The sequence below is a fragment of the Bradyrhizobium sp. 164 genome, from assembly GCF_023073715.1.
Classification (GTDB): domain Bacteria; phylum Pseudomonadota; class Alphaproteobacteria; order Rhizobiales; family Xanthobacteraceae; genus Bradyrhizobium.
The window spans coordinates 1-114,944 of sequence record NZ_JADPKA010000097.1; the positions used below are offsets into that span (position 1 = coordinate 1).

The 114,944-nt window shown below is 64.1% G+C and carries 96 protein-coding genes and 4 pseudogenes (1 of these 100 running past the window's edge); 36 read left to right on the plus strand and 64 right to left on the minus strand.

From position 1 onward, the window contains the following. From IVB01_RS29870 to IVB01_RS29885, 4 genes and pseudogenes are all read right to left on the minus strand, one after another. A pseudogene (locus IVB01_RS29870) lies at window positions 1-171 on the minus strand (efflux transporter periplasmic adaptor subunit); the annotation flags it as partial. Window position 172: 1 nt separating this feature from the next. Next, window positions 173-874: a TetR/AcrR family transcriptional regulator gene (locus IVB01_RS29875; protein WP_247279327.1), complete on the minus strand. Its 702-nt coding sequence runs from the start codon at window positions 872-874 to the stop codon at window positions 173-175. 126 nt (window positions 875-1,000) lie between these two features. Next, entirely contained in the window at window positions 1,001-1,591 is a 591-nt protein-coding gene (locus tag IVB01_RS29880) for a thiamine pyrophosphate-dependent enzyme (RefSeq protein ID WP_247279326.1), read from the minus strand. Beyond that, a complete protein-coding gene (locus IVB01_RS29885) occupies window positions 1,588-2,142 on the minus strand; it encodes a phosphonopyruvate decarboxylase (RefSeq protein ID WP_247279325.1) in 555 nt (184 codons plus the stop codon). Before IVB01_RS29885 ends, IVB01_RS29880 begins: the two co-directional genes overlap by 4 nt. Before the next feature lie 106 nt (window positions 2,143-2,248). Here IVB01_RS29885 and IVB01_RS29890 point away from each other — a divergent pair, with 106 nt between their 5' ends. The 3 genes from IVB01_RS29890 (at window position 2,249) to IVB01_RS29900 (ending at window position 6,862) form a co-directional block, all read left to right on the plus strand. Next, complete coding sequence (locus IVB01_RS29890) at window positions 2,249-3,481, plus strand: cytochrome P450 (protein WP_247449710.1); 1,233 nt, start codon at window positions 2,249-2,251, stop codon at window positions 3,479-3,481. Window positions 3,482-3,675: 194 nt separating this feature from the next. Continuing rightward, entirely contained in the window at window positions 3,676-4,890 is a 1,215-nt protein-coding gene (rocD, locus tag IVB01_RS29895; RefSeq protein WP_247279323.1) for an ornithine--oxo-acid transaminase, read from the plus strand. A 523-nt stretch (window positions 4,891-5,413) separates the two neighbouring features. Next, window positions 5,414-6,862, plus strand: coding sequence for a Spy/CpxP family protein refolding chaperone (locus IVB01_RS29900; protein WP_247279322.1), 1,449 nt, complete (start codon window positions 5,414-5,416; stop codon window positions 6,860-6,862). 18 nt (window positions 6,863-6,880) lie between these two features. On the opposite strand, the gene IVB01_RS29905 is transcribed toward IVB01_RS29900, so the two are convergent. The 9 genes from IVB01_RS29905 to IVB01_RS29945 form a co-directional block, all read right to left on the minus strand. Beyond that, window positions 6,881-7,744 carry a sugar phosphate isomerase/epimerase family protein gene (locus IVB01_RS29905; protein ID WP_247279321.1) on the minus strand — a complete coding sequence of 288 codons (864 nt, stop codon included), beginning with the start codon at window positions 7,742-7,744 and terminating at the stop codon, window positions 6,881-6,883. Next, window positions 7,744-8,949 carry a dihydrodipicolinate synthase family protein gene (locus IVB01_RS29910; protein ID WP_247279320.1) on the minus strand — a complete coding sequence of 402 codons (1,206 nt, stop codon included), beginning with the start codon at window positions 8,947-8,949 and terminating at the stop codon, window positions 7,744-7,746. The genes IVB01_RS29905 and IVB01_RS29910 overlap by 1 nt, the downstream gene beginning before the upstream one ends. 125 nt (window positions 8,950-9,074) lie before the next feature. Beyond that, window positions 9,075-10,226 (minus strand): Gfo/Idh/MocA family oxidoreductase, encoded by a 1,152-nt coding sequence (locus IVB01_RS29915; RefSeq protein WP_247279319.1) that lies wholly within the window; start codon window positions 10,224-10,226, stop codon window positions 9,075-9,077. Continuing rightward, on the minus strand, window positions 10,223-11,620 hold the full coding sequence (locus IVB01_RS29920) for a hypothetical protein (RefSeq protein WP_247279318.1): 1,398 nt from the start codon (window positions 11,618-11,620) through the stop codon (window positions 10,223-10,225). Before IVB01_RS29920 ends, IVB01_RS29915 begins: the two co-directional genes overlap by 4 nt. 216 nt (window positions 11,621-11,836) lie before the next feature. Continuing rightward, window positions 11,837-12,682 carry an ABC transporter ATP-binding protein gene (locus tag IVB01_RS29925; protein ID WP_247279317.1) on the minus strand — a complete coding sequence of 282 codons (846 nt, stop codon included), beginning with the start codon at window positions 12,680-12,682 and terminating at the stop codon, window positions 11,837-11,839. Between the two features lie 142 nt (window positions 12,683-12,824). Then, a complete protein-coding gene (locus IVB01_RS29930; protein WP_247279316.1) occupies window positions 12,825-13,817 on the minus strand; it encodes an ABC transporter substrate-binding protein in 993 nt (330 codons plus the stop codon). 74 nt (window positions 13,818-13,891) lie between these two features. Continuing rightward, the gene (locus tag IVB01_RS29935; RefSeq protein WP_247279315.1) at window positions 13,892-14,701 is read right to left on the minus strand and encodes an ABC transporter permease; all 810 of its coding nucleotides are present in this window, start codon (window positions 14,699-14,701) and stop codon (window positions 13,892-13,894) included. A 244-nt stretch (window positions 14,702-14,945) separates the two neighbouring features. Beyond that, complete coding sequence (locus IVB01_RS29940; protein WP_247279314.1) at window positions 14,946-15,653, minus strand: TetR/AcrR family transcriptional regulator; 708 nt, start codon at window positions 15,651-15,653, stop codon at window positions 14,946-14,948. Between the two features lie 186 nt (window positions 15,654-15,839). After that, complete coding sequence (locus IVB01_RS29945) at window positions 15,840-16,688, minus strand: VOC family protein (RefSeq protein WP_247279313.1); 849 nt, start codon at window positions 16,686-16,688, stop codon at window positions 15,840-15,842. 221 nt (window positions 16,689-16,909) lie between these two features. Between IVB01_RS29945 and IVB01_RS29950 the strand changes: the two genes are divergently transcribed. Both IVB01_RS29950 and rbsK read left to right on the plus strand, forming a co-directional pair. Further along, window positions 16,910-17,803, plus strand: a complete 894-nt coding sequence (locus IVB01_RS29950) for a sugar kinase (protein WP_247279312.1) — start codon at window positions 16,910-16,912, stop codon at window positions 17,801-17,803. Between the two features lie 17 nt (window positions 17,804-17,820). Further along, complete coding sequence (gene rbsK / locus IVB01_RS29955) at window positions 17,821-18,738, plus strand: ribokinase (protein WP_247279311.1); 918 nt, start codon at window positions 17,821-17,823, stop codon at window positions 18,736-18,738. On the opposite strand, the gene IVB01_RS29960 is transcribed toward rbsK, so the two are convergent. Further along, window positions 18,739-19,959 carry an FAD-dependent oxidoreductase gene (locus tag IVB01_RS29960; protein ID WP_247279310.1) on the minus strand — a complete coding sequence of 407 codons (1,221 nt, stop codon included), beginning with the start codon at window positions 19,957-19,959 and terminating at the stop codon, window positions 18,739-18,741. Between the two features lie 228 nt (window positions 19,960-20,187). On the opposite strand from IVB01_RS29960, the gene IVB01_RS29965 reads away from it, so the two are divergent. Beyond that, window positions 20,188-20,982: an enoyl-CoA hydratase/isomerase family protein gene (locus IVB01_RS29965; protein ID WP_247279309.1), complete on the plus strand. Its 795-nt coding sequence runs from the start codon at window positions 20,188-20,190 to the stop codon at window positions 20,980-20,982. Between the two features lie 19 nt (window positions 20,983-21,001). Here IVB01_RS29965 and IVB01_RS29970 read toward each other — a convergent pair whose 3' ends face one another. Further along, window positions 21,002-22,720 carry an IlvD/Edd family dehydratase gene (locus tag IVB01_RS29970; RefSeq protein ID WP_247279340.1) on the minus strand — a complete coding sequence of 573 codons (1,719 nt, stop codon included), beginning with the start codon at window positions 22,718-22,720 and terminating at the stop codon, window positions 21,002-21,004. Between the two features lie 176 nt (window positions 22,721-22,896). On the opposite strand from IVB01_RS29970, the gene IVB01_RS29975 reads away from it, so the two are divergent. From IVB01_RS29975 to IVB01_RS29985, 3 genes are all read left to right on the plus strand, one after another. Beyond that, on the plus strand, window positions 22,897-23,583 hold the full coding sequence (locus IVB01_RS29975; protein WP_247279308.1) for a GntR family transcriptional regulator: 687 nt from the start codon (window positions 22,897-22,899) through the stop codon (window positions 23,581-23,583). 358 nt (window positions 23,584-23,941) lie between these two features. Further along, window positions 23,942-24,943, plus strand: a complete 1,002-nt coding sequence (locus IVB01_RS29980; protein WP_247279307.1) for a TAXI family TRAP transporter solute-binding subunit — start codon at window positions 23,942-23,944, stop codon at window positions 24,941-24,943. Between the two features lie 34 nt (window positions 24,944-24,977). Then, the gene (locus IVB01_RS29985) at window positions 24,978-25,553 is read left to right on the plus strand and encodes a hypothetical protein (protein WP_247279306.1); all 576 of its coding nucleotides are present in this window, start codon (window positions 24,978-24,980) and stop codon (window positions 25,551-25,553) included. Window positions 25,554-25,720: 167 nt separating this feature from the next. On the opposite strand, the gene IVB01_RS29990 is transcribed toward IVB01_RS29985, so the two are convergent. Then, window positions 25,721-26,545, minus strand: a complete 825-nt coding sequence (locus IVB01_RS29990) for an NAD(P)-dependent oxidoreductase (RefSeq protein WP_247279305.1) — start codon at window positions 26,543-26,545, stop codon at window positions 25,721-25,723. 91 nt (window positions 26,546-26,636) lie between these two features. On the opposite strand from IVB01_RS29990, the gene IVB01_RS29995 reads away from it, so the two are divergent. After that, on the plus strand, window positions 26,637-27,605 hold the full coding sequence (locus IVB01_RS29995) for an SMP-30/gluconolactonase/LRE family protein (RefSeq protein WP_247279304.1): 969 nt from the start codon (window positions 26,637-26,639) through the stop codon (window positions 27,603-27,605). Window positions 27,606-27,800: 195 nt separating this feature from the next. Here the strand turns inward: IVB01_RS29995 and IVB01_RS30000 are convergent, their stop codons facing one another. Beyond that, the gene (locus IVB01_RS30000; RefSeq protein WP_247279303.1) at window positions 27,801-29,231 is read right to left on the minus strand and encodes an aldehyde dehydrogenase family protein; all 1,431 of its coding nucleotides are present in this window, start codon (window positions 29,229-29,231) and stop codon (window positions 27,801-27,803) included. 272 nt (window positions 29,232-29,503) lie between these two features. Beyond that, window positions 29,504-31,867, minus strand: a complete 2,364-nt coding sequence (locus tag IVB01_RS30005; RefSeq protein WP_247279302.1) for a transketolase — start codon at window positions 31,865-31,867, stop codon at window positions 29,504-29,506. Between the two features lie 133 nt (window positions 31,868-32,000). Here IVB01_RS30005 and IVB01_RS30010 point away from each other — a divergent pair, with 133 nt between their 5' ends. Beyond that, on the plus strand, window positions 32,001-32,462 hold the full coding sequence (locus tag IVB01_RS30010; RefSeq protein ID WP_247279301.1) for an Lrp/AsnC family transcriptional regulator: 462 nt from the start codon (window positions 32,001-32,003) through the stop codon (window positions 32,460-32,462). 4 nt (window positions 32,463-32,466) lie between these two features. Here the strand turns inward: IVB01_RS30010 and IVB01_RS30015 are convergent, their stop codons facing one another. The 9 genes from IVB01_RS30015 to IVB01_RS30055 all read right to left on the minus strand — a co-directional run bounded on the left by IVB01_RS30015 (window position 32,467) and on the right by IVB01_RS30055 (window position 44,524). Further along, complete coding sequence (locus tag IVB01_RS30015) at window positions 32,467-33,546, minus strand: zinc-binding dehydrogenase (RefSeq protein ID WP_247279300.1); 1,080 nt, start codon at window positions 33,544-33,546, stop codon at window positions 32,467-32,469. A 60-nt stretch (window positions 33,547-33,606) separates the two neighbouring features. Further along, window positions 33,607-34,548 carry a DMT family transporter gene (locus tag IVB01_RS30020; protein WP_247279339.1) on the minus strand — a complete coding sequence of 314 codons (942 nt, stop codon included), beginning with the start codon at window positions 34,546-34,548 and terminating at the stop codon, window positions 33,607-33,609. Window positions 34,549-34,735: 187 nt separating this feature from the next. Next, window positions 34,736-35,575 (minus strand): aldo/keto reductase, encoded by an 840-nt coding sequence (locus IVB01_RS30025; protein ID WP_247279338.1) that lies wholly within the window; start codon window positions 35,573-35,575, stop codon window positions 34,736-34,738. Window positions 35,576-35,699: 124 nt separating this feature from the next. After that, window positions 35,700-38,402, minus strand: a complete 2,703-nt coding sequence (locus tag IVB01_RS30030; RefSeq protein WP_247279299.1) for a nitrate reductase — start codon at window positions 38,400-38,402, stop codon at window positions 35,700-35,702. 27 nt (window positions 38,403-38,429) lie between these two features. Continuing rightward, window positions 38,430-39,647 carry an FAD-dependent oxidoreductase gene (locus tag IVB01_RS30035; protein WP_247279298.1) on the minus strand — a complete coding sequence of 406 codons (1,218 nt, stop codon included), beginning with the start codon at window positions 39,645-39,647 and terminating at the stop codon, window positions 38,430-38,432. A 74-nt stretch (window positions 39,648-39,721) separates the two neighbouring features. Beyond that, window positions 39,722-41,101, minus strand: coding sequence for an MFS transporter (locus IVB01_RS30040; protein ID WP_247279297.1), 1,380 nt, complete (start codon window positions 41,099-41,101; stop codon window positions 39,722-39,724). A gap of 339 nt (window positions 41,102-41,440) precedes the next feature. Further along, a complete protein-coding gene (locus IVB01_RS30045) occupies window positions 41,441-42,235 on the minus strand; it encodes an ABC transporter ATP-binding protein (RefSeq protein WP_247279296.1) in 795 nt (264 codons plus the stop codon). Window positions 42,236-42,246: 11 nt separating this feature from the next. After that, the gene (ntrB, locus tag IVB01_RS30050; protein WP_247279295.1) at window positions 42,247-43,143 is read right to left on the minus strand and encodes a nitrate ABC transporter permease; all 897 of its coding nucleotides are present in this window, start codon (window positions 43,141-43,143) and stop codon (window positions 42,247-42,249) included. Window positions 43,144-43,204: 61 nt separating this feature from the next. Next, window positions 43,205-44,524 carry a CmpA/NrtA family ABC transporter substrate-binding protein gene (locus IVB01_RS30055; RefSeq protein ID WP_247279294.1) on the minus strand — a complete coding sequence of 440 codons (1,320 nt, stop codon included), beginning with the start codon at window positions 44,522-44,524 and terminating at the stop codon, window positions 43,205-43,207. A gap of 669 nt (window positions 44,525-45,193) precedes the next feature. Here IVB01_RS30055 and IVB01_RS30060 point away from each other — a divergent pair. Together IVB01_RS30060 and IVB01_RS30065 are read left to right on the plus strand one after the other, a co-directional pair. Further along, window positions 45,194-46,033 carry a formate/nitrite transporter family protein gene (locus IVB01_RS30060; RefSeq protein ID WP_247279293.1) on the plus strand — a complete coding sequence of 280 codons (840 nt, stop codon included), beginning with the start codon at window positions 45,194-45,196 and terminating at the stop codon, window positions 46,031-46,033. Between the two features lie 66 nt (window positions 46,034-46,099). Further along, window positions 46,100-47,830: a bifunctional protein-serine/threonine kinase/phosphatase gene (locus IVB01_RS30065; protein WP_247279292.1), complete on the plus strand. Its 1,731-nt coding sequence runs from the start codon at window positions 46,100-46,102 to the stop codon at window positions 47,828-47,830. Window positions 47,831-47,853: 23 nt separating this feature from the next. Here the strand turns inward: IVB01_RS30065 and IVB01_RS30070 are convergent. Together IVB01_RS30070 and IVB01_RS30075 are read right to left on the minus strand one after the other, a co-directional pair. Next, window positions 47,854-48,519 (minus strand): annotated as a pseudogene (locus IVB01_RS30070) (SDR family oxidoreductase). Between the two features lie 38 nt (window positions 48,520-48,557). Further along, complete coding sequence (locus IVB01_RS30075) at window positions 48,558-49,352, minus strand: NmrA family NAD(P)-binding protein (RefSeq protein WP_247495123.1); 795 nt, start codon at window positions 49,350-49,352, stop codon at window positions 48,558-48,560. Between IVB01_RS30075 and IVB01_RS30080 the strand changes: the two genes are divergently transcribed. Beyond that, window positions 49,308-50,201, plus strand: a complete 894-nt coding sequence (locus IVB01_RS30080) for a LysR family transcriptional regulator (protein WP_247279290.1) — start codon at window positions 49,308-49,310, stop codon at window positions 50,199-50,201. The genes IVB01_RS30075 and IVB01_RS30080 overlap by 45 nt on opposite strands. A gap of 30 nt (window positions 50,202-50,231) precedes the next feature. On the opposite strand, the gene IVB01_RS30085 is transcribed toward IVB01_RS30080, so the two are convergent. Further along, the gene (locus IVB01_RS30085) at window positions 50,232-51,149 is read right to left on the minus strand and encodes an intradiol ring-cleavage dioxygenase (RefSeq protein ID WP_247279289.1); all 918 of its coding nucleotides are present in this window, start codon (window positions 51,147-51,149) and stop codon (window positions 50,232-50,234) included. 172 nt (window positions 51,150-51,321) lie between these two features. Here IVB01_RS30085 and IVB01_RS30090 point away from each other — a divergent pair, with 172 nt between their 5' ends. Further along, complete coding sequence (locus IVB01_RS30090; RefSeq protein WP_247279288.1) at window positions 51,322-52,596, plus strand: serine hydrolase domain-containing protein; 1,275 nt, start codon at window positions 51,322-51,324, stop codon at window positions 52,594-52,596. 51 nt (window positions 52,597-52,647) lie between these two features. Here the strand turns inward: IVB01_RS30090 and IVB01_RS30095 are convergent, their stop codons facing one another. The 4 genes from IVB01_RS30095 to IVB01_RS30110 all read right to left on the minus strand — a co-directional run bounded on the left by IVB01_RS30095 (window position 52,648) and on the right by IVB01_RS30110 (window position 56,170). Continuing rightward, window positions 52,648-53,967 (minus strand): TRAP transporter large permease, encoded by a 1,320-nt coding sequence (locus IVB01_RS30095; RefSeq protein ID WP_247495124.1) that lies wholly within the window; start codon window positions 53,965-53,967, stop codon window positions 52,648-52,650. Next, window positions 53,964-54,479 (minus strand): TRAP transporter small permease, encoded by a 516-nt coding sequence (locus IVB01_RS30100; protein ID WP_247279286.1) that lies wholly within the window; start codon window positions 54,477-54,479, stop codon window positions 53,964-53,966. The genes IVB01_RS30095 and IVB01_RS30100 overlap by 4 nt, the downstream gene beginning before the upstream one ends. A gap of 81 nt (window positions 54,480-54,560) precedes the next feature. Further along, window positions 54,561-55,559: a TRAP transporter substrate-binding protein gene (locus IVB01_RS30105; protein WP_247279285.1), complete on the minus strand. Its 999-nt coding sequence runs from the start codon at window positions 55,557-55,559 to the stop codon at window positions 54,561-54,563. Window positions 55,560-55,936: 377 nt separating this feature from the next. Continuing rightward, window positions 55,937-56,170 (minus strand): hypothetical protein, encoded by a 234-nt coding sequence (locus IVB01_RS30110; RefSeq protein ID WP_247495125.1) that lies wholly within the window; start codon window positions 56,168-56,170, stop codon window positions 55,937-55,939. A 137-nt stretch (window positions 56,171-56,307) separates the two neighbouring features. Between IVB01_RS30110 and IVB01_RS30115 the strand changes: the two genes are divergently transcribed. Continuing rightward, complete coding sequence (locus tag IVB01_RS30115) at window positions 56,308-56,652, plus strand: DUF1236 domain-containing protein (protein WP_247417319.1); 345 nt, start codon at window positions 56,308-56,310, stop codon at window positions 56,650-56,652. A 341-nt stretch (window positions 56,653-56,993) separates the two neighbouring features. Beyond that, window positions 56,994-58,451 (plus strand): sensor histidine kinase, encoded by a 1,458-nt coding sequence (locus tag IVB01_RS30120; protein WP_247279337.1) that lies wholly within the window; start codon window positions 56,994-56,996, stop codon window positions 58,449-58,451. 261 nt (window positions 58,452-58,712) lie between these two features. Here the strand turns inward: IVB01_RS30120 and IVB01_RS30125 are convergent, their stop codons facing one another. Further along, a complete protein-coding gene (locus IVB01_RS30125; protein WP_247279282.1) occupies window positions 58,713-59,444 on the minus strand; it encodes a cytochrome c biogenesis protein CcdA in 732 nt (243 codons plus the stop codon). Window positions 59,445-59,649: 205 nt separating this feature from the next. Next, the gene (locus IVB01_RS30130) at window positions 59,650-59,916 is read right to left on the minus strand and encodes a hypothetical protein (protein WP_346015484.1); all 267 of its coding nucleotides are present in this window, start codon (window positions 59,914-59,916) and stop codon (window positions 59,650-59,652) included. A 481-nt stretch (window positions 59,917-60,397) separates the two neighbouring features. On the opposite strand from IVB01_RS30130, the gene IVB01_RS30135 reads away from it, so the two are divergent. The 4 genes from IVB01_RS30135 (at window position 60,398) to IVB01_RS30150 (ending at window position 63,346) form a co-directional block, all read left to right on the plus strand. Next, a complete protein-coding gene (locus IVB01_RS30135) occupies window positions 60,398-61,447 on the plus strand; it encodes a LysR family transcriptional regulator (protein WP_247279281.1) in 1,050 nt (349 codons plus the stop codon). A gap of 26 nt (window positions 61,448-61,473) precedes the next feature. Then, window positions 61,474-61,845 carry a helix-turn-helix transcriptional regulator gene (locus IVB01_RS30140; RefSeq protein ID WP_014497036.1) on the plus strand — a complete coding sequence of 124 codons (372 nt, stop codon included), beginning with the start codon at window positions 61,474-61,476 and terminating at the stop codon, window positions 61,843-61,845. 296 nt (window positions 61,846-62,141) lie between these two features. Then, window positions 62,142-62,963 (plus strand): enoyl-CoA hydratase, encoded by an 822-nt coding sequence (locus tag IVB01_RS30145; protein WP_247279335.1) that lies wholly within the window; start codon window positions 62,142-62,144, stop codon window positions 62,961-62,963. Between the two features lie 104 nt (window positions 62,964-63,067). Next, entirely contained in the window at window positions 63,068-63,346 is a 279-nt protein-coding gene (locus tag IVB01_RS30150; protein WP_247495126.1) for a hypothetical protein, read from the plus strand. A gap of 35 nt (window positions 63,347-63,381) precedes the next feature. Here the strand turns inward: IVB01_RS30150 and IVB01_RS30155 are convergent, their stop codons facing one another. The 8 genes from IVB01_RS30155 to IVB01_RS30190 all read right to left on the minus strand — a co-directional run bounded on the left by IVB01_RS30155 (window position 63,382) and on the right by IVB01_RS30190 (window position 72,360). Further along, the gene (locus IVB01_RS30155; protein ID WP_247279279.1) at window positions 63,382-64,461 is read right to left on the minus strand and encodes an isocitrate/isopropylmalate dehydrogenase family protein; all 1,080 of its coding nucleotides are present in this window, start codon (window positions 64,459-64,461) and stop codon (window positions 63,382-63,384) included. Between the two features lie 110 nt (window positions 64,462-64,571). After that, a complete protein-coding gene (locus tag IVB01_RS30160) occupies window positions 64,572-65,639 on the minus strand; it encodes an alcohol dehydrogenase (protein ID WP_247279278.1) in 1,068 nt (355 codons plus the stop codon). Between the two features lie 82 nt (window positions 65,640-65,721). Next, entirely contained in the window at window positions 65,722-66,693 is a 972-nt protein-coding gene (locus IVB01_RS30165) for an oligopeptide/dipeptide ABC transporter ATP-binding protein (protein ID WP_247279277.1), read from the minus strand. Continuing rightward, entirely contained in the window at window positions 66,690-67,682 is a 993-nt protein-coding gene (locus IVB01_RS30170; protein ID WP_247279276.1) for an ABC transporter ATP-binding protein, read from the minus strand. Before IVB01_RS30170 ends, IVB01_RS30165 begins: the two co-directional genes overlap by 4 nt. Then, complete coding sequence (locus tag IVB01_RS30175) at window positions 67,679-68,551, minus strand: ABC transporter permease (protein WP_247279275.1); 873 nt, start codon at window positions 68,549-68,551, stop codon at window positions 67,679-67,681. The genes IVB01_RS30170 and IVB01_RS30175 overlap by 4 nt, the downstream gene beginning before the upstream one ends. Continuing rightward, window positions 68,538-69,488 (minus strand): ABC transporter permease, encoded by a 951-nt coding sequence (locus tag IVB01_RS30180; protein ID WP_247279274.1) that lies wholly within the window; start codon window positions 69,486-69,488, stop codon window positions 68,538-68,540. Before IVB01_RS30180 ends, IVB01_RS30175 begins: the two co-directional genes overlap by 14 nt. Before the next feature lie 7 nt (window positions 69,489-69,495). Continuing rightward, window positions 69,496-71,031, minus strand: a complete 1,536-nt coding sequence (locus tag IVB01_RS30185) for an ABC transporter substrate-binding protein (RefSeq protein WP_247279273.1) — start codon at window positions 71,029-71,031, stop codon at window positions 69,496-69,498. A gap of 132 nt (window positions 71,032-71,163) precedes the next feature. Then, on the minus strand, window positions 71,164-72,360 hold the full coding sequence (locus tag IVB01_RS30190) for a CaiB/BaiF CoA-transferase family protein (protein ID WP_247279272.1): 1,197 nt from the start codon (window positions 72,358-72,360) through the stop codon (window positions 71,164-71,166). Window positions 72,361-72,541: 181 nt separating this feature from the next. Here IVB01_RS30190 and glgA point away from each other — a divergent pair, with 181 nt between their 5' ends. Next, window positions 72,542-73,957: a glycogen synthase GlgA gene (gene glgA, locus IVB01_RS30195; RefSeq protein ID WP_247449696.1), complete on the plus strand. Its 1,416-nt coding sequence runs from the start codon at window positions 72,542-72,544 to the stop codon at window positions 73,955-73,957. Window positions 73,958-74,081: 124 nt separating this feature from the next. Here the strand turns inward: glgA and IVB01_RS30200 are convergent, their stop codons facing one another. Continuing rightward, on the minus strand, window positions 74,082-75,029 hold the full coding sequence (locus IVB01_RS30200; protein WP_247279270.1) for an oxygenase MpaB family protein: 948 nt from the start codon (window positions 75,027-75,029) through the stop codon (window positions 74,082-74,084). Between the two features lie 124 nt (window positions 75,030-75,153). Between IVB01_RS30200 and IVB01_RS30205 the strand changes: the two are divergent. Continuing rightward, window positions 75,154-75,324, plus strand: a pseudogene (locus IVB01_RS30205) (MFS transporter); the annotation flags it as partial. Window positions 75,325-75,327: 3 nt separating this feature from the next. On the opposite strand, the gene IVB01_RS30210 reads toward IVB01_RS30205, so the two are convergent. From IVB01_RS30210 to IVB01_RS30225, 4 genes are read right to left on the minus strand one after another with little or no spacing between them, the layout of a single operon-like run. After that, window positions 75,328-76,644, minus strand: a complete 1,317-nt coding sequence (locus IVB01_RS30210) for an MFS transporter (protein WP_247279269.1) — start codon at window positions 76,642-76,644, stop codon at window positions 75,328-75,330. A gap of 23 nt (window positions 76,645-76,667) precedes the next feature. Beyond that, entirely contained in the window at window positions 76,668-77,189 is a 522-nt protein-coding gene (locus IVB01_RS30215) for a PRC-barrel domain-containing protein (RefSeq protein ID WP_247279268.1), read from the minus strand. 23 nt (window positions 77,190-77,212) lie between these two features. Further along, window positions 77,213-79,417, minus strand: coding sequence for an amylo-alpha-1,6-glucosidase (locus IVB01_RS30220; RefSeq protein ID WP_247279267.1), 2,205 nt, complete (start codon window positions 79,415-79,417; stop codon window positions 77,213-77,215). Window positions 79,418-79,475: 58 nt separating this feature from the next. After that, window positions 79,476-81,239, minus strand: coding sequence for an ABC transporter ATP-binding protein (locus IVB01_RS30225; protein ID WP_247279266.1), 1,764 nt, complete (start codon window positions 81,237-81,239; stop codon window positions 79,476-79,478). A 275-nt stretch (window positions 81,240-81,514) separates the two neighbouring features. Here IVB01_RS30225 and IVB01_RS30230 point away from each other — a divergent pair, with 275 nt between their 5' ends. Then, window positions 81,515-82,585, plus strand: a complete 1,071-nt coding sequence (locus IVB01_RS30230) for a glycosyltransferase family 4 protein (protein WP_247279265.1) — start codon at window positions 81,515-81,517, stop codon at window positions 82,583-82,585. Window positions 82,586-82,788: 203 nt separating this feature from the next. Here the strand turns inward: IVB01_RS30230 and IVB01_RS30235 are convergent, their stop codons facing one another. The 5 genes and pseudogenes from IVB01_RS30235 to IVB01_RS30255 all read right to left on the minus strand — a co-directional run bounded on the left by IVB01_RS30235 (window position 82,789) and on the right by IVB01_RS30255 (window position 89,005). Beyond that, on the minus strand, window positions 82,789-84,717 hold the full coding sequence (locus IVB01_RS30235) for an alkyl sulfatase dimerization domain-containing protein (protein ID WP_247279264.1): 1,929 nt from the start codon (window positions 84,715-84,717) through the stop codon (window positions 82,789-82,791). Window positions 84,718-84,903: 186 nt separating this feature from the next. Further along, complete coding sequence (locus tag IVB01_RS35800) at window positions 84,904-86,184, minus strand: TRAP transporter large permease subunit (RefSeq protein WP_247279334.1); 1,281 nt, start codon at window positions 86,182-86,184, stop codon at window positions 84,904-84,906. A 219-nt stretch (window positions 86,185-86,403) separates the two neighbouring features. Beyond that, a pseudogene (locus IVB01_RS35805) lies at window positions 86,404-86,880 on the minus strand (TRAP transporter small permease); the annotation flags it as partial. 155 nt (window positions 86,881-87,035) lie between these two features. Then, window positions 87,036-88,037: a DctP family TRAP transporter solute-binding subunit gene (locus IVB01_RS30250; protein ID WP_247279263.1), complete on the minus strand. Its 1,002-nt coding sequence runs from the start codon at window positions 88,035-88,037 to the stop codon at window positions 87,036-87,038. 197 nt (window positions 88,038-88,234) lie between these two features. Next, on the minus strand, window positions 88,235-89,005 hold the full coding sequence (locus IVB01_RS30255) for a methyltransferase domain-containing protein (RefSeq protein ID WP_247495127.1): 771 nt from the start codon (window positions 89,003-89,005) through the stop codon (window positions 88,235-88,237). 143 nt (window positions 89,006-89,148) lie between these two features. Here IVB01_RS30255 and IVB01_RS30260 point away from each other — a divergent pair, with 143 nt between their 5' ends. Beyond that, window positions 89,149-89,892 carry an SDR family oxidoreductase gene (locus IVB01_RS30260; protein WP_247279333.1) on the plus strand — a complete coding sequence of 248 codons (744 nt, stop codon included), beginning with the start codon at window positions 89,149-89,151 and terminating at the stop codon, window positions 89,890-89,892. A gap of 287 nt (window positions 89,893-90,179) precedes the next feature. Here IVB01_RS30260 and IVB01_RS30265 read toward each other — a convergent pair whose 3' ends face one another. The 4 genes from IVB01_RS30265 to IVB01_RS30280 form a co-directional block, all read right to left on the minus strand. After that, complete coding sequence (locus IVB01_RS30265; RefSeq protein WP_247279261.1) at window positions 90,180-90,797, minus strand: hypothetical protein; 618 nt, start codon at window positions 90,795-90,797, stop codon at window positions 90,180-90,182. Between the two features lie 24 nt (window positions 90,798-90,821). Then, window positions 90,822-91,451, minus strand: coding sequence for a hypothetical protein (locus IVB01_RS30270; RefSeq protein WP_247279260.1), 630 nt, complete (start codon window positions 91,449-91,451; stop codon window positions 90,822-90,824). Continuing rightward, entirely contained in the window at window positions 91,448-92,491 is a 1,044-nt protein-coding gene (locus IVB01_RS30275; RefSeq protein ID WP_247279259.1) for a TAXI family TRAP transporter solute-binding subunit, read from the minus strand. The genes IVB01_RS30270 and IVB01_RS30275 overlap by 4 nt, the downstream gene beginning before the upstream one ends. Window positions 92,492-92,554: 63 nt before the next feature. Beyond that, window positions 92,555-94,147, minus strand: coding sequence for a hypothetical protein (locus IVB01_RS30280; protein ID WP_247279258.1), 1,593 nt, complete (start codon window positions 94,145-94,147; stop codon window positions 92,555-92,557). A 190-nt stretch (window positions 94,148-94,337) separates the two neighbouring features. Between IVB01_RS30280 and IVB01_RS30285 the strand changes: the two genes are divergently transcribed. The 3 genes from IVB01_RS30285 to IVB01_RS30295 all read left to right on the plus strand — a co-directional run bounded on the left by IVB01_RS30285 (window position 94,338) and on the right by IVB01_RS30295 (window position 97,725). Further along, the gene (locus IVB01_RS30285) at window positions 94,338-94,895 is read left to right on the plus strand and encodes an ABC transporter substrate-binding protein (RefSeq protein ID WP_247279257.1); all 558 of its coding nucleotides are present in this window, start codon (window positions 94,338-94,340) and stop codon (window positions 94,893-94,895) included. Window positions 94,896-94,972: 77 nt separating this feature from the next. Beyond that, window positions 94,973-95,950, plus strand: coding sequence for an NADPH:quinone oxidoreductase family protein (locus IVB01_RS30290; RefSeq protein WP_247279256.1), 978 nt, complete (start codon window positions 94,973-94,975; stop codon window positions 95,948-95,950). Between the two features lie 386 nt (window positions 95,951-96,336). Next, window positions 96,337-97,725 carry an MFS transporter gene (locus IVB01_RS30295; RefSeq protein ID WP_247279255.1) on the plus strand — a complete coding sequence of 463 codons (1,389 nt, stop codon included), beginning with the start codon at window positions 96,337-96,339 and terminating at the stop codon, window positions 97,723-97,725. A 17-nt stretch (window positions 97,726-97,742) separates the two neighbouring features. On the opposite strand, the gene IVB01_RS30300 is transcribed toward IVB01_RS30295, so the two are convergent. Next, window positions 97,743-99,347 (minus strand): radical SAM protein, encoded by a 1,605-nt coding sequence (locus IVB01_RS30300; RefSeq protein ID WP_247279254.1) that lies wholly within the window; start codon window positions 99,345-99,347, stop codon window positions 97,743-97,745. A gap of 330 nt (window positions 99,348-99,677) precedes the next feature. Between IVB01_RS30300 and IVB01_RS30305 the strand changes: the two genes are divergently transcribed. From IVB01_RS30305 to soxA, 7 genes are all read left to right on the plus strand, one after another. After that, entirely contained in the window at window positions 99,678-100,127 is a 450-nt protein-coding gene (locus IVB01_RS30305) for a (2Fe-2S)-binding protein (protein ID WP_247279253.1), read from the plus strand. Between the two features lie 11 nt (window positions 100,128-100,138). Continuing rightward, window positions 100,139-102,325 (plus strand): molybdopterin cofactor-binding domain-containing protein, encoded by a 2,187-nt coding sequence (locus tag IVB01_RS30310; protein WP_247279252.1) that lies wholly within the window; start codon window positions 100,139-100,141, stop codon window positions 102,323-102,325. 54 nt (window positions 102,326-102,379) lie between these two features. Continuing rightward, on the plus strand, window positions 102,380-103,651 hold the full coding sequence (locus IVB01_RS30315) for an NAD(P)/FAD-dependent oxidoreductase (RefSeq protein ID WP_247279251.1): 1,272 nt from the start codon (window positions 102,380-102,382) through the stop codon (window positions 103,649-103,651). A gap of 194 nt (window positions 103,652-103,845) precedes the next feature. Next, entirely contained in the window at window positions 103,846-104,283 is a 438-nt protein-coding gene (gene soxX, locus IVB01_RS30320) for a sulfur oxidation c-type cytochrome SoxX (RefSeq protein WP_247279250.1), read from the plus strand. A gap of 8 nt (window positions 104,284-104,291) precedes the next feature. Beyond that, window positions 104,292-104,759, plus strand: a complete 468-nt coding sequence (locus IVB01_RS30325) for a SoxY-related AACIE arm protein (protein WP_247279249.1) — start codon at window positions 104,292-104,294, stop codon at window positions 104,757-104,759. Next, entirely contained in the window at window positions 104,759-105,076 is a 318-nt protein-coding gene (gene soxZ / locus IVB01_RS30330; protein ID WP_247417363.1) for a thiosulfate oxidation carrier complex protein SoxZ, read from the plus strand. Before IVB01_RS30325 ends, soxZ begins: the two co-directional genes overlap by 1 nt. Beyond that, window positions 105,073-105,849, plus strand: a complete 777-nt coding sequence (soxA, locus tag IVB01_RS30335; protein ID WP_247279247.1) for a sulfur oxidation c-type cytochrome SoxA — start codon at window positions 105,073-105,075, stop codon at window positions 105,847-105,849. The genes soxZ and soxA overlap by 4 nt, the downstream gene beginning before the upstream one ends. Before the next feature lie 29 nt (window positions 105,850-105,878). Here soxA and IVB01_RS30340 read toward each other — a convergent pair whose 3' ends face one another. Both IVB01_RS30340 and IVB01_RS30345 read right to left on the minus strand, forming a co-directional pair. Next, window positions 105,879-106,577 carry an isochorismatase family cysteine hydrolase gene (locus IVB01_RS30340; RefSeq protein WP_247279246.1) on the minus strand — a complete coding sequence of 233 codons (699 nt, stop codon included), beginning with the start codon at window positions 106,575-106,577 and terminating at the stop codon, window positions 105,879-105,881. Window positions 106,578-106,695: 118 nt separating this feature from the next. Continuing rightward, a complete protein-coding gene (locus IVB01_RS30345; RefSeq protein WP_247279245.1) occupies window positions 106,696-107,649 on the minus strand; it encodes a hypothetical protein in 954 nt (317 codons plus the stop codon). Between the two features lie 161 nt (window positions 107,650-107,810). On the opposite strand from IVB01_RS30345, the gene IVB01_RS30350 reads away from it, so the two are divergent. Further along, a complete protein-coding gene (locus tag IVB01_RS30350) occupies window positions 107,811-111,284 on the plus strand; it encodes an indolepyruvate ferredoxin oxidoreductase family protein (protein ID WP_247279244.1) in 3,474 nt (1,157 codons plus the stop codon). A gap of 382 nt (window positions 111,285-111,666) precedes the next feature. Here the strand turns inward: IVB01_RS30350 and IVB01_RS30355 are convergent, their stop codons facing one another. The 3 genes from IVB01_RS30355 to IVB01_RS30365 all read right to left on the minus strand — a co-directional run. Next, a complete protein-coding gene (locus IVB01_RS30355; RefSeq protein WP_247279243.1) occupies window positions 111,667-112,686 on the minus strand; it encodes a trypsin-like peptidase domain-containing protein in 1,020 nt (339 codons plus the stop codon). A gap of 82 nt (window positions 112,687-112,768) precedes the next feature. Beyond that, complete coding sequence (locus IVB01_RS30360; RefSeq protein WP_247279242.1) at window positions 112,769-113,218, minus strand: gluconate 2-dehydrogenase subunit 3 family protein; 450 nt, start codon at window positions 113,216-113,218, stop codon at window positions 112,769-112,771. 202 nt (window positions 113,219-113,420) lie between these two features. Then, window positions 113,421-114,944, minus strand: partial view of a GMC family oxidoreductase gene (locus IVB01_RS30365; protein WP_247279241.1) — the 3' portion only. The gene runs 75 nt beyond the window's last position; only the last 1,524 of its 1,599 coding nucleotides appear in the window; its start codon lies beyond the right edge, outside the window — the gene reads right to left on this strand; its stop codon occupies window positions 113,421-113,423.

Below are 114,944 nucleotides of genomic sequence, written 5' to 3' on the forward strand. Positions count from 1 at the left end.
GAACTGCTTGATCATCTGGCCGCGGAAATAATTGAACCAGACGAGGCCACCGACGAGCGCGGCGAGAAGCGCGCCGACGATGATGAACCACAGCACCGGCCGGACCGGACGCTTGGGAGCCTTGTTGTCGATCGGTTGGCCCGAAATCTTGTGTTCGGCTACGATGTTCATGTCATGCACTTTCTGCAATCGCCGTCTTGCCGGCATTCGCGGCCTGATTGTGGCCTAGATGCGCAGCAATTGCGGCGTCGTTAAGTCCGATACCTCTCAGGAGAAATTCACAGAGCTGCCGCTCCAGATCGTTTGCCTTGCCGTAAGCGAGACAGGGCGTGGCCGGCAGCCTGGTCAGCGCCGCCGTCATCACCGAATGATGCGCGAACCAGAACAGGTTGAGTGGATCGCCAGTGCACGGCCGTGCGTCCCCCGCGGCAACCGCGCGCTCGAGTGAGGCGACGAAGACAGCCCCGATCAGCGTCTCGATCTTGGCATATAGCAAACGGGCGAATTCGCCATCATCCAAATGGCTCGTGGCCATCAGTCGCAGGCGCTGCGCCTCCTCCTGGTCGGGCCCGTCGGCGATGTGAAGGAAATGCTCGACCATGCCGCGGATCACCTCGACCAGGGTGGCAGTCGAGGGCTCCCGTTCGAGCAGCTCCATCAGGGCCGGATCCGCCTCGCATTCGTCGCTCAGGATCTCGGCGTAGAGCGCCGCCTTGGACGGGAAATGCTTGAACAGCAGCGCCTCGGAAATAGCAGCGGCGGCCGCCACGCTCTTGGTCGTGGTGCCGTTATAGCCGTGTCGGGCAAAGCAACGTTTCGCGGCACCGAGGATCAATTGACGCCTCAGGTCGCTCGTCATACGCAATGAGCTCATGCTAGTGAGTAAGCACTCACCCACGCAAAAGTCAAGCACTATGCTGCATCGCAACCTCTAGATTGGGTCGAAACTGGCTCGCGCACACGGCGCACGAGCAGGACGACGACATCGGCAAGGCCGGCCCTAAATCGGCCGGAAGCCCAGGTCGCCCCGGAGCCGGTTGACGATGTAGGTCCCGTCCCGGGTCGGCAAGATCCGCTCAACGCTGGCGCTGTCGATCTTCACATTGGCAAAGCGTGGCCCCGCGGAAACGTCGTGGACGGCTTTGGCGAAGGCCTCGACCTCGGCCATGGTCGTGACGGCCCGGCTGTCCTCGATGCCGCAGGCCCGGGCGATGCCGACGAGGTCGGCAGCCGCGAAGGTGTGGCTGGTCTGGCCGCCGGTCTCGCCATAGGCCTCGTTGTCGAGCACGACGATGGAGAGATTGGCCGGCTTCTGCAGCCCGATGGTGGCCAAACTGCCCATGCCCATCAGCATCTCGCCATCACCGGTGATGACCAGCACCGGCAGCTTTGGCTGCGCCAGCGCGAGCCCGAGCCCGATCATCGCAGCTCCGCCCATGCCACCCCAGAGATAGAAGTTGCGCGCGTGGTCGCCGGCCGCGCACATGTCGTTGGTGGAGGCACCCAAGCCGCCAATCGCGATCACATCCTTGCGCTCCGCGAGCAGCGTGGACACCACTTGGCGGCGGTCGAGGAGATTGGCCTTGCTCATTTGGTGAAAACCTTGGCACCGATCAGGCGCTGCGACAGAAGGACGGCGGTGGGAGTGAGTGCGTTATAGGCCTGCGCTGCGGCCGCCTCCAGCACGGCCGGCACCTCGGCCGGGTTCGAGGCGCGCAGCACCTTGACGCCGGAAAGCTCGAACACCCCCTGCGTGGTCGACCCCATCGGCACCTGCCACGGATTGAACTCGCCCCACTCGCCCCGCATGGTCACGAGCGTGAGGAACGGAAAGCGCAGGATCGGGATCAGCGACAGCATGTTGATGCAATTGCCGACACCGCTCGACTGCATCAGCAACACGCCGCGCTGTCCGCCCGCCCAGGCGCCGGCGAGAAGTGCCACGCCCTCCTCCTCCGTTGTCAGCGGAATGCCGCGCATCGTGGAGGAAGCCAGCACGCGCTGGATCAGCTTCGAGTGACCGGCATCGGGCACGTACGGCACCTGCCGGACGTCGAAGCGCTGCAATGTCGCGAAAATATCGTCGGGCCAAAGAACACTTGCTTCCGGGGCCGTGTCGGGAGCGTCAGCGCGCGCGTGCATTTTCCTGTCCGGTCAGCTAGCAAAGACGGCGCGACTGTAGACGCATGCGCGCGTCGGCCAGAACAACAAAAACGGCATATCGGCTTTAACCGGCGAGTATAACGGAATGAACGCAGATGCGAAGGAGCTGGCGGCAAGCTTCGATCTCGAGAAGCTGACGCCTGAGTTCTACGACGACCCCTATCCGACCTACCGTGCACTGCGGGAGAACGAACCGGTCAAACGCCTACCGAACGGCACCGTGTTCCTGACCCGCTATGACGATCTCGTCACCACCTACAAGAACACCAAATCGTTCAGCTCGGACAAGAAGCGCGAGTTCGCGCCGAAATACGGCGACAGCCTGCTCTACGAGCATCACACCACGAGCCTCGTCTTCAACGATCCGCCCTCCCATACCCGCGTGCGCCGCCTGATCATGGGCGCACTGTCGCCTCGCGCCATCGCCGGCATGGAGGGCGACCTCATCAAGCTGGTCGACGGCCTGCTCGACGCCATCGCCGCCAAGGGGGCTTGCGAGCTGATCGAGGACTTTGCCGCCTCCATTCCGATCGAAGTGATCGGCAATCTGCTCGACGTGCCCCACGAGGAACGCGCGCCGCTGCGCGACTGGTCGCTGGCGATCCTGGGTGCGCTCGAACCGGTGGTGTCGCCCGAAGCGGCCGCGCGCGGCAACAGAGCGGTGCAGGACTTCCTCGCCTACCTCGAGACGCTGGTCGCGCGCCGGCGCCGAAAGCCCGGCAATCCCGAGCGCGACGTGCTGACGCGCCTGATCCAAGGAGAAGGGAACGGCGAGGAGAACGGCGAGCGGCTGACCGAGAAGGAGCTGCTGCACAATTGCATCTTCCTGCTCAATGCCGGCCACGAGACCACCACCAACCTGATCGGCAACGGCCTCGTCGCGCTGCACCGCAATCTGGACCAGAAGCAGCGCTTGATCGCCAACCCCGACATGATCAAGACCGCCGTCGAGGAGATGCTGCGCTACGAGAGCTCCAACCAGCTCGGCAATCGGATGACCACGGAGAAGGTCGAGCTCGGCGGCGTCATGCTCGACGCCGGCACCTCGGTGACGCTGTGCATTGGCGCGGCCAACCGCGACCCCGCACAGTTTCCGGAGCCCGAACGCTTCGACATCGCGCGCACGCCGAACCGGCACCTCGCCTTCGCCACGGGCGCGCATCAATGCGCGGGCATGGCCCTGGCGCGGCTGGAAGGCGCGATCGCGATCTCGCGCTTCCTGGCGCGCTTCCCGAACTATGCCGTGACCGGGCAGCCGGTGCGGGGCGGGCGGGTCCGGTTTCGCGGCTTTTTGAGCGTGCCCTGCGCGATCGGATGAAGCCTCCAAACAAAAATGACGAAAACAACCCCATGCACAGTAGGGAACCCTCTGATATTTCTGGCAATCGGGAGGGGCCAACCATCGGACGCATGAAGGCTTCCGAGGCGGCAAGCTGATACCTAGATCAAGTTGAGGGCCGCCGGCGGTGCAGTCGGTTGACGCCCCCGTGCGCGGCAATGGAGTGACGACAGATGAGCTCGTCGGTCCTTGATTTCATCGCAACAGAAGCACGCTTTGGAGCCCACAATTACGAGCCGATCGGGGTCGTCCTGTCCCGCGGCGAAGGTGTCTGGGTGTGGGATACCGAAGGCAACCGTTATCTCGATTGCCTCTCGGCCTATTCGGCGGTCAGCCAGGGCCACTGCCACCCCAAAATCCTGGCAGCACTGGTCGAACAGGCGCACAGGCTGACGCTGACCTCGCGCGCCTTTCACAACGACCAGCTCGCCTTATTCTACGAGGAAATCGCGGCGCTCACCGGCTCCCACAAGGTGCTGCCGATGAACAGCGGCGCCGAGGCGGTCGAAAGCGCGATCAAGTCGGTCCGCAAATGGGGCTACGAGGTGAAGGGCGTGCCGGACGGCCAGGCCGAGATCATCGTTTGCGCCAACAATTTCCATGGACGCACGCTGGGCATCGTCAGCTTTTCCACCGATCCCGAGACACGCACACACTTCGGTCCGTTCGCGCCTGGCTTCAGGATCATCCCGTTCGGGGATGCCGCGGCGCTGGAAGACGCAATCACGCCGAACACCGTCGCCTTTCTGGTCGAGCCGATCCAGGGCGAAGCCGGTGTCGTCATTCCTCCAGCCGGCTATTTCACGAAGGTGCGTCAGCTCTGCACGGCCAACAACGTGATGCTGGTGCTCGACGAGATCCAGACCGGGCTCGGCCGTACCGGCAAGCTGCTCGCCGAACAGCACGAGGGAATCGAGGCGGACGTGACGCTGCTCGGCAAGGCCCTGTCCGGTGGCTTCTACCCCGTGTCGGCCGTGCTCTCGAATAACGACGTGCTCGGGACGCTGAGACCCGGACAGCATGGTTCGACCTTTGGCGGCAATCCGCTTGCCTGCGCGGTGGCGCGCGCGGCGATGCGCGTGCTGGTCGAGGAAGGCATGATCGAGAACGCGGCCAGGCAGGGCGCGCGCTTTCTCGAAGGCTTGAAGGGCATCCGTGCCAACACGATCCGCGAGGTGCGCGGACGCGGCTTGATGCTGGCGGTCGAGCTGCATCCAGAGGCCGGGGGAGCACGCCGTTATTGTGAGGCGCTCCAGGGCAAGGGCATCCTCGCCAAGGATACTCATGAATACACGATCCGCATCGCCCCGCCGCTGGTGATCACCAGCGACCAGGTCGACTGGGCGCTGGAGCGGCTCGCCACCACCCTGACCCAGGATTTCTCTTGAGGCTGCCTGCGTCGGAAGATCGCAATGCCGGCCGCGGTCAAGAACGAACGATCCCGCCATCTGTGCGTTGAAGTTCGTGGGCGATGACGAGCTGGGAGCTAGAACCATGCTTCCGCGTTGCGTTTGCCTTACGGCTTTTTTAGTTGGTGTCTCGGTGCTGGCGACGAGCGCCGGCGCTTTCGCCCAAGGACTCGGACACGGAAGGGGCGGACCACCCGGTCCGGCCGCAGCACCGGCGGCTCGGCCAGCAGCACCACCGGCCATGGCCCATCCGGCGGCGCCGCCAGCCATGGCACGCCCCGCAGCGCCGGCTTTCCATCATCCCCCGGCCATGCAGCGGCCGGCCATGCCGCAGCGACCAGCCATGGCGCCACATCCGGCGCCGCGTATTGCCTCACCGCCACCGCGCCCGTCCCCACATTTCGCTGCACCGCCGCGGGCAGCCCCGCACGTGGTGACACCGCGGCCTGAATTCCATCGGGCGCCGGCAGCACCGCAACGTCCGGCCATGGCGCCTCGGCCAATGCCGCACATCGCGGCCCCATCGCGCCCCAGCGGACCGCCGGCCGCGAGCGAGCGGCTGTCGCGGCGGGATCAGATTGAACAGCGCGCGCAACAGCGCCAGCAGCAAGTCCAGCAGCGTGAGCAGATGGTGCAGCAGCGGCAGCGCGAGATGCTGTCCCGCCAGACGACGGAGCGTCAGACCCGTATCGAACGACTCCAGCAGCGTGTGCAGCAGTTGCAATCGCAAAAGCCGGAAAGCGTGCGGGCGCAACGCCTGCAGCAAAGGACGCTCCAGGCGCAGAACCGCTTGCTTGATCGTGAGCAGCGCGCGCAGCAGAGCGACCTGGCGCGCCAGCAGCGGCTTGGCCTCCAGGCCCCGGCCGCGCGCACCCCGACCACCACGACCACCGCGCAGGCTGCTGAGCGCGGGCGGTTTGCCGCGCGCTTCCGTGAGCAGGCCAATCCGCAGACCCAAGCGGCCCTCCTCACCCGCCAGAGCGGCTGGGCTCCCCGGCAGGCCTGGCGTCACCGCCATCCCGCGGCTTTCGTGGCGTGGCTTGGGCCGGTGTTCTGGCCATACGCCTATTCCGACATTTTCAACTACACGTTCTGGTCCTATGCTTATGAGCCCGGCTATTGGGCGTACGCGTATGACGATTTCGTCGACACCGTGTTCTGGGGCGGTGACGGCCCCTATTCCGCCTATGCCAGCACCAACCCGTATGACTATCCGCAAGCCGGCGGCGGCCGCCGGGCGCGCCCGCGCGCCAGCGTGAGCCCGCAGACGCTACAGCAATTGTGCGGCACACCAGACAAGGGCGTGACGGCTTGGCCGCTTGCCGATATCGCGAAAGCAGTGCAGCCGACGCCGGAGCAACGCGCGCTGCTCGACGAGTTGAAGACCGCGGCGGCCAACGCGGCCGCCGTGTTCAAGGATTCCTGCGCGGAGACTTATGCATTGACGCCGCCTGGCCGCCTGCGCGCGATGATGAATCGCATCAGCGCGACACTGGAAGCGGTCAAGATCGTGCGACCGGCACTGGAGAAATTCTACAACTCGCTCAGCGACGAACAGCAAGCGCGCTTCAACGCGCTTGGGCCCCCTGTCGGCGACCGCTCGTCACAGCAGCAGGAAGCCAGTGCCGAGGGTTGCGGCGATCCGAAGTCCGGCCTGACCCAGTTGCCGATCGAACGCATCGACGCCGTTGTCCGTCCGGCAGGCAAGCAGAAGGATGCGCTCGAGCGCTTGGACGATGCGACGAAGCAGGCAGTCGCAGCACTGCAAGCCGTCTGCCCGGACAGTGTGCCGTTGACACCAGTCGGACGCCTGGAAGCCATGGCGGATCGTCTCCAAGCCATGCTCGCCGCCGCCAAGCTGGTGCAACCCGCACTGGACGAGTTCTACGCGACGCTGAGCAGCGAGCAGAAGGCGCGCTTCAATACGCTGCAACAGGTTGCAGGACAGTAAGGGCAGCGCGCGCGTGACCTACACCACCGTCTTGTGCCGCGCGATGCAGGTGCGCAGCACCTCGTCCATCGGTTTGGCCCACCAGTCATTGGAGAAGATTTCGATCTCCGAATAGCCGGCAAAACCCTGCGCTTCGACCGCTTGACGCACGGATTTGATGTCGATGACGCCGTCGCCCATCATGCCGCGGTCGTTGAGGATGTCCTTGGTCGGCACCATCCAATCGCAGACGTGGAAGGCGAGCAGGCGATCTTGGCCGGCGCGCGCGATCTGGCCCATCAGCTCCGGATCCCACCAGATGTGATAGACGTCGAGCGCAACGCCGAGCATGCCGCTGCGGCCGGGGTCGAGCCGGTCGCAGATGTCGAGCGCCTGTTTTGTGGTGTTCACGCAGGCGCGGTCGGCTGCATAGGCCGGGTGCAACGGCTCGATCGCCAACGGCAGGCCTGCCTGCTTGGCGTAATCGAGCATCTCGGCCAGCGCTTCCTCGACCTGCCCGCGCGCTGCGGCGATGTCCTTCGAGGCCTTGCTGCCCGGCCGCGAATATTGCGGCAGGCCGCCGACCACGAGTACGATGCAGGGCGCGCCGAGCGCCTTCGCCTCATCCACACAGCGCCGGTTGTCGTCGCGCACTTCGCCCCGGCGCGAACAATCCGAGGTGAACATGCCGCCGCGGCAATAACCTGAGAGATCGAGGCCGGCGTCGCGCACGGCGCGTACCGCGCGGTCGAGCCCGACAGAAGCAACCTGGTCGCGCCAGGGATCGATGGCGCGGATGCCCTGCTTCGCACAGGCATCGATGATCTCGATGAGGTCACCCTGCTTGCGGACCGTCGCCGTGTTCAGCGACAGCCAGCGATGGTCGGACGAGAAATCGCGCATCAGGATTCAAGTCCGTGCGAGGCCAGCACAGTCTTCATCCGCTGTGTCGCGAGTTCCGGATTGGCGAGCAGGCCCGCTTGGTCAGCAAGGCGAAACAGCTCGGCCAGATGCAGCATCGAGCGCGCGCTCTCCTGGCCACCCACCATGGTGAAGTGGTCCTGGTGGCCGTTGAGATAAGCCATGAACACCACCCCGGTCTTGTAGAAGCGCGTCGGCGCTTTGAAGATGTGGCGCGACAAGGGAACGGTCGGTCCCAGCACGTCGTGGAAGCCGGCTTCATCGCCGGCCGCCAGCCGCGACAGCGCGTAGGATGCTGCCGGCGCGATGGCGTCGAAGATGCCAAGCAGCGCATGCGAAAAGCCTTCGCTGTCCCCGGCGATCAGCTCCGCATAGTTGAAATCATCGCCAGTGTACATCTTGATGCGCTTGTCGAGGCGTCGGCGCATATCGATTTCACGCTGCTTGTCGAGCAGCGAGACCTTGACGCCGTCGACTTTGGCAGCGTTGGCGTTGATGATGGCGACCGCAATATCCATTGCGTTGTCGAGATCCTTGGTACCCCAATAGCCCGTCAACGCCGGATCGAACATATCGCCCAGCCAGTGGATGATCACGGGCTCTCGGACCTGCGAGAGCACGCGATCATAGACCTTGGCGTAATCATCGGCATTGCGGCCGAGCTTGGAAAGCGCCCGCGACGCCATCAGGATGATGCGGCCGCCGACCTTCTCGACCGCCGAGATCTGCTCCTCATAGGCGCGGATCACGTCGTCGATGGTCTTGGCATCCTCGACCGCGAGATGGTCGGTGCCCGCGCCGGAGAACACCAGTGCGTTGCGACGCTTGGCGGCAGCGACCGACCGTGTGATCAGCTCCAGCGAGGTCGGCCAGTCCAGCCCCATGCCGCGCTGCGCGGTGTCCATCGCCTCGGCAACGCCGAGACCGAGGTCCCAGACGTGCTCGCGGAAGGCGATGGTCCTGTCCCAGTCGACAGCGACCGAAAGCCAGGGATCGTTGTCGGCGAAGGGGTCGGCGACCGTGTGCACGGCCGAGAAGGCGATGCGGCTCAGCGGGCCCTCGAGCTTTGCGGGAAACGTGCGCGAGGCCGCGAGCCGGTAGGTCTCGATCGAACGATCGGCCTTCGGCAGCTTGAGCGACAATGACGACATTGAAGGCGCAGGCTTGGGCTGGACGGGCTTGTTCATGATTTTTGACCTCTCTCCGTCATCGCGAGCGAAGCGAAGCAATCCAGAACGTCTCCGCAAAGAAAGTCTGGATTGCTTCGCTTCGCTCCTCGCAATGACGGCTCAACTGACACTAGGACTCGACTTCAGGCCGTGATCGGGGCGACGTCGATCCAGCGCCGCTCCTTCCAGCTCTTCAACGCGCACTCGGCGAGCTGCACGCCCTTGGCGCCTTCGAGCAGCGTGAACTTGTATGGCGCATCCTCGTAGACGTGGCGGATGAACATCTCCCACTGCTCCTTGAAGCCGTTATCGTAGGAGACGTTGTCGGGCATCTTCTGCCAGTCGCCGTAGAAATCGTGCAGCCGCTTCTCATCGGGATTCCACACCGGACGGGGCGTCGCCTGCCGGGCCTGGATCACGCAATCGGTGAGCCCTGCGACCGCGGAGCCGAGCGTGCCGTCGACCTGGAAAGTGACGAGGTCGTCGCGGTAGACCCGCGTCACCCAGGACATATTGATGTGGGCGATGACGCCGCCCTTGAGCTGGAACGTCGCGTAAGCCGAGTCGTCCGCAGTCGCCTTGTATTTCTTGCCCTGCTCGTCGTAGCGCTCGGGAATGTCGGTGTTGCCGATGCAGCTCACGCTCTCGACCTCGCCAAAGAGATTATCGAGCACGTAGCGCCAGTGGCAGACCATGTCCAAGATGATGCCGCCGCCGTCCTCGTCGCGGTAATTCCAGGACGGCCGCTGCGCCTCCTGCCAACCGCCTTCAAACACCCAATAGCCGAACTCGCCGCGCACCGAGAGGATGCGGCCGAAGAAGCCGGAGTCGCGCAGGAAGGCGATCTTCTTCAGGCCGGGCAGGAACAGCTTGTCCTGCACCGTGCCGTGCTTGACGCCCTTTGCGTTAGCGAGTTTCACGACCTCGACGGCCGCCTCGAAATTCGTCGCAATCGGCTTCTCGCAATAGACATGCTTGCCGGCATTGATGGCCTGGGTCAGAAGGCCCGGCCGGGCCTGCGTGGTCGCGGCGTCGAAGAACATGGTGTCGTTCTTGTCGGCGAGCGCGGCGTCGAGGTCAGTGGTCCAGCGCGTGATGTTGTAGCGCTTGGCTAGGGCCTCGACCTTGTCGGCGCTGCGGCCGACCAGGATCGGGTCGGGCATCACGCGGTCACCGTTCTTCAAGCGGACGCCGCCCTGGTCGCGGATCGCGACGATCGAGCGGATCAGATGCTGGTTGAGCCCCATGCGGCCGGTGACGCCGTTCATGATGAGGCCGAGGCGTTGAGTGGTCATGCCAATTGCTCCTGAAGTGATTTTGGCTGTTCGAGCGGGCGAAGCGCCGACCAGTCCGGATGGACCGAGGTGGCGAAGCCCGCAGCATGAAGCGATCCCGTCAGGAGATCGCCGTCGTGAATGGAGAGACGGATGCCCTGCCCGGCATCGGCATAGAGATCGGGATGCAACGCCGCGAAGGCCGCAGCTTCAGCGGCGGGCGTATCGCCAAAGCCGTCGACATAGTGATGGCCGTTGCGTTCGGCATGAGTGACGCCGATCAGGGCACCGAGCGCAAGGTCCTGCTGCACGGCAAGGCCGGCTTGGCAGGTCAAATCCTCGGCGGTGACGAAGAACGCCTCGCCTTCCGCGCTCCATTTCGCCGCGCGCGTGGCGTTGACGATGGCCTTGTAGAGACCCTTGCACGATTTCGAGGAGATACCGCGATAGCCAAGGGCCCGCGCTGTGGGGAACGCATCGTAGCTATCGTCGGCTTCGTCGATGATGAAACCGCGCGCGCCGAGCGAGCCCAGTGGCGATTGCCTCGTGATGTCGCGCGGCATCGGCTGCTCGACATAGAGCAGGCGCGCGGCGATCGGCCGCAACGCGGGATCATGATCGAGGCGATCCACCAGCGCCTGCAACGCGGCGAGATCGGCGTATTGCTCGTTGGCGTCGAGCGACGCCTTGTAATCATGTCCGAGCGTATCGAGCTCCTTGCCGATCCGCGCCAGCCGCGCCGCGTCGGCGGCGGGATCGCCCGACAGCTTGAGCTTGAAATAGCGAGCACCGGCGTTCTCGCGTGAGTCGGCAACTCCGCCCTCACCTTCAACGGCATCATCAAGGCCGACGGTATGCCTGATGGCAACACGCTCCAGCCGCTTCCGGCTCGAGAGAAACGTTCTGATGTCCCTTTCGCTCAGGTCAGGCGACAGCCGCGCATCGATGCCCGCGATATTAGCGGCCATCCCATCGAAGAAGCTGGTCTCGGCGGCGCGGAGCAGGGCATCGAGGATCGCCTTGTCGATTTCCGCTGGACCATAGACCGCGGCAAGCGCCGGAATGTTCTTCTTCGCGCAGGTCGCGACCTGGGCGCCGATGCACGAGGCATGCAGATCGAACGCCGTCAAATATCCAGTCCGCGCCAGATAAAGTCCGCGCGCAATCTCCAGCGAGCGTCGCAAACCATCGACCGTCTGCGCCGGCGACAGCTCCGGCCGTTTGTCGAACCATTTCGGCACCAGCAGCTCGGCGCTGGCGCCGACCGCGCTTCCCTTGCCCTCGACCTCGATCTCGACCCGCACGAACAGCTGCGGCGTCGCGCTGATGGCAATCGCGCCAAAGCGGAACGGCCGCGCGAAATGCACGGGACGTTCGAAGAATGCGATATCTCGCAGCTTCAGACGGGGTGACATGGTCTAATGACAAAACGAGTTGAACTTGGTGCGAGCGGTATGGCCGCGGGCGACGCGCCTCTCCCGCTTGCGGGAGAGGTCGGCGCGAAGCGCCGGGTGAGGGTTCTATCCTCTTGGGGATTCTTGCCAGCCAAGACACCCTCTCCCCAGCCCTCCCCCGCAGGCGGGGGAGGGAGCGCACCGGCTTGGTGGTCGCGACCGAGATATCCCATGGCTTCAGTCCAATGCACCTTGGGAGAAGAAATGCTTGCGGATGCGTTGCACGAGCTCGGTGAACACGGGATCGGCCATCACGTCGAGCGAGCGCGGACGCGGCAGCGGCACATCATAGATCGCGGCGATCGCACCGGGGCGCTCGGTCATGACCAGTACGCGATCGGCGAGGAAGACGGCTTCCGGAATCGAATGCGTGATCAGCAGCACCGTCTTCCTGGTCTCGCGCTGGATCCGCATCAATTCGACGTTCATGCGTTCGCGCGTCAGCGCATCGAGCGCGCCGAACGGCTCGTCCATCAGCATGATCTTGGGATCGTGCACCAGCGCTCGGCAGATCGAGGCGCGCTGCTGCATGCCGCCGGAGAGCTGCCATGGCAGCTTCTTCTCGAAGCCTTCGAGCCCGACCAGCTTCAACAGATCCTTGGCGCGGGCGAGATATTTGTCCCGCGCCAGCCGCTTCATGTCGATCGGCAGCATGACGTTGTTGAGGATGTTGCGCCAGGGCAGGAGCAACGCGTTCTGGAAGACGATGCCGACATTGCCGTGCGGCGTCGTCACCCTCTCGCCCTCGACCAGGATCTCGCCCGTAGTCGGCGGCAGCAATCCCGAGATCAGCTTGAGCAGCGTGGACTTGCCGCAGCCGCTTGGGCCGACCACGACGAAGAACTCGCCATCATTGATGTTGAAATCGAGCGGCCGCAGCGACGGCACATCGCCGTCGCGCGTCCGGTAGGTCTTGGACACGCCGGACAGTTTGATGCCCGACGCATCGCCGGCACGGCCTAACACCAGACGCAGATGCGCGGCCGGCTGGATGTCACCTACCACCTTCGTTGCTGGGGTCATCTCGTCAAGTCCACTCGACAATGTGAGCCGTCATTCCGGGGCGGCCGAAGGCCGAACCCGGAATCTCGAGATTCCCCGGTGCGCAATTGCGCACCTGAGGTCTGGTCCTTCGGACCATCCCGGAATGACGGTGTTGTTATCTTCACGATCCGCTCTTCGGCAAATAGTCGTTGGTGTAGAACGCCTTCGGGTTCTCCTTGGCCTTGGCATCGAGGCCGCCATATTCGACGAGAAGATTGACGGTCTCGGTCATGTTCTGGTCGGTGACCTGGAACGGCCGCTTGCTCTTGGTGTCCGCGGTCCGGTAGAGCGGGATGGTCAGTTCGAAGCCCTGTGTCAGCGTATCGATCTTGCCGCCCTTGGGATTAGCATCGAGAATCGATTGCGCCGCGGCGTTCGGCTCCTTCTCGGCGGCCTCGACCGCTTTCGTCGTCGCCGACATGAAGCGGCGAACCAGATCGGCATTGGCCTTCACATAGTCGGTGTTGGCGATGATGCCTGACGAAACCATGTTGATGCCGTAGTCGGCGAACTTGATCGGATAGACGTCCTTCCCGGTGGCGTCCTTGATCTTCATCGACTGGTCCATGACGTAGCCGAGCAAGAGATCCGCCTGACCGTTGATGACGGCGTTGAGCTTGGTCTGGCCGTCGCCGGCAACGGTTTTGAAGTCGCTCTCCTTCAGGCCGGTCTTCTTCAGGAACAGCGGCCAGATCTGGGTCATGGAATCGGCCGGCGTGATCGCCACCGTCTTGCCCTTGATGTCTTCGGGCTTCTTGATGTTCTTGTCGACGAAGCCCATGGCGGACATCGGGCTGGTCTGGAGCAGCACGCCGGTCGCAACCACCGGCGCACCCTTGATTGCGGCCCGCATCATGGTGGGAACGTCGACATAGCCGAAATCGGCGGTCTTCGCCGCGACGGCCTGCGTGGTCGCAGCCGAGCCGCGGCCTTCCTGGATCTCGAGGTCGATGCCTTCGGCCGCATAGATGCCCTTGGCCTTGCCGTAATAGAACGGCGCGTGCTCGCCATAGACGTACCAGTTCAGCATCAGCACGACCTTATCGGCCGCCTGTGCCGGCATCGCCGCAAACACCATCAGCGCTGCCGAGACGACCCCTATCCACCGCTTCATCGTTACTCTCCCTTGTCGTTATTGCGTCGGCCGTTGGCGGCCGTTCGTTGCTTCACTTCAGAGCCGAGAATTGCTTAAGAGGCGAAAATCACGTCCTCACGCTGGCTGACATGCCAGGGGATGACCAGCTTCTCGATCCGGTCCACGATCCAGAACAGGACCACGCCGAGTAGTGCCAGGATCACGAGGGCAGCGAACATCGTCGGCAGGTCGAAGGTGCCGATCGAGCGCTGCATGACGTAGCCGATGCCGGAATTGGAGCCGACAAACTCGCCGACGACCGCGCCGACCACGGCGAGCGTCACCGAGACTTTGAGACCGGAGAAGATCGCGGGCAGCGCATGCGGCAGGTTCACCGCGCGGAACACTTGGAAGCGGCTGCCCTGCATGGCGCGGGCGAGATCGACCATATCAGGATCGACCGATTTAAAGCCCTGCACGGCCGAGACCACGACGGGGAAGAAGCCCAGCAGGAACGCCGAGATCACCTTCGGGATGATGCCGAAACCGAACCAGACCACGAACAGCGGCGCGATCGCGATCTTCGGCACGGATTGCGAGAACACCAGCAGCGGATAGACGTAGCTCTCCACCGTCTTGGAGCCGGCAATCAGCATTGCGACGGGAATGCCGAACAGCGCCGACAGCACGAAGCCGCACACGGTCGCATATGTGGTCGGCCAAGACTGGCGCAGCAGTTCCGGCCATTCGGTGCGCAGCACCGCCACGACGTCGGCAGGCGACGGGATCTGGTAGGGGGGAATTTTGAACAGCCGGATCGCCAGATCCCAAGCCACGACGATGAAGACCAGGAACAAAAACGGCCGAACCCAGGCCGCATTCAGCATCTTGGACACCGCACTCTGCGGCTTCAACTCAGCCACGTCTCACTCCCGACAATCTTTGTCGTTGGCGGAGAAATTAACCCGTTGGATAAATACTGTCCAGAGCTTTCCCTGTGACCTTTTGGGCGGGTTCCAGTCGCTGAACGTGAAGGATGTCGTGTGAAGGGCCGCGTAGCGGGACTGCCGCGAAAAATCTCGGTGTCATTCCCCGCGAAAGCGGGGAATGACAGCGGAGATTGAGGAACGGCGAATGCCAAATCCGCCAGGGCGCGGGGACGCGCAGCTACGCTGTCTGAACCACCACGCTGCGCGATTTCGGCGCTTTCGCGATCTCGAACAGCGCCAGGGACTGACCCGTCAGCGCAGCCAGCACGAGGCCCACCATGTGCGCCAGCCGTTCGTCCTTGGCCTTCTTGTCCAGCAGATCGCGGCCGAAGATCACGCTGAGCGTCGCCGAATTCGAGAGATAGAAGAAGCAGAGTCCCGCGATCGAGATGTAGAGCTGCACCGGATCGACCGCGACCTGGAAGTCGCCGCTGTCGACGCCGCGGCGCACCACGGTGCGGATCATCTCGACGAAGGGCGAGTGCATCGACTTGACCTTGGTCGAGCGCTTCAGGTGCTTTGCGCGCGCGAGATTCTCCGTCTGGAGCAGCGACAGGAATTCGGGATTGCGCAGGAAGTAATTCCAGGTGAATTCGATCAGCCGCCGGATCGCCTCGGGCGGGTCGAGATGCTCGAGATCGAGCCCGCGCTCCTCGCTGCGGATCTTGTCATAGGCACCTTCAAGCACGGCGAGATAGAGCTCGTCCTTGTTGCCGACATGGTAGTAGAGCATACGCTTGTTGGCGCCGGCCTTGGCGGCGATGCGGTCGACGCGCGCGCCGGCGAGCCCGTGGGCCGCAAACTCCTGCTTGGCGGCCTCGAGAATACGCAGCCGCATCCCCTCGGGATCGCGCTGCCATTTCAGAGTTCGCTTTGCCTTCGCCAAACCGGTTGCTCGCTGGGTGGTCTCAGATCAGCGTGTACCACGAGGAAGTCGTCATTGCGAGGCGCCCTTGCGACGAAGCAATCCAGACTGCCGCCGCGGAGGGCTTCTGGATTGCTTCGCGGAGCCTGTCATCGGGCCGCGCTTCGCGCGGACCCGTTGGCTCGCAATGACGGAGGAAAGACTCCCTCAATCCACCGGCTTCGGCGAACGCTCCAGCAGCACGGTCTGGATGCCGCAGGTGCCGTTCCGCACCGTCATCACCCGCGTGCCCGGCTTGCGGCCGTTGCGGACCTCGGAGACCTCGAGACCGGCAGCGATCAGGCGGGCGCGGGTGGCGTCGATGTCGGCCACCCGCCAGCTCAGGCCCCAGAGCAGGTCGTGCGCGGCATCGCCGCCTGCCACCGGGCGGCGCACCACCTCGACGATGAGATCGCCGCAGCGGAAGAACATCAGCTGGCCCCAATCCTGGTGGGAGCGGTCGAGCGCCAGATCGAGCCCGAGCCGCGCGCCATAGAGAGCGGCGGCGCGCTCGGAATCTTCCGTGGTGATCACGACGTGATCAAGCGCCTCGATCGGCGCGATGTCGGTCGCAACGGACTTGGGGCGCTCGTCGGCGAGCTCGAGGAAGAAAATGCGCACGCCGCGCGTGAGCTCCGTGGCGGCACGCGTGCGCTTCCAGTGCAGCACGGCATCGGATGCGGCATCGCTGCTTTCGACCTCCGCGACCGGATCCGGTCTCAGGGCCACGCGCTCCAGCCGGCGGTGCGTCTTGCTCATGTCTGCGACGCGAAAGCACAGGCTGGCGAGCACGCCCTCCTGATCGTCGAGCAGCGCGCGCATGCGGTCGGCGGCGACACTGAAGCCGCTCGGCGCCATCAATTCGATCGTCATGTTGTCCAATGTGAACAGGACCCGGTCGGCGCCCTCGCCGGAGTTCTGCCAGGCCGGCGCGCGGGCGAGCAGCGTCTGATAGGCCGCTTTGGCCGCACCGATATCCCTGACCAGGACGACGACGTGATCGAGCCCGATGATCATCTTCCCCCCTTTATCGACTCTTAATTGACCTGGAACCCCTGGGCCGAAAGACGGCGTTTGTCCGGGCTTGGCATTGGCCTGTCATGGTCGTATTCCGGCACCATGCTGACCTCAAGCGCTCCGGGCGGCAGATTTGCGAATAATTTCAGCGTCCCTCCGGAGCGGAACCGGTGCTAGAGTAAACGCGCCGGCCGGGACCACAAGCGCATCACGGACAAGCAATGCAGGCTCTCTTCATCGGACAGACCTATATCGACGTCGTCTTCATCACCGACCACATGCCGACCGGCGACGAGAAGCACGTAGCTTCGGACTACGCGGTTTCGTTCGGCGGCAACGCGGTGACGGCGGCGTTCTGCTGCGCCAAGCTCGGCATCGTGCCCGATCTCATCGCAACCGTCGCCAATGACTGGCTGGGGCGCATGTTCCAGGACATGTGCGCGAAATACGCAATCTCGCTGCACGGGCGGAAGGTGAACCAGTCCTCGCTCTCCTTCATCATGCCCAAGGACGGCAAGCGTGCCATCGTCCGCTGCCGCGACGACGAGCACATCCATCCGTTTCCGATGCTCAATCTCGGCGGCTGCCGCGCGCTGCATGTCGACGGCCATCAGCCGGATGCCGCGATCCACTACGCAAAAGTCTGCCGCGAGGCCGGCATCCTGACCTCGCTCGACGGCGGCGGCCTGCGCACCAACACGCATGAGCTCTTGGAGTTCATCGACGTCGCCATCGTCGCCGAGCGGCTGTGCGAGCAGATGGACCTGACGCCGGAGAAGATGCTCGATTACCTCAAGAGCCGCGGCTGCAAGATCGGCGGCGTCACCATGGGCGAGAAGGGCCTCTTCTGGTACGACGAGACCGGGACGGTGCAGGTGATGCCGGCGATGCCGATCCCGCGCGAGCGCGTGATCGACACCAATGGCGCCGGCGACGTCTTCCACGGCGCCTATGTCTATTCCTACCTCGCCCATCCCGGCAAAAGCTGGCGCGAGCATTTTGATTTCGCCCGCGCCGCCTCCACCTTCAAGATCCAGCGCCTCGGCAACGAGGCCGGCCTGCCGACGCTCGTCGACATCGCCAAGGTCAGGCACGAATTCGAGGTCAGGGTCTAGCGTTCGAAGGGTGTGTCATGGGTCGCGTCTTCGTCGCGGGCAGCATCAACATGGATGTGGTGGCAACAGCCGACCGCCATCCACGCGTCGGCGAGACCGTTGCTGGCAAGCAGGTGCTGTATTTTCCGGGTGGCAAGGGCGCGAACCAGGCGGTCGCCGCGTCGCGGCTTGGCGCCAGGACCACGCTGATCGGGCGGCTGGGAAAGGATTCGTTTGGGACCGAGCTGAAGGCTTTCCTTCGCAGTCAGGGCATCGATCTCGGCTACGTGCAGCAGACGGCTGACGCGCACACCGGTACGGCCATCATCACGGTGGCGGAGGCTGACAATACCATCGTCGTCATCCCCGGCGCCAATGCATTGGTCGACGCTGATGACGTCAGCGTCGTGCCGCTGCTGGAGGGCGACGTTGCGGTCAGCCAGTTCGAAATTCCGCTGCCGGCGATTGCCGCGTTCTTCCAGCGGGCACGCGCCGCCGGAGCCACGACGCTGCTCAACCCGGCACCGGCGCAAACCATGCCCGGCGAGCTGCTCGCGCTGGTCGATATCCTCGTGCTGAACGAGACCGAGCTCGGCTTGCTCGCCGGGACCGAGCTCTCCGACGGCAACGAGGCCGCGCGGATCATCGACGTCGCGCGACAACTTCAGGCGCGGCGGGACCAGACCATCTGCGTCACGCTCGGCAAGCGCGGCGTGCTCGCGCTGGCGGGGCGCGAGGAAATTTCGGTGCAGGGGCGCACGGTGAAGGCGGTCGACACTACCGGCGCCGGCGATTGCTTCGTCGGCGCGCTCGCGGCGCAACTGGCTGACGGCGCGACACTGCGCGACGCGCTCACGTTTGCCAACGCGGCCGCTTCGATCAGCGTGCAGCGGATGGGCGCGGGGCCGTCGATGCCGACGGCAAAGGAAGTGGCTGCCGTGATCGACGCAAGCTGATCACGCCAGTGCGCTCTTCAGGTCAAAACTCTCGTCCGCAGCCTGCTCCGGTGTGATCGAGCGGTCCATGGCCTGCAATCGGCGCCCGAACATGTGGTCGCCGGCGCGGTTGATCGACTCGATGCCCAGCAGCGTCTCGCCCTTGTAGCAGAACGCCGAAAACGCCTTGCTCGCGGGGTTGCCGCGCAGCACGACGCGATCGTAACCGGTGGTGAGGCCGGCGATCTGGAGCTTGTCCTCGCCCTGGTCGCTCCAGAACCAGGGATGGCTGTCATAGGGCTTGCTGTCGCCGGTCAGCCGCGCCGCGAGGCAGCGGGCGTGATCGGTGGCGTTCTGCACCGATTCCAGCCGCAGCGAACCGCCGAAGCGCGGGCTTGCGAACAGCGCGCAGTCGCCGATCGCCGAAATATCGGGATCAGCCGTCGCAAGATATTCGTCGACGACGATGCCGGCGGCAACGGGAAGGCCCGCTTCAGCCGCGAGCTCGATGTTCGGCAGCACGCCGACGCCGACCACGACGAGATCGGCGGGCAGATGCCGTCCGTCGCTCAAGGAGACGCCGGTGACCTTGCCGCCTTCGGCTTCGATGGAAGTGGCCTGTACGCCGAGATGGATGCGGATGCCGGCCCCGCGATGCCGCGCCTGAAAATATTCGGAGACCTCCGCCGTCACCGCGCGCGCCATCACGCGCGGGGCGAGCTCGAGCACGTCGACCTCGAGGCCCTTGATCCGCGCGGTGGACGCGAATTCGAGGCCGATGAAGCCGGCGCCGATGACCACGACGCGTGCCTTCGACGGGATGACCTGGCGCAGTGCCTCGCTGTCGTCGAGGATGCGCAAGTATTTCACGTCGGGCAGATTGGCGTTGGGCAGGTCGAGCAGGCGGTTGCGCGCGCCCGTGGCCAGCACGAGGTGACCGTAAGGCAGCGTCTCGCCCGAGGCCAGATGCAGCTTGCGGTCGGCGCGGTCGATCGAGACGGCGCGGCCGGCGATCAGCTCGATCTTCTGGTCCTGGTAAAACTTCTCCGGCCGGAACATCAGGCTCTCCGGCCCGGCCGAGCCCTTGATGTAGGCTTTTGACAGCGGCGGCCGCTGATAGGGCAGATGCGCCTCGTCATTGATCAGGCAGATGCGCTGCGAAAAGCCCGCCTGGCGCAGGGATGCCGCGACCTGATAGCCGCCATGGCCGGCCCCGACGATGATCACCGGACCATCCGTCATTGGACAGCCCACTTCCGCAAGACACGAGCGTGACCCATGTCGTCTCCTCTCTCGCTGATTTTGGTTTGCTGGCCTGACGAGGAGCCGGCGCTCGTGTCCGTTCCTTGGCGAAGGCGGGCCCATTTGAGCCTATCGTTCCGCCCAGCGCAAGAGCGGCGGGCGGGGATTGTCACCCCTCGCCTTCTGCGATTTAGTTGCAGCAACGAACCTTTTGCCGGGGATTCTCAGATGCCAGCTCCTATCTCCCAGCCCGATGATCCCGCCCTGCTGCGGATCGAAGGCCCGATCGCGACCATCACGCTCAACCGCCCTGCCGCGTTCAACTCCATCAACCTGGCGATCGCGCAGAAGCTCGAGCAGCTCGCGGCCTATATCGAAGGCGCGGACGACATCAAGGTCGTTGTCCTCGAAGGCGAAGGCCGCGCCTTCTCGGCCGGCGGCGATCTTCAGACGATCGGGGCAGCCGCCGAAGCAGGCACGGTGGCGCCCGTGGTCGGCGAGCTCTTGAAGCACTATCACGCCTTCATCGAGATCATCCGCCGCATGCCCAAGATCTCGCTGTCCAGCGTCCACGGCTCTGCCGCCGGCGCCGGCATGGGGCTCGCCTTCGTCACCGATCTCTGTATTGCCGCCGACGACGCCAAGTTCACGCCGGCCTATGCCAAGATCGGCGTGTCGCCGGACGGCGGCTCCACGGTCGGCATCGTCGGCACGGTCGGCTCCCGCCGCGCGCTACAAATCTTCCTGTCCGAGGATAATTTTACCGCGCAGCAGGCTTACGAGTGGGGCCTGGTTGCCAAGATCGTTCCCGCCGCTGATCTGAAAGCAGCCACGCAAAAACTCGCCGAGCGTCTCGCGCAAAACCCGCCGGCGGCGATCACCGGCACCAAATCGCTCGTCTACCAGGCCGCGACCACGCCGGTGAAGCAGCAGTTGGATGCCGAGGAGCACAAGATCATCATGGCGATGAACACGGAGGAGTTCCGCGCCGCCGTGAAGAAGTTCACCAGCAAGGGCAAGTAGCTGCCGTGGGGCTGGTCCCTCACTCCTTCTCAGTCTTTGGTCCAGTCCTCTGCATGAAATCGAAGTCGCAGCCCTCGTCGGCCTGCATGATGGTCTCATTGAACAACCAAGCGTAGCCGCGCCGGGCCTCTTCCGGCGCTGCGGCCGGCTTCAACGCGGCGCGGCGCCGCTCGAGTTCGGCGGCATCGACCAACAGCTCAATGCTGCGCTTGGCCACATCGAGGCGGATCATGTCGCCGTTCTGCACCAGCGCGAGTGGCCCGCCGACAGAAGATTCCGGCGTGATGTGCAGCACGATGGTGCCGAACGCGGTGCCGCTCATGCGTGCGTCCGAAATGCGCACCATGTCCTTGGTGCCGGTCCGCGCGAGCTTCTTCGGGATCGGCAGATAGCCCGCCTCGGGCATGCCCGGCGCGCCCTTCGGGCCGGCATTGCGCAGCACCAGCACGTCGTCAGCCGTGACATCGAGGTCGGGATCGTCGACCCGCAGGGTCATGTCCTCGACGGATTCGAAAACCACCGCGCGCCCGGTGTGCTGCAACAGCTTTGGACTGGCGGCCGATTGCTTGATGACCGCACCGCGCGGCGCGAGATTGCCGTGCAGGACGGCAAGACCGCCCTCCTTCTTGATCGGATTGTCGCGCGAACGAATCGCGTCCTGGCCCGGCACGTGCTCCGCATTCGCCACGACGTCGCGTAGCGTCTGGCCGCTGATCGTCCCGGCATCGAGATCGACGAGATCACCGAGCTGCGCCAGCAGTTTCGGCACGCCACCGGCGTGATGGAAATGCTCCATGTAATGTTCGCCGGACGGCTTGAGATCGACCAGCACCGGCACCTCGCGGCCGATCTGGTCGAACACTTCGAGATCGAGCCGGTACGGCGAGCGATGCGCCATCGCGGTCAGATGGATCAGGCCATTGGTCGAGCCGCCAATCGCCTGAAGCACGACCTGCGCGTTCCGGAACGAGGCCGGCGTCAGCAACTCGCTCGGCTTCGGCCCCTTCGTCTTTGCCATCTCGGCGGCGACTTTGCCGCTGGCCTCCGCAAGACGGAAACGTTCGGCGTGCGGCGCCGGGATCGTCGCGCTCATCGGCAGCGACAGGCCCATGGCTTCGATCATGCAGGCCATGGTCGAGGCCGTGCCCATCACCATGCAGGTGCCGACGGACGGCGCGAGGCGGCCGTTGACTGCTTCGATCTCGGCATCGCCCATGTCGCCGGCGCGGTATTTTGCCCACAACCTGCGGCAATCGGTGCAGGCGCCCAGCACTTCCCCCTTGTGATGGCCGACCACCATGGGCCCCACGGGGATGACCACGGTTGGCAGATCGGCGCTGATCGCCGCCATCACCTGCGCAGGAAGAGTCTTGTCGCAGCCGCCGATCACGATCACCGCATCCATCGGCTGGGCGCGGATCATCTCCTCGGTGTCCATCGCCATGAGATTTCGCAAGTACATCGAGGTCGGATGGGCAAAGCTCTCGGCGATCGAGATGGTCGGGAATACGAACGGCATCGCGCCGGACAGCATCACGCCGCGCTTGGCGGCTTCGATGATCTGCGGGACGTTGCCGTGGCAGGGATTGTAGTCGCTATAAGTGTTGGTGATGCCGACGATCGGGCGCTCCAGCGCATCGTCGGAATAGCCCATGGCCTTGATGAACGCCTTGCGCAGGAACAGCGAGAAGCCGGCATCGCCATAGCTCGTCAAACCCTTGCGCAGGCCACTCGTCATCATGCCACTCCTTCCGAGTTGCCATCGTGGTACATTCTCGCCCACGATTGTCAATAAGATTGGCCAATATTGTCGCACTTTCTGGGCTTTGGCGTCTCTTGCTGTGCAGATTATTGACAATCCAAGCCTCCCCTGCTCCACAGGACGAACCGGCCGACCGCCGGGAGGCTAAGGGCATGTCCGACATTCGCACTCCTGAGGCAATTCCGGTCCGGCGCGACGATCCGGACGACGTCGTCGCGCGCCTGGAAGAGGACATCATCTTCGGCCGCCTTGCACCGGGCGCGCGCCTTACCGAGGACGCGCTGATGTCGCGCTACGGCACCTCGCGGCACTTCGTGCGCCAAGCGCTGCTGGATGCGGAGCGGCGCGGCATCATCCGTCGTGAGAAGAATGTCGGCGCCACCGTACGGTTCTACTCGGCCGAGGAAGTCCATCAGATCTACGAGGTGCGGGAGATGCTGACGCGGCAGGCTGCGCTGATGATCCCCCTGCCCGCGCCGCAAGGCCTGATCGACGAACTCTCCGCGTTGCAACGGCAATACTGCGCAAGGGCCGACGCGCAGGATCTGCGCGGCATTCACGAGGCCAACGACGCCTTCCACCTTGCGCTGTTCTCGGCCTGCGGCAATCCCTATCTGGTGCGCTCGCTCCAGGACTACATGAACCTGACGCTGCCGATGCGCGCGAAGAACCTCGCCGATCGCGAGGGCCTCGCACAATCGCGGCGCCAGCACGAACTGATGATCGAGCTGCTCAAGGGCCGCGACAGTTGGGCGCTCGCGCAACTCTGCGTGGATCACATGCAGTTCAGCAAGAAAGATTACCTCAAGCGCATCGCCGATGATGGGGCCGGACTCTAGGTGAGCAAGTACCTGCCACGAACGAGCCGTATACGTCCAAAAAGGAACGCCGCTAGCCGGGGCGCGTTGGAAGGCTCGAGCGAGATTCATTCGCGCGCGTAGCCGGGTGACGATCGATCGGAACATGTCAGCCCAAGGGAGGGCTGGCTACCGCACAGGTTTGAACATAAGGGTCTGCGGAGCGATGCGGGCCGGTTTGTTCTTCGCACTGATTGCAGCGGCCTGGCTCGGCGGACAGGTCCAGGAGTCCCTCGCACAACGGCAACCTTCCGCGTCTCCGAGTGAATCCGGGAAAGCGTCTCCGCGAAAAGAAAGCGCCCCCCGGAAAGAAACGAGACGACCTGCGGACCCATTTACGGTGGGCTTCGTCACCGGTACGCCGCAATGCACTGAATTCGCAATAGCTCAGGACATTGCGACCACACTGGCCAGTGGCCAGGAGACGGGTCCGCATGGCGAAGTCGCTTTGCGGGTCGTGCCAATCGTGGGAAACGGCGGCACCCGCAGCATCCTCGACGTGCTCACTCTGGCAGGTGCCGACGTGGCGATCGCACCTGTTATCCTGGTCGACCGGCTCCGGGAGGCAAAGACGTTCGGAGACATCTCCGATAAGCTTGCCTACATTGCCTCGCTCCATGTCGAAGAGTTCCATCTCCTCGCACGGCCGGAGATCGCAAGCCTGACGGATCTTGCGGGGAAGAGGGTCAATCTTGGCGAGGACGGCAGTGCGGGCGCCGTGCTTGGCCGCGAGGTGCTGAACCGTCTGGGCGTCAAGATCAGCGAATCCAACCTGGGGCCGGACGCCGCGCTGGAGGGGATGCGGAAGGGAGACATCTCGGCCGCCCTGCTGGTCTCAGGAAAACCAGTCAGCTTCCTCGCATGGGCCGGGCAGGCCAAGGGCATTCACTTCTTGCCCATCCCCTATTCCAACGAGCTGCTGCAGCAAAACTATCTGCCATCGACGCTTCGCCACGAGGATTACCCAGATCTCATCGGGGTCAATGCAGCTGTGGACACGATCGCGATCAAATCCGCTCTGTTCGCCTACAACTGGCCGCCACGCAGCGAACGGTTTCGGCTGCTGGAATTGTTCGTCCAGACACTGTTCACGCGTTTTCCTGAATTTCTCGGCGACGCACATCACCCCAAATGGCGCGAGGTCAACCTGGCCGCGCTCCTCCCTGGATGGCAACGATTCCGACCGGCAGAGCGCTGGCTCCAGCAGCAATCCGGCGGCGAGGCCGCGCTTCGCAAGGCGTTCGGCCGGTTCCTCGAGGGAAAGCCAACCGCCAATCCGCCAGACCGCGAAGAATTGTTCCGGGATTTCCTGCGCTGGCGAGAACGCAATCCGGATAAGTGAGCAAAATTTGGCAGGCAAATTTCGGGAGGTGTCGATGCGCAACGCGCTTGTGAGCACAGCCTTGGCTGCGTTGCTCGCCTTGATCGCCGACGTGAGGCATCCTGCAGCGCAATTTGCTCCCTTCTTTCCGCCAGCGCCGCAGACGTTCGCACCGACCACCGCGCCGCCGGCCGACACGACCGAGCAAACCAGGACAGCCCCTCACCGAAGCAGCAAGGCGGATAGGAAGCACGAAGAGAAGCACGAAGTCGTTCGTCGGCCGCCAAATCAGCGGAAGGTCGCCGAAAAAAACGGATACAAGCGGGTCAGCGATCTCGTGAATTTCCCGAAGTTCTTTCCGGGCCTCGGCATCATCTTCGTCAAGCCCGACGCTTTACCGCTGGGGCCGTTCCTGTGCTTCGATCGCAGGGATCGCTTGGTGGCGACCGTGTACATGGTCCCGAACAAGGACATCGAAGATCGCAAGTCATTGGACGGGGCGGGGTCCGCGGCACCGGTTGATCATGTCAGCCTCTACTTCAACGCGGGTCACCCCGGCGTGGATGTGCCGCATTACCATGTGGTGCTCTGGCACGTGACCAAGAAACAGGAAGCGCGGGTTGCAAAATGACGTGGGCCAGCTCATGCGATCACACGGGCTCCGCCTTGTTCGAGCACGTCACGAACGATTTGCCCGCGGCGCTCGCGGACATGCGTTGATCGGCTACAATTGCCCGCCTTGAGCCGCAGCCGGGCGCTTGGTCCGACTGCAGCAAATGTCAGGCATGGGAAACCCGTCTACCGCTTATTCCAGTCGATGATCCGGCTCGCGTCGCCGTCAAACTCGTTGCTGCAGAAGGCGCCGCCTTGATAGTGATCACCGATCGGATCCGGCTTGAGCTTGGCCTGCTCGGCCATTGCGTGCGCCACATGATCCTCAGAGCGGCCAGTGGGGCGATAGCCGAACTCGTAGGCGCGGTGGTTGTCCCACCAGGCGCGCTCGTTCAGGGACACGCCGTAGAAGATCTCGAAATGGATGTCGGGATGCTCGAGCCCGATCTGGCAGAGCTGCACGAGGTCGTCGGGCTTGAGCCAGATCGCGAGCCGGCGATGGTCGAGCGGCATGTCGCCGAAATTGCCTATGCGCAGGCAAGTCACCTTCAGCCCGTGCTTGTCGGCGTAGAGCGCGCCGACGGCCTCGCCGAACACCTTGCTGACGCCATAGCGGCCGTCGGGGCGCGGGGTGACGTCGGTACCGATCTTGTGGTGGCGCGGATAGAAGCCTACGGCATGGTTCGACGAGGCAAACACCACGCGCTTGACGCCCTTGCGGTACGCGGCCTCGAACAGATTGTAGCAACCGATGATGTTGGCCTGCAGGATGCCGTCCCAGGGGCCTTCGACCGAATAGCCGCCGAAATGGATGATGCCGTCGACGCCCTCGCAGATCGCCTCGACCTGCGAAATGTCGGAGAGGTCGGCGGCCTTGAACTGCTCATTCGGGCCGAGATCGGCAGGCTTGCGGATGTCACTGAGCAGCAGGTCCGGGTAGATCGGCGGCAGCAATTTCCGCAGCCGCGTACCAATCCCGCCCGAAGCTCCCGTCATCAAAATGCGCGGCATGTCGTTCCTCGTATGTAGCGACCGATTTGCGGCCGTAGATATCTGATGCTAGCAGACTTGCACAGAGGGAACGCAACAACGAGACCTGCACATGAACGATGCATCGTCCCACACACAAGGCTGGCGGCCGGCGACCTATTACCCCGATCCGGCAATACGTGCACTCGATCCCCGCTTCGAAAAATACTGGCTAAAACTTTCGGCGGTGGAGCGGCTGGCGACCGGCCTGCGCTGGGCCGAGGGGCCGGTGTGGTTCGGCGACGGGCGCTACCTCTTGTGCAGCGACATCCCGAACCAGCGCATCATCAAATGGGAGGAGGAAACCGGCACCGTCAGCGTGTTCCGGAAACCCTCGAATTTCGCCAATGGCAACACCAGGGATCGCCAGGGCCGGCTCGTCACCTGCGAGCATGGCGGCCGCCGTGTGACCCGCACCGAATATGACGGCACCATCACCGTGCTGATGGATTCGTTCAATGGCAAGCGGCTGAACTCGCCGAACGACGTCGTGGTGAAGTCCGACGGCTCGATCTGGTTCACCGATCCGACCTTCGGCCTGCTCGGTAATTACGAGGGCTACAAGGCCGAGCCCGAGATCGAACCGAACGTCTACCGGCTCGATCCTGCGAGCGGCAAGGCGACCATCGTCGCAGAAGGCGTGCTCGGACCGAACGGGCTGTGCTTCTCGCCGGACGAGAAGATTCTGTACGTCGTGGAATCGCGCGGCGTGCCGAATCGAAAGATTCTCGCCTATGACGTCGCGGCGGACGGCACCACGGTCGCCAACAAGCGCGTCCACATCGATGCAGGTCCCGGCACGCCGGACGGCATGCGCTGCGACATCGACGGCAATCTCTGGTGCGGTTGGGGCATGGGGGATCCCGAGCTCGACGGCGTGGTCGTGTTCGCGCCTGACGGCGTCATGATCGGCCGCATCGCGCTGCCCGAGCGCTGCGCCAATCTCTGCTTCGGCGGCGTCAAGCGCAACCGCCTGTTCATGGCGGCGAGCCAGTCGATCTACGCGTTGTACGTGAACACGCAAGGTGCGCTCGGGGGATAGGTGCTCCGGTCGTCATTGCGAGCCAACGGGTCCGCGCGCAGCGCGGCCCGATGACAGGCTCCGCGAAGCAATCCAGACTGTTTCCCCGGAGACGGCCTGGATTGCTTCGTCGCAAGGGCTCCTCCCAATGACGGAAACGAAATACGCCGGAGCGGTTTCCCGCTCCGGCGTCAAATTTGGTTCAGACGATAAAGGTTACGCCGCGTTGAAGCCGGCGACGGCCTTCACTTCGAGGAAGTCTTCCAGGCCGTACTTGCCCCACTCACGGCCGTTGCCGGACTGCTTGTAGCCGCCGAACGGCGCGGTGCGGTCGTTCGGCACGCCCTGAAGGTTGACGTTGCCGGCGCGGATCTGACGCGCCACCCGCTTGGCGTCCTCGACGGTCGCGCCCGAGACGTAGCCGGCAAGACCATATGGCGTGTCGTTGGCGATCTTCACCGCATCCGCCTCGTCCTTGGCGCCGATGATGGTCAGCACCGGTCCGAAGATTTCCTCACGGGCGATCGTCATGTCGCTGGTGACGTCGGCGAAGATGGTCGGGCGGACATAGAAGCCCTTGTTGACGCCTTCGGGCAGGCCCGGGCCGCCGGCAACGAGCGTCGCGCCCTCGTCGATGCCCTTCTTGATCAGCGCCTGGATCTTGTCCCACTGGCCGCGGTTGACGACCGGACCGATGGTGGTGCCTTCGGCGCGGGGATCGCCTGCCTTGGTCTTGTCGGCGACAGCCTTCGCGATCGCGGCGACTTCCTTCATCTTCGACAGCGGCACGATCATGCGCGAGGGCGCGTTGCAGGACTGGCCGGAGTTGTTGAACATATGCATCACGCCGCCGGTCACCGCCTTCTGCAGGTCGGCGCCTTCGAGGATGACGTTCGGCGACTTGCCGCCGAGCTCCTGGCTGACGCGCTTGACGGTCGGAGCTGCGCGTTTCGCCACGTCGATGCCGGCGCGGGTCGAGCCGGTGAACGAGATCATGTCGATATCGGGGTGCTCGCTCATGGCGGCGCCGACCTCGGGGCCGAGGCCGTTGACGAGATTGAACACACCCTTCGGCACGCCCGCTTCATGCAGGATCTCCGCGAAGATCAGCGCCGAGGTCGGTGTGAACTCCGACGGCTTCAGGATCATGGTGCAGCCGGCGGCGAGCGCAGGCGCAACCTTGCAGGCGATCTGGTTCAGCGGCCAGTTCCAGGGCGTGATCATGCCGACCACGCCGATCGGCTCGCGCAGCACCATGGCGGTGCCGACCGGCTCCTCGAAATGGTAGTTCTTGAGCACGTCGAGCGTGGTCATGAGATGGCCGAGGCCGGCGCCGGCCTGGAGCTTCTCTGCCATCGGCAGCGGCGCGCCCATCTCGTCAGAGACGGCGGCGCCGATCTCCTTGAGGCGGCCCTTGTAGATCTCAATGATTTTCGTGAGCAGCGCGACGCGCTCCTCGCGGCTGGTTTGGGAGAACGTTACAAAGGCGCGCTTGGCGGCGGCAACGGCCTTGTCGACGTCGGCCTTGGAGCCCAGCGCAACCTCGTACATCGCCTCTTCCGTCGCCGGATTGACCACGGCGGTGGACTTCTTGACGGCGGGATCGACCCAGGCGCCGTCGATATAGAATTGCATGCGATTGACCATCGTTAACCTCTTCTTGGGGGCTTGGAGGGGGCGTTTCGGCAGGCATCCTTGCACGAAAGCGCCGGCAATTGAACCCGCCATATGCGGGGCCAGCGTTGCGGCGGACTGAGGCTATATGAGCCGGCGGTGGGAACGTGGCAAGGTTCTCTCGATCGTCCATTCCGGGGCGGCTCGAAGAGCCGAACCCGGAATCTCGAGATTCCCCGGTGCGCAATTGCGCACCTGAGGTTCGCGCTAACGTGCGCCCCGGAATGACAGCGGAGTCAACTCAACTATACCGCCATCTTCCGGTGCAGCACCGGTGCGCCGGTGGTGAGGCTTTCGGCCGCATCGATGATGGCGTTGGCATCGATGCCGTGGTGCCGGTAGAGGTCGGCGATCGTGCCGGTCTGACCGAACTGCTCGACGCCGAGTGCCTCGACGCGGTGGCCGCGGACGCTGCCGAGCCAGCCGAGCGCGGCGGGATGGCCGTCGATCACGGTCACGATGCCGCAGTCGCGCGGCAACGGCGCCAGCAGTTTCTCGATGTGGCTGAGATGCTGCACGCCGCGGCGGTCGCGCCGCAATCTTCGCGCGGCGGTCCAGCCAGCGTGGAGACGGTCGGCCGAGGTGATCGCGAGCAGGCCTACATCGCGGCGACTCTCGCCGATGAAGCCGGTCGCCTCGATCGCTTCCGGCGCGACTGCGCCGGTATAGGCGATCACGACTTCGGCATTCGGCCCCGGTTTGCGCAGCCAATAGGCGCCCTCGGTGATGCCCTGCCTCAGCTCCGGAGTCATGATGCGCTGCGCCTGCTCGATGCTGCGCGTCGACAGCCGCAAATAGATCGAGCCGCCCTCGCCGGCCTCGCGCTGCATGTGCTCAAAACCGAAAGCCATGATGACCGCGAGCTCGTCGACGAAGGCCGGCTCGAATGAGGCGAGCCCATCCTGCGCCATCCCAATCAACGGCGTTGCGATCGACTGGTGTGCGCCCCCTTCGGGCGCAAGCGTGATGCCCGATGGCGTTGCCGCCACCATGAAGCGCGCATCCTGATAACAGGCATAGTTCAGCGCATCGAGACCGCGCTCGATGAAGGGATCGTAGAGCGTGCCGACCGGCAGCAGCCGCTCGCCGTTGATCTGATGCGACAGGCCGAGCGCCGAGAGCATGATGAACAGGTTCATCTCGGCGATGCCGAGCTCGAGATGCTGCCCCTTGGGGGAAGCATCCCAATTATAGGTCGAAGGAATTTTCTCGCTGCGGAATAAGTCCGCCTTCTCCGCGCGGGCGAACAGGCCGCGGCGATTGACCCAGGGGCCAAGATTGGTCGAGACGGTCACGTCAGGCGAGGTCGTGACGATGCGCTTCGCGAGCTCGCTGTCGCTGCGCGCGATCTCGTTCAGCACGAGACCAAAGCCCTGCTGGGTCGACATCTGCGGTGACGGCTTGAACGCGAGCTGCTGAGGCACCTCGACCACGGGTGCGCTCAAGCGACGGCCATCCTGGTTGAACGGCACCCGCGCCAGAAAAGCTTCGAGTTCGGCCGGGTCTTGCGCGAGCCCCTCGAACTTGTCCCATTCATGCCCGGGCCGGATGTTCTGGCTGTCGCGAAACTTCTCCATCTGCGCGACCGTCATCAGCCCCGCGTGGTTGTCCTTGTGACCCTGGAACGGCAGGCCGACGCCCTTGATGGTGTAGGCGATGAAGCAGACCGGGTGATCGTGGTCGATGGACTCGAACGCCTCCAGCATGCTCGCCATGTCGTGGCCGCCGAGATTCGACATCAGCGCCAAGAGCTCGTCGTCGCTGCGCTTGTCAATCAGCTTGGTGATCGGGCCCTGGTCGCCGATCTCATCGTGCAGATGCTTGCGGAACGCCGCGCCGCCCTGAAAACACAGCGCTGCATAGAGCGCGTTCGGACAATTATCGATCCAGCGCTTCAACGCCTCGCCACCCGGCTCGGCAAAGGCCTCGCGCATTAGCCGGCCATATTTCACGATCACCACGTCCCAGCCGAAATTGCGGAACATGGTCTCGAACTTTTCCCAGAGCCCTTCGCGCACGACGGCATCGAGCGACTGCCTGTTATAGTCGACCACCCACCAGGTGTTGCGCAGGCCGTGCTTCCAGCCTTCTGCAAGGGCTTCGAAGATGTTGCCCTCGTCCATCTCGGCATCGCCGACCAGCGCAATCATCCGCCCTTCGCGGCGATCCTTCATCCAGCCATGCGCCTTAACGTAATCCTGCACCAGCGAGGCGAACAGCGTCTGCGCGACGCCGAGGCCGACCGAGCCGGTGGAGAAATCGACGTCGTCGACATCCTTGGTGCGTGAGGGATAGGACTGCGCGCCCTTGAAGCCGCGAAAATTCTCCAGCTTCTCGCGGGTCTGCCGGCCGAACAGATATTGGATGGCATGGAACACCGGGCTCGCATGCGGCTTCACTGCGACGCGATCCTCAGGTCTCAGCACGCTGAAATACAGGGCCGACATGATGGTGGCGAGCGAGGCGGATGAGGCTTGGTGGCCGCCGACCTTGAGGCCGTCCCCGCTCGGGCGGATGTGGTTGGCGTGGTGGATGGTCCAAGACGAGAGCCACAGCGCTTTGCGGCTAAGGGCGGTCAGGATGTCGAGGCGGGCGGAATCAACGGGCATGGCAATGCTCCCGGAAACAGGTCGGCCGATGATACGCCTGCCGGCCGCGCCAGACTTCTCAATTTTTCGCGCCATACCCGCTTGTCTTGGGATACTTTACCAACGGAAGGCCAAATATACAGGTTTGATCCCAATGCCCGAGCTCGACACCATCGATCGAAAAATCCTCGCGCTGCTCCAGACCGACAGCCGCATGACCATGCAGGAGCTTGCCGACAAGGTCGGGCTCTCGGTCTCGCCCTGCCACCGCCGCGTCAAGCTTCTGGAGGAACGCGGCGTCATCTCGCGCTACGTTGCGACCGTCGACCAGAAGGCGCTGGGGCTACACGTCAGCGTCTTCATCTCGATCAAGCTGGCGCGGCAGAAGGAGGAAGACCTCAACCGCTTCGCCCGCGCGATCTCGAAATGGGACGAGGTGCTGGAATGCTATCTGATGACCGGCAATCGCGACTATCTGCTGCGCGTGGTGGCCGCCGACCTCGCCTCCTACGAGACGTTCCTGAAGACCAAGCTGACCCGGCTCGACGGCATCGCTTCGATCGAATCGAGCTTTGCGCTGAGCCAAGTGAAGTATTCGATTGCGCTGCCGGTGTAGCGTATCACCGCCACGGCTGCACGATGATCTTGGTGTGCGCCTCGGGATTGGCAAGATCGGCGAACGCTTTTGCGACGCCGTCTATACCGACCTCCGCGGTCACCATCGCCGCCGCATCCACCTGCCCTTCCGCGATGAGACGCAGCGACGCTGCGAACTCGTCCGGGGTGTAGCCGAGCACGTACTGGACGTTGAGCTCCTTCATGATGCCTAGCATCGGCTCGCTTTTGTCGGTTTCCATGCAGACGCCGACCACGACAACGCGCGCATCGCGCGGCGCGCCTTCGAACACCTGCTGTAACAGGCCGGGCACGCCGACACATTCGAAAATGATCGCAGGCCTCAGCGCGGGCAGCATGGCCTGGAACGGCGGTCGCGCTGCCTTCTCGGCCTCCGACATCTGGGCGTGCTCGGCCCAGGTCGCATAAGGCTGCGACACCCGGGGATCGACGACGATATCCGCGCCAAGCCTGGCCGCAAGCGCGCGCCGCGCCGGCGAATAGTCGGCTGCGACGATCGGATGCAGCCCCTTGAGCTTGAGCGCAGCGATCACCGCAAGCCCGACCGGGCCGCAGCCGATCACCAGCGGCACCTCGCCGCCACGGATATTGGCTTTTGCGACGGCATGGACGCCGACGGCGAGCGGCTCGGTCAGCGCAGCATGTTCCGGCGCAAGGCCGTTTGGCACTTCGAGCAGCAGCGGCTCGCTGAGCAGCATCGCCTCGGCATAGCCGCCGATATTGTCGTTGGAATAGCCGATGCCCTCAATGCCCTGCGGCGTCACCAGGGCCGGCAGCGAGCAGACCCGCGTCCCCGGCCTAAGCTTGCGTTCGGTGCCCGGTCCGTAGTCGACGATCTCGCAGCAGAACTCATGACCGAACACGACGTCGCGGCTGAGATCCATCGGCTTGCGGCCGGTCTTCCGCGCCATCTCCACCATGCGATGGGCGTGCTGGCGTGCGTGCAGATCGGACCCGCAAATGCCGCAGGCGAGCGTCTTGACCAGAACCTGGCCGGGACCCGGCGTCGGCTCCGCCATCCGATCGACAACAATCTCACCGTTCCTGAAAATCGCAGCGCGCATCCGGCTCCTCCCGTGGTGTTGGAGCCATTGGTACCACGACGCGCGACGCGCGATCTTGCCTCAGGGGTTCGGGGAGCGCTCTTCCAGCACCAGGAGTTGGGCGCGGCGCACCCGCTCGCGATGGGCGATGTAAAGGCCGCTCGCGACGATGAAGGCCGCGCCCACGATGGTCCAGAGGTCAGGCACCTCACCGAAGATGAAGAAGCCCAGAATGCTGACCCAGAGCAGCTGGGTGTAGGAGAACGGCGCCAGCACCGAGGCATCGCCATAGCGATAGGCCAGCACGATGATCCACTGGCCGACGGTAGAGGCAACTCCGATCACGATGCCAAGCCCGATCGCGGTCCAGCTCGGCGTGACCCAGACGAACGGCACCATCACGGAAAGGATCGCAACGCCCGTCAGCGCCGAGTAAGCCATGGTGGTGAGAACCGCCTCGCGACCGCTCATCATGCGCGTCAGGATCAGCGCGGCAGCCCAGCAGAACGCCGAGATGATCGGGAAGAACGCCGCGGCATGAAATGCGCTGGAGCCCGGGCGCAGGATGATCATCACGCCGGTCAGGCCGATCGCGGTGGCGATCCAGCGGCGCAATCCGACCTTCTCGCTCAGGAAGATGATCGACAGCGCGGTGACGAACAGCGGTGAGACGAAGCCGGTGGCGGAGGCTTCCGCAATGGGGAGGAAGCGGAGACCGGTGATGAAGAACAGGGAGGAGCCGAGCAGCGCGGCGCCGCGCATCAATTGCAAGCCGAGGCGCTCGGTGCGCATCGCATGCAGCGGCGAGCCCGGCAGCATCACCGGCGTGAACATCAGCGCGAAGGTGACGAAGCGGATCCAGGTGATCTCGATCGACGGCAGGCTGGTCGAGAGATATTTCGCGGTGACGTCGGATGTGCCGAGAAACACCGTCGACAGCAACACCAGCGCAATGCCTTTGAAGGGATGATCGACGCGCGCGGGCGCGCGGCGAACTTCCTGCTTCTTCTCCGGCACGGGCATGGGAATATTGTCGAGCCTTGCGGCTGCGGCGGGCGGCGGTGTCACGGCTGGAACCCGGGAAAATGCGAATCGAGAACGCTCGTAAAAAACGACAAATGCGCCGCGCCCGCAACTTCCGAAAACAGGATGCCGATATGCGCTGACGCCCGCGCGCGTCAATACTCCATTAATAATGAGCGTTTGTGCATTACAACATGGGCAGGCTGCGCGGCTTCGGCCCGCGCGGAAACGCCGCATCGAGCGCCGCAATCTCGTCTTTCGTCAGCACGAGATCGCCGGCAGCCGCATTTTCGCCGGCATGTTCCGCGGACGAGGCTTTCGGAATCGCGAACACCGTAGTTGCACGGGTGAGGAAGCTTAGTGCGACCTGACGCGGCGTCACGCCACGCGCCTCCGCAATGCGCCCGAGCACGGCACCACCCTTGCTGCGCGCGTCCGGGAAATCGTCATGACCAAACGGCGAATAGGCGACCACGGCGACACCATGCCGCTCACACCAGGGAATCACGGCATGCTCGATCGCGCGTTCCTTGAGATGATAGAGCACCTGATTGCATGCGATCCGCCCCTCGCCCGCAACCTCGAGTATTTCGTCAAGATCCCCGGCGTCGAAATTGGAGACGCCCCAGGACTTGATCTTGCCGGTCTTCACCAGCTCTTCGAACGCGGCGACGGTGTCCTCGAGCGAATAGGAGCCGCGCCAGTGCAACAGATAGCAGTCGAGCCGATCGGTCTTCAGCCGTTTCAGCGAACGCTCACACGCCGTGATCGTGCCGCGGCGCGAGGCGTTGCTCGGCAGCACTTTTGAGACGAGGAACACTTCATCGCGACGGCCCGCAATCGCCTCCGCAATGACGAGCTCGGCATCGCCATACATCTCGGCGGTGTCGATGTGGGTCATGCCGAGATCGAGCCCGCGCTGAAGCGCGGCAATGGTGCGGTTGCGGTCGCCACGGTCGAGATACCAGGTGCCCTGTCCGATGACGGAGACGTTGGCGCCGGTCGTGCCGAACGAGTTTAATTTCATCTGCAATCCTCATCTCCGCTGCCTATGTCGTCCTGGCGAAAGCCATTACCACAGGGAGATGTTGTTACAGAAGACGGTGGCGACAGTTCTGTTCCGCGCGCGATGAGATGGGAGCAGCGCGCCGCTACCCCGCCGCCCCCGCAAGCTTGCCCTGCTTCGCCGGCACTTCCGTCGTTGCAATCAACCGCTTCAGCTCGGGGATGCAGGAGCCGCAATTGGTGCCGGCCTTGAGCTTGCCGCCAATCTCGGCCGCGGTGCGCGCCCCGGCGGCGATGGTGTCGCAGATGGTGCCGCGGCCGACGCCGAAGCAGGCGCAGACGATCGGCCCGGTCGAGGCCGCGCCCTCCGTCGACTTGCCTGCCAGCAGCATGCGGCGCTGCTCGTCGGTGACGTGATCGGAGGCAAAGGCATTTCTGACCACTTCCCAATCGCCGGCATCATGCCCGGGGCCGACGAACAGGCAGGCCTCGATGCGATCGCCCGCGAACGAGGCTGCGCGATAGATGCCGCCGCCGAAATCGCGATATTCGGCAACGTCCTCGCCGGCGACGCCGTCGAGCCAGGCCGGCCAGCGCGATAGATCCGCATTGTCGGCGAACAGATAGCCGAAACCGCCGGGGACCGTGACGCGGGTCCACAACAGGTTCGGCGGCAGATCGAGCTGCTGTCGCGACAGCGCAAAGCCGCGAAAGACGTATTCGTAAGGCGCGATCGCGACTGGGGTCGCCTTGGACTCGGGCTGTCCGGAGAACGGATCCGTGAACGGCTGCACCAACGCCCCGACGCGGCCATGCGAGGCATTCATCGCGCTCCAGTGGATCGGAACAAACAGCGTGCCGCGCTGCTGGCGTTCTGTGACAGCGACCTTCAGAATGCACTGGCCGTAATCAGTGCTGACGCGGGCATAGCCGTCATCGACGATGCCGTATTTGCTGGCGTCGTCCGGGTGGATCTCGACAAACGGCTCGGGCAGATGCGCGCCGAGCCGCTGGCTGAGGCCCGTGCGCGTCATGGTGTGCCACTGGTCGCGGATGCGTCCGGTATTGAGCCTCAGGGGACGCGAGGCGCCGGTCTCGCTGCGCAACGCCGGCACTTCCGGCGCGACGAAGCGGCCCTTGCCGTCATTGGTGAAGAAGCCGCCATTCGCGAAGAAGCGCGCGCCGGGCGCCTCGCCTTGGCGCGCCGGCCACTGCACCGGCTTGAGGGCATCGAAAGCGTCGTCCGACAGCGAGGTCAGGGCGCCGATGTCGAAATCACGGCTGCCGTCGTTCTCGAAGGCCGAGAGCGCCGCGTGCTCGCGAAAAATCTCGGCGGCCGATTTGTAGTTGAAGCTGTCGCCGAAGCCGAGACGTTTTGCGGTCTCGCTCAGGATCCACCAATCGGGGCGCGCCTCGCCGGGCGCCGGCAGGAACGAGCGCTGGCGCGAGATGCGGCGTTCGGAGTTGGTCACCGTGCCCGACTTCTCGCCCCAGGCGAGCGCCGGCAACAGCACATGCGGACCCGCCTCAACCGTGTCGTTGGAAAGCACGTTCTCGGAGACCACGAACAGCTCGAGCTTCTTCAGCGCCTCGCGCACGAAGTCGGCATCGGGCAGCGACACCGCGGGATTGGTGCCCATCACCCAAAGCGCCTTGACCTCGCCGCAGTCGATCGCCTCGAACAATTGCACTGCCTTCAATCCTTCATGGGTGGCGATGCGCGGCGCCTTCCAGAACCGTCTGACACGATCGATGTCGGGCGGCGTGAAGCCCATATGGGCGGCAAGCATATTGGCGAGGCCGCCGACCTCGCGGCCGCCCATGGCGTTGGGCTGGCCGGTGAGCGAGAACGGCGAAGCGCCCGGCTTGCCAATGCGTCCCGTCGCAAGATGGCAGTTCAGGATCGCGTTGACCTTGTCGGTGCCCTGCGCCGACTGGTTGACGCCCTGCGAATAGAGCGTGACGACGCGCGGCGTGTCGCGGAACATCTGAAAGAAGGCCGCAACATCCTGTTCGGAGAGGCCCGTGGCCAGCGCGGTCGCAGTGACGCTGCCAGCAATGTTGCGCGCGCGAGCCAGCGCATCGTCGAAACCCGAGGTGTTGTTCGCGATGTAGTTCTGATCCAGCGCGCCGTTGTCGGCGAGATGGATGAACAAGCCGGAAAACAGCGCGGTGTCGGTTCCGGGCTTGAGGCCGAGGAACAGATCGACGTCATCAGCGGTGTCGGTGCGGCGCGGATCGATCACGATCATCCGCGCACCACGCTCCTGCCGGTTCTTCAGCATGCGCTGGAACAGCACGGGATGGCACCAGGCCGCATTCGATCCGACGAAGACCAGCAGGTCAGCCTGGTCGAGATCCTCGTAGCAGCCGGGCACAGTGTCGGCGCCGAAGGCGCGGCGATGACCGGCGACCGAGGACGACATGCACAGCCGCGAATTGGTGTCGACATTGGCGGTGCCCACAAAGCCCTTCATCAGCTTGTTGGCGACGTAATAGTCCTCGGTAAGCAATTGGCCGGAGAGATAGAACGCGACTGCGTCGGTGCCGTCGCGCGCCACGATGTGCTGCATGCGGTGGGCGACGTGATCGAGCGCATCGCTCCAGGCGACGCGCTCGAGCACGCCCTTGCAGCGGATCATCGGATAGAGCAGACGGCTTTCGAGGCCGACGGTCTCGCCCAGCGCCGAGCCCTTCGAGCACAGCCGGCCGAAATTGGCGGGATGCTCGGGGTCGCCCGCGATAGCCGCGCCGCCCTTGCCGTCCGGCGTCGCCAACACGCCGCAGCCGACGCCGCAATAGGGACAGGTCGTCTTGGTCGTGCGGAGCGCGGGATCGATCGCCGTCATATCGAACTGCCTTATCAAGCCGCCTTGTCAAGCCGCCTTGGAGGGACGCGCTAGCGCGCGGCCGAACATCATGTCGGTGCGGATCGCCGCCACCTTGTCGCGATTGCGGATCAGTTCGAGATACCAGAGCGCATCGACGGTATCGCCGATCAGCACGGCACCGGTGAGCCGGCCGTCAGCAATGACGAGCTTCTTGTAGGTGCCGCGCCTGCGGTCGGTGAGCACGAGGCTCTCGCTGCCCTCGCCGCCCATGAAGTCGCCGGCCGAGAACACGCCGACGCCAGAGACTTTCAGATTGGTCGAGACCACACTGCCCTGGTAGGCGGCCGGACGGCCGGCCAGATGCCGCGCCAGCACCCGCGCCTGCTCGTAAGCCGGCTCGACCAGGCCATAGCAGATGCCGCGATGCTCGGCGCATTCGCCCAGCGCGAAGATGTCGGGCGAAGCCGTCTGCATCACATCGTTGACGACGACGCCGCGGTTGACAGCGATGCCGGCGTCCTCGGCCAGTGCAACGTTCGGCTTGATGCCGGCGGCGAAGATCACGGCGTCGGCCTCGATACGGCTGCCATCGGCAAGCTCGACGGCCTCGACACGGCCCTCGCCATGAATGCGGGCGGTCGAGGCATTGAGCAGGATCCGGATGCCCTTGCGCTCGACCAGCGTCTTGAGCAGATCGGCGGCCGGCCCATCGAGCTGGCGCTCCATCAGCCGGTCCATCAGATGCAGCAGCGTCACCGGCGCGCCGGCCTTGGCAAGTCCATACGCCGCTTCGAGACCGAGCAGGCCGCCGCCGACCACGATGACGCGCTTCTTCGCCGCAGCTAGCGTCAGCAACAGATCGACGTCGCGCGTATCGCGGAAAGTGTGCACGCCGGCTAAATCGGCGCCCGGCACGTTAAGCCGCAGCGGCGTCGAGCCGGTGGCGAGCACCAGCTTGGAATATTCCATGCTCTCCTCACCGGCGATCTTGAGCTCGCGGCGGCCGGTATCAATCTCGGTGACCCGATAACCGTAGCGCACCGTGACGCCGCGATGGCGCCACCAATCGGCCGGCCGGAGCTCGATCTCGTGCGAGCCGGTCTCGCCAGCCAGCACGGATGAGAGCAGCACGCGGTTGTAAGCGAGCCGCGGCTCTTCGCCGATGACGGCGACCGCGTAGCGGCCGAGCGCGGTCTTGGCGAGCTCATCGACCAGTCGCGCGGCCGCCATACCGTTACCGACAATGACGAGCGGTTCACTCATGGCAATTCCCTATTCCATAGCCTGCGGTGGAGCTTCTCCCCGCGTACGGGGAGAAGCGAGCTTCGTACCGAGTGTCACACTCTTGCTTCCGCAAGGCTCGACGCGCCTTCACCCTGCGGGCTGCGACGCAGGTAGAACCACCAGGTCAGAGCGAGGCAGGAGGCGTAGAAGGCGAGATAGATCGCGAGCGCGAGCTGCGGTCCGCCGGTCAGGGCGATCGACTTGCCGAAGCCGGTCGGGATCAGGTAGCCGCCGACCGCGCCGATCGCACCGATGAAGCCGACCGCCGCGCCGCTCTCGATGCTCGCCGTCTTCAGCGCGAGTGCGCGCGCCGTATCACCCTTGCCGCGCACCTTGAACAGATTCTCCTCGCGAAAGATCGAAGGGATCATGCGATAGGTCGAGCCGTTGCCGATGCCCGTCGTCACGAACAGGATCAGGAACATCGACAGGAAGCCGATGAAATCCTTCTGTCCCACGAAGTAGAGCACGCCAACCGTGGCGCCCGCCATCATGATGAAGTTCCAGAAGGTGATGATCGAGCCGCCGATCTTGTCGGCAAGCCAGCCGCCGAGCGGGCGCGAGAGCGAGCCGACCAGCGGTCCCATGAACGCGATCGAGATCGTCACGGCCGGGAATTGCGTCTTGATCAGCAGCGGGAACGCGGCGGAGTAGCCGATGAAGGATCCGAACGTGCCGATATAGAGGTACGCCATGATCCAGGTGTGCTTGCGCTTGACGATCGCGAGCTGGTTCTTCACCGACGATTTCGCCGAGGTCAGATTGTTCATGAAGAACACGGCGCCGAACACCGCGATCGCGATCGGCAGCACCCACATCAGGCCGGCGTTCTGGAGGAAGACGCCGTCGACGGGCGTGGCCTGGAACAGGTTGATGACCGCGAGCGTCATCAAGATCGGGGTCAAGAGCTGCACGCTGGAGACGCCGATATTGCCGCCGGCGGCGTTGAGGCCGAGCGCCCATCCCTTCATCCGGTCGGGGAAGAAGAAGGAGATGTTGGTCATGCTGGAGGCGAAATTGCCACCGCCAAGGCCCGCGGCCGAGGCAACCAGCAGCATCAGCCAGAACGGCGTGTCGGGTTGGCTCACGAAATAGGCAAGCGACAGCGTCGGAATAAACAGGATCGCTGCACTGAAGACGGTCCAGTTGCGGCCCCCGAAGGTCGTCACGGCAAATGTGTAGGGGAAGCGCATCAGGGCGCCGATCAGGCCCGGCACGGCGACGAGCTGGAACAGCTGGTCGGTGGTGTAGTGGAAGCCCGCCTGCGGCAGCTTGGTGGCGACGATGCTCCAGATCAGCCAGACCGAGAAGCCGATATGCTCGGCCACGATCGACCAGATCAGGTTGCGTCGCGCGATGGTCTTGCCAGTCGTATTCCAGAACGCCTCATCTTCGGGGCGCCAGTCTGAAATCCAGGTTGGATTCTTCGTCATTGAGTATCCCTTCTAGGCTCACCGCTGCGTCGTTGCAGGCTCAGCCTCCGGCCACGGAGGCACGCTCCGAGGCGTCACCCCGGTGGCGAGTTCACGATGCTGATTGATGATGTTGAGGGACGTCGTCGTTGGCGTCGCGCAATCACATTTCAATTTCCGTGCCAGTTGCGCGCACGCTGGAAATATAGGGATTTCAGTACGTTATTCGTATTGCCCGAATTTCTTGCAAGGCCTTTCCGCACGCTAAATTTGCGATTCGCTCAATCCTTGTGCGACGCACAAGGATTGAGCGACATGTCAATTAATTAGGCGCGCGCATGTCGCGCGTTAACGCTTCGGTTACGCGGCCTCGATGAAGCGATGGCGCTCGTAGAGGAATTCGAGCACGCGCTGCCGGCACTTCAAGTAGGTGGCGCTGGTCGCAAGCTCGAGCCGCTTGCGCGGCCGCGTTAGCGGCACCTCCAGCACCTCACCGATGCGCGCGCTCGGCCCATTTGTCATCATGACGATGCGGTCGGACAACAGCACCGCCTCGTCCACGTCGTGAGTAATCATCAGGATGGTGTTGCCGAGCTTCTGATGCAGCGCCATCACGGAGTCCTGGAGATGCGCTCGGGTCAGCGCGTCGAGCGCGCCGAACGGCTCGTCGAGCAGCAGCACCTTCGGCTCCATCGCCAGCGCCCGCGCAATGCCGACGCGCTGCTTCATGCCGCCGGAGATTTCGGAAGGACGCTTGTCCCTGGCGTGGGCCATCTGCACCAGGCTGAGATTGTGCATCACCCAGGCGTCGCGTTCGGCGCGGGATTTGGTCCTGGAAAAGACCTTATCGACGCCGAGCCTGACGTTCTCGTAGACGGTCAGCCACGGCAGCAGGCTGTGGTTCTGGAACACGACGGCGCGATCGGGCCCCGGCGAGTTGACCTCGCGATTCTCCAGCAGCACGCCGCCGGTGGTCGCGCCGGTCAGGCCTGCGATGATGTTGAGCAGGGTCGACTTGCCGCAGCCGGAATGACCGATGATCGAGACATATTCGCCCTTCTCGATCGTCAGGTTGATCTCCTTGAGCACCTCCGTGGTGGCCGCGCCGCGGGTGAAGACCTTGTCGATGTGGTCGAGCTTCAAATAGGCGGTCATGTGCCCTCCTCTCAATTCTGCGCGGTGCCGCGGGTGACGAACTTGCCGATGCCCGCGATCAGGCGGTCCAGCACGAAGCCGACGATGCCCACATAAAACAGCGCCAGGATGATCTCGCTGATATGCGAGGAGTTCCAGGCGTCCCAGATGAAGAAGCCGATGCCGACGCCGCCGATCAGCATTTCGGCGGCGACGATCGCGAGCCACGACAGGCCGATGCCGATGCGCAGGCCGGTGAAAATGTAGGGCGCGGCCGCCGGAATCATGATCTTGGAGAAGAACTCGAGCGGATTGAGCTGCACCACGGCCGCGACGTTGCGATAGTCCTGCGGGATGTTGCGGATGCCGACCGCGGTGTTGATGATGATCGGCCAGATCGAGGTGATGAAGATGACGAAGATCGCCGAGGGCTGGCCGTCGCGAAAGGCGGCGAGCGAGAGCGGCAGCCAGGCGAGCGGCGGGATGGTGCGCAGCACCTGGAATAGCGGATCGAGCCCGCGCATCGCCCAGACCGACTGTCCGACCAGCACGCCCAACGCGATGCCGGCGATCGCTGAGAGCGAATAGCCGAAGGCGACGCGCTGGAGACTTGCGGAGAGATGCCAGAACAGGCCCTTGTCGATACCGCCATGGTCGAAGAACGGATCGAGGATCAGCTCCTTGGTGTCCTTGAACACCTTTGATGGTGGCGGCAGCGCCGAGCCGGCGCGGCGGCAGACCAGCTCCCAGACCAGCGTCAGCAGCGCGATCACGACCAGCGGCGGGATCACGCGCGCGGCCGTCTGCCGCGCCATGCGTGCGTAAGCTTCGGTGCGCGGGGGACGCTTTGGCGTCATCGCGACGACCGGCGCGGCGCTGGCCGCAGGCGTCGCCGTTTCAATCTCAATCTTGGCGGCGGACATATTCATTGCAATCTCTCTCCGGCTTCAAAAGACGATGCGGCCGCGCAAAGGCGGCCGCTGGCCCCCATCAGACTTCGACACGTTTGATCGCGAGCGACTTCAGATAAGCAGCCGGATTTTCCGGATCGAATACCTTGCCGTCGAAGAAGGTTTCCTTGCCGCGCGAGGTGGAGGCCGGGATCTCGGAGGCCGCGACACCGAGCGTCTTGGCCGCATCGCGCCACATGTCCTCGCGATTGACCTTGGCGATCAGCGCCTTGGTGTCGAAATTCGCCTCGTACTTGCCCCAGCGGATGTCCTCGGTGAGGAACCAGAGATCGTGGCTCTGGAAGGGGTACGAGGCGAAGTCGCGCCAGTACTTCATGATGTGTGGAGAGTTCTCCACCACCTTGCCGGGGATGCCGTAGTCGAACTTGCCTGCGGTACGATCGAGCACGTCCTCGACCGGGCAGTTCATCCACTGCCGCTTGCCCATGATGGCGGCAAGCTCGGCCTTGTTCTCGGCCTTGTCGGCCCATTGCTGGGCTTCCATCACCGCCATCAATAGCGCCTTGGCGGCCTTTGGGTATTTGTCGACGAAGGCGGCGCGCATGCCGAAGGATTTCTCCGGATGCTTATTCCAGAGCTCGCCGGTCGTTACCGCGGTGTAGCCGATATTCTGATGGATCAGCTGCAGATTCCAGGGCTCGCCGACGCAGAAGCAGTCCATGGTGCCGACCTTCATGTTGGCCACCATCTGCGGCGGCGGCACGACGATGGTCTCGATGTCCTTGTCGGGATCGATGCCGCCGGCGGCGAGCCAGTAGCGGATCCAGAGATCATGCGTGCCACCGGGAAAGGTCATTGCCGCCTTCACGGCCTTGCCGGACGCCTTCTTCTTGTCCAGCGCAGCCTTGAAGGGCGTCGCATCGACGCCGAGCTTGAGGTCAGCATATTCGTTCGCAACGGAGATGCACTGGCTATCGAGATTGAGCCGGGCCAGGATGTACATCGGCGTCGGCTGGTTGTTCTGCGTCACCTTGCCGGCCGAGATCAGATACGGCATCGGGGTGAGGATATGTGCGCCGTCGATGCCATTGCCTTCGGAGCCGAGCACGAGGTTGTCGCGCGTCGTGCCCCAGGAGGCCTGCTTCTGCACGTCGACGTCGGGCATGCCGTGCTTGGCGAACAGCCCCTTGTCCCTGGCGACGAACAGCGGGCCAGCGTCGCTGAGCGCGATGAAGCCGAGCTTGGCGCCCTTGACCTCAGGGCCTGCCTCCTGCGCGAAGACGCCGGCGGGAAAATTCAGTTTTGCGGCGGCGAGAAGTGCGGCGGTAGCGCCGGTCGCCTTCATCAATTGGCGGCGGCTAAGCCCGTTATCCGAGGGCCGGCGGGTGCGCTTGGTCATAGGCAGGTCGTCCTTTGCGTCGTTGCAGAATTGATGGCTTCAGTGCACACGATCAGCCCGTCCGTCCGGCGGCGCCGTATTTGGCGCATGCGAACGCACGACCGGGGAAACCCCCGTCCGGTGGCGTCGGCAAGTCGGATGAGAAGTCTCGCGGGACGGCTTCAATGGCGTCGGCACGGAACTATTCAAGCTTCGTGCCAAGCCTGATGGCCATAATAGGTAAGAACAATCAACATGTTATTGGAATTGCGGCAGGCTGCCGCATCACCGCTTCGCATGTGAAACTTGCGATCTGCTCAATCTTTGTGCGACGCACAAACCTTGTGCAGCAGCTCAAGCAGGAGGCCGACAGGCGCTTCGGGGACCGTTTGAGCAGAGACACATCCCGCTGATATCGCTTCATTTTTCCTCCGCGCACGAGCGGCACGCAACTTGCATTTACTTGGGCGTCAACGAAGACTGCGGCTTGCCGCATGGTTGCAGCCTCTGGCGGCTGCATTCCGGAAGCTCAACTGCTTCGCGGTCCTCTCGCTCGTCGTGACGCGATTCCCAAGGCTTCCAACTCCATAGCCCTCGTGCGCGGCAGGCCAGCCCGCACGACGCCAAGACGTTCAGCGCGCTCTCCATGAGGGTGTGTCGATCTCACTTACGAAGCAAAAGGATCCATTGATGTCGTATCTCGCGCCTTCGGAATTCGTCACCAAGATGGTGGATGCGGGCGAGTCCAAGATCTTCATGTCCACCCGGGATACCATCATCCGCGCCTACATGGCCGGCGCCATCCTCACGCTCGCCGCATGGTTCGCTGTCACGATCAACGTCAACACCGGCCAGCCGTTGGTCGGCGCGCTCTTGTTTCCGGTCGGATTCGTCATGCTGTACCTCCTGGGCTTCGATCTCCTGACCGGTGTGTTCGTGCTCTCGCCGCTCGCCCTGATCGACAAGCGTCCCGGCGTCACACTCGGCGGCGTGCTGCGCAATTGGGGCTTGGTGTTCGTCGGTAACTTCGCCGGCGCGTTCACGGTCGCCTTCATGATGGCCTTCGTCACGACCTTCGGCTTCACACAGCCGCCTGACAAGGTCGGCACCGCCATCGGGATCATCGGCGAAAGCCGGACGCTCGGCTACGCCGCGCATGGTGCGGCCGGAATGGCGACGCTGTTCATGCGCGGCATGCTCTGCAACTGGATGGTCTCGACCGGCGTCGTCGGCGCGATGATTTCGACCTCGGTCCCCGGCAAGGTTATTGCGATGTGGATGCCGATCCTGGTGTTCTTCTACATGGTGTTCGAGCATTCGGTCGTGAACATGTTCCTGTTCCCGTCAGGACTGCTGCTCGGCGCAAAGTTCTCGATCCTGGACTATTTGATCTGGAACGAGATCCCGACCGTGCTCGGCAACCTCGTCGGCGGCCTGGCCTTCACCGGCATGACCCTCTACGCTACGCACGTCATGACCCTGCCGAAGCGCGAGGTCGGCAAGGCTACGAAGCCCCGCGTTGCGGCCTGATCGAATACGTCTCGACAGAGGAGCCTCGCCTGCGCAGGGTGAGGCTCCTCTTTCCTGGTGACGACGATGACCCCCGGACTCCTGATTTCGGTCGGCCAGCACTCCGACAAGGGTCGCAAGCCCCTCAACCAGGATTTTCACGGCGTCCTCATTCCAGAGGAGCCGCTGCTCAGCCTGAAGGGCATCGCCGCCGTCCTCGCCGACGGCATTTCGAGCAGCACGGTGAGCCAGATCGCCAGCGAGTCGGCGGTCAAGAGCTTCCTGATGGACTATTACTGCACGTCGGAATCCTGGACGGTGAAGACGTCTGCCCGCCGCGTGCTGGATGCCACCAATTCCTGGCTGCACGCGCAGACGCGCAAGAGTCAATACGCCTATGATCGCGACAAGGGCTATGTCTGCACCCTCACCGCCATGGTCATCAAGGCGACCACCGCGCATATCTTCCATGTCGGTGACTGCCGCGTCTACCGCGTCGCCGGTAAGGCGCTCGAGCAACTGACCGACGATCACCGGATCATCGTGTCGTCGGAGCAGACTTATCTCGGCCGCGCACTCGGCATCAATCCGCAGCTCGAGATCGACTATCAGGCCTTCGAGATCGAGGCGGGCGACACCTTTCTGCTGGCGACCGACGGCGCCTACGAATTCGTCGACGCGCGCTTCGTCACGAGCGCGCTGAACGAGCACGCAGGCGAGCTCGACGCGGCGGCCAAGGCCATCGTCGAGGAAGCCTACCGGCGCGGCAGCGACGACAACATCACGGTCCAGATCCTGCGCATCGATGCAGTGCCCCAGCGCGAGCCGGCCGGCATCTTCAATCAGACGTCCCAATTGCCGCTGCCTCCGCTGCCGGAACCGCGCGCGATCTTCGACGGCTACCGGATCATCCGCGAGATCCACGGCAGCAGCCGCAGTCATATCTACTTTGCCGTCGACACCGAGACCGAGGAGCCGGTCGCGCTCAAGCTGCCGTCGGTCGACCTGCGCGATAACGCCGCCTATCTCAAGCGCTTCCTGATGGAGGAATGGATCGCGCGCCGGATCGACAGCCCGCACGTGCTGAAGCCGCGGTCACAGTCGAGACGGCGCAGCTATCTCTACATCGCGACCGAATTCGTCGAAGGCCAGACCTTGAAGCAGTGGATGACCGACAATCCACGCCCCGATCTCGAAACCGTCCGCGGCCTGATCGAGCAGGTCGCCGCGGGCTTACGCGCCTTCCACCGCATGGAGATGCTGCATCAGGACCTCAGGCCGGACAACATCCTGATCGACAAGACCGGCACCGCCAAGATCATCGACTTCGGATCGGTCAGGGTGGCCGGCGTCGCGGAAGCGGCGCCGCGAGACGAGGCCGACGACATCCTGGGAACGGTCCAGTACACGGCGCCGGAGTACTTTCTCGGCGAAGGCGGCTCGCCGCGCTCCGACATGTTTTCGTTGGCTGTGATCTGCTACCAGATGCTGACGGGGAAGTTGCCCTATGGCACCCAGGTTGCCCGAATTCGGCGCAAGGCGGACGTGCGGCGACTTCAGTATCGCCCGGCCGACGAGGACCGCAATGTGCCGGCCTGGGTCGACGGCGCGCTCAGGCGCGCGCTACATCCCGATCCCTACAAGCGGCACGAGGATCTGTCCGAATTCGTCTACGAGCTCCGCACGCCCAATCCGGTCTATCTCGACACGCGGATCACGCCGCTTTTGGAGCGCAGTCCGCTGATGTTCTGGAAATTGACCACGGCGGCGCTCGCCTGCGCGGTCGTCGTGCTGCTGGCGATATTGCACGCGCGCTGATCAGGGGCGTGGCCTCGCAGGGCTCACCACGTGATCAGCGGAGACTGATGCAGCCATGCATCGGCGCGCACCTGATCCAGCACGAATTTTGCGACGTCTGCGCGCGCTATGCTGCCGCCATGGAAGTCCGAAAGATCCGTCAGGGCCCGCACCGAGCCGCGGCCGGGCTTGTTGTTCAGGGCGGAAGGAGGAACCAGGACCCCAGTCCAGCCCGCTGTCTCTGACGATGGCTTCCTGCCGGTTCTTGTCGGCGTACACCTTCTTCAGGAGGAGCGGAAAGATCACATTGTCGGCGAGAAAGCCGCCGTGCCCGGCGCCGTCGCCGGCGCCGATCCCCGTAATGCAAACCAGACGGGAGACATGTTTGGCCTTCACTCGCGCTCACGAGCGCGCGCGTCGCGCTCGAGAGAAGCGTTACCTTGCGGAACGGGCTTACCGGTGTACCCAGCGCACTGACGACGGCGTCACGGCCTTCGAGGGCTTCGAGCAAAACTGTTTCGTCGCGGGCGTCTCCTCGCCCCCGTGATGTCACTCGCCTTTTCGGCGGAACGCACCAGCACGGTGACCTCGTACCCCCGCGCCACCGCCTGGCTGACGATCAGCCGGCCGGTGGCGCCGGTGGCGCCAAGTACCAGTATCTTCGCTGCGCCCTCCGGATTCGCCGGAACGGCGCCGGTCGAAGCGATCATGATCGAATTCCTTGTGAGGATTGGGGCGTGCCGTATCGTCAGGCGGAGGCGGCGATCTCGGAGACGAAGTCGCGATAGGAGCGCAGGGGACGGCGCAGCAGCGCGGTCAGACGCTCGACGTCGCCGGCCTCGGGCACCATTCCCTCGGTGAGGAAACGCTCGCTCATCAGCCGCATGTCGAAGGCCATCCAGCTCGGCATGAACTGCCTGAGATTCTTCTCGAAGCCGGCGGTATCGTCGCCGGGATAGGCGATGGTGCGACCCAGAACCTCCGACCAGACGGCGGCGGCTTTCGCGCCGGTCAGCGTTTCGGGACCGACGAGATTGATGCGGTCGAGCGGCAGCGAGGCTGCGGCTCGCTCTCGACGGATCAGTTCGATGGCGGCGATCTCGCCGATGTCGCGTGCATCGATCATGGCGAGTCCCTTGCTCCCGATGGGCATCGGATAGATGCCGTATCCGGTCACCACGTCCTTGATCGTGACGTCGTTGTTCATGAAGTAAGCGGGGCGCAGGATGGTGGCGTTGAAGCCCATCTGCTCGATCATCCGCTCGACACCGAACTTGCCGGCAAAGTGCGGCACGTTCACGTAGCGATCGCTGTGGATCACCGAGAGGTAGACGACCCGCTCGACGCCGGCCTCGCGGGCCACGTTGAGCGCAATCAGCGCCTGCGTGAATTCATCCGGCACCACTGCGTTGAGCAGGAACAGGGTCGAGACTCCGCTAAACGCGCCGCGGAGCGCGTCGACATCGAGCAGGTCGCCCTGCACGACACTGGTGGAACGATGGACCTGCTCGCACTCGCCGATTTCAACCTCGTCGCCCGACACGGCGGGTTCGGACGCGCCGCACGGGCCGCCGGGCGCCCGAAAGCCACCCTGTCCCGACGGGTCGCCGAGCTGGAGGCCGCGCTCGACCTGCGCCTGTTCGAGCGCGGCGCGCGCGCCCTGAAACTCACGCAGGAAGGACGCGCCCTTTACGAGCGGACGGGGGCATTGCTCGTCGAGCTCGACGAGGCGGCCGCGGCAATCGCTTCGGGTGGGGACAGGCCGCGGGGTCGCCTGCGGATCAGCGCGCCTTTGCTGTTTTCGCAAACTGCAATGGGGAATCTCGCGGCCGGGTTCGCGCTCAGATATCCGGAGGTCCGTCTTGAGGTCACGACGGAAGATCGCTCCGTGGACATGGTGGAGGAAGGGTATGACCTCGTCATTCGGGTCAATCCGGCTCCGGACGAGAGCCTTGTGGGCCGGATCTTTCTGCGCGACCGGCTAGTGGTCGTGGCGAGCCCGGATTTGAAGCGACCGCGGGACGGTATCGCTGTGCCGGCTGTCATGCGCGGAGCGGGCGACCAGCTAACAACCTGGGAGGTGACGGTGCCAGGCGGACGATCGCGCATCACGGTTGATCCGGTCCTTCGCCTGTCATCGCTCGTCATGGTCCGCGATGCAGTCCGGGCGGGCGTCGGCGCCGCGCGCCTTCCCGTGTCACTGGTCAGTCACGACCTGGCTGCCGGCACGCTGGTGCATTGGGGCAACATCGACGGACCAGAGATCGCGTTGTGGACGCTCTATCCATCGCGGCGGCTCTTGAGCGCGCGCGTATCCGCCTTCCTCGACTTCATGAAAGAAGCCTTTCCGATGGGGACGCCTGACGAGTTGGCGGCCTTCATCGGGCGCTGAGAGGCGGCGCGCGCTGCTCGCGCCTGACCGTCAGGCCGGCTCCTCCGCCTTCGTCCCCAGCGGCTTCGGCGCCATACCGCCGCCCGGCTTGAGGTGGAATTCATAGCTCATCAGGTGCCACTGCCCGTTCGCCCTGGTGCCGTCGGGCATCTCAAGGTCGTTGCGCGGCTCGACCTTGGCCACCAGATCGTCCTTCACACCGAACACCACGTCGGAATCCAGGTATTTGTCGCCATCCATGAAGACGTGGGTGATCAGCGGCTCATAACCCTTTGCATTGACCAGGAAATGGACATGCGCCGGGCGCATCGGGTGGCGGTTGGTCTGCATGATCATCTCGCCGACCGGACCGTCGGTCGGGATAGGGTAGCTGCACGGCAGGATGGTGCGAAAGAAGAACCGGCCGTCGTCATCGGTGATGAAGCGCGCCCGCGCTGAGGCGCCGACCTCGTCATAGTTCGGCTTCTGTGAATCGTAGAAGCCGTCATCGTCGGCATGCCAGACGTCGACGGGGACATTCGCGAGCGGCTTGCCCTTGAGATCGGTGACGCGGCTCTGCACGAACATCCGTTCGCCGGTCTGATTGTTCGGCGAGATGTCGGTGCCGTGCGCGGTCACCTTGTGCTCGCCGACGTAGAACGGGCCGAGCACCGTGGTCTGGGTGGCGCCCTCGCGGTCGCGGTGATTGACTGCGTCGACCAGCATGGAGACGCCGAGCACGTCGGATAGCAGGATGAACTCCTGGCGGGTGTCGGTGCATTTCTGGCCGGTGCGGGTCAGGAAATCGATGGCGTATTCCCACTCCTCGAAGGTGAGACCGGTCTTGCTCACGTAATCGTGCAGCGACTTCACCAATTCCTGGAGCAGGAATTTCGCGCGCGGGTCGGGTGTCTGGTCAAAGCTCCGGACGACGGCTTCGGTGAGCTCGGTCTCGTTGAACTGGGTCATGGTGCGTTTGCCTGCGTTTTCTCGTTGGCCCGTTGGGATCTCTTGGGCTGCTTGGAGGCGTTCCAGGTTGGAGCCTACACTAACCGGCCGCCCGGCGTTAAGCGCGACCAGCTTGGAATGAGCCCGCCATTTCGGCTATCAACGGAGCGACAAAAACTGCCCGGAGGAACAGATGCTCGCGCCCACACCCGCCTCGCCCGAATGCGTCGGCATGTCTAAGACCGCACTGGACCGCGTCGATACGCATCTGAAGAACCGGTACATCGACGCGGGCCGGTTCCCCGGCGCGCATCTCCTCGTCTACCGCCGCGGCAAGGTCGCACACAGCTCGGTTCAGGGCCTTGCCGACGTCGAGCGCAAAGTGCCGGTCAAGGACGACACCATCTACCGCATCTATTCCATGACGAAGCCGCTCACCAGCATCGCCTTCATGATGCTGGTCGAGCAAGGTCTCGTCGCGATCGACGAGCCTGTCGCCAAGTACATTCCGGAATGGAAGGATCTCGGCGTATTCGTCGCCGGCACCTACCCGGCCTTCCTGACCCGGCCGCCGTCCCGGCCGATGCTGATCGTCGACCTCCTGCGCCATACTTCCGGCCTCACCTACGGCTTCCAGCAGCGCTCCAATGTTGATGCCGCCTATCGCGCCGAGAAGATCGGGGAGGTCGAGAAGTCCGGCACGCTCCAGACCATGATCGAGAGCCTTGCAAAGATCCCGCTGGAGTTCTCGCCGGGCGAGGCCTGGAACTACTCGGTCGCGACCGACGTGCTCGGCTATCTCGTCGCCAAGATTTCAGGCATGCCGTTCGAGCAGTTCCTGAAAGCGCGCATCCTCGATCCACTCGGCATGACCGACACCGACTTCCACGTGCCAGCCTCGAAGGCGCATCGTTTCGCGGCCTGCTATTCCGCCGATCCAGGCGGCGGAATGACGTTCCATGCCGGCCAGCGGCGCGAGGGCCTGACGCTCCAGGATGATCCGGCAACCAGCTCGTTCCTGTCGCCGCCCTCCTTCATCTCCGGCGGCGGCGGGCTGTGCTCGACGGTCGCCGATTATCTCACCTTCTGCCGCGCGCTGCTCAACGGTGGCGAGCTCGGCGGCGTCAGGCTGATCGGGCCGAAGACGCTGGCGCTGATGACGAGCAACCACATTCCGGGCGGACGCTTCCTGCCCGAGGTGTCACGCTCGCTGTTTTCGGAAGCTGCCTATAACGGAATCGGCTTCGGCCTTGGCTTTGCCGTGACCATGCGCCCGGCCGACACGCTGATCGCCGGCAGCCCCGGCGAATACAATTGGGGCGGCGCGGCGACGACCTCGTTCTGGATCGACCCCGCCGAAGAGCTGATCACGATCTTCATGACGCAGGTATTGCCCTCGAGCGCCTATCCGATCCGTCGCGAGCTGCGCAGCATGGTCTACGCCGCGATCACCGAGAGCAATCTGTAAGGGATGGAATGGATCCCGCGGCCTTGGCCGCGGGATCGCGCCATCAGACGCTCATTTGAGCATCTCCGGCACGATCAGACGCGGCAAGAACAGCGACACGCTCGGCCAAACGATGAGCGCCGCCAGCACGAGCAGCATCGGAATCAGCATGATCACCGTGTCCTTCAGAGCATAACGCAGCCGCACGCCCGCGATCGAACAGGCGATCATCAGACATAGACCATAGGGCGGCGTCACCAGTCCGAAGGCCAGCGAGACGATGGAGATGATCGCGAACTGGACCGGATGGAGGTCGACGGATTTAGCCAGCGGCTCCAGCACCGTGCCGACGATGATGATCGCCGGGATGGCGTCGAGGAAGCAGCCCACCACCAGGAAGCAGAAGGCGATGAAGAAGCCGGCCCCGACGCTGCCCATGCCCCATGTCGAGACGTTGGCCAGCAGCTCTTGCGGGATCCTGTAATAGGCAAGCAGCCAGCCAAACGCGCTCGCGGTGCCGACGCAAAACAGCGCCACGCCGGAAAGGCGCCCGGTATCGAGCAGGGCCTTGTATAATTCGCGCGGGCCTGTCTCGCGATAGAAGAACGCCGAGAGCGCGACGGAATAGAGCACCGCGACGCAGGCGGACTCGGTTGCAGTGAACCACCCGAGCAGAATGCCGCCGACGATGATGAACGGAGTCATCAGCGCTGGTATCGACCGCCAAATGGCGCATCGCATCTCGACCCAGGTCGCCTTCGGATAGGTCGGGTAGCCGCGGCGCACGGCATAGACGTGCACCGTTGCCATCTGCGCGCCCGCGATCAGCAGGCCCGGCACGATGCCGGCCAGATACATCGCCGCGATCGAGGTCGAGATCAGCCCGCCCCAGACGATCATGAGGATCGACGGCGGGATGATGACAGCCAGCACCGCAGAAACCGCGGTGATGGCGATGGAAAAGGAGAGATCGTAGCCTTCCTTGGTCTGTGCATCGATGAAGATCTTTGATTGGCTCGCCGCGTCGGCGGTGGAGGACCCGGAGATTCCTGCAAAGAACACCGACAGCACGACGTTGATCTGCGCCAGGGATCCCGGCCAGTGCCCGACCAACGATCGCGATAGCACCACCAGGCGGTCGGTGATGCCGCCGATGCTCATCAGATTCGCCGTCAGCAGGAAAAACGGGACCGCGAGCAGGATGAATGAATTGTACGCGTTGAAGGTCTCCTGCGCGAGCGTCATCAGTGACAGGTGCGGCTCGATCAGCAGGATCGGCACGCAGGCAAGGCCGAGCGCGAAAGCGACCGGCACGCGCACGATGAGCAGGCCGATGAAAACCCCGAACAGCACCATCGCGGCCTGTCCAGCAGAGAGTACATTGCCGCTCATCGCCCCGCCCCAACCAGAACGCGCATTTCATCAATGATCTGTTCGCCTGCAAAGACGATCCACGTCGCGCCGGTCACGGGCCAGGCAATGTGAATCAACCAAAGCGGCAGATCGGCCAATTCCGAAGTTCTGTTCCAGGCGAAGCGGGTAAACTCCATGCCGGCCAATAGGAACACCAGCGCCAATGCCAGCACGCCGAGACGGGCGAGGATCCGCACCGCGGCCTCCGATCGCCGCGACAGATTGGGCCACACGTCGACCTCAAAATGCTGCGCTTCCCGCACACCGACCATGGCCCCGATCATGATCGTCCAGATGAAGAGAAACCGCGCCATCTCCTCCGTCCAGATGTAGGAAGGAATGAAGGGCGTGTAGCGCGAGATGATTTGCAGCGTGACCGGAAGAACCAGGATACCGACGCTGGCGGCCAGCAGGAATTCCAGCAGCTTCCCATAGGCCGCCGTGACGCGACGCCACAACGACGGTGTGGACGGGACGGGCATTTCAGACATTGGGGCTCCCTGCGGCAGTTCATCCGCCTTCCGGGCAAGAAGCGGGGCCTGCCCGGACTAATGTCGGCGGACAGAGCGACCTCAGACGACGTTGATCTTCTCGAAAATGGCTTCGGCACCAATTTCCTTGGCGTAGGTGGCCATCACGGGATCGGCGAGCTTCTTCATGGCGTCGCGCTCCTCGAAGGGAACGCGCTTGAGCTTGCCGGCCTTCTCGAGCGTGTCGAGCTTGACGACCTCTTCGCTCGACTCGAGCTGACGGCCGTAGTCGCCTGCCTCCTTGCCGGCCTTCATGATCGCGTCCTGCAGATCCTTCGGCAAGGTCTTCAGCGTCTTCACCGAGAAGCAGATCGGCCGGATCGACACCGCGTGCTGCGTCAGGCTGAGATGCGGGGCCACTTCATAGAACTTCATCGCTTCGACGCCGGCCGCCTCGTTTTCGCCGGCCGATATCACACCATTCTGAATCGCGTTGTAGATCTCGTTATAGGCGATCACCGTCGGGCTCATGCCGACCGCCGCAAACGTCTTCGACCAGATCGGCGCGCCCTGCACGCGAACCTTGAGACCCCTAAGATCGGCGAGATTCTTGAGCGGCTTGTTGGCGAAGATGTTGCGGATGCCACCGCCGGCATAACCGATCAGAACGACCTCGGCCTTCGCCGCGACCTCGTCGGCGATCGGTGTCAGGATATTGGCCTCGACGACCTTGTTCATGTGCTCGATGCCCTTGAACACGAAGGGCGCATCGATGAATGGGGCCGCCTTGGCGAAGGTCGACATATGGGCCGGCGAGACGATGCCGTAATCGACCGCCTTGCCCTGCGACATATACTCGAAATATTGCTTCTCGAGGCCGAGCGAGGAGTTCTTGTGCAGCGTGAAGTTGACGGGCTTGCCGTAGTACTTCCTCACCAGCTCCTCGAACCGGATCAGCGCCCGGTTGAAGGCATGATCGTCGTTGAACTGGACGGCGCCGTTCAGCGTGATCGGTGCTTGCGCCCTGAGGATCGACGGCATGCCGATCGTAGCCGCCGCAGCGGTCGCACCGATACCAGCGAGAAATGACCTTCGCTTCATCGTCTCCCCTCCCTTTGATGCTCCGCCCCTGTGGCCGGGGCGTGAGCGCGGCCGGCTTACGGCCGGCGTTCGGGGAGCGTATGAAAAACTACGGCGGGACGGAAGTCATTTCGCGTACGTTGTCGCTCCTCTTCGTCGTAGAGCTGCGCCTGCGCGATCTGTTGCACTGCAACTCGCGTTCCTGCTGGCGCAAGGCCGCATGCGCCACTTCCGGCTCTCGTAAAAGCGGAAGGCTTGCGGGCCTGTGCGCTGCACGCAGAGGTCCGCCCGCCTCCCGCGAGAGGCCTAGTGCATGTGGCCAATCAGATAGATGCCGCCGCCGATCACAACGATCGCCGGCACGGCCCAGAGAATAAATACGGGCATCAACACTCTCCCTAATTGGATGTGCAGACCTTGACGGTCTTCATGCTGCTCTCAGCCTCGGTACGCGTCTTGTAGACCGTGCCCGAAGGGCTGACGACGGTCATGGAGGCGTCTGTCGGCTTCTTATCGACGACAGTGCACTTCTTGGTCTTGACGTCCTGGACGACGTAGAACTCGTCGGCCGCGAACGCTGGCATGGAGAAAGCAACAACCATCAGTGCTGCGGTCGCAATCTTCAGCTTCATGTTTTCCTCCTCCAACTTCCGGGCAGTTTGGCCCGGTCAATTTACAACGGGAAAAAGCGGCAACTTGTTCCCTGGGCTGGGAACCTCGCTCACCCCAAGTTGTTGGTGGCACACTTAATTCTTTTGAGGAGAACGAGATGAAAAAACTGTTCCTGCTGTCCGCTGCGGCGGTCCTGATTTCGACCAGCGCTTTCGCGCAGTCCACTGTGGTGACCACCACCGGAACCGGTCACGCGGCGACAGTTCAGATCGAGCCGCAATACCGGACCAAGATCAAATCCTACATCACCGAGCACCGCGTCCGTCCGGTGACGACGAAGGAAAAGATTGTCGTCGGCGCGACGGTGCCGGGTGACGTCGAGCTTGAGGCCGTTCCGGCGGATTGGGGGCCGTCGCTGACGAAGTACCGCTATGTCTATTTCGGCGATCGCGTGATGCTGGTGGATCCGGGTTCACGCACGGTCGTTCAGGAAATCGATTGATCACGACGTGACCTCCGGCGGCTGTCCCCAGCGGCGGCCGCCCACTTGGAGTTGACCGCATGAAATCGCATCGAGAGGCCCGGATCGCCGGGCTCAGTCTGGCGGCTGTCTACGCCACGTGCCTGCTATTGACCGCGATCGCGATGATCTGACCCCCGCCCCGGCTGCATCCCAAAATCTCCCGGCCTGCTCGCGGATGCGAAAAATCGTGGCGCCGGAGAAGTGCTGCCCTTATGGTCTTGCCAAAACCATAATCTAGCGCCGCTGCGCTGGAATCGGGACGCCCGCGTTTGTCAAAGCTTACCCTGCCGGTCCGGCTCGCTCTCCTGGTCGCGGGAACGATGTTGCCGCTGATCATTTTCGCGGTCGGCATCGCCGTCTACAATTACAAGCAGGATCGAACTGACGCGACCAGCCGCGTGCTGGAGAACGTGCGCAGCATGCGCCTTGTGCTGGACTCCGAAGTGCAGCGGATGACCGGCGGCCTGCAGGTCCTGGCGCTGACGAATTCGCTGCGCAACGACGACTTCCAGAACTTCCGCCGCATCGCGCTCGGCTTCCTCGACCAGTATGGCAAGGGCGGTCTCGTGTTGATCTCCGACCGCAAGGGCCGGCTGTTGTTCTCCTCGACGACGGACGACATCGCGAGCCTGCCGCGGCGCGGCAATCTGGAGATCATCGAAAAGGTATTCGCAACCAGGTCGCCGCAATATTCCGACCTGTTCACCGGCGCGATCAACGGGCGGCAGGTGCTCACCGTCGAGGTCCCGGTATTGCGCGATGGCGAGGTGATCTACGATCTCTGCTTCAGCCCGCCGATCAGCATCTTTCAGGAGCTGCTGGAGAAGCAGCGCCCCGACCGGCTTTGGACAGTGGCCCTGCTCGACACCAAGGCCGTCGTATTCGCGCGCGCACCGAACCCTGCCGAGACGGTCGGCAAGCAGGCTTCCGGCGCGCTATACGATGCGATGTCTCGGACGTCGGAGGCAGCCCTTTCGACCGTTTCGCTCGACGGGATCGCGCTCTCCTCAGCTTTTACCAGGTCGCACCTAACCGGTTGGACGGTCGTGGCTGGCGTCGCCGAGAGCTCGTTGATCGCGCCGCTCTGGCACAACATCGCCATCACCAGCCTGATCGGCGGCATCCTGCTGCTGACCGGCCTGACCTTCGCAGTCAGGATGGCGACCACGATTGCGCGCGGTGAGATGCTGCACAATCTGCTGATTGAGGAGCTCAACCACCGGGTCAAGAACACGCTGGCCCTGATGCAGGCGATCGCGGTGCAGACCTTCCGCAGCGCCAGCCGGGACGAGCGGACCAAGTTCGAGGGACGGCTCGGCGCGCTGGCCGAAGCGCACAATCTCTTGAGCCAGGAGAAGTGGGCGGGCTCGGAGCTGAGAGGCGTTATTGCCCGCGCAATTCAGCCGTTCCTGCTCGCCAAGCCCGACCGCATCCGCATGGCCGGCCCGGCTGTGCCGCTGTCGCCGCGGCTCGCCGTGGTGCTGTCGATGATCGTGCACGAGATCGCCACCAACGCCGCGAAATACGGCGCGCTGTCCAACGAGACCGGCCGGGTGACCCTGGACTGGGAGGTCATCGCCGATGCGCCGAAGCCGCGGCTGCGGCTGATCTGGACCGAGATCGGCGGACCGCCGGTGACGGCCCCAGTGCAACGCGGCTTCGGCTCGCGCCTGATCGAGCGCAGCGCGCGCGACCAGCTCGGCGGCGAGGCAACCGTCGACTTCCTGCCGCGCGGCGTCGTCTGCACGGTGACGTGCGCGCTGGATGAGATGCGGTGAACGGAATGAAGGGGCATCGGCGATGAGAATCAACCATGTGCAGATCCTCGAAGCAAAAGCTTTCGCCGCCTGGCGGGCGTCCTCGCTCTGTTGATCAGAGCGTTGCGACCCCTGCTGAGAAGCGCGAAAACGAAAACGCTCGGATCGTACAAACTCCGTAGCGTCTTTGCTTCGTCTCAGCGCCGTCTTCATGTTCACAGAGCTGATGTCAGGCTTTCATCAGTCGGGCGGTTGCCTGACCTGCAGCGAGAAATAGCCAATCTACCCGATCGTCTGCAACGCCGGGAACGTCTCCAGCAGCCAGATGCTCACGTTCGACACCGCGCCGGTGAGGAAGCCGATGCCGGTGATCACCATCAATACGCCCATGGCGCGCTCGACGTTGACGAGCTGGCCCTTCATCCGTGCGAACAGCGCGGAGAACTGCTCGATCATCAGGGCGGCGATCAAGAAGGGAATGCCGAGGCCCGCGGAATAGACAGCGAGCAGGCCCGCGCCCTTGGTGACCGTCGCTTCGGCCGCGGCAATCGACAGGATCGCGGCGAGGATCGGGCCGATGCAGGGCGTCCAGCCGAACGCAAAGGCGAGCCCCATGATGTAGGCGCCCCAGAGCCCGACGGGCTTCGGGATCGGCAGCCGGCCCTCGCGCATCAACAGGCCGATCCGCGTCAGTCCCAGGAAGTGCAGGCCCATGATGATGATGACGATGCCTGCGAGAATCGACAGCTCGGCCGACCAGGCGCGGATCAGGCCTCCGATCAGCGAGGCACTGGCACCGAGCGCCACGAACACGGTCGAGAAGCCAAGCACGAACAGGAGTGCCGACATCATGATCGCGCGCTTGGACGCCGCGGCCGGCTGGTCGCTTTCGACATGCTCGATCGTGGCGCCCGTAAGATAGATCAGATAGGGCGGGACCAAAGGCAGGACGCACGGCGAGAGGAAGCTGACCAGGCCGGCAATCAGCGCCGCCGGAATCGAAACATTTTGCATGATGCAGTCGGAGCCATCTCAGGCCCGGCACGAGGCGCGGGGAACGCGCGCGGACCGGACCGAACCGGCTCTGGTGTAACCGATGGCTAAGAATGCGCAACAGAGGTGCGCGAAATCCAGGGCTCCTCCCGATGCCGCCCCTGATCACAGATGCGGCATCGGGATGCGCTCAAATCTCGCCGAAAAGCGAGACTCGGCGGCGCGGCTACTTCACCACGCGGAGCAGCGGACGCCGGGGCTGGACCTGCGTCTGCTTGGAAGGGGACGGCGGTTCGCTCGCAGCGCTCCGCAGCATTTCGTCGCACAATGCCTTGAGATCGGCATCGTCAATGCCTTTTAGCTTCATCCTGACGTCGAGAATGACAATGGACAGCAGCTCGGCCGACTCGCGGCTGTTGCTCGCATTGAGAACCCTGCGGCACTCCTCGAGCGTTTCCAGCACCGACTGCAAATGTTCGTCTGAATGCGACACCGGCGTTCTTTCCGTTAAATCGGCCTGCGAGACGTGGTTGTGACGACCCCTTCGGCCCCCGTGGAGCGACAAGGATAACATGAGGCCTCTGAGCCTCTGAACACGATTTCAGTGTGTCTCTGCGGTGAAACCGCGGTTCCCGCCAACATCGTCCCACGACGCCACCGGCAACCATCGGAGCGATCCGGGACCAAACGTCTGGTGTGCAGCGATTGATCCATCCGGGACGATGGCAACGGCTCGCGCGCATGAACGTCCATTGCGGACAGCTCCGACAATCCCGCAGCCATCTCAAGGCTCGCAACGGAACTCACGCAATGACCCCTCAAACGAGCAACAGTCTGCCCGATTCCAACCCCGGCAGCACTCAAATACCGCTCGCGCCGCAGTAAGGATGACGTTCAAAACTCATCACCCCGCAACCCGCCGTGGTTGTAGTTTGCGCCAGATTCTGCCAGTTTAGCAAACCGAAGGGAATTGTATGCACTCCTTGGCGGAAAGGGGCGTTCCGCTGGAAGAACGCCCAAAAACAAATATCAGCGGCCTCTCCGATTGGGACGCGGCCCGCATATTCCTGGAAGTCGTCCGATGTGGAAGTTTCCGCTCGGCGGCCGAACGCCTGTCGCTGTCGATCAACGCCGTCCGTCGCCGGATCGATGATTTCGAGCGTCAGACCGGCACCACCCTGTTCACCCGCGACGTCCACGGCACCCATCTGACCGACGAAGGTGCGACGGTGGTCTCCGCCGTCGAGCGCATGGAGGCGGCGGCCTTCGACGTGCTGCGGACCAGCGATTCGACGGCCAATGCCCTGTCCGGCGAAGTCCGCGTCGCCGTCACCGAGGGACTAGGGACGTTCTGGCTCGCACCGCGGCTGGTTGAATTCCAGCAAGCCTATCCGAAGATCCTGGTCGACCTGCATTGCGCGATGCGTTCGGCCGACGTCTCCCGCCACGAGGCCGACGTCGCCATCCATCTGTCGCGTCCCTCGGCCCTCGACGTCAAGCTGGTGCGGCTCGGCCGTATGCATCTGATGTTCTGGGCCTCGGAGAAATACATCGCAAAACATGGCGCGCCGCGCTCGGCAGCCGAATTGATCAAGCACCGCTTGGTGCTCCAATTCGCCGACCAGCTCGCCGCCAAGGAATCTTTCGAGAGTTTCTTCCCGGGCGTGTCGGAGCGTGACCTTCTGGTCATGAAGACCAACGTCTCGAGCGCTAACTACTGGGCGGTCGCGAATGGCGCCGGAATCGGCGTATTTCCGAGCTACGCCATTGCGCTTGGCGGGAAGTTGATTCCACTGGAGGTCGAGCTGAACCGACCGCTGGACATCTGGCTGTCCTACCATCCCGGTAGCGGCCGGATTCCGCGCGTGCGGCACATGATTGACTGGCTGATCGAGGCTTTCAATCCGGCTCGCTTCCCGTGGTTTAAGGAAGAGTTCGTGCATCCGCATGAATTCAACGACTCGTATATGGGCGAACCCCTGACCCAGCTCTTCGGGGGATTTTCAACCGAAGAACAACGGTGAGAAGTATGAAAACAGCGGCGAAGAGAATGAAGCAGCGCAGTGCCGGCAAGCCGGACATTGAGCTTGGCAAGCGGATCCGTCTGCGGCGCGTCGAGATGAAGATCTCGCAGGCCGAGCTCGGCGAGAAGCTTGGCGTCAGCTTCCAGCAGGTCCAGAAATACGAGAAGGGCGTCAATCGCGTCGGTGCGGCGCGGCTTCAGCAGATCGCCACCGCCCTCGACGTGCCTGTGACCTTCTTCTATGACGGCGACAACAAGGCGCGCGAAGTGGAGAGCCTGCTCTTCCTCGACAGCGCCTTCAGCCTCCGGCTGCTGCGCGCCTACAGCAAGATCAAGGACCAGACGGTGCAGCGTCAGCTCGTCTCGCTGATGGAATCGATCGCAGCGAACGAAGCCTGATTCGATCGACGCTCTGGCCTCAACGGCCGATGTTCAATCCGTCGCGTCACGGGGCGCGGCCGGATTGAACGAGCGGATTGGCTGTATCTGAGCCCGCGCGGGGTGCGCGCGGCCTTCTCGGGGCGGCATGACCGCTCCTTTTTCATGCAATTACTGCCACTCGCCCGCGGGTTTTGCTGCCCCCTCGCCGCGCCATGCGATCGCAGCACAGGCGGATGCAATACACCTCGCCCTACCCGGTTGACCGCGGCGGCGCCCGCGCCGCACATTGCCTCGCCAACGACAGCGAACGCGCGATGTCCGACATGACCGACACGACAGAAACCGCTTACGCCGACCGCAAGATCCTCAAGCACACGACCGGCGGCGTCGGCGTGATCACCTTCAACAATCCCGACAAACGCAACGCGATGTCGCTGGAGATGTGGGAGGGATTTGGCGAGGCGCTGACCAGCCTGCGCGACGACGAGACCGTGCGCGTCGTGATCCTCCGCGGTGCCGGCGGCAAGGCGTTCGTGTCGGGCGCGGACATCAGCCAGTTCGAGAAGACGCGGCACAACGCGGCGGCGTCCGAGGAGTACGCCAAGCGCAGCGCCGCCCAGCGCGCGCTGCTCGCTGATTATCCCAAGCCGACCATCGCCTGCATCCAGGGTTTTTGCCTCGGCGGCGGCATGCAGGTCGCGATGCTTGCCGACATCCGCATCGCCTCGCACGACAGCCAGTTCGGCATTCCCGCGGCCAGGCTCGGCATCGCCTATGGCTATGAAGGCTTGCGGCACCTGGTGTCGCTGGTCGGCCCGTCCTGGGCGCGCCTGTTGATGTACACGAGCATGCGCATCGATTCCTCCGAGGCGCTGCGCATCGGCCTCGTCGAGCGCGTGATCCCCGACGATCAACTCTGGGGCGAGACCATGGGAATCGCGCAGACCATTTCCGAAAACGCGCCGCTCGCAATCAAGGCCGCCAAGATCACCATCGCGCAAGTTCTGAAGGACGAGAGCCAGCGCGACATGGACACGATCAAGACGATCGGTAACGCCTGCATGGACTCCCAGGATTTTCGTGAGGGCCGGCAGGCCTTCATGGAAAAGCGCAGGCCCAAGTTCCAGGGGCGCTGAAGCTGAACCGACGTTCAGGAAGATTAAATTCCTCGCGCTTTTCAATGCATCAGCAACCAGTTGATCTGTCGAAAGTTCTCCCGCCACCAATGAGGGAGATTGCGATGACACTCAAATTTGCTGTGCTTGGTCTGGCTGCCTTGGGCGGTACGGCGCTCGCCTCGGGCCCCGCGCTCGCGGCAATGCCGAACGGCATTCCGCAGGCGGACAAGATTGCGAGCGGCCCGGCCGCTGAAGTCGAACAGGTGCGCTGGGTCTGTAACCCCTGGGGCCGCTGCTGGTGGCGTCCGAACTATTACCGCGCCTACGGTTTTTACGGCGGTCCGCGCTTCTACGGTCCGCGTCCGTGGGGCTGGCGTCACCACCACTGGCGCCGCTGGTGAACGACAAAGGGGCCCCAAGGGGGCCCTTTCTTTGGCTACAGCGCCGCGAGCACCGCTTTCGTAATGTCCGCCGTGCCGTTGCTGCCGCCGAACTCCATCGGCTTGATGCCGCCGGCATAGACCTGGTCCACCGCACGCTCGATCGTCTCGCCGGCCTCAGCCGCGCTCTCGATGCCGTGCTTGTCGGCGAGCCAGTCCAGCATCATCGCCGCCGACAGGATCATGCCGGTGGGATTGGCCTTGCCCTGCCCCATAATGTCGGGCGCGGTACCGTGGCAGGGCTGGAACACCGCGTACTTGTCGCCGATATCGGCCGACGGCGCCATGCCGAGGCCGCCGATCAGGCTCGCGGTGATGTCGGAGACGATGTCGCCGAACATGTTCTCCATCACCATCACGTCGAAATCCCAGGGACGCTTCACCAGCATCGCCGAGCAGGCATCGACATAGAGCCGGTCGGTCTTCACCTCCGGATGCGTCTTGGCGATCTCGTCGAAGATGCCGCGGAAGAAGGCAAAAGCCTTAAACACGTTCGCCTTGTCGACGCAGGTGAGTGCACCGGGCTTGCCGCGCGCCCTGCGCCGCTCGGCAAGGCGAAACGAAAACTCGAACAGTCGCTCGGACGTCTTGCGCGTGATCACCATGGTCTCGCGCGCGTCCTCATGGGTGACGATGCCCTTGCCCATCGAGGCGAACAGGCCTTCGGTCGACTCCCTGATCACGACGAGATCGATGCCGCGTTGCTCGGCGCCGACGATCGGGCTCGGCACGCCCGGAATGAGCCGCGCCGGACGCACGCCGGCATAGAGATCGAAGATGAAGCGCAGCTCGATCTGCGGCGCAATCTCGGTGTTGTCGGGGTAGCGCACCGACGGCAGCCCGCAGGCACCGAGCAGGATCGCGTCCGCCTCCTCGCACAGCTTGATCGTGGTGTCGGGCATCGACTTTCCGGTCGCGAGATAATTGTTGGCGCCGGCCGGGGCCTCCGTGAAGCGGAAGCTCAAATCCGATTTCTGCTCGATCCTGCGCAGCACCTCGATCGCCGGCGCCATGACTTCGGGTCCGATGCCGTCACCGGCCAGCACGGCAATGTGGAAGGCGTTATTTGCGGACATGGACGTTCCTGATCCAGGGATGTCATTCCGGGGCGGTCCGCAGGACCGAACCCGGAATCTCGAGGTTCCGGGTTCGATGCTTTGCATCGCCCCGGAACGACGATGTGAAACTACGGCGTCAGCACGGTGCGCCCGACCACCGCGCCCTGCTGCAATTGCACCAGCGCGTCGTTGGCCCTGGCGAGCGGCAGCGGCGTCACCGGGATCGGTGGCACTTTCTTCGTTCGCACCAGATCGAGCAATTCCTGCGTCTCGCGCAAATTGCCGACATAGCTGCCCTGGATCGTCACGGCCTTGATCGGAATCAGCGGCAGCGCCCAGGTCGCGCCGCCGCCGAACAGGCCGACGATGACGAGCTTGCCGCCCTTGGTCAGGCAGTCGAAGCCGAGCTGCGTCGTCGCGGCGTTGCCGACGAGGTCGATCACGGCGCGGATCGGACCGCCCGCCTTCTTGGCGAGTTGCTCCAGCGCATCCGACGCCTTGGGATCGACGGTCGCGAGCGCACCGGCCTTTTCCGCCGCCTCGCGCTTCTTCGCATCGATGTCGATCATGATCGCACCCTTGCCGTCCATCGCTTTCAAGAGCGACAGCGCCATCAGGCCAAGGCCGCCGGCGCCGAACATCACGATCGGCGTGTCGAAATGCTGCTCGACCTTCTTCAGCGCGCTGTAGGTGGTGACGCCCGAGCAGGCGTAGGGGGCGGTTGTCGCGGGATCGAGCCCCCGGAGATTGAGCAGATAGCGCGGATGCGGCACCAGCATGTGATCGGCATAACCGCCATCGCAATAGACGCCGAGCGAGCGCGGCGTCAGGCACATGTTCTCGTCGCCGCCGAGGCAGGTGGCGCATTTGCCGCAACCAATCCAGGGATAGACCAGGCCGACATCGCCGAGCTTGAGGTCGCCCTGGTCGGTCGGCTTCACGTCGGGACCGAACGCCAAAATTTCGCCGACCGTCTCGTGGCCCATCGTCAGCGGCAAATTGATGCCACGGTCCTTCAGCGACAGCGGCTTACGACCGTGACCGAGATCGTAGCCGCCCTCCCAGATGTGGAGGTCGCTGTGGCAGACGCCGGCCGCCTTGACCTTGATCAGAACCTGGGTACCCGACGGCTGCGGCGTGGGCTCGTCGACCTCCTGCAGCGGCGCCTTGAAATCGGCGACCTTGAAGCTCTTCATCGACATCCTCCCGGCATGTTCTTGTTGTCGCGCCACCATGCCATGGCCGACGCGACGAGACAAACCCCGAAGTCGTCTTAGTTTAGGCCCGCGGATGATGGCAAGCCGCGAACTGGCCGATTGCGACCTCGCGCAACTCCGGTATCTGCGCGCTGCATTGCTGATCGGCGCGCGGACAGCGGGTGCGGAAGCGGCAGCCGGACGGCGGCGCAATCGGCGATGGCGGCTCGCCGGTCGCCACACTCTCGGCGGGACGCACGTCCGGATCCGGCACCGGGATCGCCCGCAACAGCAGGTCCGTGTAGGGATGCGCAGGCCTTGCGAACAATTGCTCCGACGGCCCGACCTCGCAGAGCCGGCCGAGATACATCACCGCGACACGGTCGCTGACCGCTTTGACCACCGCGAGATCATGCGCGATGAACAGCAGCGTCAGGCCGAAGCGCGCTTTCATCTCCTCCAGCAGATTGAGAATCTGCGCGCGGATGGAGACGTCGAGCGCCGAGACGGGCTCGTCACAGACGATGAACTCAGGATTGAGCACCAGCGACCGCGCGATGCAGATGCGCTGGCACTGCCCGCCGGAGAATTCATGCGGCAAACGGCCCGCCACGATATCGGGATCGAGCCCGACCGCGACGAGCACCTCGTGAACGCGCCGCTTGCGCTCGGCAGCATCCTTGACGCCGGCGATGATCAGCGGCTCGGCGACGATGTCGCCGATACGCCGGCGCGGGTTGAGCGAGGCGATCGGATCCTGGAAGATCAGCTGCACGCGGCGGCGCATCTTGCGCAGCGCCTCGCCCTCCATCGCCGTCAGATCCTGGCCGTCGAACATCACGCGCCCGGACCTGGCGCGACGCAATTGCAGGACCGCACGCCCCAGCGTCGACTTGCCGCAGCCGGATTCACCGACCAGCCCCAGCGTCTCGCCGCGCGCGACCTCGAAGCTGACACCGGAGACGGCATGCACCGTCTTGTTGCCGAGACCATATTCGACGACGAGATTGTCGACGTTCAGCAGCGGCTCGGGGCGCACGGCAAGCTGCATCATGCGCCGATCCCCTCGGCCATCCGGATCGGATAGAAGCAGGCATAGAGATGCTCCGGCATCTCCGCGCCCTTCAGTTCGGGCTTGGCCTCGTGACAGCGCCCCGCGGCATAGCGGCAGCGCGGCGCAAAGGAGCAGCCACGCAGCGGCCGTGTCGGGTCCGGCGGACGGCCGGAGATCGCAGGCAGCAGCGTATGCGGCGCGGTGTCCAACTTCGGAATCGCCGCCAGCAGCGCCTCGGTGTAGGGCATATGCATGCGCTTGAACAGCGCCGACGTCGGTGCGCGCTCCACCACCCTGCCCGCATACATCACGGCGACCTCGTCGGCCCGGCCGGCGACCACGCCGAGATCATGGGTGATGATGATCATCGCCATGTGACGGCGGCGCTGCTCGCGCGCCAGGAGATCGAGAATCTGCGCCTGGATGGTCACGTCGAGTGCCGTGGTGGGCTCGTCCGCGATCAGCAGCTTCGGTTCGCAGGACAGCGCGATCGCGATCGCGATGCGCTGGCGCATGCCGCCGGAGCATTGATGCGGGTATTGCGCGAGCCGCTGCTCCGGTGCCGGAATGCCAACGGCCGCCAGCAGCTCAATGCTGCGCTTCCGTGCCGCCGCGGCATCCAGCTCGAGATGCTCCTGGATCGTCTCCATCAGCTGGGTGCCGATGGTGAGCACCGGATTGAGCGAGGTCATCGGATCCTGGAACACGACCGCCAGATCGCGCCCACGCAAGCGCCGCAGCCGTTCCGCATCGAGCCGCACCAGATCCTCGCCGTCGAATATCACCCGGCCGGTGAGCTTCGCCTTCTTCGGCAGCAGCTGGAGCACCGCGCGCGACAGCATGGTCTTGCCGCAGCCAGACTCACCGACGATGCCGAGCGTGCGGCCGGCCGCCAGCGACAGGTCGACGTGATCCACAGCACGCAGATTGCCGCGCGGTGTCGGCAGCTCGACCGCGACGTGCTCGATGCTCAGGAGCGGCGCGCTCACAATGCCCCCTGACGCGGGTCGGTCAGCGCCCGCAAGGTATCGCCGACAAGGTTGAAGGCCAGGACGGTCAGGAACAGCGCCGCCGCCGGCAGGAAGGCGAGCCGCGGCGCGATGTCGAGACTGTCGCGTCCTTCGCCGATCATGCTGCCCCAGCTCGCCATCGGCGGCGGCACGCCGAGACCGAGGAAGGACAGCGCGCCCTCGACCACGATGGTGACGGCGACACCGAGCAGGAAGAAGGCGAGCAGCGGCAGGATCACGTTCGGCAGCAGCTCGCGCAAGATGATGCGGGCATGGCTGGCGCCGAGCGCCTCTGCTGCAATCACGAATTCCCGCCGCGCCAGCGTCAGCGTTGCCGCGCGTGCCACCCGCATGAAGGCGGGAATGCCGAGCACGCCGAGGATCAAGGTGAGATTGGGGACGGATTGGCCGAGATAGGCGGTCACGGCCAGCGCGAAGATCAGCGGCGGAAAGGCCAGCAACACGTCCATGCTGCCGACCACCAGCATCTCGAACCGGCCGCGGAAATAGCCGGCGAGCAGGCCGAGCGCGCCGCCGAAAACGAGACTGATCATCGGCGCGATCAGCCCGACTGTCAGCGACACCCGCGCGCCAAAGATCAGGCGAGCGAACTCGTCGCGGCCGAGCCCGTCGGTGCCGAGCCAGTGCTCTCCGGAGAACGCCGCGCGGCGCTCCAGCATGTCCATGTCGGTCGGGTTCTGCAGCGGCAGCACCGGCGCGAGGATCGCGAGCGCAAGAACGATCGCGAGCCAGCCGCTCGCGAGCCAAAACAGCAGGCCGAACTTATGCCTGCCGCGAGCGGGCGCGGACGTCGCATCCCCCTGCATCGAGAGCTCAAGCGTGGCCATGGCGAATCCTGGGGTCGAGCACGGCGTAGAGCATGTCGACGATGAAGTTCACGAGCACGAAGCCGCAGGCGACCAGCAGCACCACGCCCTGGAGAATGACAAGATCGCGGGTATAGATCGCGCCGACCAGCAGCCGGCCGATGCCAGGCAGCGCAAAGATCGATTCCACGATCAGCGTGCCGCCGAGCAAGCGGCCGATATTGATCCCGGTCACCGTCACCAGCGTCAGCGACGACGGCTTGAGCGCATGCACGAACAGAATGCGCGCTGGCTTGAGGCCCTTGGCCTTGGCCAACGCGATATAGTCCTCCTGCAAGGTCGCGATCATGTCGGAGCGCAGCACGCGCATGATGCCCGGCCATTCCGCCAGCGCCAGCGTCAGCGCGGGCAGCACGAAGAAGCGCAGATTGGCCAGCGGCGCCTCCGTGAACGGCACATAGCCGGTCGCCGGCAGCCAGTGCAGCTCGACCGCGAACAGATAGATCAGGAGGATCGCGGTCAGGAAGGACGGCATCGACAGCATGGCAAAGGCGCTGCCGGTCATGAAGCGGTCGAAGGCGCCGCCGGCGCGCGCGGCACAGGCGATCGCGAGCGGCACGCCGATCAGGAGCCCGATGAACTCCGCCATCAGCATCAGCTGGAGCGAGACCGGGATGCGCTCGGCCACCGCCTGGAGCACCGTCTGTCCGGTGCGGAAGGAGCGGCCGAGATCGCCCTGCAACACATGACCGAGCCAGCTCAGGTAACGCCACCACAGCGGCTGGTCGAGCCCCATGTCACGGCGCAGCGCCGCAACGTTCTCCGGCGTCGCCTGGTCGCCGAGGATGACCAAAGCGAGATCGCCCGGCAGCAGCGATGCGATCAGGAAGGTCAGCAACGAGACGGCCAGCAGAACCGGCAGGATGGCAAGGAGCCGCCGAACGACGAAGTTCAGCATCGCGCTTTCATTCCAGCCAGGTGCTCGAGACGTCGATCACGCCGTTGTAGATTTTTGGAAAGCCTCTCAGTTTGGCGCTCGACAGCGCGTAATAGGTGTTCTGGAACGTCCAGAACCAGATCGCCTCCTTGTTGATCAGGCGGCTGATCGCGCAATAATCCTCTGTGCGCTGTGCCGGATCAGCGGTGACGCGGGCATGATCGAGCAGCCGGTCGAGCTCGGGATCTGAAAAGCCCGCGAGCGCGAGTGGGCTGCCGCTGCGGAAATTCGCATACATCTGCGGATCGGGATCGGCGAGATCGACGATGCGCCATGGCGTCAGCTGGAACTGGCGGGCGAAGGCGCGCGACGGAATGGTGGCCTGGTCGACCTGCTCAATCTCCATGTTGGCGCCGACGCGCTTCCAGAACTGCTGGAGCACCTGGCCGATCATGCGACCACGCGGCGTTGCGGTCACCAGCATCTTGAACTCGACCGGCTTGCCATAATCCTTGAGCAGCGCCTTGGCCTTCTCGACATCGAACGGCAGCGCACCGTCGTCCTTGCACTTGACCCAGGAGCCGTCGCCATAGGGATTGCTCGCGGGTCGGCTCAGGCCGTTGCTGATCGCCTGCGACATTTTTGGACGGTCGATCGCCATCACCAGCGCCTGCCGCACGCGGACGTCGTCGAACGGCGCGACCTTGGTGTTGAAGGCATAGACCTGCGCGCCCGAGCCCTTGTAGGTGTGCACGGTGAGCTTGGGATCCTTCTGCGCCCTCATGATGTTGTCGGCGTCGTTCTCGTCGTCCCAGATGATGTCGGCCTCGCCGGATTGCAGCGAGGCGAAGCGCGACTGCGCGTCCGGCAGCGGCTTTAGGATGATGCGGTCAAGATAGGGACGGCCCTTGTCCCAGTAATCGGGGTTCTTTTCCAGCACCATGCGGTCGCCCGCAGTCCAGGATTTCAGCATGTAGGGGCCGGTGCCGACGGGATTGCGATTATAGTCGTCGCCCTTGGTCTTCCAGGCCGTCGGCGAATGCACGACGTTGTTCTGGCTCTGGATGGTTATCGTCGCCGGCAGGTTCACGGCCGGATCGGTGAGATTATAGACGATGGTGTACTCGTCGGGCGCCAGCACCTCCTTGACGTTGGTGATGTAGAAGGCGCAGCGGCACTTGTTGGCGGGGTCCTTCTGCCGGTCGAAATTCTCCTTGAAAGCCTGCGCGTTGAACGGCGTGCCGTCATGGAATCTCACGCCCTGGCGCAGCTTGAAGGTCCAGCTCTTGTAATCATCGGAATGGGTCCAGGACACCGCCAGTTTTGGCGCGGCCTCCCCTTTCTCATCGAGCGTCGTCAGCGTGTCGAAGATTGCGGCGGCCGCGGTGAAGGTGGAGGTGTCGTAGACGCCGACCTTGAGCGGATCGAACCCTGCAATTTCCAACTCCTGTCCGACGGTGATGCTGCCGCCCGATTTCTGCGCTTGCGCAGGCGCGGCCAGAGCAAATGCCGCGACGAGGAAAATCGGCACGCGCTTGCGTGCGAGTGCAGCCGCCTTCGTCATGATTCCTCCCAGGATCCCTCGTCCGATGTTTCGGATCGTTGAATGACTCGGGAGCGAGATTGGCGACAAATGTCCGCCACGGCAAGAGGAACGCACGAGGGTTCGAGCGCCGCATGCCGCGGCGCGTTGCGTTCAGCGCGTCGCGGCCGTTTTGCCTGACGGAATTGGCGCATCGCTCGCAAGGCCGATCTCGGCGCGCAGCGCATCCGTGTGCTCGCCGAGCACGGCCATCGTCTCGGCTGGCGCGGTGTCCGCGCCCGACATCCGGAACGGCAAATTGAGCACCTGGAAGGAGCCGCCTTCATCCCGCACCTCGGACAGCGCCTGCCGTTGCGCGAGCTGCGGATCAGCCAGCGCTTCGGACACGGTGCGATAGGCCGAGGCGGGGACGCCGGCCGCGCCGAGCGCGGCAAGGCATGCATCGGTCGTGAGCTGCCGTGACCAGGCTTCGACGCCGTCCATCATCTCGGCCCAGTTCTCGCGGCGCGCGGCGTAGGTCGAAAAGCGCGGATCGGAAATCCATTGGGGGCGGCCGATCACCTCCATCAGACCCCGAAAGGTCTTCTCGCTGGCGATTGTGATCATGACGTAGCCGCTGGCCGTCTCCGTCGGCCCGAACATCGGGCGCGGCGGCGGCTTCACGGCGAATTGCGAACTCTGCAACTCGGTCAGCGTCAGCGACAGCATCGTTTCCAGCATGGAAACGTCGATATGCTGGCCAAGGCCCGTCACGGTGCGCTGATAGAGCGCGGACGCGATCGCGCCGAAGCCGTAGGTGCCAGTGACGACGTCGGCATGGTAGATGCCGCAATAGTCGGGACGGCTGCGGCCGGGCTGGTAGGCGAGATGCGCCATGTCGTAGCCCGAGGCCGCATGGATCACCGGCGCATAGGCCGGCAGTTCGGCCGAGGGCCCGGTCTGGCCGTAGCCGGAGATCGAGCAGTAGATCAGCCTTGGGTTGATCTGACGCATGCTGTCGTAGTCGAGCCGCAGCCGGCGCATCACCCCCGGGCGGAAGTTCTCGACGAGGATGTCTGATGTCGCGGCCAGCCGGCGCACCGCCTCCTTGCCGTCCTCGGATTTGAGGTCGAGCACCACGCTCTTCTTGCCGACATTGAGCTGGCCGAACGTGGTGCTGCAACCCTTGCGGAGCGGTGGTCGGGTCCGCATCGTCTCTCCGCCGTCGCTCTCGATTTTGATGACCTCAGCGCCCATATCGGCGAGCATCCGCGTGCAATGGGGACCGGCAATCGTGGTCGAAAAATCCAGGACCCGCAGGCCCGCAAAGGCCTTTGTCGTCTTCCCCTCATGCTTATCTGCTAGCTGCATCCGCGGAGCCCCATGGAACCTTCAGTGTTCTTTGTTGTTGATGCGCCGACCCTAGAGGGCGGCGGCTGAGTAGGAAAGTCTTTACCGAACGGTCAGGCCGCGTGGGCGGGGATTTGAGTGTGACGGCAACTGGACCCGTTCTTGCATAGAGGCAAGCGGGCTCGGCAGAGGGCAGCTGTTCTTGAGGGTCTTGTTCGTCACGACAGAGATGGACGACTTCGTCCGCGTCGGCGGACTTGGCGCCGTTTCCGCGGCCCTTCCTCGCGCCCTTCGCTCCTTTGCCGATATCCGGATCATGCTGCCCGGCTATCGCGACATCATCGAGCAACTCACGCACATTCAAATCGTTGGCCGCTGTCCGGCATTTGCGGAGATGCCGGCCTGCTCGCTCGGACGGGCCGCGACCAAGGATGGCCTGCCGGTCTACGTGCTGTTGTGCTCACAGCTCTACGACCGGCCCGGCAATCCCTATGGCGACGAATCCGGGCGCGACTGGCCCGACAATGACATCCGCTTCGCGCGCCTTGCCTCGGCCGCCGCTGAGCTGGCCATGGGCACGCTGGACAAGAATTGGGCAGCAGACCTGATCCATGCCAATGACTGGCAGGCCTCGCTCGTGCCGGCCTATCTCGCCTGGCGCGGCGCCAAGCTGCCGTCGATCCTGACCATCCACAATCTCGCCTATCAGGGTCTCTTCCCGAAGGACTCGCTGCGGCGGATCGGCGCTCCGGAGAGCTCGTTCCACATTGACGGCGTCGAATTCTACGACCAGGTCTCGTTCCTCAAGGCGGGGCTGGTCTATGCCTCTCACCTCACCACGGTCAGCGGTACCTATGCGCGCGAGATCACGACGGCCGAATACGGCTGCGGCCTCGAAGGCCTGCTTCGCGTCCGCTCCGACGCGGCCGAGCTCACCGGCATCCTCAACGGCATCGACGAGAGCTGGGACCCACGCTCCTGCGCACAGCTCGCCCAGCAATTCGGCGCGGGCGACTGGGTCGGCAAGAAAGCGAATGCGGACTACGTGCGCAAGCAGTTCGGGCTTGCGGTCTCACGCGGTCCCATGTTCGGCATCGTTGCCCGCCTTGTGCACCAGAAGGGCATCGACCTCGTGCTGTCGGCCGCCGACGAGATCGTCGATGCCGGCGGGCAGATCGTGGTCACCGGCTCCGGTGAGCCGGCGCTCGAGCAAGCCTTGATCGACGCGCACCGGCGCCGCCCCGACGCCATCGGGGTCGTGATCGGCTTCAACGACGCCCAGGCCCGCCGTATTTTCGCCGGCAGCGATTTCACCCTGATGCCCTCACGCTTCGAGCCATGCGGGCTCAGCCAGATGTACGCGCAGCGCTTCGGCTCGCTGCCGATCGGACACCAGACCGGCGGCCTTGCCGAAACCATCACTGACGGCGAGACCGGCTTCCTGTTCTCAAGACCCTCGCGTGAATCCTTCCTCGGCGGCGTCCGCCGCGCGTTCGAGGCGTTCATGGCGCAGGACCAGCTCGATACCATGCGTCGCAGCGCGATGGGACGATCGTTCTCCTGGAGCATCTCGGCCGGCAGCTACAGCGCGCTATACCGGAAGCTGGCGTCGGTGTGAGGCGACACTGTCATTCCAGGGCGCGCCTCTTGGCGCCAGCCCGGAATCCATCGTACCGCCGGAATGACGGAGGAATAACGGCACCCCGTGAACGGCACGACCGGACACACTTGGCTTTGAGACTCTACTTCCCCCGCACATCCATCTGCGGCCGCCCGATCCAGGCTCTGTTGAGGCATCGGGTCAGCCAGTCGGGCTGCGGCTCGCCGCGCAGCCGCGCCTGCGCCTCCTGATAGGGCCCGACATAGCGCAGCCTGTCGGGCAATCTCGGATAGACACGCCGTATCCATTTCAGCGCGTGATCGGCAGTTGTGATGTCCCGCTCATCGAGCTCAAATCCGAAGCCGGCTCGCAAGCGTTCCGGCAGCATCCTCGCCGTGAGCGCGCGATACCATCGCGGCGGCCGCAACCAGGGACGGGCGCCGCTGAAGATCTGCTCCGCGATCTCGCGCGCCGCCGGGCTGACGGTCAGCGTGTCCGACTGCGCCATCGCCTTGGTGTAGGCTGCAAAGCCCGACCAGTCCGCCGGCAGATCATCCCCCGTCAGTCCGAACAGGGCGCCGTACAGCCGGGCCTCGCTCCAATAGCGCTCGCGCTCCTCCGCCGAGAGTGGCGGCAGCACCAGATCATGCGCCATCAGCGCGGTCTCGACCAGCGTCGCATGGACCCAGCGGAGCGAGGGAATGTCGTTGGCGCAGTAGCGCGAGCCGGCCGCGAACGGACCGACGGTCTCGGGCATCTCGCCGACGATCATGCTGTGGCGCCGGTGCAACTGCCGCGACGACCGCAGCGCCCGGTCCAGCGAGCCGAACACCATGGTAAAGACGACGTCGAAAGTGCGATGGAAGCGGCCGATCGGATCGGCAAGAGTGCGCGAATGCTCGGCGATCGCCGCCGCGACCCATGGATGCGCCAGTTGCAGCAGCAGCGCACGGCCGGCGCCGAGGAAGATGACGGCTTCCCGGTCGATCTGCCAGGTCAGTGAGGCCGGACCGAACACGCCTGCGACCGGTCCCGCCGCGTTCGCGCGCAGCCTATCGAGCGACGCCTCCAGATCTTTTTCACCAACCAATTGCAAGCCTCGCGACGAAGACATGGCGACAATAGCCCGGACCGCGCGCCTGCGAAATCGCCATCGCGCAAAACAATGACGAACAAGGCTCTCAGTCCGCCGCAATCGGCAGTGCGTCCATATCGGCTTCGTCGGACAGGCGGCCTCCGACAACCGCGGCATCGCCGGCGGCACCTATCTTGCCTGCTATTTCTGTGGCGGACTGGTCGGCACGGCCGTGCTGGGGCGACTGTTCGACGCTTTCGGCTGGCACGCTTGCGTGGCCGGCGTGGGCGCTACGCCGGCAACGAATTGAGCATCACCAGGATGGACGATCCGGTGCTGCAGTCATACCCGCGCGCCGCGTCTCCGGCATCACGAACAGAATCAGCAGAAGCCCCGTCGCGGCGACCCCGGATAGTCCGATGAATGCGGTGGCGTTGCCGAACTTGTCGCTGACATAGCCGCCAAGCGCGGTGCTCAAGGACGCACCGATGCCGGTCGCAGTGCCGACGATGCCCTGCGCCAGGTTGAAGTGACCGCTGCCGAAGGCAACGTCGGCGACGATCAGCGGAATCATCACCGCGAACACGGCCGCGGTGAGGCCGTCGAACACCTGCACCAGCACGAGTAGATAGGGATCGCGCACGGTTGCGAACAACAGACCGCGAATCGTCAACGCGCCGAATCCGATCAGAAGCAGCGGCCGCCGGCCCCAGAGTTGTGCCTTGCGCCCGACGGTCGGCGACAGCAGCGCCACGATCGCCTGCGGGACGACGATGCAAAAGGCGACGAGCACCGTCGCCCACTGGCTCGACCGGGCCGTCACCGCGCTCGCCATCAGCGGCATCATCGCCGCGTTCGCGAGCTGCAACAAGAGCACGCTCAGCGCGAACACGATCAGCGGACGCTGCTGAATCAGGTGCCAGACATTGGTGTCGCCGCGATCGGCTGCCTCAGGCGGCATCTCACCGTGACAGCGCGCGATGTCGACCTCGTGCTCGCGGATGCGCGAAAGCGCGATCAGGGTCGGGATCGCGAGCAGGAAGGTGACCAGGAATACCGAGCGGCTCGACAGCAGATAGCCGGCGGTGCCCATTACTGCCGCCGCGACGCCGTTGCCGAGCGAGGCAAAGCGCGCATTGCGGCCAAGACGCTCGCCGATCGCGAGCGGACCGACGAGGCCGAGGCTGATCGCGGCAATCGCCGGCCCCAGCACGCAGCTCGCCATCGCATGCAGGGTGGCGGCGGTCACCACCACTGGGAAGATCGGCATCGCGGCGTAGGCCAGCGCGCAGCAGCCGATGGTGGCAATCGCAAGCGCGGCCACCAGCCGTTCCGATTTCGCCGCATCGATGATTGCCCCGCCCGGCATCTGCCCGATCAGGGCGACGATGCCGCCGATCGACAGCACGAGGCCGATCTCGACCTGGGTCCATTTCTGCGTCGTGAGGTAAACCGCGATGAACGGACCAAATCCGGTCTGCACATCGGCGAGGAAGAAGATGAACCAGTCGAGCCCGCGCAGGCTCTGGCGCGACGGTGCCGGAAGGCCTACAGCCGGTAGCGCGGCGACGTGGTCCTGCTCAACGGGGCCGTCGCGATCTGCATGTTTCGGCTTGCTCGACAACAGCACAGGCGGTCAGCCCTCCGGGCACCTCACTGAATCGCTTGCAGCGGTTGAAGGCTGCCGGACGCGCCGAGCACCACGATCGGCGTGTCTTCCTTGTATTCCGGCGCGGCCGCGACCTGCGCTTTGGTCAATTCCAGCGTGATGCTGTCCTTCTTGTTGGCGATCTTGCCGAAGCGCAGCGCGTTCCAGTCCACCACGATCTTACGGCTGCCGACGCCGAGAAAGCCGCCGAAATCGATCGCCGCCGCGCGCACATGGCCGGTGCGATCGACGATGACGTCGACGATACGGCCCATGTCTTCGCCGGCGGCGCTGCGCACGTCGCGGCCGAGGACGCCATGCGCCTCGCTCGCGCCGATGATGGTTACCGAGGGCGGCGGGGCGGCATCCTTCGGAGTGACCGGAACGGTCGAGGCCGGCGGCTGTGCCGGCGGCGGCGCATTCGCTTCGCTCTGGCTCGCGGGCTGATCCTCCGCGGCGTGCGAGGGCGCAGCCGCCAGGCCCGCGACGATGGCTACGCCCATGATCAGCGCTCCGATGGCACGCATCACACCCTCCTCACGGCACGCCGCTAGCGCGCCAGCACGATCGAGACCTGGATCTGGCCGCGCGTGCGCAACACTTCCAGCGCCACGTCATCGGCGTGGCGGCTGACGCGCAGATCCACGCTGGACTCGCCCAGCCGCACATCGCGCAGGATCACCTCGTTCAGGAACGCCGGCAGATGCGGATTGCGCAGGCGAATCTCCCCGCGCGCCACGTCGAACTCGATGCCGAGCGCCGCCTCCAGCAACGTGAACGGCGTCGCGCTGGCCCAGGCCTGCGGCGCGCAGGCGACCGGATACAGCGTCGGACCGCGCCGCTTCTCACGCCGGAAGCCACAGAACAATTCGGGCAGCCGACGCAAATCCATATAGGTCGCCGCGTCGAACAGCCCCTTGAAGACATGCGCCACCGAATGCTTGAGGCCGTAGCGCGCGAGCCCGAGCGCGATCAGCGCGTTGTCGTGCGGCCAAATCGACCCGTCATGATAGGACATCGGGTTGTAGCGCACCTCGCCTTGCGCGACGGTGCGGATGCCCCAGCCCGAGTAGAAATGCGGCCGCATCAGATCGGCGGCGACCAGACGGGCGCGGTCCTCGCGGATCATGCCGCTGAACAACACCTGCCCGGCATTCGAGGTCCGCACCTTGCAGGGGCGCTTCTTGCCGTCGAGGGCGAGCGCATAGGTGCCGAGCTCCTCGCACCAGAACGCCTTCTCGAAGTGCTCGGCCAGCGCCTTGGCTTCGGCCTCGAGCTGGCGCGCGCGGTCCGGCTTGCCGAGCCGCAGAGCACAGCGCGCCGCCGACTGCTTGGCCGCGTAGACGTAGCCCTGGACTTCGGCGAGCGCGATGTTGCCTTCCGCGAGCTGGCCGTCAGCATGGAAGATCGCGTCGTAGGAATCCTTCCAGCCCTGGTTGGCGAGTCCTTTCTCCGTCGCGCGCTGGTATTCGACGAAACCGTCCTGATCGGGATCGCCGGGGCCGTCGATCCAGGCGAGCCCGGCCTCGATCGCCGGCCACAGCTCGATCAACGTGGCCTCGTCGCCGGTACGTTCGAAATAGCTTCCCGCGAGCAGGACGAATAGCGCGGTCGAATCGACGCTGCCGTAATATTGGGAGAACGGCACCTCGCCCAACGCTGCCATCTCGCCGCCGCGCATCTCGTGCAGGATCTTTCCGGGCGCGGCGTCGGCGAGCGGATCGACCGCCTTCGCCTGGAAGTGCGCAAGGCGCCGCAATACGCCCTTGGCGACGCGCGGATCGACCCAGAGCATCTGGAGCGCGGTGATCAGGCCGTCGCGGCCGAACGTCGTCGAGTACCAGGGAATGCCGGCATAGGGATAACGCCCTTGCGGCGTCTCCGTCATCAGCATGTTGAGGTCGGCCATGGCCTGGCACAGCACCTCGTTGAAGATGTTGTTGGAGGTCTCGATGCTAGCGGCGCCCATGGTCGACTGCCGCATCTCGCGGCGGTGCGCCAAGAGGCCGGGGAAGAATCGCGCCGGCTTTTCGGTCACGGGCCGGTTGCAGGAGACGGCAACGAACAGCGATCTGGCCTCGTGCGGGTCGAGCTCGAGCTGCCAAGTCGCAGCATTGACCGACAGCCGCGTCGGACGCGGATCGAAATGCAGGCCAGTGATGCGCTCGGCCTCGTCGAGGCCGCGATACTCGAACAACACGTCGGTCGGACCTAACAAGCGGCTCGTACCGGTGCCACGGCGCGGGCGCCGCTCGCCGCGGACCTCGAACAGGTCGGCAAAGTCGTTGTCGAACAGCAGCGTCAGCTCGAAGCTGGCGCGTGCGTCGCCGTGGTTCTGCACGCCGATGCGCTGATAAGCGCTACCGCGCCACAGGAAGATCGTGCGCACGATGTGCAGCAGATCCTTTTGGAACACGAGGCGGCCCTGACGGTAGATGTCGGGATTGGTGAGATCGACCGTCAACGCCGAATTGTCGTCGCGGAGGTTCGAGCCGAGCAGCAGCGGCTGAAGATCGTCGAGCACGAGCTCCAGCCGCGCCAGGTAGCGCGTGTCGTAGTGAAACAGCCCGTCCGGCCCGCCCGCCGAAGCGCCGATGTCGCCGTGGCTGTCGAGCACGACGAAGGTATCGTCGTGCTTGAGGGACCGCCGCGGCCGGGCGGCGGGTCCCGTCATCGGAATGTAGAACGTCTGCTCCGCGACGGCCTCCACCGTCTGGGACACGGAAATGATCTGGGTTACGGTTTCGGCTGCCATGAGCTGCTCCCCTGCGCCTTGATTCGAAACGCAACCAACGCGAACGCGACTGCTCGATCTACGCGGCGACCTTCGCGAGCCGGCTCATCTCCTGCGTCACCAGCTCACGGTAGGGGCCGTGACCCTGCATCAGCCGGTCGGGCGCGCCATCCTCGATGATCTTGCCGGCCTTGAGCACGACCACGCGATCGAAATTGCGCAGCGTCGCCAGGCGATGCGCGATCGCAACCACGGTGCGGCCGCGCATCAGCCGCGACAGTGCCTCGCGGATAGCCTCCTCCGACTCGCTGTCGAGCGCTGCGGTCGCCTCGTCGAGCAGCAGGATCGGCGCGTCCTTGAGGAAAGCGCGCGCGATCGCGATGCGCTGGCGCTGGCCGCCCGACATCTTCACACCGCGGTCGCCGACCATGGTATCGAGACCTTCCGGCAAGCTCTCGACGAAATCGCAGCGCGCCGCGATCGCCGCGCGCAGCACCTCGTCGTCAGTGGCGTTCGGCCGGCCATAACGGATGTTCTCGCGGATGGAGCGGTGGAACAGGGAGATGTCCTGCGGCACGACTGAGATCGCCTCGCGCAGGCTCAGCTGCGTCACCTTGGAAATGTCCTGGCCATCGATGGTGATGTTACCCTCATCGACGTCGTAGAAGCGCTGCAGCAGCGTGAACAGGGTCGATTTGCCGCCGCCGGACTGGCCGACCAGGCCGACGCGCTGGCCGGGTTGCAAGCGTAGACTGAACCGCTCGAAAATCTTCTCGCCGCCGGGATAGCCGAAGGTGACGTTATTGAACGCGATCGCGGCGCCGCTCTTGACCAGAGGCTCGGCCTCGGGGTGATCGCGCAGCTCGTGCGGCACCAGCAGGGTGGCGATCGCCTCGGTCAGCCGCGCGACGTGCTGGGTGACGTCGACCAACGCCACCGCGAGATCGCGCGTCGCATTGAGAATGGACAGGCCGAGGGTGCAGACCAGCACGACGTCGCCGGTGGTCGCCTCGCCCTTCTGCCACAGCGTGATCGCCCAGGCCATCAGCGCCACGGTCAGCACGACGGTTACGCCGGCATGTGTGATCCGCAGCTTCTCCAGGTACCGCAGGCTGCGGCCCCGCGCGGTGAGCTCCCGGTTCACCGTCGCATCGAACCGCTCATGCTCGTGGCTGATGCCACAGAAGGCGCGCACCAGCGGCATGTTGCTGATCACGTCGATCATCTCGCCGTCGACCACCGCGGCTTTGTCGGCGAAATCATCATGCAGCGGCTTGCCGGCGGCGGCCAAGTGGAACATCGCGACCACCATGCCGCCGGCGATCACGATCAGGCCCAGCGCCATATACGGACTCACGGTTCCGATCAGGGTGATTGCCGCAATTGTGGCGATGCAGGGCGGCAGCACGTTCCAGACGAACATGTTCTCGACCGTGAACACCGCGTTGGAAGTCGCCGTGATGCGGCTCGTCAGCATGCCCGGCATGCGATCGGAGAAATAGCTCGGCGCGTGGCCGGTCAGATGACGAAATATGTCGCGGCGTAAATCACCGGTGACCCGGACGAAGGTGAAGCTCGCCGTCCAGCTCGCGATCCGCCACAGAAAGTTGTCGGCGGCGATCAGTGACATGAGCAGAATGAATGCCAGCCATACGCTCCCGCCATGAGATGGTCCGGCGGACAGGCTGTCGACCAGGGATTTGACGCCGTACTGGGTGCCCACGGAGCAGGCAACCGCTGCCACGACAGCGGTCAGAATCACCAGGTGTGACGCGAGACGACGCCGGAGATAGCGCAAGACAAAGGCAAATGGCCTGCGCGCGTATCCAGAAAGCTGATCCATATGGCTATCGCCCCGTTATGCTGATTTTCAATTCGTTACTGGTCGAGTGAACAGCGACCACTTCGCCTCGGTTCCCGGGCCCGGCGATCACGACATGCGGATGCGGACGATCTGAGAAGATGTAGTGGCAGCATCGAGACGTCCCCCTGACGTGTCGAATATGTAACGTTCGGAGGGAGGAACTTCGCAGGTGCGGGAACGTTCCTTTGTCTGGCATTGCCGGTGCCGTACAGGCGGGGGGGTTCAATACATGATCGCACAGAGGAGATGGTGAGATGCGCATCGCGCAGGTTGCTCCGTTGACGGAGGCTGTTCCACCCAAACTGTATGGCGGCACCGAGCGGGTGGTGCATTGGTTGACGGAAGAGCTGGTGGCCCTTGGACACGATGTGACGCTGTTCGCCAGCGGCGACTCGCAAACCTCGGCAAAGCTGGATGCATTATGGCCGCGGGCGCTCCGCCTGGATGGTTCCGTGCGTGATCCCAATGCGCTGCACATGGTGTTGCTGGAGCGCGTGCGGCAGAAATGTGACGACGAGGAGTTCGACTTCCTCCACTTCCACCTCGACTACTATCCTTGGTCGCTGTTCTACCGGCAGCCAACGCCGTTCGTGACCACGCTGCACGGCCGTCTCGACCTGCCGGAGCACCAGCCGGTCTTCAACACTTTCTCGAAAATGCCGGTTATTTCGATCTCCAATGCGCAGCGGCGGCCCGTGCCGCAGGCGAACTGGGTCACCACCATTCATCACGGCCTGCCAGAGAATCTGCTGACGCCGAAACCCGTCAAGCAGGAATATCTCGCCGTGCTCGGCCGCATCGCGCCCGAGAAGGGCGTCGACCGCGCCATCAAGATCGCGACGCATTGCGGCATCCCGCTGAAGATCGCCGCCAAGGTCGATCGCGCCGACCAGGATTATTATGACGAACTGATCCGGCCGATGATCGAGAACAATCCGCTGGTCGAGTTCATCGGCGAGATCAGCGATCACGAGAAATCGGACTTTTTGAGCGGCGCGCTCGGTCTCTTGCTGCCAATCGACTGGCCGGAGCCGTTCGGTCTGGTGATGATCGAAGCCATGGCGTGCGGAACGCCGGTGGTCGCCTTCAACCGCGGCTCGGTGCCGGAGATCATCGACGAGGGCCTCACCGGCTTCATCGTCGAGGACGTCATCAGCGCAGCGGGAGTGGTCAAACGCCTCGCGCAACTGGACCGCACTGCAATCCGCAAGCAGTTCGAGACCCGCTTCACGGCGCGGCGCATGGCACTGGACTATCTCGCGGCGTATCGCAGCCTGACCGAGGCACAGGCGCCGCGAATCAAGCTGGTGAGCAGCGCGGAGTAGCGCCTCAAGCAACGCTGCTGGTCGAAGTGCCCTCTCCCCTTGTGGGAGAGGGCTCAAGACCCACGCGGCACACTCGCTTGGGTGAGGGGTTGGCCTCGCCAAGGAAAAATCTCTCCGCGGAAACGGACCCCTCATCCGGCGCTTCGCGCCACCTTCTCCCACAAGGGGAGAAGGAAAGAGGTCAGAGCCAACAGACCGCGCGCCTAGCTCACCAACGCCCGCTTCGGCTCGACGATCTCGAACATGCGCGGGAATTCATCCATCAGGCCCATCAGCTCGGCGAGCCGCATCGGATTGCCTGATAGCTTGATCTTGCCGGCGGCGACCGCCTCCGGAAAGCTCGTCTGTTTTGCAATGACTTCGTCGAGCGTCGCGCGTGCCAGCGTGAAGCTGGCATCCGCGCGCTCCGCCTGCACGCCCTCGGCATAGGTCAACGCAGAGTTCTCCAGATTGAGCACGAAGGTCTCGCCGGTGTCGGAAACACTCCAGTTCAGCACGATGTGCTTGCCTTCCGCTTTCGGGCCGTTGAGGCGGATGCCGAGCAGGTCCCAGAGCTGCGAGGTGCGCAATGCGGCCAGCGTTTCGCGCGGCATTGGCGGGCGCTGGGGCGCCTTCGGCATGCCGTTTCGCAGCTCCTGCGCGCCGAACAGATAGGCGTTGCGCCAGGTCGCGCTTTCGGCGGCATAGCCGAGCTGCTCGAGCGTATCCGCCAGCAACGCGCGCGCCGGCTGATTGTCCGGCTCGGCGAAGACGAGATGGCCGAGCGCTTGCGCGATGAAACGAAACTCGCCCTTGTCGAAATCCGTCCGTGCCCGCGCCAGGATGGCATCCGCGCCACCCATGTATTCGACATACTTCTTGCCTGATTCTACCGGAGGCAGCGGATCGAGATTGACCGGATTGGCGTCGTACCAGCCGAGATATTTCTGGTAGATCGCCTTCACGTTGTGCCGGATGTGGCCGTAATAGCCGCGGCCGTGCCAGGCGGACTCAAGGCTCTTCGGCAGCTGGATGGTCTCGGCGATCTCGGCGGCGGTGAGGCCGTGGTTCATCAGGCGGATGGTCTGGTCGTGCGCGAATTTGTAGAGATCGCGCTGCTGCCGGATCATGGTGCCGATGCGCTCCCGCCCCCACACCGGCCAGTGATGCTGGCCGCACATCGCCTCCGCCTTGTCATCCCAAAGCAGCAGGGCCTCGCCCAGATATTTCGACCAGGCCAGCGCATCGCGCACGTCGGCGCCACGGAACGGCAGCAGATTGTGGAAATTGTGGGTGCAGTTCTCGGCAAGGTTCAGCAGCTTGTAGCGCGGGACGAAGAAATGCATCTCCGCCGGCGCTTCGCTGTTCGGCGCCATCTGGAATTCGAACTCGAGGCCGTCGATGACACGCGTCTCGCCGGTCGCCATGATCAAATCGGTCGGGCGCAGCAGTGCGACCGATCCCGCCGCCATCGACTTGCCGAGCCCGCAATCCACCTGCCGGCGCACGCCCTTCGCGAGAAAGGGACCGAACTGGTACTGCGCCCGGCGCAGCATCGCCGGTCCGGCGATGATGTTCTCGGAGACGGCGTGCTCCATGAACAGGTTCGGCGCGATGATCGGCACGCGGCTAGTCGCCAGCGCCTCCTCCTCCAGCACGCCGCGCGCGCCGCCCCAATGATCGGTGTGGGTGTGCGTGAAGATGACGGCCGCGACCGGGCGCTTGCCACGATGGCTGAAGTAGAGATCGAGCGCGGCGCGCGCGCCCTCGATCGAGGTCAGGGTATCCACGACGATGACGCCGCTGTCGCCCTCGATCAGCGTCATGTTGGCGATGTCGAGCCCGCGCACCTGATACACGCCGGGCACGACCTCGAACAGGCCGTGATGCATGTTGAGCCGCGACTGCCGCCACAGGCTCGGATTGACGGTGGGCGGCGCCCGTTCAGCAGAGAGAAAGCCGTAAGGCTCCAGGCTCCAGACCGTCCGCCCTTGCGGATTTGTGATTGTCGCGTTCTCGATCGTGCCGAGAAAGCCGCGCGCGGCATCGTCGAAATCGCGCGTGTCTGAAAACGGCAGCGCGTTCAGCATGGCGTCATGCTGCGCGATGACAGAGGGAGAAGCGTGTTTCGACTCGTTGTTGGCTTCAGCCATGTTGCTCTCCTCCCGGACGGTGCCTCATTCCCTTCGTCCCTTGTGTGAAAGACCGCGGCGCGAAGCGCCGGATGAGGGGTCTCTCTCCGCGAACTCGATTGCGCGAGCCTCACGCGCAGAGAGACCCCTCACCCGTCTCGCCGCTGCGCGGCGAGCCACCCTCTCCCGCAAGGAGAGGGCTATCAGCTACATCCCCAGCAGCCTTGGCAGCCACAACGACAGACCTGGCCAATACGTCACCACCACGAGGAATCCCAACATGGTCAGGAGCCAGGGCCACACCGCGACGGTGAGCTCGGTGATGCCCATCTTGGCGATACCTGATGCGACGTAGAGATTGAGGCCGACGGGCGGATGGCACAGCCCGACCTCCATATTGACCGTCATCAGGATGCCGAAATGGATCGGATCGATGCCGAGCTTGACCGCGACCGGAAACAGGATCGGCGCCATGATTAGGATGATCGAGGACGGCTCCATCACGTTGCCCGCCAGCAGCAGCAGGAGGTTGACGAGCAGCAGGAAGCCGATCCAGCCCAAGCCCTGGTCGATCATCCATTGTGCCAGCGCCTGCGGCACGTTCTCGTAGGTCATCAGGAACGAGAACAGCACCGCGTTGGTGATGATATAGAGCAGCATCGCCGATAGGTTCGCCGACGACAGCAGCACCCGCGGCACATCGCGCAGCTTCAGATCCTTGTAGATGAACACTGCGACGATGAAGGCGTAGACCGCGCTGACGGCGGCAGCTTCCGTCGGCGTGAACAGGCCGCTATAGATGCCGCCGATCACGATGACGATCAGCAAAATGCCCCAGATCGATTTGCGAAATGCGTCGAGACGCTGAAGGAACGTAGCCTTCGGCATCCGCGGATAGTCGTTGCGCCAGGCCCGATAGAATGTCGTCGCCCCAAGCAGCGAGGCCAGCACCAACCCCGGCACGATGCCGGCGATGAACAGCTTGCCCACCGAGCTGTTGGTGGAGACGGCGTAGAGAACCATCGGGATCGACGGCGGAATGAGAATGCCGAGCGAGCCGGAGGTCGTGATCACCCCCGCCCCGAACCGCTTGGGAAATCCTTGCGCGACCATCGCAGGCAGGATCACCGAGCCGATCGCCACCACGGTCGCCGGCGAGGAGCCGGAAATCGCCGCGAACAGCGCGCAGGCGACCACGCCGGAGAGTGCGAGGCCGCCGTACCAATGGCCGACCAGCGCGGTCGCGAACGTGATCATCCGGCGTGCCACGCCGCCATGGGTCAGGAAGTTGCCGGCGAGAATGAAGAACGGGATCGCCATGATCTCGAAATTCTCGATGCCGGTGAACAGCTTCAGCGCCACCGATTCCGTGCGCACGTCGGTCAGCGTGAACATGAAGCTGAGCACGGTCAGACCAAGCGCGATCGAGATCGGCATGCCCGTCAGCATCAATGACAGCAGCAGCGCGAACACGATGGCGACGCGCAGGCCTTGCGGCAGCGTGATGATGTGGCCGGCATGCGCAAAGCACAGGGCGACGATCAGAATCGGCAGCAGCATCAGGATCCAGCCGAGCGGGCTGCGCTCGTCCCGGGCGACCTGGCTGGGGGTGACCGGGGCCGGATGCACCGGATCCGCTTCGACGCCCTCGACGCCCGCCATGTCGTGATGCGGCAGCTCGCCGGTGCGGTAGAACGACCACGCCACTTGCAGGAAGCGGAAGCACATCAGGCCGGAGCCGAGCGGAATGGTGAGATAGACCATCCACATCGGCGCTTCGAGATCGTTGGACTGCTGGCCCGTCTGCCACATCTGGCCGACGAACGCGGCCCCGAAATAGCCCACGATGGCGGTGAAGAGCGCGCCGCACAACAGACCGAAGGTGATAACGCGACGGCGCGATCCGCCCGGAAGGATGTTGACGAGCACGTCGACGCCGACATGGATGCCGGTGCGCACGCCGTAGGCCGCGCCGAACTTCGCCATCCAGATGAACATGTAGATGCAGAGCTCTTGCGCCCAGGACAGGTCGAGCGAGGCAAGCCACACGAACGCAGCGCGCGCGGGTACGGCGAGGAAAGCCAGGTTGCGGGCTTCGGCCCATTTGGCGATATCGATCGACAGCCCTGCCCCGTAGCGGTGCAGCACGGCGACGAAGATCAGCGACGTCGCAGCCGCGATCATCGTCGCGATCAGCCATTCCTCGAGATGGTTGAGAAAACGATTCAGCACCCGCAGCAACTTGGTCCCCCCAGCATTGGCTCGTCCATTCAAGAGCGAAACGGCCGGGAGTGCGATCACCCCCGACCGTTGTTATTGTCCTTATTAGGCCGCGGCCGTCAGTTCATCTTGACGTCGAGTTCCTTGGCGAGGAGATCGAGCACCTCCTGCCCGACCCGGCCCTTCGCCCATTTGTAGGTCGGCTGCATCGCCTCCTGCCACGCCTTGCGATCGGCGTCACTGAGGTAATGCAGCGTCGTCTTGCCCGTCTTCTTGATCTCGGCCAGCGCGTCCTCGTTCTCCTGGCGCGCGATCGAGTTGGTGTAATCGGTCGCCTCCGCCATCGCCTTGTCGAGCTGGGTGCGGATGTCGGGCGGCAAGCCCGACCAGAATTTCGAGTTGACGATGACGGCATATTGCAGATGCGCGTGATAAGACACGGTGATGTCCTTCTGCACCTCGTAAAACTTTTGCGTCAGATAGTTGGACGCCGTGTTCTCGCAGCCGTCGACCACGCCGGTCTGGAGCGCCTGGTAGACTTCGGAGAACGCCATGATCTGCGGGATCGAGCCGACCAGGCGGAAATACTGGTCGGCAATCTTCGATCCCGAGATGCGGAACTTGAGGCCCTGGAAATCGGTCGGCTTCATCAGGGGCCGGTTGGCGGAGACCATGTGGAAGCCGTTGTCCCAATAAGCGAGCCCGGTGATGCCCTTGGCCTCGAGCTTCTGGAACAGCCACTTGCCGACCGTACCCTTCATCGCGTTGGCATAGGTCTGGTCGTCCTTGAACAGCCACGGCAAGTCGAGCGCCTCGAACTCCTTGATGCCGAGCGGCGCGAATTTCGCGGTCGACGGCGCGAGCATCTGCACCGAGCCGAGCTGGAGCGCCTCGATCTCTTCCTTGTCCTTGTATAGCGTGGAGTTCGGATAGACTTCGACCTTGACCTTGCCGTTGGTGTACTTCTCGGCGAGCTCCTTGAATTTCAGCGCGCCCTTGCCCTTCGGAGTATCGTTGGCAACGACGTGGCTGAACTTGATGACGACGGGGTTCTGGGCCTGGGCAGCGGCGGAGGCCACGAGAATGGCCGTGGCGGCGACCGCAAGAAGCAGCTTGCGCATGAAGTAACCTCCCAACAACCTCGAAAGCCGGGTTCTTTTTGTTTTTCAGGTCAGTAGTGGCAGCAATCTGCCACCCGAACAACTAGACCTAAGCCCAATTTGCCGCAGCCAAGCTAACTTGACGGCAGCCGGGTGCGCAACCCGGAGCCGCTACAGTGCAAGGAAACGAGCGCTTATGCCGCATTGCGGCAGCGCCATCAGCTTTTGCGCTGGGCGACCATGAAGAGACGCCGGAACGGGAACAGCGTCTGCCCCGCCGCATTCTTCGGATAGGCCTTGGCAACGCGCATCCCATAGGCCGCTTCGAACGCGGCCTTCTCATCGCCCTGCAACACATCGAGATAGCGCGTCAGCCAGGTCCCCTTGGTCCATTCCTTCACGGGGTTCTCGCCTTCGAGCACCTGCAGATATTCCGTCTCCCAGATGTCGATATAGGCCGACATCGGTGCAAGCAGATCATGATAGAAGGCCGGCGCTTCGACCGGCGGTGGCGTAACGAGATGCGCGACCTTGGACCGCCAGGGACCATTCAGCGCGGTCTCGCCGATCAGCACGTGCGACGGTGCGGTGAAGTTGCGCGGCATCTGCACCGCGAGCATGCCGCCGGGGGTCACCTTCTCCATCACCGACGAAAACAGCGCCGCGTGATTGGGCAGCCAGTGCAGTGCGGCATTGGAATAGATCAAGTCGTATTGTTGGGCAGGGCGCCAATGGCCGAGATCCTCATGCGACCATTCCACCTCGGGCGCGGTCTTGCGGCCGGCCGCGACCATCTCGGCCGAGCCCTCGACTCCCGTCACGGTGGCCTCAGGCCAACGCTCCCTAATCAGTTTGGTCACGTTGCCGGCGCCGGCGCCGAGATCGGCGATCGCGCGCGGAGCGAAATCCGGAATCCGCATCAACAGGTCTAGGGCGGGCCGGAGCCGGTGGCCGGAGAACTTCAGATATTGCTGCGGGTCCCAAACCATCGCTCGCGCCTTTTCTTTTTCGTATTTCCTTCGCCGAAGCTTCTGGTTACCACTGCTCGTCCCGGTCGGGCAATTCGCAAAGCCCGCAGGACCGGGCAGGAAACGAAAGCAACAGCCAGAAGCAATTAAGAAAGCGTGTGACCATGGACCTCGGGCTCAAATCGAAAACCGCTGTCGTCACGGGCGCGAGCATCGGCATCGGCCGCGCCATCGCCAAGGGCCTTGCTGCCGAAGGCGTGCGCGTCGTGGGCGTGGCGCGGCGGAACGACCTTCTCGCCGAACTGGTGAAAGAAGTCGGCGGCGGGTTGATTGCTCCGTTCGAGCAGGACGTGATGGCGAAGGACGCCGCCGAGAACATCGCGGCCTTCGCCGTGAGCGAGCTCGGCCATGTCGACATCCTCGTCAACAATGCCGGTGGCAGCCGTCCGCTGCCCGTTGATGCGCCCGACAGCAAATGGGACGAGGCGATCGCGCTGAATTTCACCAGCTACCGCCGCATCGCGCACGCGCTGCTGCCGCAGATGATCGAACGCAAATGGGGCCGCATCGTCAATATCACCGGCAAGTCCGAGCCGGAGGGCCTGAACGCCGCCTTCGCCGCCAAGGCCGCCGTGCATGCCTGGGCCAAGGGCCTGTCACGCGAGATCGGCGCGCACGGCATCACCATCAACTGCATCCCGCCCGGCCGCATCATGAGCGAGCAGATCCGCCGCAACTACCCGCCGGACTATCGCGAGCGCTTTGCCGAGGAAGAGATCCCGGTCGGCTATTGGGGCGAGCCGGAAGATCTCGCTGCGCTCGCGGTGTTCCTGGCATCACCGGTGGCGCGCTACATCACGGGCACGGTGATCCCGGTGGACGGGGGCTTGCGGAGATATCAGTTTTAAGGGCGGGCTGCTGAATCCGCTCGGCCCGCGAATGCATGCGGGGTCCGGTTTGCTGGCAGGGCTGTCGCATATGATCTCTTGGAGCGGCTTGAGCAAGCGCCTCGTCGTTCGAGACGACCGCTTCCAGCGGTCTCCTCAGGATGAGGCTAATTGGCATCGGGCCCGTTGAAACTGCTGCCGCACACTCCGCCTCATCCTGAGGAGCCCGCCAAAGCGGGGGGTCTCGAAGGAAGGGCCGCAAAGAATGCTGCTTGCCATATGGGATTGCCCTGGGTTGCGGGCGGACCTCACGGTTTGACGTAGCTCCAGCCCTGTTCCTGCAGCTCCATGACGCGGACGACACCGGATTTGACAAGCGTGGCCTGTGGAATCAGGCTTATGTCCTTGTTCTCCGCCTTACGCATGTTTTCCTGCGTGTTGCCGCAAGCCTTGAAGGCGATTTCGGGATTGCTCATCGCTAGCACCTCGATCCGAGGCTTCACCGGCGAGGTGTCGTCACGCAGCATGTGAAGACCTGGACCAAAGGTGACAACCTCGATCGATACTGGTTCACCGCGATCGCGGTAGTATTGCGCGACGTTGGTCGCATTGTTGAGTGTGAGGTTCATCATCGCAGGTTCGTTGGAATTGACCTGCAGGATCAGCCGGTGCGGCTTGCTGGCGCTCTCGGTTTTTGTTGCCTGCGTCATCATCGTGTTGTTCGCAGCGGCCTGCTTGCTTGTGTGGTTATGCTCCGGCTTTCTCGCCGGCTTCTGTCGAGCCGGATGCTTCGGGTAGCTCGCGTGACTGTTCGCACTCGCCTGCGGGAGCCACTGGTTGTCCTGCTGCGCCTGCGCGCTTGGTCCGATCAGAAGCAGCATCGCCAGGCCGCTGATGACTGCCATCGTCAACTTTGGATTAATCATCTCGTGTCTCCCGTTCCCTGACCATCACCTTCCTGGTCTGGCGACGGCATGTGGCCATTTGCATGCAGCCCCCATTTTTTTGCGCACATTCTTGAATCCGCTGAGCAGGAAGTGTCCCTCTTGCACCGCGCCAGTACGGGTGGAAAGACGCACATCGATGTAACCGTCATCGGGTAGCGACCTCAGCAACTGCACGACGTCGCCGCCGAAAGCAACGCCAGAGCCGAATGACGGCGAGGCTGCCGTGAGTTGCATTGGCGGCTCCGCATTGAGCTGAAAGGAGACGACGTATTCGTTTGCATTGCGCGACACCGTCGGTCCTGCGACCATGACTTCCGTCCGGCCTTTGCGGCAGTGGATTGCGAGTTGCATCGCCGCGCCATCCGAGCCGCCAATGGAAGAGGTGGTGGCGGTGACGATCGGTGAATAGTCGACCGGCGAAGTGGTCTCGCTGACCAGCCAGCTATCGTCCGACGCCCGCCGGCCGGGCGGCGGAATCTTGCGGGACAGATCTTGTAGACATTCCAGCCGGGCTGCCCCCTCCATCGCCGAACAAGCCCGAAGTGTTTCCATGGGATCGCTCGTGTTTTGCGCGTAAGCGATTCCACAGGCGACGTTCAGGGCGAGGGCAATCGGAGGAGCGGCAGTCTTCATGGCCTCGCCTGTACGCTGCGAGCCTTGCGATCCAGCCATACCTGCGCAGCTTGGAATCGGGTGAGCCCTGGAACCTCTGCCGCGAGATTGATCGACTGCCATTTCGGATCGAAGCCTGGAGCCTGCAGGCGGTCGATTCGCGAGAACAGGTACTCGACAAGGCGCGCCACGCGTTGGTAGCGATTCGAACGTTGCGGCCAGTTGAAGGCAACGAGCGCTGTTGGCACCGCGATGGTCGAGACCCGCTCGCCTTGCCTGATCAGATTGGGATACTCATTGGCGTCAAGGCTCGCGGGCAGATAATAGTCCTCGAACTTGCTGTCGTAAGGGACCGGGAGGAACTTGAATCCAGCCTCCCAGCGGCCCTTTACGAAGGCGTCGACCGGTTTCGATGTGATGAACACGACGGCCGACATCTCGCCCTTGCGCATCTGTTCCAAGGCAACCTGATGCGGAATGAATGTCTTGTCGACATCGATGCCGAGGCGGCTGAAGATCAGTGGTCCTGAATAGGCGGCTGCGGTGCCCAGAGTGTTGAAGTTCACTTTCTTGCCGGCAAGATCCTGCAGACTCGCGATTTCCGGTCGCACGAAAATGTGCAGCTCGGATGGGAAGAGATTGAGCAGATACGTGATGCGGCTTCGGATCTGCGGTGCCTGAACCTTGTACTCTTCGAGTGCGTCGGAATTGATGATGGCGGTATCCACGCCACGCAAATAGAGCAGCGCATTCAGATTGTCGGTGGCGCCCCGGGTGACGATCGGCAGGAGATGCAGGTCTGCTCCGTCATCGACGACGCGAGCCATTTCTGCGGCGAGGCGGATCGGCGCGCCCTCGAGCAGGCCGCTGGCGAGCCCGACCGTCCAGGCGTTCATCCGGTCTTTTTCGTTCTCTAGCGGGAGCGGCCGTCGGACCATTTGTGCCTCGGCCCTGGCGCTTTTTCCGGTTTGCGCTTCCAGGCGAGCCGGCTGAAGCATCGAGGCGAATGTCGTCAGCGCGGCGAGCAGAAGCAACGAGGTTGAATTTGGCACCCTGTTCATGTCGTTCCCTTCTGGATCATCTGTCGCAACCTTTTGTCCCGCCGAAATGCAACGGGCCGATTCTCAGCGCCGCAGCGCATCCAGCCGTTCCTTCGCTTCGCGAATACCGCCCCGGTGTGCCTTCGCGTAGAGTTCTCGAGCCTTGGCCGCTTCGCCGCGCGTTCCATAAGTCCCCCAGGCGGATAAGACCGCCGGATCATATGTCTCCGCGAGCATGAAGCTTGCCTGCGCAATGTCCTTCTCAGCCGCGAGCTCGAGGACAATCCGCGCTGCACCGATATTTCCCTGGTCGAGCAATGCCCTGGCGCGCGGGATCAATCGGGCCTCCGCCTCGTTTTGATTTGCGGCTGTCGGCGGCTCCGGTACGGTCACTTCCACGTTCTGCCTCGCCGGCAAGATGACGCCTTCATTCGTTTGCTCCACCGGAAGGCGCACATCGGTCAGGCCCCTTGCCGATGCGCCGGCTCTTTCCCGAGCTTCGACCGCGCTCCGCTCCTGTTGCAGCGACTGCCGCAACTCGGCAATCTCGCGCGTCGCTGCCTGTCTCTGCTGCGAGGCCGCATCGGCCGCCTCGCGCAATTGCACGTTCCGCGTTTCGATCTCACGGCGCGTTTCCGCAAGTTCTCTCGCGAGCGCGCTTGCATGCGCCTGGGCCTCTTCGAGAGCGCGCCGTTGTTGTTCGGCATTGGCCGTCATCGCTTGCGCTGCTTTGGTCCCGGCGACGAGGTCGGCGTTCTTCTGCCGCTCGTCTTGCAAAGACTGCCGCAGCTCCGCAATCTCCCGCTCCGCCGCCTCGCTTTGCTCCGCTGCCGCAGCTTCCGCCATGAGCGATCCGCGAGGTATTCCGGCGAGTTCGCTCGCGAGTGCGGCGGCGCGTGCCTGCGCCTCGTGGCGTTGTTGCTCAGCGCTCGCCGCCGCTGCCTGCGCGGTGTTCGCCTGCTTCACGAGCAGGCCGCTTCTTTGCCGCTCCTGCTGAAGGGACTGCTGCAGTTCTGCGATCTCGCCCGCCGCCGCCTCTCTCTGCTGCGCGGCCACTTCGTCCGCCTTTCGGGATTGTGCCTTACCAGCATCGATCTCGCGGCGCGCTTCGGCAAGTTCGTTCACGAGCGCGGCGCTGTGGGCTTGCTCCTGTTGAAGTGATTTCTGCAGCTCCTCCGCGGCGATTTCCGCCGCCTGCGTGCGCTGGACTGTCTCGTCGAGCTCTCGGTGCGCCTCGGCCAGCTGATTGGCGAGTGCTTCAACGCGCGGAGCGTTTTCGTCCAGCCGCTGCTGAGCTCGAACCACGCTTGCCGGCTCCGCGTGCATCAGGGCTCCGGCCGTTTCGTTCTGAAGGGGAGCTAGCGATCCGGTCGTGATTTCCGGCCGCTGATCGAGGCTGAGGGCGCTCTCACTGCCGATGCGCGTCATGTCCGGAAACGTTTGCGCATTGAAGGGCTCGAACACACCGAGCAGGGAAGCGCCAACGAGGATGATAGGAACAAAAATTGCCACCGCCACCAGCCAACTGCCCGATCGTTCCTCCTCTGGATCGGCTTCCTCGATCGCCGGACACCAATGGGTCGGCGCAGGATTGATGGGAGAGCCGTCCTGCCAGACCCATTTGCCCGCCTCCGATGACCAATGGCCGACCTCAACAGCCCCGGTCGCATCTTCCACCCAGATGCCTTCTCCGTTCCTCGGTGCAGTATCAATTGGTCGGCGCATGGATCAGGCCTCGTTCGACAGCGAGTCCGTTGCGGCGAATACTTCGGCCTGTTCGCATGGTTTCAGTCCTCGCCCAAAACACGCTTAGATCGAAATAACCGCTTATAATTATTAAATATTTAAATGTATTAACCATATAATTTTGACGCTATACAAAAGTCAAATTAAATCATGCATGCGGGCACGGATCGCATCAGCGCATTGCCGCAAGTCTGGTCCGTCTCGGCGGATGCGCCCAGATCATCAGGGGATTTACGAACTGGGCTGGAAGCCGGCGACCTTCGTCGCTCAGACGGCGAGCAGTGTCGCGGGAGTCCTGGCGCCGGCGGGTTACGAAGCCGCCCAAGGCATCGTGAGTTCGGCATATCTCAAGGACGCCAGCGACCCGCAATGGGCCCACGATCAGGAGATGAAGGACTGGCGGGCTTGGATGTCGAAGTACCATCCGCAGGGCGACGTCAACGATTACCTCAACGTCTGCGCCTACGCTCAGGCCTGGTGCCTGGTGAAGATCCTCGAACAGGCAGGCCCGCACCTTACGCGCAAGAACATCATGGCGAGAGCGACGAGCGTCGATTTTCGCGTTCCCGTGCTCCTTCCCGGAATCGCTCTCGAAAACAGCAAGACTGATTATCGCCTGATCAAGAAGGTCCGTTTGATGAAGTTCGAAGGCAAGCGATGGGCGCTATTGCCGGAATAGGAAGCGAACAATACCATTTGCTTTTCGAGCGGCAGCGGAGCTTCGTCCTCGCCCGACGCCAGGTTTGGGAATGAGTCATGAGAGCAGTTGTCGTCGAAAACTACGATCGCATTGAAAACATCGCCATCAAGGAGGTCGCGAGGCCGGAGCTGTCGCCAGGGCACGTCAGGGTTCGGGTCCAGGCGGCCGCGGTCGGGTTCGTGGACGGCTTGAAGGTGCAGGGCCTCTACCAGACCAAGGACCCTCTGCCCTTTACGCCCGGCTCGGAATTTGCGGGCGTCGTCGATGAGGCGGCTTCCGATGTGGTGGGCTTTGCACGAGGGACGCCGGTCATCGGGATGGTCCGAAACGGCGGCCTTGCAGACTATATTTGCGTTCGGGCCGCAGACCTCTTCGTGACGCCGAATGGCATCGATCCAGAAACGGGAGCCGCCTTCTTTGCCAACTATCTCACGGCGCTCTATGCGCTCAGTGCGCGGGCCAAGCTGGTCAGGGGCGAGACACTTCTGGTTCTAGGTGCTGCGGGCGGCGTCGGCATAGCCGCCGTTCAGGTCGGAAAGTTGCTGGGCGCGCGGGTGATCGCGGCGGCATCGACCGATCACAAGCGAAGGTTTGCGATCAGGTTCGGCGCGGATGCCGCCCTGGACTACACGGGTGAGAGGTGGCGCGACGAGCTCAGCGAGCTGACAGGCGGTCACGGCGCCGATGTCATCTATGATCCGGTCGGCGGCGACCTGAGCCTTCAGGCGTTTCGGTCGATCGCGTGGAACGGCCGGCACCTCGTGATCGGCTTTGCCTCAGGGACCATTCCGGCGCTGCGGTTCAATCTGCCCCTCCTGAAAGGGGGTGCGCTGCTGGGCGTGGACCTGGCCCAGATCGGCCGTCGAGAGCCGGAGGTACGAGACCGTTCGGTTGCCCAATTGTTCGACTGGCTCAGCAACAAGACGCTTATTCCGGTTGTCGGAAAGGTTTTCCCTTTCGAGGAATTCCGGGATGCCTTCGCGGCGATGACGACGCGCTCCGCCCTCGGGAAGATGGTTGTTCGGATCAGCTGACGACAGCGACCATCCGATCAGTCGGGCGCATGGCGACGAGATGATCGGATATGCTGCTCGCGAAGCGGACCGCGCATTCCAGCGAACCAATGCGCGCCTGTGCCCATCGATGGCAGGATAGCATCCTGCCGGTGTTTTGCCCGACGTGTCAACGTCGCTGCGACGGCAGATGTCGTCCCGGTGCAGTTGGAAAACCCCTTGTCGATCAAACCCATCCCTACTGTGCATGGGGTTGTTTTCGCACTTTTTGTCTGAGCGCCCAGCTGCGGGCGTGCGCATACACAGCATGCGTGCTTGTCTCTGTGGCAGGCGGCCCGGCCGTAGTACATGCCGAAAGCCCATCAACACGCCGCCGGTGCAATGCGCAAGGCAATGACAATAACGCAATGACAATCACGTTACCTGCCGCAGCGCGCAAGCCCGATCACACCATTTCCGATGGCCTGCCGGCCGCGCAGCGGCGCTGGGCCATCGCCGCGATCTTCACCGCGCTGGCGATGGCCTCGCTCGACACCGCGATCGCCAACATCGCCCTGCCCGCCATTGCCGCCGACCTGCATGTCACGCCGGAGCAATCGGTCTGGGTCGTCAACGTCTATCAGATCGCGCTGGTGGCGACGCTGCTGCCGCTCGGGGCGCTCGGCGAGATCGTCGGGCACCAGCGCATCTATCTCGGCGGCCTGATCCTGTTCACCATCGCCTCGCTGTTCTGCGCGGTGGCCTGGTCGCTGGACAGCCTGCTCGTCGCGCGCACGCTGCAAGGCCTAGGGGCCAGCGGCATCATGAGCGTCAACACTGCCTTGGTCCGCTTCGTCTATCCCGGCCGGATGCAGGGCCGCGGCTTCGGCCACAACGCGCTGGTGGTTGCGACCGCCTTCACCTTCGGGCCGTCCATTGCGTCGGCGATCCTCGCGCTCGGCCCGTGGCCATGGCTGTTCGCCGTCAATATCCCGTTCGGCCTGGTCGCGATCGGCATCGGCTTTGCAATGCTGCCGAAGACTCCGCGCGCCGACCACGGTTTTGACTTTCTCGGCGCGATGCTGGCGTCCGCCTGTCTCGGCCTGTTCATCACCGGGATCGGCAGCGCCGCGCATAATTTGTCGCCGGTGGTCGTCGGCATCGAGTTGGTCTCGGCGCTCGCGCTCGGAATCATCCTGACGCGCCGCCATGCCGGCCATCCCGCGCCGATGCTGCCGATCGACCTGTTCAGCCGGCCGATGTTCGCGCTGTCGGCGGCAACCGCGGTGTGCTCATTCGCCGTGCAGGGCCTCGCCTTCGTCTCGCTGCCGTTCTACTTCGAGGACGTGCTCGGGCGCTCGCAGGTCGAGACCGGATTCTTCATGACGCCATGGCCGCTGGTGGTCGGCATCATGGCGCCGATCGCCGGGCGCCTGTCCGACCGCCACGCGGTCGGGCTGCTCGGCGGCATCGGCCTCGTGCTGCTCGGCCTCGGCATGGCGCTGCTGGCGATGCTGCCGGCCAATCCCGCCATTGCTGACATCATCTGGCGGATGGTGATCTGCGGCATGGGATTCGGCTTCTTCCAGGCGCCGAACATGAAGGCGGTCATGTCGAGCGCGCCGCCGCATCGCAGCGGTAGCGCCTCCGGCATCGTCGCCACCGCGCGCCTGACCGGGCAGACCACGGGCGCGGCGCTCGCCGCGGCCTGCTTCGCGCTCGCGGGCCACGACGGCGCGACATTGGCGCTGGCGCTCGGCGCAGGCTTTGCCGCGCTCGGCAGCGTGATGAGCTTCCTGCGTCTGGCGGTGAAGTAAGCTCCCGAGCCCAGGGGTCAAGCCGCCGTCACGTCGGCAGTCGCCGGAGTGACGGTTTCGTTGTCCAGCGCCGCCAGGCGCTCATCGATGGCAGCGATGACCTTGCGCGAGAACGGTCCGAGATGGGCGTAGGCGGCGATCATCTGCACGGCGATGCGCGCCGATGAGGTATCGCGCTTGGCGCAGTTCATGAAGGTCTGCCACAGCGGCCCGCGCGCCTCGGGAAGGGCGGTGACCACACGGTGCACCGTTTCCATCGCGCCGAGCTTGGCGCGCTTGTCGCCTTCCGCGAGCTCGTGGCGCTGCCGCGAACGGTCAAGCAGCGTCATCAGGCGGTCGACGCGTCCTGCATAGGCCGAAGGGCTGTAGATGTGCTCGAGTACCCGCTTGTAATCCGTCAGGATGTCGCGCAGCGGGCGCACCGGATCGAAGTTGATCCCCGCCGTGCACTGATCGGCGCCGATGGTCGGCGCCACATCGTGGCCCGGGTGTAGCCGGCCTTCCCGCTCCAGGCGGCGCGTCAGCTGCGTGTTCGGCAAGGCATAGAGCAGGCCGACCATGCTGACGGGGATCGCTGCCTCTTCGATAAAATCGATCATCGCCTCCGCCATCGAGACCTTCTCGTTGTCGAATCCGACGATGAAGCCCGCGGTGACGAGAATGCCGGCGGCGTAGATCTTGTGGATGCTCTCGGCGATATTGCGCCGCGTGTTCTGCTTCTTCCGCATCGCGACCAGCGTCGCCGGATCAGGGCTCTCAATGCCGACGAAGATGCCAAAGAAATTGGCCGCCCCCATCAGCTCCAGGAGCTCCGGATCGTCGGCGAGGTTGACCGAGGCTTCAGTGGAGAATTCGAACGGATAGCCGTGGGCGCGCTGCCATTCGGCGAGCTGGGGCAGGAACAGCCGCAGCGACTTCTTGTTGCCGATGAAGTTGTCGTCGACGAAGTCGAGATGGCCCCGATAGCCCATCTGGTAGAGCATATCGAGCTCGCGCAGGATCTGCTCGTTGGTCTTGGTCCGCGGCACGCGTCCGTAGAGCTCGATGATGTCGCAGAACTCGCAGGTGAACGGACATCCGCGGGAATACTGCACACCGAGATAGAGGTAGTCCTCGAACTTGAGCAGGTCGAAACGCGGAACCGGCGTCGTGGTGACGTCGGCCTGGAATTTCGGCGCGGTGAAGACGCCGGACCGGGCGCCGTTGTCCCAGGCCGCAATGAATTCGTCGATGACGCTCTCGGCCTCGCCGAGCACCCGGAAGTCGGCCCGCTCATAGATGTGGGGGCTCGAGGTGGGATCGGGACCGCCGACGACCACCGGCTTGCCGGCGGCGCGGCAGAGCTCGATCAGGCGCAGCGTGTCGGCCTGCTGCGGCAGCATTCCGCCGGTGAAGACGACGTCGGCCCAAGCGAGATCGTCGTCGCTGAAAGGCGCCGTGTTGCAATCGATCAGCCGGACCGTCCAGCTCTTGGGGAGCATTGCGGCGACGGTGATCAGGCCCAAAGGGGCGGCAGGTCGCTTGACGCCCAGCACTTTGCAGGATTCGCCAAAGCTCCAGAAGGACTCTGCCGAGAACAGCGGGTAGAGCATCAGTACGTTGCAGGGACTCGGCACGTTCATGGAACTCCTGTTGGCGGCGGCGCAGTGTACCAAAGTGCCTGCGTCTTGCATCCCGCAAAAGGGACAAACTGTCGCCGCTGTGCGGCGGCGGTCCGGCCCGGAACCGGCGTTCACGGCCGGACGTCGCCTTCAGCCGCGGATTGGCGCCCACCGAAGAGGCGTCAACCCGAATCGATCGAGAAGGGATGAGGCAAAACAGCGCTCCGGTCCATCCTCTCGAGCGGCAGCGCAACAGATACCCTCGGACTGTTGATTTGAACAGTTCCAGTTTGCCCGACACATTGCGTCCCTGAGTTCAATCGGTGGATTGGGCCAATCAGGGGACTTGCGATGGCAAATCTAACAATCAACGGAAAAACTTTCACACTCGACGTCGAGCCGGATACGCCGCTGCTCTGGGCGATCCGCGAGAACGCTGGCCTGACCGGCACCAAATACGGTTGCGGCATTGCACAATGCGGCGCCTGCACGGTTCACATCGATGGCGTGGCGATGCGCTCCTGCGGCGTTTCCGTCAGTGAGGCCGAGGGCAAGAAGATCACCACGATCGAAGGGCTCGCCTCCGGAGATTCGCTGCACAAGGTGCAGGAAGCCTGGATCGCCCAGGACGTGCCGCAATGCGGCTATTGCCAGAGCGGCATGATTATGGCGGTGGCCGCGCTCTTGAACGAGAAGCCGAAGCCGACCGACGCCGACATCGACGAGGCCATCACCAACATTTGCCGCTGCGGCACCTTCGCCCAGGTGCGCGAGGCGATTCACACGATCGCAAGCGCGTAAGGAAATCCCACATGAATAAGCATGTTTCGCCGCGGCTCAACCGCCGCGCCTTCGTCATCGGCACGGCCGCGGTCGGCGCCGGCCTCGCAATCGGCCTCGACATCCCGTTCGGCGGCCCCGCCGTGGTCCGCGCCGCCGACGGCTCGCCTGAGGTCGGCGCCTGGGTCGTGGTCCGGCCGGACGACACGGTCGTGATCCGCATCGCCCGTTCGGAAATGGGTCAGGGCTCGCTGACCGGCCTCGCCCAGCTCGTCGCCGAGGAGCTCGAATGCGACTGGACCAAGGTCACGACCGAATATCCAACTCCGGGCCAGAGCGTCGCCCGCAAGCGTGTCTGGGGCGATTTCTCGACCGGCGGCAGCCGCGGCATCCGCTCCTCGCAGGACTATGTCCGCAAGGGTGGCGCCACCGCGCGCGTGATGCTGATCCAGGCCGCCGCCGATGCGTGGAAAGTGCCGGCATCCGAATGCACGGCCGCGAACAGCGTCATTACCCACACGCCCTCGGGCAGGACGACGACCTACGGCAAGGTCGCCGAGGCTGCGGCCAAGCTTAGTCCACCGGCGGACGTCAAGCTGAAGGATCCGAAGGACTGGAAGCTGATCGGCAAGGGCGTGAAGCGGCTCGACACCGCCGACAAGACCACCGGCGCCATGATCTACGGCATCGACGTCAAGCTGCCGGGCATGTTGAACGCCGCAATCAAGGACTGCCCGGTGTTCGGCGGCAAGCTGAAGAGCTTTGACGAAGCCAAGGTCTCCGGCATGAAGGGCGTCAAGAAGGTCGTCAAGGTCGGCGATACCGCGGTTGCCGTGGTTGCCGACACCTGGTGGCACGCCAAGACCGCGCTGGAGGCGCTGCCGATCGTCTGGGACGAGGGCGACAACGCCAAGGTCTCCAGCGAGTCCATTGCGAAATGGCTGGCTGAAGGCCTCGACGACGCGCAGCCGGCCTATGTCGGCAACAAGAACGGCGACGCCAAAGCGGCAATCGCCGGTGCCGCCAAGAAGATCGAGGCCGTCTATAGCTACCCGTACCAGAACCATGCCACCATGGAGCCGATGAACGCCACGGCGCTCTACACCGCGGACAAATGCGAGGTCTGGTGCGGCACGCAGAATGGCGAGGCTGCGTTCGCGGCGGTGCTGGAGGCGTCGGGATTGCCGGCGGAGAAGTGCGACGTGCACAAGGTGATGCTCGGCGGCGGCTTCGGCCGGCGCGGCCAGACCGACTATGTCCGCCAGGCGGTCATGATCGCCAAGCAGATGCCGGGCACACCGATCAAGCTGTTGTGGTCGCGCGAAGAGGACATGGCGCACGGCAAGTATCACCCGATCACCCAGTGCAAGATGACCGGCGCGTTCGACGCCAACAACAATCTGGTCGCGCTGCACTACCGCCTGTCCGGCCAATCGATCCTGTTCTCGCTGCGCCCCGAAGCGTTGCAGAATGGCATGGATCCGGCCGCATTCCAGGGCGTCGCCCAATCCGGCGAGGCCGCGTTCGGCTACTCGGTGCCGAACTTGCTGATCGAGCACGCGATGCGTAACCCGCACGTCCCGCCCGGCTTCTGGCGCGGCGTCAACGTCAATCACAACGCGATCTATATGGAATGCTTCATGGACGAGCTGGCCGAGGCCGCAGGCCAGGACCCGCTCGAATTCCGCCGCAAGCTGATGGGCAATCACCCCAAGCACCTCCCGGTGCTTAACGCCGTTGCCGAGAAGATCGGCTGGAGCACGCCCGCGCCGCAGGGCGTCTATCGCGGCATCGCGCAGGTCATGGGCTATGGCAGCTATGTCGCCGGCGCCGCCGAAATCTCGGTGACCGATGGCAGCAAGATCAAGGTGCATCGAATCGTCGCCTCCACCGATCCCGGCTATGTCGTCAATCCGGCGCAGGTGGAGCGGCAGATCGCTGGCTCCTTCGTCTATGGCCTCTCCGCGCTGTTCTACGGCGGCTGCACCGTCAAGGACGGCAAGATCGAGCAAACCAACTTCGACACCTACAACTCGATGCGCATCAACGAGATGCCGAAGGTCGAAACTGTGATGGTGCCGAGCGGCGGGTTCTGGGGCGGCGTCGGCGAGCCGACCATCGGCGTCGCGGCGCCGGCGGTGCTCAACGCCTACTTCGCGGCAACGGGCAAGCGCATCCGCTCGGTGCCGCTGCGCGACCAGAACATCACCTTCGCCTAAGAGAGCGCTGCGGCTGCCACAACGGCAGCCGCAGCATTTTTCCGGACAAGTCTCATGAATGCGCCGGTGACACGGCGGAATGCCGTCCTCGGCATCACCGCTGCGGCCACATCGCTCGCCGCACCTTCGATCCTGCGGGCGCAATCGGCGGGCCGCGTCGTCGTGGTCGGCGGCGGCTTTGGCGGCGCGGCCTGTGCCCGCGCGCTCAAGCGTGTCGATACGAAATTGCAGGTGACCCTGATCGAGCCGAACAATATCTTCATCTCCTGCCCCTTCAGCAACGAGGTGATCGCGGGCCTGCGCGAGATCGAGGCGCAGCAGTTCGGGTACGACAAGCTCACCGCCCAGGGCATCAGCGTCGTCGCCCAGGCTGCGACGACCATCGACACGCAAAAGCGCAGCGTGACGGCGGCCGATGGGGAAGCGTTCGGTTATGACCATCTCGTGCTATCCCCAGGCATCGACTTCCATGTCGAAGCGCTGCCCGGCTACGACGACGCCGCATCGGAAAAGATGCCGCACGGCTGGAAGGCGGGTGCGCAGACCCTGCTGCTGCGCAGGCAATTGGAGGCGATGGCGGACGGCGGCACCGTCGCGATCGCAATTCCCGCCAATCCCTTGCGCTGTCCGCCAGCACCTTACGAGCGGGCCAGCCTGATTGCGCATTATCTCAAGACGAACAAGCCGCGCTCGAAGGTGCTGATCCTCGACGCCAAGGACAGTTTCTCACAGCAGCGGCTGTTCGAAAAGGCATGGAAGGAGCTCTACGGCGATATGATCGATCGCGTCGCGCTGTCGCAAGGCGGTCGCGTCACCTCGGTCGATGCCGCAACCAGAACCATCGTCACCGAATTCGGCAACTACACCCCTGATGTTGCCAACGTTATTCCGCCGCAGCGCGCCGGGCGCATTGCCGAAATCGCAGGCGCTGCGGACGCGACCGGCTGGTGCCCGATTGATCCCGTCACCTTCGAATCAAAGCTCGTCAAGAATGTCCACGTCATTGGCGACGCCTGCCTCGGCGGCGGCATTCCCAAATCGGCTTCCGCTGCAAGCGCGCAAGGCAGGGCTTGCGCCGCTGCCATCGTGAACCTCCTTGCCGGCCGTGCGCCGGAGACGCCACGGCTGACCGGCGTCTGCTACAACATTGTCGCTCCCGGCTACGGCTTTTCGCTTGCCGGCAATTACCAGCCGAAGGGCGACATCTTTGCGGAGGTCGAAGGCGGCGCGACCAGCCCCGTTGACGCGCCGCGCGAGCTGCGTGCGCGCGAGGCGATTGAGGCCGAGCATTGGTTTCAAAGCATCACGGCGGACACCTTTGGATGAGATTCGGTCCGCTTGCCAGCCACGAACACGGTGCGCTCCCTCCCCCGCCTGCGGGGGAGGGCTGGGGAGAGGGTGTCTCCGCAATCAAGAACCCCCAAGAGGAAAGAGCCCTCACCCGCGCTTTCGGCGCGACCTCTCCCGCAAGCGGGAGAGGTAAAAGGGGTTCGCGGCTAGATTTCTCTTCACACAATCGCTTGACTGTCGCTGCGCTGGTCGCAGCAAGTCTTGCACTCGCGGGTGTTGCGAAAGCCGAAAGCCTCGCGCCCTACACAATCATCGGCGACGGCATTCCGGCTTCGCTCACCGGCTCGCCCGGCGATGCCGTGCGCGGCCGCGCGCTGGTGCTGGCGCGCACGACGACATGCATCCTCTGCCATTCCGGTCCATTCCCGGAAACGCCGTTCCAGGGCGATCTCGCGCCCGATCTCACCGGTGCCGGGAACCGGTGGACGGCGAGTCAGTTGCGGCTTCGTCTGGTCGATGCCTCGCGCTTCAACCCGCAGACCATCATGCCGTCCTATTATCGCCATGACGGGCTTGTGCGCGTCGGGCGCAATTTCGCCGGCGAGCCGATATTATCGGCCGTCGAGATCGAGGACATCGTGGCCTATCTTGCAACGCTCCGAGACTAGGATCGCTCATGCCAACCACGCGACGACAATTCTTAAGCCTCGCCGGCAGCTTGACGGCCGCCGGCACGATCCCGATCGTCACGCTGCGGCCAGTCGAGGCGACACCGCCAATGCTCAACACCGCGATCCGCAACGTCGTCGGTGAGGCACAGATTCGCACCGGCAAAATCAAGCTCGACATCCCGCCGCTGGTCGAGAACGGCAATACCGTGCCGTTGACGGTGAGCGTCGCAAGTCCAATGACGGACGCGGACTACGTCAAGAGCATCCACGTCTTCAACGAGAAGAACCCGCAGCCGAACATTGGCAATTTCCATCTCGGTCCCTCCTCCGGCCGCGCCCAGGTCTCGACTCGGATCCGGCTCGCCGACAGCCAGAAGGTGGTCGCGATCGCGCGCCTTTCCGACGACACCTTCTGGCAGGTCGCCGCCGACGTCGTCGTGACGCTGGCCGCCTGCACAGAGGAGATGAACTGATGGCAGCGCTCATCAATGTTCCGGCCAAGGCCAAACGCGGCGAGATCATCGAGATCCGCACGCTGACTTCACACATCATGGAGACCGGCTTCCGCCACACCGCAGCCGGCGCGCTGGTGCCGCGCGACATCATCACGAGCTTCACGTGCCGCTACAACGGCACCGAGATCTTCCGCGCGGATCTGTTCCCGGCGATCGCCGCGAACCCTTATCTGTCGTTCTTCACGGTCGCCAAGGACAGCGGCAAGTTCGAATTCGAATGGATCGGCGACAACGGCTATTCGTCCACCGCATCGGTGTCCATCCTAGTCGAATGAGGTTTTGGCGCGCGATAGCGGTGGCGCTGACCGCCACGGTCCCTGCCCTGCTCGCCGGTGAAATCCCGCCCGAGGCGCGTCGCTCCGGTTATTCCTTCATGGGACCCGACACGCGCGCGATGCAGGATGACGACACCTCCAATCCGGGCATGCTATTCGTGCTCGACGGCGAGGCGCTGTGGGGGAAGAAGACCGGCCGTGCGCAGAACTCCTGCGCCGACTGCCATGGCGATGCCCGCGGCAGCATGAAGGGCGTCGCGGCGCGCTATCCCGCCTTCGACAAGGCGCTCGGCCGCCCCGTCACGCTCGACCAACGCATCAATCTCTGCCGCAGCAACCACCAGCAGGCTACGCCACTGCCATACGAGAGCCGCGACCTGCTGGCGTTGTCCGCTTTCGTCGCCCATCAATCGCGCGGCGTTCCGATCACCGCCGGCGACGATCCGCAAGTAAGACCCTTCGTCGACCAGGGCCGCGACCTGTTCATGCAGCGCGAGGGCCAGCTCAATCTTGCCTGCTCCAACTGCCATGACGACAATTTCGATAAACGTCTCGCCGGTGCGCCGATCACGCAGGGACAGCCGACCGGATATCCACTCTATCGCCTGGAATGGCAGACGCTGGGTTCACTGGAGCGACGGCTGCGCAGCTGCATGACCGGCGTGCGCGCCCAGGCTTATGATTACGGCTCGCCCGAGCTCGTTGCGCTCGAGCTCTATCTGATGTCGCGGGCGCGCGGCTTGCCAATGGAGACGCCGGCGGTGCGGCCGTAGGTCATAACGAATCTGAAACTGGCCGTCGTCTAGCCCGTCAAAGTCTTCATCGCCACCAGGATGGCGGCCGAATCCGCGACCCAGCCGAAGATGCCGCCTTGAGCCTTGATCATCTTTAGGCCCATCTCGTGAAACTCGGGAAAGTAAGATGCGCAGCCGTCGGAGATCACGATGCAGCGATAGCCGCGGTCATTGGCCTCGCGCACGGTGGTGTTGACGCAGACCTCCGTGGTGACACCGCATACGAGCAAGTTTTCGATGCCGTATTTCTCCAAGACGTCGCCGAGCTCGGTGGCGTAAAACGCACCCTTGCCCGGCTTGTCGATCACGATCTCACTGTCAAGCGGATAGAGCTCGGGAATGATATCGTGCCCGGCCTCGCCGCGAATGAGAATACGCCCCATCGGGCCGGGATCGCCGATGCGCAAGGACGGCGCGCCGCGCTCGAGCTTCGCCGGCGGTGCGTCGGAGAGATCCGGCAGATGGCCTTCCCGGGTGTGGATCACCAGCATGCCGGTGTCGCGCGCCGCCTTCAGCACCGCGCCGATCGGATTCACCGCGCGCGCGAGCTGGCTGACGTTGTTTCCCAGCGTCTCACCGAAACCGCCTGGCTCCAAGAAGTCGCGCTGCATGTCGATGATGAGGAGCGCGGTGACGAGCCAGTCGAGCTCGATCGGCTCGGGCTCGGCATTGATGATTCCCCGTGCCGGCTTGGTTGAGTTCAGCATGATGCCCCCTTGCCCGAACGCTGTGCCGCAAACTTGTGCAAGCGCCGTGCCATTCGAAGCGACGCTCTCTGGTCTTGCTTCCCGTTCTCACGGGAGAGGCGGACGCCACCGCTCGCCGCTACCCTCCCGCCCCATACAGCTGCCGATACTCGTCCTCGTATGGCGCGTACGACTCCTTCAGCGTCGCCATGTTCAGCAGCATGGTGGCGACCTGTGCATTCGCCTTGTCGAACACGCGCGTCTTGACCCAGGCGCTTTCGGTTCGCCGGCTGCCGGAAAGTGCGACCACCTCGCGCTCCACCTCATAGTCCTCGCCGACGAAGAGCGGGCCCTGCAGCAGGCGGATCTCCTGATCGGCGAACAGGCCGACCGCGGGCCCCTTGGCCGGCAGCGGATCGTCCTTGGAGCGGTACTGGAACAGCACGCTGAGCATCTCGATCGGGATGATAGGCTTGCGCCATGGATTGTCGGCGCCAGAGTAGTACGGAGAGCTCTCCGTGATGACCGCGAGTTTCTGCCGCAGCGAGAACGGGTAGAGATCGCCCATATTCTGATCAAATGCCATGCGGACAGTCTGCCGTTTGCTGGTCTGCGCCACCTTCACGTCGCGCAGGATCACGGGATCGGTCAGCGGCTTGAGCTCGCCAAGGCGCGTCTCGAGCGCGGTCGCTACGTGCGGCTCGCCGACCGAGGCGGTGCCGCGCAGCACCTCGGTGCCGTCGCGCTTGACCATCTGGATCTGGCACTGGCGGGTAGCCGGCAGCGGCTTCGACAGGATTGCCTGCACCTCCTCACCCTCATAGCAGACGCTGCGGTAATGCGCGGAGAGGCACCCCGTTTCGAACCAAGCGCGCCCCCACAGCCGTTCGCCGAGCGGTGCGAACTGGCTGAAATGCGTGGGCCCCTCGATAGTGCCGCCCTTGAAGCCGAGCTTCTGCGCCGTGGCGTCGTCATGGATCGAGGCGTGCGCCTCGTAAGTTTGCGCTTGCAGCATCTGGCGCGGCCGGCGCCACGGTCCGATCAACGCCTGGGCCGTCTCAGTGATCTCGGTGTCGAATGCGTTTGCAGCCATGGTGTTCTCCACAAGTAGCCATGACTAGCAGGAGCGCCACGGATGCGGCCAGCGATATTGACTTCGCCGACCCATGCTTTGACTGTCACAATTCGCGTCGCGCCGCGCAATCCCTCCCGCAGCACAGACCCGCGCCGAGCAAGAAGACGAGGACTTCCGAAATGACGCTAATGCAGGTCGAGCTGGACGATAAATACCGGCTCGAATCGAAGCGGATCTTCCTGTCCGGCACCCAGGCCCTGGTCCGCTTGCCGATGTTGCAGCGCGAACGCGACCGGCTTCAGGGGTTTAACACCGGCGGTTTCATCTCGGGCTATCGCGGTTCCCCGCTCGGGATGTATGACCACGCGCTGTGGCGCGCGAAATCGCATCTGCAGCAGCATGACATCGCCTTCGTGCCCGGCCTGAACGAGGACCTCGCGGCGACCGCGGTCTGGGGCAGCCAGCAAGTCGGGCTGTTTCCCGGCGCCAAGGTCGATGGCGTGTTCGGCATCTGGTACGGCAAGGGCCCCGGCGTCGATCGCTCGGTCGATGCGCTCAAGCACGCCAACGCCGCTGGCACCTCGCTCAATGGCGGCGTGCTGGCGCTGGCCGGTGACGATCATGGCTGCCAGTCCTCGACGCTGGCTCATCAGAGCGAGCAGGTGTTCGCGGCAGCGCTGATCCCAGTGATCAATCCCGCCACGCTTCAGGATTATCTCGACCTCGGCCTTTATGGCTTTGCGCTGTCGCGCTTCTCCGGCTGCTGGGTCGGTTTCAAGGCCATCAGCGAAACTGTCGAGAGCTCGGCCTCGATCTATAGCGACCCCGAGCGCATCCAGATCAGGCTTCCCGACGATTTCGAGATGCCGGCCAGCGGTCTCAACATCCGCTGGCCTGATCCGCCGCTGGAGGCCGAGAGGCGCCTGTTCGGGCCGAAGATGGAAGCGGTGCAGGCTTTCGCCCGAGCCAACCAACTCGACCGTATCGTGCTCGATTCCAAGCCGGCTCGGCTCGGCATCGTCGCGACCGGCAAGGCCTATCTCGATCTGCGCCAAGCGCTCGCCGACTTAGGGATCACCGACAAGGACGCGCAGGACCTCGGCCTTCGCATCTACAAGGTTGCGATGACCTGGCCGCTGGAAGAGAGCGGCGCCAAGCGTTTCGCCGAGGGTCTTCAGGACGTGCTCGTGGTCGAGGAGAAGCGCGGCTTCATCGAAGACCAGCTGATGCGCATCCTCTACAACATCGATGCCTCGAAACGCCCGACTGTCACGGGAAAGCGCGACGAGCGCGGCGCGCCGCTGCTGCCGAGCGAGGGCGAGCTGACGCCCACCATCGTTGCCTCTGCGCTGGTGGCGCGGTTACGTAAGCTCGGCCATCACAGCCCGGTGCTGGAGCAGCGCCTCGCGCGGCTCGAGGCGTTTGACAACCCTGTTACCACCATCACGCCGATCAAGCTTGCGCGCACGCCGTTCTTCTGCTCGGGCTGTCCGCACAACTCCTCGACGCGCGTGCCCGAAGGAAGCCGCGCCATGGCCGGCATCGGCTGCCACGGCATGGCCCTGAGCATGCCGACGCGCCGCACCGATCTGATCTCGCATATGGGCGCCGAAGGCGTGAACTGGATCGGCCAATCGCCCTTCACCACCGAGAAGCACATTTTTCAGAATCTCGGTGACGGTACCTATACGCATTCCGGACTTCTGGCGCTCCGCGCCGCTTCGGCTGCCGGCATCAACATCACCTACAAGATTCTCTACAACGATGCCGTCGCCATGACCGGGGGCCAGCCAGCCGAAGGCAGCTTTAACGTCGCGCAAATCGCGCATCAGGTTTGGGCCGAAGGGGTCAAGCGCCTCGCGATCGTCTCGGACGATCCGAGCAAGTATCCGCCAGGAAATTACTTCCCGCAAGGCGCGACCATCCACCACCGCCGCGAGCTCGACGCCGTGCAGCGCGAGCTGCGCGACATCAAGGGCCTCACGGTCATCATCTACGACCAGACCTGCGCGGCAGAAAAGCGCCGCCGCCGCAAGCGCGGGCTCTATCCCGATCCCGCCAAGCGCGCCTTCATCAACGAGCTCGTCTGCGAAGGCTGCGGCGACTGCTCGCAGGCCTCCAACTGCGTCTCGGTGCAGCCGCTGGAGACCGAGTTCGGCCGCAAGCGCCAGATCGACCAGTCGAACTGCAACAAGGACTTTTCCTGCGTCGAGGGCTTTTGCCCGAGTTTTGTGACCGTGTATGGCGGCAGCCTGAAGCGCATGAAGACGTCAGCGGTCGATTCCGGCCAACTGTTCGCCGACCTGCCGCTGCCCCCAATGCGCGAGCTGGACCGCCCTTATAACATCCTCGTTACGGGCATCGGCGGCACCGGCGTCATCACCATCGGCGCGCTGCTCGGCATGGCCGCCCATGTCGAGGGCCGCGGCTGCTCGGCGCTCGATTTCACCGGACTGTCGCAGAAGAACGGCGCGGTGATGAGCCATGTCCGTATCGCGCCGAAGCCGGAGGATATCTCCGCCGTCCGCATCACGACCGGCGGCGCCGACGTCATCCTCGGCTGCGACATGATCGTCTCGGCCGGTGCCACCGCGCTGAGCCGCGCCGAGCGCGGCGTGACCAAGGCCTACATCAACGCCGATCTGCAGCCGACCGCGAGCTTCGTGCAAAACCCGGATCTCGATTTCGAGATGGGAACGATGCAGACGGTGCTGCGCGATGCCGTCGGGGACAAGAATCTCGACATCATCGACGCGACGGGCGTTGCCGCCGCGCTGATGGGCGACAGCATCGCCACCAATCCCTTCATGCTCGGCTTCGCCTTCCAGAAGGGCGCGATCCCGCTGTCGCTGGAGGCCCTGCTCCGCGCCTTCGAGATCAACGGCACCGCGATCGAGATGAACAAGCTCGCCTTCACTTGGGGCCGTCTCGCCGCCCACGACATGTCGCGGGTGCGCAGCGTGCTCCAGTTCAAGAACAGGGCGGCCGCACCGACCAAGTCGCTCGACGACATCACCGCGACCCGCGCCGAGTTCCTGACTGGCTATCAGAATAGGGCATATGCCGAGCGCTACCTCGCAGCCGTCGCCAAGGTACGCAAGGCGGAGAGCGCGGCCACGCCGGGCTCCACCGAGCTGACCGAGGCAGTCGCAAAGAACCTGTTCAAGCTGATGTCCTATAAGGACGAGTATGAGGTCGCACGGCTCTACACTGATGGCAGCTTCGCCAAGAAGGTGTCGGAAAAATTCGACGGCGACTTCACGCTGAAATACCATCTTGCCCCACCGATCTTCGCGAAACGCGACAAGACGGGCCGGCTTCAAAAGCAGGAGTTCGGCGGCTGGATGATCCACGCCTTCCGCGTTCTCGCGAAACTCAAGTACCTGCGTGGCACCACGTTCGATCCGTTCGGCCGTACCGATGAGCGCAAGACAGAGCGCAAGCTGATTGAGGACTATCTCGGCATGATCGATCAGCGGATCGCGGGACTGAAGGCAGAGCAGATCCCGCTGCTGGTGCGGCTTGCGCGCGTGCCGGAAATGATCCGCGGCTTCGGCCACGTCAAGGAAGCAAATATCAAACTTGCCTCGACCGAGACGGCGCGGCTGGAAGCGGAGCTGGAGAACAGCCGCTTTGCCGCCGCGGCCGAGTAGTGGCGAGAGCGCGAAGCTCTCGCCCCGCGTCATTGCGAGGAGCCCTTGCGACGAAGCAATCCAGACTAACCCCCGCGGAAAGACTCTGGATTGCTTCGCTACGTTCGCAACGACGGAGATGGTGGAATGCGCCTCGCCACACACTGAGTATCATCGCCCGCGAAGTGTTTAGACCGCAGACATGGCTGACGCCTGTTCGGACACATCACTGACAGTTTGGCCGCGCGTCCACGCGCAGCCCTTCGGCCCGCAGCGACGGCCGCAGCTGTCATGCCGCCGGCACGGGCGCCGATGATGTCGTAGCTTTGATGTGCCGGCATCATGCGGCGGGCTTCCGAGGACAAGGCATGACACCGTCGTACCTCGCCCAAGGGGAACCGCGCTAGCGCGCTGGCTTGCGTTCGATCGGATCGATATCGATCGCCCGCAGGCGGCCGAGCCGCAGCACGTCCATGGACAACCGCCGGCCGATCCGGTCGCGGTCGAGCACGCGGATCAGATCGTCGACACCGTTGATCTCGATGCCGTCGAGCCTGATCACGACGTCACCGGGCAACAGGCCCGCCTTCGCCGCCGGGCCGTCCGGCTCGATTTGCATCAAGAGCGCGCCCATCTTGTTCTCGACACCGGCCAGCACCGCATGCCGCCGCGGGACCGGCGCGGTCTGCCCGGCAACGCCGATATAGGCGCGGCGGACATAACCGTGGCGGATGATCTCCGACAGCACGAACTGCGCAGTGTTGCTGGCGACCGCAAAGCAGATGCCCTGCGCCCCGTTGATGATGGCGGTGTTGATGCCTATCACCTCGGCATTCGACGAGACCAGTGGTCCGCCGGAATTGCCGGGATTGAGCGCGGCATCGGTCTGGATCACATCCTCGATGGTGCGCCCGCTGACCGAGCGGATCGAGCGGCCGAGCGCCGAGACGACTCCGGCGGTCACGGTCGACTCGAAGCCGAGCGGATTGCCGATCGCGATCACGAGTTGGCCCCGCCGCAGGCTCTTGGAGTTGCCAAGCGCGGCATAAGGCAAATGGCGCACGCCGTTGGCGCGCAAGAGCGCGAGGTCAGTGTCGGGATCGACACCGAGCACCTGGGCGTCGCCGACGTGCCCCTCAACGTCGCGCAGCCGAATCTCTTTTGACGAGCCGACCACATGGCTGTTGGTGAGCACGAGTCCATCAGGCGAGATCACGGTGCCCGAGCCGAGCCCGCCGCGCTCGCGGCCGTTCGGCACTTTCGGCCCGGTCTCGACACGCACGACCGCAGGGCCGACGCGGTCGGTCACGTCGATCACGGCATTGGAATAGGCGTCCAGCAGAGCCCGGTCATCGACCGGAGCAGACGCCGTCGTTCGCGATGACGATGCGTCATCGGCGACATCTGAGGTGAAGTCCAACATGGCAAGAGTCCTTGAGGCTCACACAGATGGTGGCCTGTTCTCTCTCGCGCAAGTGGCCCGACCGCGGCGCAAGGCTGGGCTGCTAGGGTGCCCGCCTCAGCGAGCCGCCTCTCGCCTTGACCGGATCGAGCAGCGACCAGTCTCCATCCGGGAGCACATGGCCCTTGGGGAATGGTGCGCGCAGCTCGAGCCCGAGCGAGCCCAGCACGCGGTCGTCGCGGTAATAGCATTGCAGCACGACGCGGACGAGCGTTGCGGCGGCGACACCGCCATGTTTGCGAAAATCCTGCGCCACCGCATCGCGCCTGGCGGCATCGAGCTCGACGAGCGGCGCTCCGGCGAGCCGCGCCAAATGATCTAGCGCCGCCGCCACCTGTTTGGTGTCGCGGCCGAGCGTGGCCAACATGTCGGCCTGGATCGCGGGATCGTCGGCGCCCGGGACCCGGTATTCTTCGCTGGCCGGAATGATCATCGCGGCAATGGTGCGGAGGTCGCCGCGCTGACGCGGCGTGAGGGAGAGTTGATCAGTCATTGTGCGCTCTTCTAACGCCGCGATGAAGGTCTGCTCCCTCCCCCGCTTGCGGGGGAGGGTTGGGGAGAGGGTATCTCCGCAGAGAGACTCCTCGAGAGGGGAGAGCCCTCGCCCGCCGCGCTCTTCGAGCGCGGCGATCTCTCCCGCAAGCGGGAGAGGTGCAGCGAATTCGTGGCGGGTTCAGTGCATCCATCACGGGCCCTCAATCGAACAAATTGGCGAGGCGCTGCTTCATCTGATCGGCGATATAAAGCGCGAGGGCCTGGATGGTGGAGGTCGGGTTTACCCCGCCCGAAGTGACGAAGATGCTGCCGTCGACGATGAACAGGTTCTTGACGTCGTGGGTGCGGCCCCATTCGTTGACGACCGAGCGTTCGGGGTCGGTGCCCATCCGCGCGGTGCCGAGCAGGTGCCAGCCGCCCCACGGGATCGGCGAATTGATGCAGATGTCGGTCGCGCCCGCCGTTTCGAGAACCTCGCGGCCGCGGGCGAGCGCATGCTCCATCATCTTCCGGCTGTTCTCGCTGATCGTATAATCGATCTTCGGTGCGGGAATGCCGTGGCTGTCCTTCAGCACCGGATCGAGCGTGACGCGATTATGCTCTTCGGGCAGGTCCTCGCAGATCGCGGAGAAACCCAGCCGATGGCCATTGAGCTTACGGAAGACGCGGTGATGGTCGGCGCCCCAGGGCAAAATGCCCTTCTGCTCGCTGACGACGGCCTCGAACACCGGTCCTGCCCCGCGTACGAACTGCACGCCGTAGCCGCGCACGAAGCCGCGCGACAGGTCCGTGTCATACCACTGCTTGCTCCACAGGCAGGTCGGCGGCGCGCGGTTGCTGTCCGTCGGCTCCTTCACATAGCCGTAGATCTGCGCATAGGGGTGAAACATCAGGTTCTTGCCGACGAGCCCGGACGAATTGGCAAGTCCATTCGGAAAACGCCCCGAGGCCGAGTTCAGCAGCAATCGCGGCGTACCGACGCCGTTGCAGGCGATGATGACGACGTGGGCGGGCTGAAATTGCTCGATGCCGTCCTTGTCGTAATAGACCACGCCCGAGGCCATGCCGGTCTCGTCGGTGGTGATCTCACGCACGCGGCAATGGGTGCGCAGCTCGACGCCGGCACGGATCGCATGCGGCCAATAGGTGATGTCGGTGGAAGACTTTGCGCCTTGCGCGCAGGCCGGCGTGCAATGGCCGAGATTGATGCAGCGCGCCCGGCCCTCATAGTCCATTGTCGCGACCGTCGTGTCAGACGGCCACCAGTGCCAGCCGAGCTTGTTCATGGCCTTGCCGATGATGGCGCCGGACAATCCCAGCGGCTGTTGCGGCATCGGCGGATGCGTCAGCGGCGAAAGCGGATCGCCTGACAGGCCGGAGGTCCCCATCATCCGGTCGTTCTCCTCGAAGAACGGGGTCAGCGCATCGTAGTCGATCGGCCAGTCGTCGGCGACGCCATCGAGCGTCTTCACCTTGAAATCGGAGGGATGCAGCCGCGGCCAGTGCGCGGTGTACATGACCGTCGAGCCGCCTACTGCATTGTAGTTGACGACCTTGATCGGCGAATTGTCGTCGTTGATCGGATAGTCCTCGGGCCGCCCGCGGACGTTGGGGCTCGACGACCATTCGCCGTAGAACTTGGCTTCCCAGTCCCGCCCGGTGCTGGGATATTCCGCCGGATTCATCCAGCCGCCCTGCTCCAGGCAGAGAATGTGCATCTTGGT

Bases quoted from the DNA above. Each gene is read 5' to 3' on its own strand.
- IVB01_RS29975 (WP_247279308.1), top strand. From the start codon at position 22,897: ATGTCCGACATTCGCACTCCTGAGGCAATTCCGGTCCGGCGCGACGAT.
- IVB01_RS30020 (WP_247279339.1), bottom strand. From the start codon at position 34,548: ATGCCCGTGCCGGAGAAGAAGCAGGAAGTTCGCCGCGCGCCCGCGCGC.
- IVB01_RS30305 (WP_247279253.1), top strand. From the start codon at position 99,678: ATGGCAAATCTAACAATCAACGGAAAAACTTTCACACTCGACGTCGAG.
- IVB01_RS30090 (WP_247279288.1), top strand. From the start codon at position 51,322: ATGCTCGCGCCCACACCCGCCTCGCCCGAATGCGTCGGCATGTCTAAG.
- IVB01_RS30125 (WP_247279282.1), bottom strand. From the start codon at position 59,444: ATGCAAAATGTTTCGATTCCGGCGGCGCTGATTGCCGGCCTGGTCAGC.
- IVB01_RS29930 (WP_247279316.1), bottom strand. From the start codon at position 13,817: ATGAAGCGGTGGATAGGGGTCGTCTCGGCAGCGCTGATGGTGTTTGCG.
- IVB01_RS30040 (WP_247279297.1), bottom strand. From the start codon at position 41,101: ATGACGAAGAATCCAACCTGGATTTCAGACTGGCGCCCCGAAGATGAG.
- IVB01_RS30120 (WP_247279337.1), top strand. From the start codon at position 56,994: ATGTTGCCGCTGATCATTTTCGCGGTCGGCATCGCCGTCTACAATTAC.
- IVB01_RS30215 (WP_247279268.1), bottom strand. From the start codon at position 77,189: ATGCGTGCCATCGGAGCGCTGATCATGGGCGTAGCCATCGTCGCGGGC.
- IVB01_RS30225 (WP_247279266.1), bottom strand. From the start codon at position 81,239: ATGGATCAGCTTTCTGGATACGCGCGCAGGCCATTTGCCTTTGTCTTG.
- IVB01_RS30150 (WP_247495126.1), top strand. From the start codon at position 63,068: ATGACACTCAAATTTGCTGTGCTTGGTCTGGCTGCCTTGGGCGGTACG.
- IVB01_RS30135 (WP_247279281.1), top strand. From the start codon at position 60,398: ATGCACTCCTTGGCGGAAAGGGGCGTTCCGCTGGAAGAACGCCCAAAA.
- IVB01_RS29965 (WP_247279309.1), top strand. From the start codon at position 20,188: ATGCCAGCTCCTATCTCCCAGCCCGATGATCCCGCCCTGCTGCGGATC.
- IVB01_RS30360 (WP_247279242.1), bottom strand. From the start codon at position 113,218: ATGACTGATCAACTCTCCCTCACGCCGCGTCAGCGCGGCGACCTCCGC.
- IVB01_RS30175 (WP_247279275.1), bottom strand. From the start codon at position 68,551: ATGGCCACGCTTGAGCTCTCGATGCAGGGGGATGCGACGTCCGCGCCC.
- IVB01_RS29995 (WP_247279304.1), top strand. From the start codon at position 26,637: ATGAACGATGCATCGTCCCACACACAAGGCTGGCGGCCGGCGACCTAT.
- IVB01_RS30325 (WP_247279249.1), top strand. From the start codon at position 104,292: ATGCCAACCACGCGACGACAATTCTTAAGCCTCGCCGGCAGCTTGACG.
- IVB01_RS30035 (WP_247279298.1), bottom strand. From the start codon at position 39,647: ATGAGTGAACCGCTCGTCATTGTCGGTAACGGTATGGCGGCCGCGCGA.
- IVB01_RS30105 (WP_247279285.1), bottom strand. From the start codon at position 55,559: ATGAAGCGAAGGTCATTTCTCGCTGGTATCGGTGCGACCGCTGCGGCG.
- IVB01_RS30100 (WP_247279286.1), bottom strand. From the start codon at position 54,479: ATGTCTGAAATGCCCGTCCCGTCCACACCGTCGTTGTGGCGTCGCGTC.
- IVB01_RS29910 (WP_247279320.1), bottom strand. From the start codon at position 8,949: ATGAACAAGCCCGTCCAGCCCAAGCCTGCGCCTTCAATGTCGTCATTG.
- IVB01_RS30250 (WP_247279263.1), bottom strand. From the start codon at position 88,037: ATGCGCAAGCTGCTTCTTGCGGTCGCCGCCACGGCCATTCTCGTGGCC.
- IVB01_RS29890 (WP_247449710.1), top strand. From the start codon at position 2,249: ATGAACGCAGATGCGAAGGAGCTGGCGGCAAGCTTCGATCTCGAGAAG.
- IVB01_RS30255 (WP_247495127.1), bottom strand. From the start codon at position 89,005: ATGGTTTGGGACCCGCAGCAATATCTGAAGTTCTCCGGCCACCGGCTC.
- IVB01_RS30045 (WP_247279296.1), bottom strand. From the start codon at position 42,235: ATGACCGCCTATTTGAAGCTCGACCACATCGACAAGGTCTTCACCCGC.
- ntrB (WP_247279295.1), bottom strand. From the start codon at position 43,143: ATGAATATGTCCGCCGCCAAGATTGAGATTGAAACGGCGACGCCTGCG.
- IVB01_RS30230 (WP_247279265.1), top strand. From the start codon at position 81,515: ATGCGCATCGCGCAGGTTGCTCCGTTGACGGAGGCTGTTCCACCCAAA.
- IVB01_RS30015 (WP_247279300.1), bottom strand. From the start codon at position 33,546: ATGCGCGCTGCGATTTTCAGGAACGGTGAGATTGTTGTCGATCGGATG.
- IVB01_RS30060 (WP_247279293.1), top strand. From the start codon at position 45,194: ATGTCGTATCTCGCGCCTTCGGAATTCGTCACCAAGATGGTGGATGCG.
- soxZ (WP_247417363.1), top strand. From the start codon at position 104,759: ATGGCAGCGCTCATCAATGTTCCGGCCAAGGCCAAACGCGGCGAGATC.
- IVB01_RS30140 (WP_014497036.1), top strand. From the start codon at position 61,474: ATGAAGCAGCGCAGTGCCGGCAAGCCGGACATTGAGCTTGGCAAGCGG.
- IVB01_RS29960 (WP_247279310.1), bottom strand. From the start codon at position 19,959: ATGACGGATGGTCCGGTGATCATCGTCGGGGCCGGCCATGGCGGCTAT.
- IVB01_RS30290 (WP_247279256.1), top strand. From the start codon at position 94,973: ATGAGAGCAGTTGTCGTCGAAAACTACGATCGCATTGAAAACATCGCC.
- IVB01_RS30315 (WP_247279251.1), top strand. From the start codon at position 102,380: ATGAATGCGCCGGTGACACGGCGGAATGCCGTCCTCGGCATCACCGCT.
- IVB01_RS30275 (WP_247279259.1), bottom strand. From the start codon at position 92,491: ATGAACAGGGTGCCAAATTCAACCTCGTTGCTTCTGCTCGCCGCGCTG.
- IVB01_RS30145 (WP_247279335.1), top strand. From the start codon at position 62,142: ATGTCCGACATGACCGACACGACAGAAACCGCTTACGCCGACCGCAAG.
- IVB01_RS30165 (WP_247279277.1), bottom strand. From the start codon at position 66,693: ATGATGCAGCTTGCCGTGCGCCCCGAGCCGCTGCTGAACGTCGACAAT.
- IVB01_RS29920 (WP_247279318.1), bottom strand. From the start codon at position 11,620: ATGTCACCCCGTCTGAAGCTGCGAGATATCGCATTCTTCGAACGTCCC.
- IVB01_RS30345 (WP_247279245.1), bottom strand. From the start codon at position 107,649: ATGGCTGCAAACGCATTCGACACCGAGATCACTGAGACGGCCCAGGCG.
- IVB01_RS30340 (WP_247279246.1), bottom strand. From the start codon at position 106,577: ATGCTGAACTCAACCAAGCCGGCACGGGGAATCATCAATGCCGAGCCC.
- IVB01_RS30355 (WP_247279243.1), bottom strand. From the start codon at position 112,686: ATGTTGGACTTCACCTCAGATGTCGCCGATGACGCATCGTCATCGCGA.
- IVB01_RS30310 (WP_247279252.1), top strand. From the start codon at position 100,139: ATGAATAAGCATGTTTCGCCGCGGCTCAACCGCCGCGCCTTCGTCATC.
- IVB01_RS30005 (WP_247279302.1), bottom strand. From the start codon at position 31,867: ATGCCCGTTGATTCCGCCCGCCTCGACATCCTGACCGCCCTTAGCCGC.
- IVB01_RS30095 (WP_247495124.1), bottom strand. From the start codon at position 53,967: ATGAGCGGCAATGTACTCTCTGCTGGACAGGCCGCGATGGTGCTGTTC.
- IVB01_RS30160 (WP_247279278.1), bottom strand. From the start codon at position 65,639: ATGAAGAGCTTCAAGGTCGCCGATTTCAAGGCGCCGCTGCAGGAGGTC.
- IVB01_RS30110 (WP_247495125.1), bottom strand. From the start codon at position 56,170: ATGAAGCTGAAGATTGCGACCGCAGCACTGATGGTTGTTGCTTTCTCC.
- IVB01_RS30350 (WP_247279244.1), top strand. From the start codon at position 107,811: ATGACGCTAATGCAGGTCGAGCTGGACGATAAATACCGGCTCGAATCG.
- IVB01_RS29905 (WP_247279321.1), bottom strand. From the start codon at position 7,744: ATGCGCGATTTCTCGTCCGACCATCGCTGGCTGTCGCTGAACACGGCG.
- IVB01_RS29915 (WP_247279319.1), bottom strand. From the start codon at position 10,226: ATGACCACTCAACGCCTCGGCCTCATCATGAACGGCGTCACCGGCCGC.
- IVB01_RS30080 (WP_247279290.1), top strand. From the start codon at position 49,308: ATGGACCTGCTCGCACTCGCCGATTTCAACCTCGTCGCCCGACACGGC.
- IVB01_RS30260 (WP_247279333.1), top strand. From the start codon at position 89,149: ATGGACCTCGGGCTCAAATCGAAAACCGCTGTCGTCACGGGCGCGAGC.
- IVB01_RS29970 (WP_247279340.1), bottom strand. From the start codon at position 22,720: ATGACGAGTGGCCTGCGCAAGGGTTTGACGAGCTATGGCGATGCCGGC.
- IVB01_RS30055 (WP_247279294.1), bottom strand. From the start codon at position 44,524: ATGACCAAGCGCACCCGCCGGCCCTCGGATAACGGGCTTAGCCGCCGC.
- IVB01_RS30295 (WP_247279255.1), top strand. From the start codon at position 96,337: ATGACAATCACGTTACCTGCCGCAGCGCGCAAGCCCGATCACACCATT.
- IVB01_RS30220 (WP_247279267.1), bottom strand. From the start codon at position 79,417: ATGGCAGCCGAAACCGTAACCCAGATCATTTCCGTGTCCCAGACGGTG.
- IVB01_RS30300 (WP_247279254.1), bottom strand. From the start codon at position 99,347: ATGAACGTGCCGAGTCCCTGCAACGTACTGATGCTCTACCCGCTGTTC.
- IVB01_RS29925 (WP_247279317.1), bottom strand. From the start codon at position 12,682: ATGACCCCAGCAACGAAGGTGGTAGGTGACATCCAGCCGGCCGCGCAT.
- IVB01_RS30235 (WP_247279264.1), bottom strand. From the start codon at position 84,717: ATGGCTGAAGCCAACAACGAGTCGAAACACGCTTCTCCCTCTGTCATC.
- IVB01_RS29985 (WP_247279306.1), top strand. From the start codon at position 24,978: ATGCGCAACGCGCTTGTGAGCACAGCCTTGGCTGCGTTGCTCGCCTTG.
- IVB01_RS30085 (WP_247279289.1), bottom strand. From the start codon at position 51,149: ATGACCCAGTTCAACGAGACCGAGCTCACCGAAGCCGTCGTCCGGAGC.
- IVB01_RS30190 (WP_247279272.1), bottom strand. From the start codon at position 72,360: ATGCAGCTAGCAGATAAGCATGAGGGGAAGACGACAAAGGCCTTTGCG.
- rbsK (WP_247279311.1), top strand. From the start codon at position 17,821: ATGGGTCGCGTCTTCGTCGCGGGCAGCATCAACATGGATGTGGTGGCA.
- IVB01_RS30115 (WP_247417319.1), top strand. From the start codon at position 56,308: ATGAAAAAACTGTTCCTGCTGTCCGCTGCGGCGGTCCTGATTTCGACC.
- IVB01_RS29990 (WP_247279305.1), bottom strand. From the start codon at position 26,545: ATGCCGCGCATTTTGATGACGGGAGCTTCGGGCGGGATTGGTACGCGG.
- IVB01_RS30265 (WP_247279261.1), bottom strand. From the start codon at position 90,797: ATGATTAATCCAAAGTTGACGATGGCAGTCATCAGCGGCCTGGCGATG.
- IVB01_RS30185 (WP_247279273.1), bottom strand. From the start codon at position 71,031: ATGACGAAGGCGGCTGCACTCGCACGCAAGCGCGTGCCGATTTTCCTC.
- IVB01_RS29950 (WP_247279312.1), top strand. From the start codon at position 16,910: ATGCAGGCTCTCTTCATCGGACAGACCTATATCGACGTCGTCTTCATC.
- IVB01_RS29880 (WP_247279326.1), bottom strand. From the start codon at position 1,591: ATGAGCAAGGCCAATCTCCTCGACCGCCGCCAAGTGGTGTCCACGCTG.
- IVB01_RS30010 (WP_247279301.1), top strand. From the start codon at position 32,001: ATGCCCGAGCTCGACACCATCGATCGAAAAATCCTCGCGCTGCTCCAG.
- IVB01_RS29875 (WP_247279327.1), bottom strand. From the start codon at position 874: ATGAGCTCATTGCGTATGACGAGCGACCTGAGGCGTCAATTGATCCTC.
- soxA (WP_247279247.1), top strand. From the start codon at position 105,073: ATGAGGTTTTGGCGCGCGATAGCGGTGGCGCTGACCGCCACGGTCCCT.
- IVB01_RS30000 (WP_247279303.1), bottom strand. From the start codon at position 29,231: ATGGTCAATCGCATGCAATTCTATATCGACGGCGCCTGGGTCGATCCC.
- rocD (WP_247279323.1), top strand. From the start codon at position 3,676: ATGAGCTCGTCGGTCCTTGATTTCATCGCAACAGAAGCACGCTTTGGA.
- IVB01_RS29900 (WP_247279322.1), top strand. From the start codon at position 5,414: ATGCCGCACATCGCGGCCCCATCGCGCCCCAGCGGACCGCCGGCCGCG.
- IVB01_RS29945 (WP_247279313.1), bottom strand. From the start codon at position 16,688: ATGATCATCGGGCTCGATCACGTCGTCGTCCTGGTCAGGGATATCGGT.
- IVB01_RS30270 (WP_247279260.1), bottom strand. From the start codon at position 91,451: ATGAAGACTGCCGCTCCTCCGATTGCCCTCGCCCTGAACGTCGCCTGT.
- IVB01_RS30155 (WP_247279279.1), bottom strand. From the start codon at position 64,461: ATGTCCGCAAATAACGCCTTCCACATTGCCGTGCTGGCCGGTGACGGC.
- IVB01_RS30180 (WP_247279274.1), bottom strand. From the start codon at position 69,488: ATGCTGAACTTCGTCGTTCGGCGGCTCCTTGCCATCCTGCCGGTTCTG.
- IVB01_RS30065 (WP_247279292.1), top strand. From the start codon at position 46,100: ATGACCCCCGGACTCCTGATTTCGGTCGGCCAGCACTCCGACAAGGGT.
- IVB01_RS30025 (WP_247279338.1), bottom strand. From the start codon at position 35,575: ATGAAATTAAACTCGTTCGGCACGACCGGCGCCAACGTCTCCGTCATC.
- IVB01_RS30030 (WP_247279299.1), bottom strand. From the start codon at position 38,402: ATGACGGCGATCGATCCCGCGCTCCGCACGACCAAGACGACCTGTCCC.
- IVB01_RS29885 (WP_247279325.1), bottom strand. From the start codon at position 2,142: ATGCACGCGCGCGCTGACGCTCCCGACACGGCCCCGGAAGCAAGTGTT.